Origin of the sequence: Halorubrum lacusprofundi ATCC 49239 (genome assembly GCF_000022205.1) — an archaeon.
Taxonomy (GTDB): domain Archaea; phylum Halobacteriota; class Halobacteria; order Halobacteriales; family Haloferacaceae; genus Halorubrum; species Halorubrum lacusprofundi.
On record NC_012029.1, the window covers coordinates 167,486 to 281,256 of the forward strand.

Consider the following 113,771-nt stretch of genomic DNA (forward strand, 5'->3'; position numbering starts at 1 on the left):
GGAGAACCCGGACTTCATCAAGTCCGGCGACGCCGCGGTCGTCACCGTGCGCCCGCAAAAGCCGCTCAGCATCGAGCCGTCCGGCGAGATTCCGGAACTCGGCAGCTTCGCCATCCGCGACATGGGTCAGACCATCGCGGCCGGCAAGGTGCTCGAAGTCAACGAGCGATAATCGATGCAGCAGGCACGCGTCCGCCTCGCCGGCACGAGCCCCGAGGACCTCGACGACATCTGCGCCGACGTCCGCGAGATCGCGGACTCGACGGGGGTTGCCCTGTCAGGCCCGATCCCGCTACCGACGAAGACGCTCGAGATCCCGTCGCGAAAGTCCCCGGACGGTGAGGGGACGGCGACGTGGGAGCACTGGGAGATGCGCGTCCACAAGCGTCTGATCGACATCGACGCCGACGAACGCGCGCTCCGTCAGCTCATGCGCGTCCAGGTGCCCAACGACGTTAGCATCGAGATCGTTCTCGAAGACTAAGCGCTAGGGCGTCCGTTCACACGTTCTCTTCGTTTTCTTTCGCGCTCGCTAGCGCCGTCGCCGTCGTTCGTCGCTCGACTCGGACACGGTCTGACACGCCCGTAGCGAGATCACTGCACGTCGAGCAATCCCGCGCGCCCGGTAACGAGCCCGCAGAACGCGCCGGTCGCGTGAGCGATCAGCGCGACGCCCGGCGCCGCTGTCGTCGCGGTGAGGACGAGAGCAGCCAGTCCGAACAGCGCGAACTGCGCACGGGTGGAGAGCCGCAGCCGGTCGAACAGTGTCGCGCTCACGACGTTGCTCGCGAGGAGGTAGCCACCGAGCCCGAAGACGGCGCCGCTCAGACCCAACACGGCGGTCTGGGGGCCGAGCAGTCCGCCGAGCGTCACCTGCGTGATTCCGGCGAGCGCACCCGTTCCGATCACGAACGCGTGGAATCGGAGACGGGTGGTCCGGCGCTCGACGAGCGGGCCGACGAGAAGCAGCGCGAGCGCGTTCGCCAGCAAGTGGCCGATTGACCCGTGTGCGTACACACTAGTGACGACGGTCCACGGCGCGACGGAGAGCGGCGTCGACAGCGCGAAGATCGCCGCGAGGTCGACGAGACGTAGCGCCCCCTGTGCGATCCCGACAAGCGACGCGATCGCGAGGGTTTCGAGGGTGGCACGCATGGGCAGACCGTTCACGCCGGACCGACTTAAGCGCGGTCGCGCCGGTCGGATCTCAGATTACGTTGTCGGGAGCGTGAGCCGCCGCCATCCGTTTGGCTTCGACCGCGTACCGCTCTCTATCGGCCGGATCGTTGACGGCTCCGACGTTCGCCGGGTCGGCGTCGACCGCGGCAGTGGTGTCCCGGATGTCGGTGAAGGAGGTGAGCGCACGCTCCTTCCGGAAATAGCGCTCGCCGTCGGTTGTGGCGTAGGTGAGGATCACCATGTTCTGCTCGTCGTCGGAATAGGTGCGCTCGACGAGCCACATTCGGATGGGCTTGGCGTCGGCGTCGGTCTCGGCATCGGTCATGTGCTATATTTCGAATTCTATGCACAAACGACTTCCGGCGATGTTGGGCGGTGGCAGATTGAGGTTCCAACCGATGCCAGTCCGAGTCTCCCGCTTGAAGTGACGGGGGACCGTCAGTGTTAAGTCATTTAGGCCGACCTAAACCAACGTATGCACGCTGAACACCCCCTCGAATGCCGTCAAACGGCCGCGGGCCGATGACTGGCGGCCGCGTTCGAGGCTGGATCCGAGGTCGCCTCTCGCGGAAGCGGCTCACGGTCGTCGGGACGCTCGCCGTTCTCGCGGTCGGCGTCGTCGTCGTGGTTCGAGCCCTCGACGCCGACGCGGTCGTGGCGGCCGCGGGAGCGGCCGATCCGACGCTTCTCGTCGTCGCCCTCGGCGTCTACGTCCTTTCGTGGCCAGTCCGTGGGCGCCGGTACGCCGATGTGCTCGCGGCCATGGGCCGCCGCTGCCGGACCGGATTCCTCACTGCGACCGTATTCGCCAGTCAGACCGCGAACCTGATCGTCCCCGCGCGGGCCGGCGACGGGGTCCGCGCGTACCTGCTCAAGGACCGGCGCGACGTGCCGTACCCGACCGGCGTCGCCTCGCTCGCTGTCGAGCGCGCGTTCGACCTCGTGGCGATCGGCGTCCTCGGGGGCGTCGCGCTCGCGTTCCTCCTTCTGACCGGTCGGTCGCCCGGCTCTGGCGACTCGGTCGGCACCGTCGCGCCGTCGACTGCGCTCGCGGCCGCGGCCGGTATCGCCGCCGTCGCCGCGACCGTCTCGGTCGCGACCGTCGCTGTTGCCCGGAGCGACCGGCGGTTCGGCCCCGCGCTCCGCGCTCAGACCGAGCATCCACGTCTCTCACGGGCCGTCGACGCCGTCGTCAGATTCGGCTCGTCGGTCCGGGTCGTCGCTGCCAATCCTCGACGCCTCGGTGCCGTGTTCCTCTGGAGCGCCGTCGTCTGGACGCTCGACGTCCTTACGGCCGTCCTCGTGCTCGCGGCGCTCACGGGCGGAATTGGGGTGTTCGTCCCGACGCCGACGCTGCTCGTCGTCGGCACGCTCGCGGTCAGCGTCGGCAACCTCGCGAAGGTGCTCCCGCTCTCGCAGGGCGGGATCGGGCTGTACGAGGCGGCGTTCACCGGACTTGTTGTGAGCACGACTGGCCTCCCCGTCGAGACGGCGCTCGCGGCGGCGATTCTCGATCACGCGCTGAAAAACGCGGTCACGCTCGCGGGCGGTGGGGTCGCCGCGCTCGCGCTCGGACTCTCACCGACGGCCGGCCCTGCAAGCGACGGCGACCCCAGACCGGAAGCCGTCTCCGGAGACGGGGCAGCGAACGCGGCCGGAGAGAGCGAGTTGTCGAATTCCGGACCGCCAGATTTTTAGGCTAACCTAAAAACTTTGCAGTATGGAAGAACGCCGTCCAGACGCCGCCAGCGGGGACATCTGTGTGATCGTCCCCACGATCCGTGAGTACGAGTGTCTCCGCGAGTACGTCGCGAACGCCCGGGAGCACGGGTTCGACGTCTCTCGGCTCCACTTCGTGCTCGTCACCGAGGACTTCTGTGACGTCGACGAGATGCAGTCCATGCTCGACGACCTCGGCGTCTCCGGCAAGGTATTCGACGGCAGTCGCCGTGAAGAGTGGTACGAGGCAAACGAGGTCGCGGAGTACGGTCACGTCGTTCCGGCTGCGAGCCACGCCGAGACCAGCTTCGGCCTGCTGTACATGTGGGCCGACGAGTCGTTCGAGTACGGGCTCTTCATCGACGACGATACGCTCCCCCACGACGACGAGGACTACTTCGGCCGCCACATGGAGAACCTCGGGTTCGAGGGCGCAATCGAGCGCGTCAGCTCCGACAAGCAGTGGGTGAACGTCCTCTACCAGAATGCCGACGAACACGGGCTCTACCCGCGCGGCTACCCGTATTCCGCGATGAACGAGACAGTGGAGACTGGTACTGTCGAGGTCGAGTCCGGCGAGGTCGTCGCCTCGCAGGGGCTGTGGACGAACGTCCCCGACCTCGACGCGGTCCGGATCCTGATGGACGGCGACCTGGAGGGGCAGGCGCAGACGCGGACGACCGCCGACGACTTCGGGAGCGACTTCGTCGCCGCCCGCGACAACTACCTCACCGTCTGCTCGATGAATCTCGCGTTCCGCCGCGAGGTGATCCCGGCGTTCTACCAGCTCCCGATGGACGACAACGAGTGGGAAGTCGGGCGATTCGACGACATCTGGAGCGGCGTGTTCTTAAAACGAGCCTGCGACGTACTCGGCAAGCGGATCTACAACGGCGGCCCGCTGTGTGAACACAACAAGGCCGCCCGGTCGACGTTCGACGACCTCCACAACGAGGTCGCCGGGCTCGAACTCAACGAGCACCTCTGGGAACTGATCGACGATGCTGGCGCTGATGCCGACGACTACGTCGCGGTGTACGACGCGATGGCCGATCGACTGACCGACAGCGAGTTTGACGAGTACCGGAACGGTGCGTTCTTCACCCACGTCGGCGAACACATGCGCGACTGGCTCGACTGCCTCGATGCGCTCCGCCGAACGCCGGCGGTTGCGGACGACTGAACCGACACCACTAAGACTATTTAGGTTAGCCTAAAACACATGACCAACTACCTACCAGACGGCGTAGACCGCCGGCAGTTCCTCGCAGCCACGGGCGCGCTCGGCGTCGCCGGCCTTGCCGGGTGTACGGGTGACGATACCGACGGCGGCAGCGGCAACAGCAGCGACGGCGGCGACGGCGGCGACGGCGGCGACGGATCGATCGGACAGATCGGTTCCGGGCGCGAAGGTCGCGGAGCCCCCGGTGGCATCCCGATGGCCGAGATGCCCGATCTGGAAGGCGAGCTCACGGTCTACTCCGGCCGCGGCGAGTTCCTCGTCGGCGAGCTCGTTGAGTACATCGAGGACCAGTACGACGATTTCGACCTGACCGTCCGGTACGCTGGTTCTACCGACCTGGTAAACCAAATTCTCAATGAGGGTGACGGCTCCCCCGCCGACGTGTTCTACTCGGTCAACGCGGGCTCGCTGGGCACGCTCGCCGGCGAGGGCCGTTCCCAAGCGCTCTCCTCGGAAATCACCGACATGGTTCGGTCGGAGTTCCGCACCGAGCAGTGGATCGGCACGTCGGGACGCGCCCGGACCGTTCCGTACAACACCGGAGAGTTCTCCGACGACGACCTCCCCGACGACATCATGGCGTACCCGGAGGAGTTCGCCGGGAGTCTCGGCTGGGCGCCTTCCTACGGCTCCTGTCAGGCGTTCATCACCGCGATGCGACTCATCGAGGGCGAGGAGGCGACGCTGGCGTGGCTGGAGTCCGTGGTGGAGGCCGGAATCAGCAGCTATCCCGACGAGTTCGCCGCCTGTCAGGCGATCGCTGACGGAGAGATCGACGCGGCGTTCACGAACCACTACTACATCCAGCGCGTCCTCGACGGCAACCCCGACGCATCGATCGGCACCGCCTTCACCAGCGGCGACGCCGGTGCGGTGTTCAACGTCGCCGGCGCCGCAGTCGTCGACACGGCGAGCGACGCGACGCTCGCAGAGAACTTCATCCGCCACCTGCTGTCGGCCGAGGCGCAGGACTACTTCGCCCGGTCGACGTTCGAGTACCCACTCATCCCCGATGTCGAGCCGATCGGCGACCTGCCGACGATCGACGAACTCGACGTGCCAGATATCGATCTGACGGAGCTGTCCGACCTCGAACCGACGATCGACCTCATGCGTGAGGCCGGCGTCGAGGTGTAGGCTCCCCCGTCGACTCCCGTGTCGTCCCCCTCAGCCCTCCACCGTCCCCGCCGACTCGCGCGCCGACTCGTGAGCCGCGGCCGCGCCCGGCTCGCTCGCGCAGATCGTCTCACGCTGGCGGCCGCCTTCGTCGCCGTCGCGACCGGCGCCTTCACCTTCGTCATCGCTGCGACGCTGTTCCGGTACCACTCCGTCAACCACGACGAGGGGGTGTACCTCATGCAGGCCGCGCTGCTGCTCTCCGGTCAGCTCGAGATCCACGCCGGCGCGCTGGCCGACGCCGTCCATCCGTGGTTCTTTATCGAGGACGGCGGCCGGCTCTATCCGAAGTACAACCCCGTTCCCGCCGCGATGTACGCCGTGTCGATGTGGCTGTTCGGCGAGCCGCGGGCGACGCTCGCGGTCGTCGCCGCCGGCAACGCGGCGCTCGTGTACGTGCTCGGATCGACCGCGTTCGATCGGCGGGTCGGCCTCGCGGCCGCCGTCCTCTTCGTCGCCTCGCCGCTGGCGCTCGCCACCTCCTCGGTATTTCTCCCGTACGCGCCCACGACGCTCCTGAACCTGCTGTTCGCGGTTGCGTACCTCCGGGGCGTCCGCGACCGGTCGCTCGCGCTCGCCGGGCTCGCGGGCGTCGCGATCGGGCTCGCCTTCTTCGCCCGGCCGTTCACGGCGGTGTTGTTCGCGGCGCCGTTCATCCTCCACGCGGTGGTTCGGGTCGCTGTCGCGGTCCGGGAGGTGGAGATTCTGTCACCCTCTCTTCCCGGGACAGTCCGTCGCCACGGGTTCACGGCGCTGTTCGGCACCGTTTTCGTCGGCGTCACCCTCGCGTACAACTTCCGGCTGACCGGCTCGCCCCTCACCTTCCCGTACGAGGCGTTCGCGCCGATGGACGGTCCCGGGTTCGGGGAGCGCCGAATCCTCGGACACAGCGAGGAGTACACGCTCGAACTGGCGCTCCGCTCGAACGGGTACGCGCTGTGGTACCTCGCAACGCGCTGGGTCGTCGCCGGACCGCTCGGTACGCTGCTCGCGTTCGCGGGCGGCGGGCTGGCCACGCGGCGCTGGCTGTCGGGGCGACGCGCGCTGGCGGAGGGGGACAGCGGCGTGGAACCTCTCACCGAACGGCGCTTCGAGCGAACCGCGGGGCTCCTGCTCGCCGGTGTCGTCGTCTCCGTCGTCGTCGGGAACCTCTTCTTCTGGGGGACGAACAACCTCCTCGCGACGCTCTCGGACCCGACCAACGGGCTGGTCGCGGGTTTCGGACCGTTCTACCACTTCGATCTCCTCGTCCCGCTGTCGATCTTCGGTGGCGTCGCCGTCGTCGCCGGCGGCCGGGGGCTCTCTCGGCTTCGCGTGTGGCTCGCCTCTCGGGTCACGCCCGAATCTGCGCAGGCGATCGTCGTCGCGGTCGCGGTACTCGCGCTCTTCGGCGGAGCGCTCGGTGCCGCGGCTGTGGTCGAGGCCCCGCTCGATCGGCACGCGGCATACGCCGACAAGTACGAGGCGGCCTACGAGCCGATCGAGTCCGCGTCGTTCGACGACGACCTCGTGTTCGTCCCCACCCCGTACGGCGAGTGGCTCCAACACCCGTTTCAGTCGCTCCGGAACGATCCCGGGCTGGACGGGGAGGTCGTGTACGCGCTCAACCGCGACCCGGCCGAGGATTTCGCGGTGATCGACGCGTACCCCGATCGCGAGCTTCATCGCTACGCGTACCGGGGAGTGTGGACACCGAACCCGAACCGCCACGTCGCGCCGAAGCTCGAATCGCTCGATGTCCGGGAAGGCGCCCGGATCGACGCGTCGACGACCGTCGGCGTCCCCGACCGTGTTCAGCGCGCGGTCGTTCGACTGGAGACCGACCGCGGCGACGGTCACGCCGAGTACGACGTGAGCGACCCCGACGACTCGCTGGCGGTCGACTGGTCGGTCGGGCCCGACGGCGCGCGGCTGGCCGGTGACCCGAACGCGACCGTCCCGATCGACCCCGAAGGCGACGAGGTCATCGTGACGGTGACGCTCGTCGACCCCGCGGGCTCGACGTTCACCTACCGGCAGGAGGCGACGGTTCGATCGACGGACGAGGGCATCGATGGCGACGGCGTCGAGGTCGTCTGGCCGCCGGAGCGCTCCGTCTGTCGGCTCGTGACGGAGTGCGGGACGGGAGGGACGTATATACCCGACGACCCGGACGCCCACGCGGAGTGGGTCGTCTTCGAGACGAACGCCGAGGCGAACGAGGAGCGGTGAACCGCTGACGGATGTTTATGAGTGGTTGACGGCGGATCGGCAGCGAACACCTCCAAAGCCCCAGCCGCGAGGACAACGCACGCTCGCTGCGCTCCTCACTCGGTCGCCCGCGCTCCTTCGTTTCGGTGCTTACGTCGCCTGCGTTGTCCTCGCGGCTGCCTCTTTGAGTCCCGCCCCGCACAGCGACCGCACCTCACACCTCCCCAACCTCGTCGGTCGCCCTCCGTGTTACTCCGGACGACCGACTCCCTCGCGCGTGCGACTTCGCGCCCTCGGGGCGCTCGTCGGCACGCGCCACCGCGTTTATTTATAAATAGCCGTCACTGCCGCAATTCCATTTAAATACCACGTCGCGTCCGGTGGTCCGTGTCGTCGATGAAAAGAACCTCCTCCCGATTTCCGGGCGGCTCCGTGCTCAGAGCCGTCGCAGCTGCTCTTCCAGACAGACCGTCACGATCGACTTCGCGATGGCGACGCCGCCCTCGATCGGGTCGAGCTTCGTCTCGCCCAGTCGCTCGGCGTAGTCGATCGGTCGCTCGCGCACGTCGTGGCCGCGCATCAGCGGACGGATGAGCAGTTCAGCGGAGAGGCCGGTGTTCTCGGTCCATCCGATGTCCTCGACGACCTCGCGGCGGTAGGCGCGCATCCCGGTGGTGGTGTCGTGGACGCGCTCGCCCATCAGGACGGACGCGATGGCCGCGAACGCGTGGTTGCCGAGGCGGTTGAACGCGGGCATCGCCTTTGCGCCGTGATAGAGGCGGTCGCCGCTGACGACGTCGGCGCCGTCGTTGATCGCTTCGAGGAACTCCGGCAGCTGCTCCATCGGGTAGGTGTCGTCGCAGTCGGTCGTGACGACGACCGGGCGGTCGGGCGTTAAAATCGCCTCGCGGACGGCGACACCGTACCCCTGCGGCTCCTGTTCGACGACGCGCGCGCCGTGCTCGCGGGCGATCTCCGGCGTCCGGTCCGAGGAGCCGTCGACGCAGACGATCTCGGCGCGCCCGCCGGTGACCTCGTCGATGTCGGAGAGGACGGTTCCGATCGCTTCTTCCTCGTTGTACGTCCCCATCACGACGCTCACGTCGTCGAAGGTGTACTCCGTGTCGTCGGCCCGTGCGGTCGAATCGTCAGTCTGCTCGGTCGGATCGATATCGACGGAGTCGTCGGCGGTCGCCTCGTCGCCGGGCGCCGTGAGTGAACTCATTACCTCCGACGTGCCGCCCCACCCACTTGAGTTTTTAGGTTTACCTAAAGTAGCTGTTAGAGACGATCTCGAACGTCGTCGGCGACGCGCAGCGCCAGTGCAGCGATCGTGAGCGTGGGGTTCATCGCGCCGCTGGTGGGAAACACCGAACTGGACGCGATCCAGCAGTTGTCCAGATCGTGGGTGCGGCAGTCGGCGTCGACGACGCCCGCGTCGGGATCGGCGCTCATCCGGGTGGTTCCCATGTGGTGGTACGCGGGGCCGGTCGCGTCGGGGCCGGCGACCCACTCGATCTCCGCGCCCAACTCTTCGAGAACCGACCGCTGGATCTCGTTGGCGCGCTCGATGGTTCGGAGCGCGCGGTCACCGACGCTCCAGTGGATCTCGGGGACGGGGTTGCCGTGGTCGTCGGTGCGGTCGGGGTCGAGCCCGACGTAGCTGTCCGACTGAGGGAGCTGTTCGACGAGCCCGCCCATCGCCACATGGGTGCCGTAGCCATCGCGGAGCCGCTCTACGAGGGTATCCCCCCAGTCGTCGCCGGTCAGCGCCTCCTCGACCGGCGAGGGGCCAGCGTAGTTGAGAAACTCCAGCTTGAACGGGCCGACCTCCTCGTCGGCCTCGTCGTAGAACTGGTCGCAGGCGCTGGTGTAGAAGCCGACGTGGTTCTGTCGGGTCGGCTCGTCGAGGGTACCGCCGACGCCGGCGAACAGGTGGTCCATGAAGAACTTACCGACCGCCCCGCTGGAGTTCGCCAGCCCGTCGGGGTACGCGTCCGACTCCGAGAGCAGGAGGAGCCGCGGCGTCTCGACGCCGCCGCAGGCGACGACGAAGGCATCGGCCTCCTGTCGGTACTCTTCGCCGTCGGGCGTCGCGTACACCGCTGCAGTAATGCGATCGGCGTCGTGCTCCAGTCGCTGCACGGGAGCGCGATCGATAACGGTCGCCCCCTTCTCCTCCGCGCGCTCGATGTGGACCGTCGCGTCGTACTTCGCGCCCGCCGGACAGACGGGCTGGCAGGTACCGTAGCCGACGCACGCGGACCGCCCGTCGTACGCCTCCGAGTTGCGCGCGTTCGGCACCGAGTGCATGTCGATCTCCAGCTCCTCGCACGCCTCCGCGAACAGCGAGTCGCTGTAGGAGGGCTCGAACGCGGGCATCGGGTGGGGCTCCTCGCGCGGCGGCGCGTAGGGGTTGTCCGACGCGCCGGCGACGCCCAGTTCCCGCTCGGCCGCGGCGTAGTACGGCCGGAGGTCGGCGTAGTCGATCGGCCAATCCGGGCCGACGCCCCGCTCGGTCCCGGACGCGAAGTCGTCCTCGTGGAGCCGCATCACCATCCCCTGCCAGTGGAGTGTCGACCCCCCGATACCCTTGACACGGGCGTGGTTCAGCGGGTAGAACCGCTCGCCGGCGTTGCTGTGCGCGTCGCGCTCCCCGCCCACGTCCCAGACATCGGGGCGGTCGTAACTCGGCCGGATCGCTCGTTCCTGACGGTCGAGCCGGTCCGCGGGGTCGAACCGGGGGCCGGCATCGAGCACGATCACCTCGTGGTCGGCGGCCAGTCGGTCGGCAACCAGCGCGCCCGCGGGGCCGGCGCCGACGACGCAGACATCCGCGTTCGCGACGGGAGTTCGATCGGTGTTTTCCGCGCTCATCGCGGGCCTCGTTGGTAGCTCTCGGTCCCGCCGGGGTGTCCCTGCGGGTTCTCCAACCCGACTAGCTCGCCGCCAGTCGGCGACGCGTACAGCGCCAACAGGAGCTCATTGACGACGTAGTACCGAACCCGCTCCGCGAGCGTCCCGTCCCGGTCCTCCTCTGCGATGTCGGCGCCGACCTCCCGGAGGAGCCGATCGCAGTCGCTCTCGGAGAGATCCGCGATCGGCACGCCGTGCCACGATCGGGCGGCGTCGTCGAGTTCGCTGACCGCCGTGTGGAGCCCGTCGGCGTGCGTCGACCCGGTGAGGCGCCCGTCGAGGAAGCGGTTGACGAACGCTTCGACGCCGTCGACTGCACTCGGGTAGACGACCGTCGCGACCGCGACCATCGACGCGCGGACCGACTCCTCGTCCAGCGTGCCCTCGTCTTCGGCGCGATCTCCCTCTCGAAGCGCGGCGAGGGCGACGCCGCCGGTCGCGCCGACAGCGGCCAGCGCGGCCGTCGCGTCACGCCGCGTCAGTTCCATAATTGGTTTAGGCCTCCCTAAACTATTATATCCGTCGGACCCGCCCGACGACCGAATCGGAACTGCTAACGGTGGGTACACCCACCCTCTGGCAAGCACGCCGCTTCCCGGACTATGAGCTGGACACGCCGGATCCGCGACATCCTGACAGACGGCGACGACCGACTACCGCTGGGGTTGACCCTGTTGTCCGCGGCTATCGCCGGGACGGTGGTGTTCCCGCTAGCGTGGCTGGTCATCGAGGCGGTCACCGTCGAGCGGTCGCGGGCGATGGAGCTTTTGTTCAGTTCGGGGACTGTCGAGGTGCTGCTCAACAGCCTGCTGTTGATGGCCGGCGTCACAGTTTTCTCGATTCTGTTGGGAGTTCCGCTGGCGTATCTCACCGCCCGCACCGACCTTCCCTTCCGTCGGTTCTGGTCCGTTGTCGCCGCGCTCCCGCTTGTCGTGCCGAGCTACGTCGGCGCGTTCGCGTTCGTCTCCGCGTTCGGGCCCCGAGGTGAGTTCCACGACGTACTCGCGCCACTGGGGATCGACCGAGTTCCGGAAATATACGGGCTCCCGGGCACGATTCTCGTGATCACCTTGTACACGTACCCGTACGTCTACCTAACCACCCGTGCCGCGCTCCTCTCGTTCGACACGACGCTGATCGAGGCGGCCCGGACGCTGAACCACGGTCGGCTTGAGGCGTTCCGCCGGGTGACGCTCCCCGTGATTCGGCCGGCGATCGCTGCCGGGTCGCTTCTGGCGGCGCTGTACGCGGTCTCCGATTTCGGCACGCCGTCGATCATGCGACTGCCGGTGTTCACCCGACAGATATACGTCGAGTACAACGCGTTCGGCCGCGACTACGCCGCGCTGCTCTCCCTCCAGCTGCTCGCGGTCGTCCTCGTCGTGCTGGCGCTGGAGTGGCTGGTCCGGTCGAACCGGGACGCCCACGGCGACGACGCTGGGAGCACGAACCGTCTCGTGAACCTCGGTCGGTGGCGCTGGCCCGCGACGCTCCTGCCGGCGTCTGTGTCGGCGGTCGCACTCCTCGTCCCGATCTGGATCCTCCTGTTGTGGCTCCTCCGTTCCGAGGCCGGCCGGCGCCCCTCCATGGCATTCGAGCCGATCCAGGTGATCAACTCGGTCTCGGTCGCCGCCGCCGCCGCGGTCGTCGCCGCGCTGGCTGCCATCCCCATCGCGTACTTCGCCGCGACGAGCGACTCGCCGCTGGCGACGCTGTTCGAGCGGGCGACGTACGTCGGGTTCGCGGTCCCGGGGATCGTGTTAGCGCTCGCGTTGGTCTACTTCGGCTCGGGGTACCTCCCGTGGATCTACCAGACGCTCCCGCTGTTGGTGTTCGCGTACGTCGTCCGTTTCCTCCCGCAGGTCGTCGGCTCGACGCGGACCGCGATCCTCGGGGTCGATCCCAAGCTCGTCGAGGCCGGCCGGACGCTCGGTGAGTCCTCGATGGGCGCGTTCCGCCGGGTGACATTCCCGCTCACGCGATCGGGGATCGTCGCTGGCGCCGCCCTCGTCTTCCTCACGACGATGAAGGAGCTTCCCGTCACGCTCATCCTCCGCCCGTCCGGGTTCGAGACGATCGTCACGCAGATCTGGCGCGCACAGGAGACGGCGCTGTACCAGTACGCGGTCGTCCCCACCCTCATCCTGCTCGTCATCTCCGGGCTCTCGATGGTCGTCATCCTCACGCAGGAGGGCGGCGAGGAGGGGCTGTGAGGGCGCCGTGGCCGGCGTCCACAACTGCCCGCTGACGGACGAAACTCGATCCGCTCCGACTTCGCTCCGATTCCACACGTACTAATTGGATGCCGCTTCACGAGGCCGTATGGACCTCACCGATTCGACCGCACTCGTCACCGGTGGCGCGGGGCTCGTCGGGAGCCACCTCGCCGCGCAACTCCTCGATCGCGGCGCAACGGTTCGCGTCGCCGACGACCTCTCGAAGGGCGACCGCGACCGCGTCCCCGACGGCGCCGAGTTCGTCGAGGCCGACCTCACCGACCCCGACGACGTCGCCGAGGCGGTCACCGATGACCTCGATATCGTCTTCCACTTCGCCGCGTACACCGACACGAACTACGACGACGACCGGGAGCTGTTCGAGGCGAACACGGCGATGACGTACAACGTCTTGGAACGCATGCACGAGGTCGGCGTCGATCGGCTCGCCTTCACCTCCTCCTCGACGGTGTACGGCGAGGCCCCCCGCCCGACGCCGGAGGACTACGGCCCGCTTGAGCCCATCTCTATCTACGGTTCCTCCAAGCTCGCCGACGAGGCGCTGATCTCGACGCACGCCCACTCGTACGGCGTCCAGTCGTGGGTGTTCCGCTTCGCGAACATCGTCGGCCCCCACCAGCGCGGCAACGTGATCCCCGACTTCATCCAGAAGCTGGATGCGGATCCGTCCGAGCTTGAGATCCTCGGCGACGGGCGGCAGGAAAAGTCGTACATGCACGTCTCCGAGTGCGTCGACGCCATCCAGCACGTCGTCGAGCACGCCGACGAGGACCTGAACGTCTACAACCTCGGGACGGAGACGACGACTTCAGTCACCGACATCGCCGACATCGTCAGCGACGAACTCGGCGTCGACCCCGAGTACGCGTACACCGGCGGCGACCGCGGTTGGACCGGCGACGTGCCCAAGATGCGGCTGTCGATCGAGCGGCTCGCGGACCTCGGCTGGGAGCCGTCGATCGAAAGCGACGAGGCGGTTCGGCGGAGCGCGCGCGAACTGATCGACGAGATCGTCTGAGACGGACGGCTGTACGTGATTGTTGATGTGTTCGTGGCGGTCAGTCATTTATAAATCGCTGACCGCGGATCGGCGGGGAACGCCTTCAAATCTCCAGCCGCTCGATCGTACGTGATCGACGACTCCGCGGTGAACATCTTCAAAGGGGCAGCCGCGAGGCCGGCGCACGCTCGCTGTGCTCCTCACTCGGTCACTAACGCTCCCTCGCTGCGGTGCTTACATCGCCTGCGCCGGCCTCGCGGCTGCCCCTTTGAGTCCCGCCCCAACCACACCGCAACCGCAGCCTCACACCTCCCCAGCCTCGCGGCTCCCTCCGGTCGCCGCGTCCCTCGCACGATGCTGTTCGCGGCCGCTTATAAGCGGCCGCTCACAGGCGCGCGCCGCCGCAGGTCTAGCGTGCATCCCGCCAATCCTCCTCCCGCGCCCTGCTTCGGAAGGGCCTTTTAGGCCGACCGACGAACGGACGGTATGTTCAGGCAGTTCCGGTCGGAGGTGGCCGACGCGCTCGGCGACGCGCTCGCCTCGCTGGACCTCCCGACCGACGACCTCGGCATCGAACGCCCGCCCGACGACATGGACGCGACGCTCGCCTCCAGCGTCGCCTTTCGGCTCGCGGGCGAGGTCGGCGACGCGCCGCCGAACGTGGCCGCGACGGTCGCGGACGCGGTCGACGTCGACGGGTACGACTACTTGGCTGCGGTCGACACCGCCGGCCCGTACGTCAACTTCCACCCCGGCGAGCGCTACTTCGTCGACACGCTCGACGCGTCCGCGGTCGACTCGGGCTACGGCGCACTTCCCGACCGCGACACCTCTGTCGTCGTCGAGCACACGAGCGCGAACCCGACCGGTCCGGTCCACGTCGGTCGCGCGCGCAACCCCATCGTCGGCGACGCCGTCGCGAACCTCTTGGAGTACGCCGGCTACGACGTGGACCGCCACTACTACGTCAACGACGCCGGCCGCCAGATGGCGGTGTTCACGTGGGCGTACGAGCGGTTCGACGAGTCGGACTTAGCGGGAGAGCCCGCCCGCGCCCGCGCCGAGTACGACCTCGTCCGGTACTACCGCAAGGGGAACGCGTACCTGGAGGAGGCCGATCCCGAGGCCGTCGAGGCCGCCGAGGAGGAGATCGCCGCGATCCTGCAAGGGCTCGAAGCGGGCGACGAGGAGACGTACGAGCGCGTCGGTGAAGTCGTCGACACCGTCCTCGGCGGGATGAAGGAGTGTCTCGCCCGCCTGCCCGCGGAGTTCGACGAATTCGTCAAGGAGACGCGGTTCATGCGCGACGGCTCCACCGACGACATCGCCGCGCGACTCAAGGAGACCGATCACGCCGTCTACGAGGAGGACGCGTGGCAACTGGAACTCGACGACTGGGGGATCGACAAGAACCTCGTCTTCCTGCGCTCCGACGATACCAGCCTCTACACCACCCGCGATCTGGCCCACCACGAGTGGAAGTTCGACAACTACGACCGCGCGGTCACCGTACTCGGCGAGGACCACAAGCTGCAGGCCGACCAGCTCGACGCGACCCTCGAACTGCTCGGTAACGACATCGACCGGCTCGGCCACGTCATCTACTCGTACGTCAACCTCCCGGACGGGAAGATGTCTACCCGGCGGGGTACCGGCGTGATGCTCGACGATTTGCTCGACGAGGCGATCGACCGCGCCCGCGAGGCGGTCGAGACCCGGATGGACGACCGGATCCGCGACGACGACCTCACCGAGGAGGACGTGGAGCGCATCGCCCACGAGGTCGGGATCGGTGCGGTCCGGTACGACATCGTCTCGAAACAGCCCGCAAAGGCGATCACCTTCGAGTGGGAGGACGCGCTCGACTTCGAGGGGCAGTCCGCCCCGTTCGTCCAGTACGTCCACGCGCGCTGTTGCGGAATCTTAGACGAGGCGGCCGATGCCGGGATCGAGGTGCCGGGCGTGACGGCGGACTCCGAGGGAGTCGTCGATGTCGGCGCCCTCGACGTCGACGCCACGGTCTTCGAGACCGACGCGGCGCGCGACCTCCTCCGCGAGGTCGCCCGGTTCCCGGCCGCGATCGAGTCGGCGGCGGACGACCTTGAACCGCACACGATCGCCACGTTCACCCGCGAGTTCGCCGACGCGTACAACGCCTTCTACCGGGAGTGTCCGGTGGTGACCTCCGACGATGAGGAGCTTCGGGCCGCCCGCGTCGCCCTCGTCGCGGCCGCGAAGCACACGATGGCGAACGCGCTCGACGTGCTCGGGGTCGAAGCGCCCGAGTCGATGTAGGAACGGGACAATTGGGTGGGTCGTTCGGGTTTCTTCGATCGGGATGTTGCTGGCGACTCTACGGTGAACGCCTCCCAGGCCTCAGTCGTTTTGCTTATAAACGGTTACTGCCGGATCGACGGTGAACACCTCCAAAGCCCCAGCCGCGAGGGCGGCGCACGCTCGCTGCGCGCTTCAGTCGCTCGCGTTGCTCGCTCCAGTGCTTGCTTCGCCTGCGCCGCCCTCGCGGCTGCCCCTTTGAGTCCCGCCCGTCAGCAACCACACCACAGCCTCACGCCTCCCCAGCCTCGTCGCTGGCGCTGATGGCGCCAGCGACTACCTCGCGCGTGCTACTCGCGGGCCTACGGCCCGCTCGCAGACGCGCGCCACCGCACCTCATTTATAAACGATACTGCCATCGACGCCGTGTGACGAGGTACTGTCGCGCTGGCGGGGAGGTCAAAGCTTACTTACACGCACGCCGCCGTATTTAGGGTAATGAGTAGCGACGCCCAAGAGGCGAGCGACGACCGGCGGAAATACGAATTCCGCAAGGTCATCGAGGAGCTCCGCGACTTCGAGGGCTCCGGAACGCAGCTCGTCACCATCTACATCCCCGAGGATCGGCAGGTCTCCGACGTGGTCGCCCACGTCACACAGGAACACAGCGAGGCGTCCAACATCAAGTCCAAGCAGACCCGGACGGCCGTCCAGGACGCGCTCACCTCGATCAAGGACCGCCTCCGGTACTACGACACCTTCCCGCCGGAAAACGGGATGGTGATCTTTTCGGGAGCGATCGACGCCGGCGGCGGCCAGACCGACATGGTCACCCGAACGCTGGAGTCGCCGCCCCAGCCCGTCGAATCGTTCCGGTACCACTGCGACTCCGCGTTCCTCACCGAACCGCTCGAACACATGCTGGAGGACTCCGGGCTGTTCGGGCTCATCGTCTTGGACCGCCGCGAGGCCAACGTCGGCTGGTTGAAGGGCAAGCGGGTTGAGCCCGTCAAGTCCGCCTCCTCGCTCGTCCCCGGCAAACAGCGGAAAGGGGGCCAGTCCGCACAGCGGTTCGCCCGCCTCCGCCTGGAGGCCATCGACAACTTCTACCAGGAGGTCGCGGGGATGGCCGACGACCTGTTCGTCGACAAGCGCCACGAGCTTGACGGTATCCTCGTCGGCGGCCCCTCGCCGACGAAAGACGAGTTCCTCGACGGCGACTATCTCCACCACGAGCTTCAGGACAAGGTGCTCGGCAAGTTCGACGTGGCGTACACCGACGAGTCCGGGCTGAAAGACCTCGTCGACAACGCGAGCGAGGCGCTCGCCGATCAGGAGATCGTCGAGGACAAACGCCACATGGACGAGTTCTTCGAGAACCTCCATACCGGCGAGGAGGCCACGTACGGCTTCGATCAGACCCGTCGAAATCTGATCATGGGCTCTGTCGACCGCCTGCTCATCTCCGAGGATCTCCGATCTGACGTGGTCGTCTACGAGTGTCCGAACGGCCACGAGGAGTACGAGGTAGTCGACTCGCGACACTCCACCCCGTCTCACGAGTGTTCGGAGTGCGGCGAAGAGGCCGATGTCGACGAGCGCGAGGACGTGATCGAGCACCTGATGTCGATCGCCGAACAGCGTGGCACCGACACCAAGTTCATCTCCACCGACTTCGAGAAGGGTGAACAGCTGCTCGATGCCTTCGGTGGGATCGCGGGTATTCTGCGCTACTCGACGGGCGTCTGATCGGACGCGTCGAAAAAGGCGTTTTTCTCCCGCCTACTGCTCCGGCTCGATGGGCGTCGCCGCGATCTCCAGACACGCGCAGGCGTCCGTCTCGGGGTCGAAGCAGTCCGGACACTCCGGCTGCCGATCAATAATCGTGTCGAGCCGCTCGGCGACGGTGTCGTCGATAACCGCCTCCAGCTCGTGGGCCTCCTCGCGGAAGTCTTCGACGGCGAGCACGTTCGCGAGGAAGCGTTCGATGATACAGTAGGTCTGGAGCGCGTCGCGCGCCCGCACGATCCCGTCGTCGGTGAGCTGGACGCCCTTGTACTTCTCGTGTTCAGCGAGCCCGAGGTCTTCGAGCTTCCCGATCATCTCGTTGGCGCTCGCGGGACTGACGCCGAGGGCGTCGGCGACCGACCCGGTCGAGGCGGGACCGTCTTCCTGCTTCTGTACGACGTATATCGTCTTGAGGTACTGGTCTGCAGTGTTCACGGCTTCCCTCCGTCGGCGCTCGTCGCCGGTTCGATCCCCCGGTTCATCGTCGCTCCATGACCGCCGTCACCTCGCTGACCCCCTCGGCCTCGTCCTCGCGGATCGCGTGCAGCTCGTCGAGAAGTTCCGCGCGGTCGATCGTGAACTCGGCGTCTGAGTCTTCGATCGCATCGATGAGGTCGTCGTAGAACTTGTAGGCGGTCTCTTCGTTACACAGCTGGTCGTACAACACGCCGTCGAAGTCCTCGGGACGCGTCCGGCCGTACCGCGCGTCTACGAGCGACTCGATCTCGTCGAACGGAACGCTATCGACGCCGAGCCCCTCGATGAGCGACTCGAGTCGCTGGCGGTGTTCGGCCGACTCCTCGGCGGCGTCGGCGAGCAACGCCTCGATCTCGTCGTCGAGTTCGGCGTCGAGACTCTGGTAGTGGTGGTGGGCCCGCGCCTCCACGACTTCCTCAAGTACGATCCCGATCTGTAACAGCCGAGCGAGCTGGTCGTCCGAGGCGATCCGCTGGCTCACGCTCACGGCGACCACCCGTCACCGATCGATACGCCCGTTCGCATACACTCGCCTTCGGGTGCAGGCCGACTTAAGATTTTCCCCTCCAGTCGAGGGTTCGTTCGGACGGACTGCGGGCGCGCAGGCAACGGAGAACCGGCCACCTAGATTCCGAGCCAGTCGTCGTTCCGGATCTCGTGTCCGCTCTCTCGGCAGACCTTCGCCGCCTGTCGACGGATCTGCCGCGAGGTCGGGAGCTTCTCTTTGTCACGGATCCGGTCGACGACCCAATCGCGGACGACGCCGATCGATTCGTCGTAGTCGTCGGGACTGACCCGCGCGAGTTCGACGAAGGTCTTCTCGTAGGCGTCGTGTTGCGATCCACCGAGCTCCTCGTTCGGCAGCGTCTCGCTGGCCTCCACGATCCGCTTCATGGCCGTGGCGACCGTGGGTCGCCGTATCCGAACGCGGACGCGATCCGGCGAGTCGAACTGCACCTTGTCCGTCTCGGGGACCAGCTGCTCGACGGTGTATCGTTCGGCCGACGGTCCGATATCGCGGTCTCCGATCGCCGCGATGATCTCCGCTCCCGTGGCTGGGAACTCCAGCGATTCGAGCTCGGCCTCGACGTCGCCGAGGTCCGCGGCGTCGATCTCCGGCTCCGGCTCGTCGCCGCGTTCCAGTTCCGTGGCGATGTCGCGGCGCCGCTGGCGGTCGTCGTCGTCTCGTGCCTGTTTCTCTCGTCCGTCTTTATCGTCTGCCATTCCCGTACCTACGGCTCTCGTCCATATAGTACTGTAGGTAATATGAAACTATTCTCGTCTCGAAATAATGAACGTCCCGGGTCGCCGAGAAGATCCGGCGACAGACGAATCAGCTTACTGGAGGCGCTGTAAGACGAGTTCTTGGACGTCGTCGCGGAACTCGTCGACTGCGATTTCCTCTAACACGGGCACGAAGAAGCCCTCGACGAGCATGTTTCGGGCCGTCAGCGGGTCGATCGTTCGACTCTCGAGGTAGAACAGGTCCTCGGCGTCGACCTGTCCGACGGTCGCGGAGTGGGACGCCTCGGTGTCGTGGTTGTGGATGATCAGCTTCGGCGACGCGTCGGCCTCGGCGTCGTCCGACAGCATCAGCGTGTTCTCGCGCTGGTAGCTGGAGGTGTTCCACGCGTCCTCGCCGACATCCTGAACCCCCTCGTAGACGGAGCGGGACACGTCGTCGAGTACGCCGCGCGTGACGAGGTCGGCCGTCGTGTGCTCGGCCTGGTGCCAGACGCGGGCGTTGATGTCGAAGTGCTGGTCTTCGGTGCCGAAGAACGTCCCGACGATCTGGCTCTCGGAGCCGTCGCCGTTCAGTTCGGTCTCGACGTCGGAGCGCGTGAGCTTCGAGCCGAAGTTGCTCTCGATCCAGTCAACCGTCGCGTACGTGTCGGTCACGCCACGCTTCAGCGAGTAGGTGTACGAGTCGTCGTCGAGGTTCTGGAGCGAACCGAACTGGACGTTCGCGTTCTCGCCCGCGACGATCTCGACGAGGTTCGAGAAGTACCGGTCGCCGTCGACGCCGTCGTCACCGCTCTCGATCGACTCGAGGATCGTCACCGACGACGACTCCTCGGCGACGACCAGCGTCTGGCTGAACAGCGAGCGGGAGTTCATTTCCGCGCGTACCGTCACGTCCTCGACGTCGACGCCCTCGGGGACGTAGACGAACGTCCCGGTCGTGAAGAGCGCGACCGACAGCGCGGTGAGGTAGTTGTGTTCGGGATCGAGTACCGACCCGAAGTTCGCCTCGATGATGTCGCCGTACTCGTCGAATGCCTCGCTGAAGGGTAAGATGACGACATCGTCATCGCCGGCCGACCGCTCGGTCGTGTCCGACTGGTTCAGCGGGTCGACGAGCGCCTCGAAGTCGAGCGCCTCCAGGTCGGTCCAGCGGCGGCCGGGCGTCTGGATGACGTCGGGCAGATCGGCCGTCTCTAGCGCGGAAAGCGCGTTCAGACGGGTCTCTAAGAGCCACTCGGGCTCGTCGCGTTCCTCGGCGATGCGTCGTACCGTGTCCTCCGAGAGGCTCTCGATTGCTTTCGTGCTCATGTTATCCGAGCGAGCCCTCCATCTCCAGCTCGACGAGCCGGTTGAGCTCGACGGCGTACTCGATGGGCAGCTCCTCCGTGATGGGCTCGATGAAGCCCGAAACGATCATCTGTTTGGCGTCGTCGTCGTCGAGACCGCGCGACTGCAGGTAGAAGATGTCCTCGTCGCCGATCTTCCCGACGGTCGCCTCGTGGGCGACGTCGACCTTCGACTCGTTGATCTCCATATACGGCATGGTGTCCGATGTCGACTTGTTGTCGAACATCAGCGCGTCGCACTCAACGGCCGTCGAGGAGTTCTCGGCGCCGTCGGCGATGTGGACGAGCCCGCGGTAGTTCGTGCGGCCGCCGTCCTTCGCGATCGACTTCGACTCGACGGTCGACTTGGTGTTCGGCGCGTTGTGGTACACCTTCGCGCCCGTGTCGATGTCCTGTCCCTCGCCCGCGAAGGCGATGGTGATGTGGTTGTCGGAGGCACCGCGCCCCTTCAGGATCGTCGAGGGGTACAGCATCGTCGCTTTCGACCCCATCGATCCCGAGATCCACTCCATGCGCCCGCCCTTCTCGGCGATGGCGCGTTTGGTGTTCAGGTTGTACGTGTTCTTCGACCAGTTCTGCACCGTGGAGTACTGGACGTGGGCGTCCTCGCCGACGAACACTTCGACGCCGCCGGAGTGGAGGTTGAACGCCGAGTACTTCGGCGCGGAACAGCCCTCGATGTAGTGGACTTCGGAGCCCTCCTCGGCGATGATGAGCGTGTGCTCGAACTGGCCCATCCCCTTGGAGTTCATCCGGAAGTACGCCTGGATCGGCATGTCGACGGTGGTGTTCTCCGGCACGTACACGAATGAGCCGCCGGACCAGATCGCACCGTGGAGCGCGGCGAACTTGTTGTCGCTCGGGGGGACGCACTTCGTCATGAAGTGCTCGCGGACGATCTCTTCGTGCTCTCGGACGGCCTCGTCCATGTTACAGAAGATGACGCCCTTCTCCTCCCACTGCTCCTGCATGTTCTGGTAGACGACCTCCGACTCGTACTGGGCGCCGACGCCGGAGAGCGCGTTCTTCTCGGCCTCCGGAATGCCCAGCTTGTCGAAGGTGTCTTTGATCTCGTCCGGGAGTTCGGTCCAGTCGTCGACACCGGCGCGGACGTCGACGTCCGGCCGGATGTACGGGATGATCTCGTCGATGTCGACCTCGCTCAGGTCCGGCTGTCCGGGCCAGTCGGTCGGCATCGGCATCTCCTGGAACTGCTCGAGCGCGCGCAGGCGCCGCTCCAGCATCCACTCCGGTTCGTCTTTGTCCTCCGAGATGACGCGGACCGTCTCCTCGGTGAGTCCCTTCTCGGTCTGGAAGGCGGATTTCTCCTCCTTCTTGAACTCGAAGCGGGCCTCGGTGTCTGTCTCCTTCAATTCGTCCTGTTGTGAGCTCATAGTATCTTGTTACGGATTCTCGTATTTACGTGTATCGCGTGACTGGATTCGGTTACGCGGCCTCGAACGCGTCCTCGCGGACCCAGTCGTACCCCTTGTCCTCGAGCTTCTCGGCGAGTTCCGCACCGCCGCTTTTGACGACCTCGCCGTCTAACATAACGTGAACGTGGTCGGGCTCGACGTAGTCGAGAATCCGCTGGTAGTGCGTGATCTGGAGAACGCCCGTGCCCTGCTCGTCGCGGAGCGCGTTGATCCCCTTCGAGACATCCTGCAACCGGTCGATGTCCAGCCCGGAGTCGATCTCGTCGAGCACGGCGACGGCGGGCTCTAACATCGCGGCCTGCAGCACTTCGTTCTGCTTCTTCTCGCCGCCGGAGAAGCCCGCGTTGAGGTACCGCTGCATGAACTTCTCGTCCATGTCGAGTAGCTCCATCTTCTCCGAGAGGATCTGCTGGAACTCGGCGACGCCGATCTCGCCGTCGTCCGCGGGACCCTCCATCGGGGAGGTGTCGTACCCCTCGTCGTCCTCGTCCGCGTCGGCTTCCGCCTCTTCGTCTTCGAACAGCTCCTCGCGCTCGTCCGCCTTGGCGTTGAGCGCCTGCCGGAGGAAGTTCGTCATCGTGACACCCTCGATCTCCGCCGGGTACTGGAACCCGAGGAAAATACCGAGCGCTGCGCGCTCGTTGGGTTCGAGTTCCAGCAGCTTCCAGTGGTAATCCTCGTCGTCGAGTTCGGCGTCGATGTCGGCGACGTCCTCCTCGTCGAGATGCAGGAGGATCTCGCCGCCAGTGACCTCGTACGCAGGATGGCCGGCGATGACCTTCGCGAGCGTCGACTTCCCAGAGCCGTTCGGACCCATCAGTGCGTGGATGTCCCCGGACTCGACGGTTAGGTCGACCCCACGAAGAATGCGTTCGCCGTCCTCTTCCGCCACCCGCGCATGAAGATCGTTGATTTCGAGAGTTGCCATATGTATTCTCGTGCCTCGTGTCCGTACAGTGGTGTCTTATCGGGTTAATGGTTACGCATCTCCCGTAGAATTTCCCAAAATCGGCAAGAATTTTTCTCTACAATTAAAAAGTGATTTTCAAACTCCGGATTAAATCACATGAAGGAGCCGAGTCCGGTCTGCTCTTGACCCGTCTTGACCTCCTCCCACGACAGGCCGAGCGCCTCGATGACGCGCTCGATCGGCCCCTGAAGGGTCTTGTCCAGCATCTTTTCCCAGTCGACCTTGAACTCGTCGGGGACCTGATCGGCGTACTCGAAGCAGATCACGTCGGGATCGCGTTTGAACTCTCCGTATAAGTGATCGCGTTGGGGATCGAGGCCCTCCTCATCTTCCATCCGCTGCCAGAAGTCGGGGTGGACCTTCTCGATGTACAGCCGCTTCGGCTTCGACCCGCTCCCGAAGTTGGTCCCGAGCATGAGGTTGGCGTACTTCGCCCCGCGAACCTGCGCGGTCGGGGTATCGTATGCGTCGAGCTTCTTGCCGATCCCGCCGGGAATCCCGATCTCGTCGAGGTCCATGTCGCCGCCGAGCACGCGCGCGATGACATCGACGAGGTACGACTTTATCTCCTCTAAGTCCTCGTCGATGTCGTCGCCGGTGACAATCGTCTCGATAACGTTCTGCTGGACCTCCTTCGTGATCTGTGCGATATCCGAGCGCTTGTACTCGAAACCGGTGATGTCGATGTCATCGACGTCTTTCCCCTCCTTCCAGATGATGTGGCCAGCGTACCGCTTCTTCTTGCCGGCCTGGAAGAACCGCCGGTAGAGCTTTTCGAACTCGATCTGGAAGCGGTGAACGTCGGCGTTCAACTCATCACGCGCGAAGTCGTCGTAGCGCTCGTTAATGTGGTCCTCGATCTCGAAGGAGGTCTCGATCGCCTCCTCTTTCGACATGTTGGATAACGAGAGCATGACGCTGTCGGTATCTCCATAAGAAACTTGATAATTAAGTTCGTTGGCGGCTTCCTCAGTGAAGTCGATGACTTCCCGACCGGTCGCTGTGACGGCTGCAGCGCCCTCTTTGTCGTAGAGACGGAACCGATCCCATCCCGTAACGCCGTATAGAGAATTCATAATAACCTTGACAGCTCCCTGCTGTCGGTCGTACTGCTCGTAGGGCTCGGTGCCGGGGTCGTGGTCGTTCCGGAGCCCCTTCTTCTCCTCGCGCTCGGAGAGGAGTTCGTCGACCATCTCGCGCATGATCCCGTCCGGCTCCTTCTGGAAGTGAGTCCCGTTAGGCGCGACGTACATCTCGCCGTCGTACTTGCCGGGATCGACCTTCGTCTCCGGGCCGGCGTTAATCGTCACCATGCACATCGGGTAGAGGCTCTTCAGGTCTTGGACCGTCACCATCTCCTTGACGCCCGTGATGGGGTCGAAGACGGCGCCGCCCTCGAACTCTTCCGACTCCTGTTGCCCCTTCGTCGGGAGCGCGAACTTCCCGAACGCCTTGTGGAGGACGTACATGTCGACGGTGTCGCCGGGGGTCGGCGCGTCCTCGATCTTGCAGCCGACGAACGTTCGCACCTCGTCCCAGAAGGCGATCACGTCCTGTTTCCGGTCGATCTCGACGCACAGCTCCACGTCGCGGATGCTGTACTCCAGCAGACGTTCGGGGTCCTGTTCCCACAGGTCGCCGATGTCGCCCGTGTAGCGCTCCTTGCCGACGCCGAGTTCGCGCTCGCCGACGGCGTCGAGCCGGTACGACTCCAACTCGGTGAACATCGTGCGCTTGTACGCGTACAGCAGGTCGAAGACGACACGGCCCTTGATGTCGGGACCGCCCCAGCCGGAGCGCCACACCTCGCCGATCCGAGAGAGCCGGTCGATCGAGAGATCGTACTGGCTCCCGTCGTCGAGCACCTCCAACCGGTCGAGGACGTACGGCGCGTCGAAATCCTCGAAGTTCCACCCCGTCAGCAGATCCGGGTCGGTGTCGTCGATGTACTCGATGAACGCGTCGAGCATCGCGGCCTCCGTCTCGAAGGTGCGGACCTCAAAGTCGATCTCGCCGCCCCCGTCACCCACGATCCCCTCGTAGTCGGGGAGATCCTCGGGCGGCGGGATCTCGGCCTCGGGGGCGTCGTACAGCCAGACGACGTACTCGTCGTCGTAGGAGTCATGGCTCGTGAGACAGATGATCGGCTCCTCGCCGTCCTCGGGGAAGCCGCGGCGGTCGTCGACCTCGATGTCGAAGGTGTTCACCCGCATCTCGGCGTCGATCTCAGCGGGTTCGAGATGCCCCTCGTGGACCTGGATCGCGTCGGAGCCGTCGTCGAGCCGGCGCTCCTGCACGCGCACTCCCCCGTTGAGCCCGTTGTCGATCAAAAGGCGGTTCGGGAAGAGGATATCGGCCTCGAAGGTCGTCGCGAAGTCGTCGCGGATGTTCCCCACGTCGCGGGGCGTACGGGTGACGATCCGGGTGAGCGGCTCGCCGCGGATGCTCTCGTACGGCTCGCCCTCGACGTTCTCCTCGCGCGTTCCGATCACCACGTCGTACTCCTCGGTCGGATCGCCGTTGAGGTCGGCAGTCGGCACGTAGAAGTACGGTTCGACGCCCAGCACGCGGAGGTGTTCGACGGCGTCGTCACCGTCGTCGACGGGTCGCCGGCCGAACACGTGCACGACCGGGTACTCGTCGCTCCCGTACCCCTCGACGGCGTAGTCGATTTGGGTGATCATCAGCTCGACGGTCCCGGTCGATTCCGGGAACTTCGCCTCGTCGACGTCGACCACGTCGCTGACGTGTCCGCGCCCGCCGCCGGCGACGACGGCCGCCTCCTGTGCGGCCATGTCCTCCCGTTCGGTCTCCATGCTGTCTCTCGTCCCGTCGTCCGCGTCTCCGGGCGACGAGAAGTCCGACAGCCCCGACTGAGTCATACCCGTGCTTCGGCGCACCCGGCTAAAAAACTCGGCTTTCGGGTGCGGCGAGGAGTCCCAGCACGGAAAGGCATATAATGTGTGACGCCATACCACGGGCTATGTCTTCGGACCCACGTTCCGAACCCCAGGTGGCTCGCCCGGCCGACCGCGACCCCGGCGCCGCCGAGGTGGAGGTGTACGAGGACGGCGGGAACGTGGTGCTTTTCGACGCCGCGAACCCCCTCGCGTGGGTCGAGGCGAGCCGAACGGTCCGGCTGGCCGACGCGACCTGACGGGGTCTCTCCTCCCGTTTCGCTTCGGACCGTCGCCGCGGCTCGCGTGCCGATGCGGGGCGGAATCCCTTTCCCCCGTCCCCGCGTACGTCTGGCGTGTTCAGCCTCGACGAGGACGACGAGGGCGAGGTTTCCTTCGGTGAGAGTTCCGACGCCGAGCGGGAGATGACGCCGGATATTCCGAAGGCGCCCTCGGTGAAGACGTTCGACGACAGCGGCGACTTCGAAGGCGCGAGCGACGTGGATTCGAGGACTCTCCGCGCGTTCGTCGTCGCCGTCATCTACGCCAACGCCGCCGTGCTCCTCGTCGCGCTCGGCCCGATGCTATGGTTCTTCGAGGGGTGGTCGCGGATCGGTCCGGTCCTATTCTTCCTCGGGCTCCTCGCGGGCGTTCGGACCTACCAGACGTACCGGGCGTGGGAGCGGGCGCGGGACGCGACGGAGTCGGATTCCGAAGGCGACGGGGACGACGAGGGCGACGCCGACCACTCGCCCCCGGAAGCGTAATGCCCGCGCGACCGCTGTTTCTGATCCATGCAGACGGTTCGTGATGCGGCCGGCGAGACGTACCTCCTCGTGAAACGCTCCGCCGAGTCGAGCCGGGTGCGGGACCCAGCCACCGGCGAGGAGCGGTACGTCGACAACGACGAGCTTCGTATCGTCGACGGCGAGTCGCCGCTCGCGACCGCGGCCTCGGGCGTGCCGGCCCCGGTTCGGCGGACGCTTCGAGCGGTCCGGGACGACCGGTCGCTCGGCCTTTTGGCGGTCGTCGTCGACGAGGGACCGATCGCCGCGATCGACCTCCTCGACGCGGCCGACATGTGCGAGTCCGATCTCCACGGGACGATTACGGAGTTCCGCGCGGCCGGCCTGATCGACGAGGCCGAGGTCGCGGGGCAGCGCGGCTACGAGGCGACTCCGGTCGCAGTCGAAGCGATAGAGCTGTTGCGGGGCGGGTCGGAGGACGAGTAACCATTTATAAGTGCGACTCGTGGCGATTCGCGGCTGTTCGTCCCCGATCCTCGTTCGGCCGAGCGTATGCCTCGCGCCTCCCCAGCCTCGGCGGACGGGTCGGCGGGGGAAACGCCGCGCCGACCCACCGCCTCCCTCGCGATCTGCTCGCGCCTTATAAGGCGCGAGCGGGCGCGCCGACGTAGTGGGTGTGGACTGTCGTCGCTGCCCCTGTCGGTGGTGGCGTCACCGCCGCTTTCTTCTGATAGTGCAGTACAGCCGTTTCTTACAAAGAGAAACGGCGGAGAGACCGCCCGCTCAGTCGTCGGCGAGTTCGGCGATATCGAGCTCAGCGGCGTCGAGATCGGCGGCGTCCTCCCGGCGCACCGTCGACCGATTCGTGCGCGGGTCCTTCTCCACCGTCACCAGCTCGTCGGCCGCACCTACCAACTCGTCGTCGTGGCTGACGATGAGGATCTGGCGCACGCCGAATCCGCGCATCTCCTCGACGAGCCGGACTAGCCGGGAGACGTGCCCGGAGTCGAGGAAGACGGTCGGCTCGTCGAGGATGAGCGGCGGCGTCGGCGCCGCGCCCTCGATCCCCTCCGAGAGCAGTCGGTAGATCGCACAGCGCAGCGAGAGGTTGAACAGGGCGCGCTCGCCGCCGGAGAGCTGCTCGGGATCCAGCGGCTCGCCGTCTTTCTGGTAGACGGTAAGGACGTACTCGCCGTCGAGCTCGATATGCGAGTAGGCGTCGTTGCCGTAGACGAGTTCGAACGTCTCGTTGAGCGTGCGCTCCAACTCGGCGACGTTGCGCTGCCGAAGCTCCGCCCGGAGGTCGCCGTACATCGCCTCCAGCTCGCTCGTCTCTTCGTGGAGGTCTTCGAGCGCGTCTACCCGCTCCGCGAGCGACTCGCGCTCCTCCCGGAGGTTCTCCAATTCCTGAATCTCACTGTTCACTCCGCCGATCGCGTTCTCCAGTTCCGTCCGTCGTTCCGCGAGGCGGTCGAGCTCGCCGTCGACCTTCTCGAGGTATTCCTCGGCCGTCTCCTTCCGCTCTCTCGCCTCGTCGACCGCTGCCTCGTCGACCGCCTCCGCGAGCTCGTCGCGGCGCTCGCGCTTGTCTGCGAGTCGGTCGCGCCGCTCGTCGTTCACCTCGTTCAGGTTCTCCCGCTTCTCGCGGCGACGCTCGATCTCGTCTTCCGCGTCCGCGATCGCCGACAGTTGCTCTTCGATCGCCGCTACCGCCTCCCGGGCGTCGTCGACCGCCGCGAGTGCGTCTTCGAGTTCCGCCACGCGTTCCGCGGCCGCCTCGGCCTCCTCGCGCTTCTCCGTGGCGACATCGTGGGTCTCCTCGGCCTCCTCGCGGAGGTCTTCGACACGCTCACGCTTTTCCGCCGCCGCCTCCCGCTTCCGGTCAGCCTCCGCGTGCTTCTCCTCGACACGGTCTTCGAGGGTCTCGACGGTCTCGTCGATCTCGTCGAGCCGGTCCGCCGCGCTTGCGAGCTCACTCAGCTCCGCGAGCCGGTCATCAAGGTCGCTCTCGCGTTCGCGGGCCTCCTCCAGTTCCGCTTCCAGTTCGGCGACCTGCTCGCGGTCCTCGTCGATTCCGCTCGCGTGCGGCGAGTCCTCGACCGGCTGTCCGCACTCGGGACACTTCCCCGCCGCGAGCAGCTCCTCGGCCTCCTCGACGCGGTCGCGGGCGTTCTTCAGCTCCGCCGACAGCTCCGCGATCCGCTCGCGGACCTCACCGCGCCGCTCGCGCAGTGCCTCTCGCTCGTCGGCGACCCCGTCCCGGTCGATGTCGGCGTCGGCGGCTGCGAACCGCTCGCGAAGCGTCTCGGCCTCCTCGCGGAGTTCTTCGACCGAAGACTCGCGCTCGTCAGCCTCGTCCGCCGCCGCCTCGGCCTCGTCGCCGAGGTCGTCGGCCTCCGATTCGATCTCCGCCGCGCGCTCGGCGCGGTCGTCGGCCTTCCCGGTGAGGTTCGTCGCCTGATTGCGGAACGCCTCGGCGCTCACCCGCTCGTCGTCGAGCTCCTCGCGGACCGTCTCCTCGCGGCCGTCGAGCTCGGCGCGGCGCTCGGCGATGGTCTCGTCGCTTGCCGCGTCGAGTCCGGCACCGTCGAGCCGGCCGTCGATCGCGGCCTCGATCTCCTCGACCCGCTCGCGGGCCTCGCGGACCGCGTCTCGGTGCTCGTCGCGCTCGCGCTCCGCCTCGCGAATTGTCGCTTCAATCTCGTCGATCTCAGCCGCCACCGACTCCAGTGTCTCGCGTTTCTCCGCGTGGGTCGACAGCGTTTCCGCGGCGGCCTCGCGGGTCTCCTTCGCCTGCTCGCGCTGCGTCTCGTAGCGGTCGATCTCGTCGGTGACCTCGGAGAGGTCGCTTTCGAGTCCGTTGAGGCGGTCGTGGAGGTCCTTCTCCTTCTTCTCCGCGATCTGGTCGTCGAGCTGGTCGAGTCGCCCGCGGCGGTTCTCCAGCACGTCCTCGACGCCGAGCCGCGCGTCACCGGCGCGCTCGCGGTACTCCTCTAGCTTTCCGAGCTGGAGCAGGTCATCGATCGTGTCCTGTCGCTCGCGGGGCGTGGCGTTGATCAGCTTGTTGACCTCACCCTGTCGGACGTACGCGCAGTTGACGAACGCCTCGGCGTCCATCCGAAGGAGTTCCGTGACGAACTCCCGCACGGCGCGCGCGCCGTCGCGGGTCACGTCGCTCCCGTCCGTCGTTTCGAGCGTGCACTGGTGATCGATCCGACCGTCGTACTCCTTGAGCCGTCGCTCGATATGGTAGGAGGCACCGTCGTGCGTGAACCACAAGTCCACTTCCGTCTCTTCCTCGCCGTTCGTGATCACGTCTCCGAGAGTGCCGTCGAGCGCCTTCGACCCGTAGAGCGCGAAGAAACAGGCCTCCAGAAGCGAGGACTTCCCGCTGCCGTTGAGTCCGTGGATGACCGTGACGCCCTCGGTCAGTCGGAGGTCGGCGTCGCCGTACGGCTTGAAGTTCGAGAGCCGGACGCGGTCGAAGTTCACAGGTAGTCCTCCATGGAGACCTGCTCGTCGATGTCGGCAGCGCTGGCCGTCGCGGTATCGTCCTTGCCTCCGATCGGTTCGCCGTCAGTTTCGTCGTCTGCGAGTTCGGCTTCGTCGTCTGCGAGTTCGGCTTCGTTGTCTTCGGCTTCCGCATCTCCGTCTACGGTCTCGCCTCGATCGAACGCGTCGAGATCGTCGAGGTCGTCGATCCGCTCTTCAACCCGGCGTTTCACGGTCTCTCTGACGTTTGTGTCGGGAATCGTGTCGGCGCGGACCGCCTCCTCGACGTCGAAAGCGGCCTCTGACAGTCCCATCTCCTCGACCCGCTCTCGGACGGCGTCTTCGGGGTCAGCGAAACTCACATCGATCTCGGCATCCGTCTCCACCTCGCGGCGGTCGGTCACGCGAGCGATCAGCGCTCCCTCGTCGGTCGCGAACTCCTCGATCGCGGCCGGCGTGACCGGGTCTCCCTCGCCGGTCACGTCGACGAGGACGACGGCGTCGCCGAGGTCGTGTTGGCGGACCTTCTCGCGCACCCGCGCCGCGCCCTCGCCCTCGCGAAGGTCGACTTCCACGAAGACGAACGGGCGGGTGTCGAGCGCGCGCCGCCGGATCTCCACGCGGTCGTCGCCCCCGGCGGCGTCGGCGTCGAAGGTGACGAGGTTGTAGCCGCGCCCCTCGCGCTCGCTCGCGCTGGCGCGCTCGGTCGACCCCGGATACGTGACCCACGTGCCGTCGACCTTGGCGACATCGGGTGTGTGGTTGTCGCCGAGAAGCATCGCGTCGAAGTCCACGTCGCTCTCCGTGAGCACCGTTTCCGTGTCCCAGTCCGCGTAACCGAACGGCTCGAAGAGGCCGTGCGCGACGAGGGCGGCGTAGTCCGCGTCGTGATCGTCGAACGCGTAGTCGAGGTCGTCGCGGCGGGAGACGGGGACGTGATCGAGCCCGTAGAAGGAGGTGTCGCCGACGACGGTCGGATCGTCGCCGAGCCGGGTCGCGAGCCCCAGCCGTTCGAACAGGTCGAGCCACTGGCCGCCCCGCGTCGACTCGTGGTTTCCGACCACGGCGAGGAAGGGTACCCCCGCGTCGTCGAGCCGGCGGAGGATCGAGATTGTTCCCATCAGATCGGTGAGCTCCGGCCGGCGGTCGTGAAAGAGGTCGCCGGCGTGGACCACTGCGTCGACTTCTCCTTCGATCGCGTCGTCGATCACGGCCGCGAAGGCGTCGAGGAAGTCTTGTCGTCGGACCGGCGAGTGGTACTGCGTGTACCCCATGTGGGTGTCGCCGGTGTGAATCACCCGTGTCATCTGCACGGATCTTGGCCGGTATCGGGTTTAGGGGTTCCGGGGGCGGAGCGGAAGTGGTCCGGCGGTCACCGGCCGCGTTCGTCGTCGCAGGCCCTGTCATCTCCGGCTCTGTCGTCGCCGCCCCGGTTGTCGCTGTCGGCCGCCGCTTCGCGGAACCGGCGGAACGCGGCGCGCGCCTCCCGGCCCCGTTCGGCGGCGGCCTCGTCGCCGGCGCGTTCGGCGGCGGCGATCGCCTCATCCAGCCGGTCGAGTCCGCCGCTGTCGACGAATCCTGCGGCGCGTCGCAGATCGGATCGCGCGGCATCGGCCTCGTCGATCACGGCGACGGACGGCCGGGTCGCTGTGTCGGTGCGGCTCGCCAGCGCGGAGAGCGCCTGCTTGACGGCGGCGGTCGAGACCATGGGTGCGCTGGGTCGCTATCGCTCATAAGAGATGGTTCTTCGAAGGGGACAGACGGGAATCGAAATAGGACGACGGGGACGGGAACAAGGGCAGTTCAGTCGCTCCCGGTTCGCCCTCTCACACCGACAGGGTGTACAGTCGCTTTCGGGCGTCAGCGAAGGAGAACCGGGAGTCGACGACATCCTCCTCTTCTAGCCGCGAGAGCGCGTACCTAACGGTCCGGGGCGGGAGGAGGGTTTCCTCGGCGAGTTCGCTCTGTGTGAGCGTGTCGTTGTAGTCGAGGACCTTCGCGACGAGCTTTGCGCTCGGCGGCAGGTCCCGGACGGCGCTCCAGCGGTCCGTGACGTCCTCTTCGGCGGCGACAGCGTCGGTGGCACTCATGCGTGATTCTCCTTATTTCATGCTGGAAGATAATATTTACTATCCTATTTAATTACTTTTGCGCATTTACCGGGCAGATGTACCCCGCTAGCTCTCCCCCACCCGAAACCTCTTACGCGCGAGACGCTTTATTACGCACAATGACCGACACCGTCGACGACGTCGAGCTGCCCTACGATGAGGGGTCGGCGTCGAGACAAGAGAAGATCGAGTCCCTCCAGGAGGAGCTCGACGTGCTGGAGTCACAAAACGAGGAGATGCGCGACAAGCTCCTCGACGCAAACGCCGAGAACAACAAGTACCAGCAGAAGCTCGAACGGCTCACACACGAGAACAAGAAGCTGAAGCAGTCCCCGCTGTTCGTGGCGACGGTTCAAGAGATCACGCCCGATGGCGCCGTTATCAAACAGCACGGGAACAATCAGGAGGCACTCACCGAGATAACCGCCGAGATGCGGGAGAAGCTCAACCCGGACGACCGGGTCGCGGTGAACAACTCGCTTTCCGTCGTCAAGAAGCTGGAAAAGGAAACGGACGTGCGCGCCCGCGTGATGCAGGTCGAACATTCCCCCGACGTCACCTACGCTGACATCGGCGGACTGGAAGAGCAGATGCAGGAGGTCCGCGAGACCGTCGAGATGCCCCTCGAACACCCCGATATGTTCGAAGATGTCGGCATTACACCGCCGAGCGGTGTCCTACTGTACGGGCCGCCCGGCACGGGGAAGACGATGCTGGCGAAGGCGGTCGCCAACGAGACGGACGCCACCTTTATCAAGATGGCCGGCTCCGAGCTCGTCCACAAGTTCATCGGTGAGGGCGCGAAGCTGGTCCGCGACCTGTTCGAGGTCGCCCGCGAGAACCAGCCGGCCGTCCTCTTCATCGACGAGATCGACGCGATCGCCTCGAAGCGGACTGACTCGAAGACCTCGGGCGACGCCGAGGTCCAGCGCACGATGATGCAGCTGCTCTCCGAGATGGACGGCTTCGACGAACGCGGCGAGGTCCGGATCATCGCCGCCACCAACCGCTTCGACATGCTCGACCCGGCAATCTTGCGTCCGGGCCGGTTCGACCGCCTCATCGAGGTCCCCAAGCCGAACACCGAGGGTCGCGAGATCATCTTCCAGATCCACACCCGGAAGATGAACCTCGCAAGCGACATCAACTTCGACGAGCTCGCCGAGATGACGCCGGACGCCTCGGGCGCCGACATCAAGGCCATCTGCACGGAGGCCGGAATGTTCGCGATCCGCGACGACCGCACCGAAGTTACGCTTGACGACTTCCTCGGGGCTCACGAGAAGCTCCAGCAGGACGACGAGACCGGCGCTGACGATTCGCTGGCGTTCGCCTGACGCGGCTCGCTGCCCCGATTTTTACCGCTTGTTCGTTCCACCTCGTCGCTAGTCGCTACAGCGCTCGCAGGACCACGTACGGAACGATGAAGAAGAGCGCGAATATCAGTCCGGTCGCGATCGCGTAGCCGACGCCGACACCGGCGAGCGCGCGCCACCCGTCGTCGGTGGGTAGACCGCGTGTCGAGAGGTCGAGATCCATACCCGTGGCTTCGCCGCCGTCGACTTAAACATCGGTGACGGCTCCGCCCCGGAGCACTCCTCTCTTCTGATCGATCTTCCCGCTTACACGTCGCCCGCCAGCGCACGGAACAGGTCGTCTGTGAGCGCGTCGCGGTCCACGGTCTCCGGTTCCTCGTCACCCGCCGGATCGATCGTCGGAGCGACCGTTCCGCCGCCCATCCGCGAGTGGCCGCCGCCGTTGCCGTTGTCGAGGTCGGACAGGACCGATCCGATGGCGTTGCCCATGTGGACGCGGTCGTCCCGTGACCGGCCGGAGAGATGAACCGTCCCGTCGCGCTCTCCGATGACCACGACGGCACTGACTCCCTCCAGTTGGATCAGCTCGTCGGCTGCCTGCGGGATCGCGTCGACGTTGTTCACGCCCCCGACGTCGGCGACCGCGAACGACCCCTCGATCTGGCGGCCCGCGATGGCCCGCGCTTTCACCTCCAGCACCTCCGCATCGACCGCCGGGTTGGCGATCCGGTCGAGCCGGTCCTGATCGACGCCGGGGTACACGTACGCCGCGGCCGCGAAGTCGGACTCGCTCGCGCCGACCGTGAGATGTTTGGTGTCGGTGAGAATCCCGTACAAGAGCCCGGTCGCCGTGTCGGTGGGGAGCGTGAGGTCGCTGTCCGTCTCGCTTGCGTGCTTGTCCGGCGGCACCGGTGTCGCGTCGTTTTGCTGGAAGTACTCCGCAACTACCGAGGCCGTCGCGCCGTAGTCGGTTCGTACGTCAGTGAACGCCTCGCCGGCGCCATCACCGGGATGGTGGTCGACGACAGCGAGCGGAAGCACGCCGTCGGCACCGGCGAACCCCCGCGGCTCGTTGTGATCGACTAGCACGATGGACTCGGCGGCCAGATCGCTCACGTGTTCGATCGGGTCCAGCTCCAAGTCAAGCACCGTGCGGAACGCCCGGTTCTCCTGATGACGGATTTGTCCGGGGTACTGTACCGTCGCGTCGACGTCGAGCTGCTCCGCGAGCGAGGCGACGCCGAGCGCCGCCGACATCGCGTCCGGATCCGGGTTCGGGTGCATCAGCACCGCGATCTCATCGCGCTCAGCCAACAGGCGGTGGAACTTAACGCCGGGCGTCCTGCGAACGCGGAACAGCACGTACGCGCCGACGATCGCGACGATCGCGACGACCGCGGCCGCGACGACGAACTCCGGGCTCTCTCGAGCCATCGCCTCCGCCTGCGAAAGTCGGTCGTCGGTCACGCTCAGAGACCACATACGTGCCGGTCGAGTCGCTCCCGGTACATCAAGGTTCGTTACCGTTTCGACTCGCCGGCAACGACGGAACCGGCCACGCCAACCGCGAGCTCACTCGCTCGCCGCTCTGAACGTCCGCACCGCGTCGCGGTACCCCTCGCGAAAGGTCGGATAGGTGAACTCGTAGCCGAGCGCCCGCAGGCGGTCGTTCGAGCAGCGCTTGCTGGTCCGGATCCGCCGTTCGGCCGCGGCGGAGAGATCACCGTTCGCGATCTGATCCGCTTTCGACCGCTTCGCCGGCCGCGGCACGCCGCACGCGTCGGCCAGCCAGTCCGCGAACGCGTGCTTGTCGATCGGCTCGTCGTCGACGACGAGGACGGCGTCGCCGCGAGCACAGTCCGCTTCGAGGAGGTACCGGACCGCCCCGGCGGCGTCGTCGCGGTGGACCATGTTGAGGTATCCGGCTGTGACCGGTCCATCGAGGTAGCGCTCAAGCCGGTAGCGGTTCGGGCCGTACAGCCCCGCAAACCGTGCAACCGTCCCGTCGATCCCGAACTCGGCCGCCGTCTCTAGCGCGATCCGTTCCGCCGCTGCGAGGACGCGGGTCTTGTCGGTCGTGGGCTCTATCGGCGTCTCCTCGTCGACCCACGCGCCGTCGTGGTCGCCGTACACGCCCGTCGACGAGGTGTAGATGAGCCTGTCTGGCGTCTCCACCCGCGATCCGTACGCCTCGATCACGTTCCGGAGGCCGTCGACGTACACCTCGCGGGCGGCCGCGGCGCCGCGACCGCCGGAGCTGGCCGCGAACACGACCGTGTCCGCCTCGGGGAGCGCGTCGAGCGACGCCGGATCGGTCGCGTCCGCGCGGACGGCGTCCACTTCGCCCAGATCTCTGCCGCCGTCTACCGCCTCTCCGACCGACTCGATCGCGTCCAGCCCGGCGTCCGATCGCCGGACGCCCGTCACGGCGTGGCCGCGCTCGGCGAGTTGTCGGGCGAGTTCGAGGCCGACGTAGCCGCAGCCGACGACGACGACCCTCATGACTTCCGTCGCTCGATGACCGCCATGATCTCCGCCAGCTGCCCGAGCGTCATCGGAGCGCGCCCCTCAAGCGCCTGCTGGACCTCCTGTCCGGTGAGATCCGCGTCGATCGCGGCGGCAATCGTGTCCACGTCGAGCACCGCCGTCGCCATCCCCATCAGTAGGTGGTCGCGGACCTCGGCGACGACTGCGTCGCCGTCGCGGTCGGTCGATACGGCGACGATTGCGGCTCCGTCTTCGAGCCGAATCTCCGTGGCGTCGCCGTCAACGGCAGCGTCGATGACACCTCCATCGAGCCCCGTCTCATCGACGAGTCGGTCGCGGCCGACCTCCGCGGCCGCCTCGCTCAGCAGCGTCTCAAACGACGCCAACAGCGCCGCAGCGGTCACTTCGTCCGTGTCGGTCGACTCGCCGTCCTCAGTCTCTCCGCTCTGCGTCTCTCCCGCGCCGCTCTCGACTCCCGTCGCGCCGTCGGCGACGACCTCGTGAAACATGGTCCCCCTCGGTCGCCGCGTCTCAAAACGGCTGCGGTCGGGTCACGGCTTCGAACACTTCCCCTCGCCGCCCGACGGCGATTCCCCCATCGCGCCGGGGCATGGCCATCCCCCTGACCGCTCATCGCGAGTTCCGTCGACATCGCCGACACCGGGCGGGCCGGCTGGGACCGCGACGGCGACTACCGTCTCGGCCTCGAACGCGATCGGTTCCGTCTTGCCCAGTTGCACCGTCTCTCCGCCCACGTCGACGGTCACATCGCCCTCGCTCCGGACGTACGTAAAGCGTTTATCGGGTGTTCCCACATTGGCGCGCAGCGCGAATCGCGGGTACTCCCCGCGGATCTGCACGCGCCAGGCGTTCACCGTCGTCACCCAGTACCCCGGAACGGGCGCGACTGGGAGCCCTGCGCCGACGGTTCGAGCGGGCTTCATCGACCACTTTTCGCCCAGTTCTTTTACAGCCTTCTCGCTCACCTTTCCGGTAGCTGCTTTGCCCGCGCGCGCCGCTTGGTTCTCAACCGCCTTTTCCATCCGGTCTCTGAGCAACACCCGCGCTCCGCTCGTCGTCTCGTCGACGAACCGGGTCGGGACCCGAACCGCGTCCCTCCCGGCCGCGGTCCGCGTCGCGACGCGTAAGTTCGCGGCGAGCGCCTCTTCGGCCGCCCGCGACAGCGACCCGACGCTTGCGGCCTCGGCGGCGACGCGATCCGGATAGGATCCGTCTCCGACGGCAACCGCACGCTCGCCGGGGGAACCGTAGCTCGCGGCGGCCTCGTCGAGCGCTCTGCGTCGCTCGTCTCGCGACAGCGAGGTCCGGACGCGGAGTGTCGATCCGAGCGCCCCGTCAACCTCGTCCAGCGACCCGTCTATCTGCCGGGCAAGTGCATCCCGATCTGCTCGCAGGTCGGGATCGTCGTCCGCTGCCAGCGCATCGTTCGCTAGGAGGAGCGACCGGCCCGCAGTTCCGACCCGTACCGTGTCCTCGGTACCGAGGATCCGATCGACGACGCCGCTCGACACCTCCCCGTACGGCACGGTGACGTAGTTCACGTTGCGGACCGCGAGCGGTCGCGTCGTCGTCCCATCCACGCCGTCGACGGCTTCCCCGTCGACGGTCGTCCGCGGGAGGTATCCCGGAGAGCCGTTCGGTTCGAACGTCACCGCTCCGCCGGGGCCGTCCTCGCCGATCGCGTACGTCCCGGAATCGCGGGCGGCCTCTCGGCTGGCGAGAGCGTCGCCAACGTCAGGGCCGTCGAAGGCGCTGTTCACGCGGTCGAGGAACCCGTCAGTCGCGCGCTCGCGGTCGCTTGCGGCGGACTCGAGCTCGTCGATTACGGCGTCGAGATACGCGGTGCGGGCAGCGGTTCCGGCCCGATCAGCGGCTCCGTCGTACGTCACCGGCGCGTCGACAAGTTCCGCGCGTCGGTCGCGGATTGCGTCGGCGAGATCGGCGTACGGTTCCGCCTCGCCGACCGCTGCATCCTCCATCGACGCCTCGGTCTCGATGTCGCGCACGTCGCTCGCGAGTGCGGCCACGTCGGCCGCAACGGCGTTCCGATCGGCCTCCGATCGGGAGCCGACAACGGTCGTTGATCGCGTCACCTCCCCACCGCTGATCGCGTCTTCGGTGATCCGATCGACGCCGTTCTCGGTGTCGACATCGAGGTCGACCCGTGCGATCGGGGGCGTGTCGCGCAGGTCCGGACCGTCGCTCGCGTCGCCCGCGCCGAACGTCGCGGTGGCCCGGTCGGGCGCTCCGTCGGTCGGGGCGTGTTCCCCCGATACCGACACCCTTACCCGATAGTGGTCGGTCACCGCGTCGCGTGTGGTCGCCCGATGGACCCGCTCGTCGACGACGCTCCCGTTCGGGCCGCGCTCGACCGTCACTCGCTCCCACTCCGCGACCGCAACGCGCTTGACGGTCGCCTCGCGGGTTTCGAGGCCGAACGAGACACGCTCGCCGGGGTCGACGATTCCCGACGGGACACCCTCCGGTACGCCGGATCCGGAGATGATCGGCGACCGTTCTGTCCGTGTCAGGTCGACGCGCTCCCAGTCGCCGGTCGTCGTGAATTCCGAGGGAGAGGGTGTCGGCGGCGTCGGACGCCCGCCGTCGACAACCTGCGTCGTCGACGTCTCGACGCGTGCTTCGACCCGATACGCGCTCTCGATGATCGCGTCAAGATCGTCGTAGACGCGCGTCGCCCCCTCGTCGGCTGCACGGCCGACCGGAACCGAAGTCCGTTCGTCCGTCCGCTCTTCTCCGAACTCGAACGCAGCGTCCTCGCTCGGCTGATCGCCCGGGGTGTCGTTCTCGCCCGAACCGTCTCTCTCGCCCGGACCATCGCGTACCCCCGGTGTCGGCGCGCTGAGCACGGCCTCGGTCCACGACCCCTCGTCGACGCCGGTCGGCTTGAGCAGGTCGGTGACTCCGGTCCGCGCCGTCGCGCGCGCCACTCCCCCGCGTGCGTTCGGGTCGCTCGTGCCGAACACGTCACGCTGCGTCCGGACGATCCCCGCGTTCGTCGACAGCTCCACGTGGCGGTTCGCGAGCACGTTCTCGACCGGCGCGCCCGCGTACTGCCCGTACCCGCGCGCCCATGTCATCGCGTAGAGACTTGCGGTGATCTGGCGCCCCAACCCCGGCCCCTCGACCGGACCCCGGTTAAGCCGCTCCTCGAACCGCTCCGTCCGCTCATGTGCCGCGAGCGTCGGCACGGCCACCACGACTGTCCGGTCTTCCGTTCGCTCCACGACGGTGCGTCCGCTCCGCGTCGCGGTTGTTTCTACCCCTTCGAACGTCACCCGTGTCGCTGTTCCGTTCGCGGCGGGTTCGACGCGGATTCGATCGCGCGCCGCCGCCAGCTCACTCGGACCGTCTACCGCCGGTAGCGACGCCGTCGCCGTCACGTCACCGACTTCGGCGTCCACGGCTGCCAGCGCCTCGGAACCGGCGATCGCGAGCCGGATCCGGAACGCGTCTTCGAAGGCCGATCCGTTCCTGACTGCGGTTGATCCGTGTCCGTCTTCCGAGCCGGCGGCTGATCCGTCCGGCGCTCGCGTCACCGGCTCTGCGGCCGCGTCGTGCGCGGCCTGACGCGCTGCGGCCCTGAGCGCGGCGGTAGAATCGGCGTCGACGCGCTCGACGGCGCGCTCCACACTCCGGTCCTCGCCGATGAGTCCCTGATCTGCGATCCCTGCGGCGTACGTCGAACTCGTCACGAGGAGGAGAACACCGATCAGCGCGAACGGGACTCGTGCACGCTCGTCGACGGTGAAGGACCGACACCGCGTTCCGGAACACGACGCGTTCGTTCCCGGCGATAGCTTTCCCACGCTCACCACCTCCTAATCACGATTCTGACCGATTTGGCGGCGTCCGCGGCGTTCGGTGCCGGGTGCGTGATCACCGCGACTGTGACATCGGCGCCCCGCGGCGGCTCGCTCCCGACGGTGACTGGGTCCGGCGACTCGGACCCGGCAGTCGGGTCTTCCGTTTCGGGGCTACCGGCCTCTCCGTGTCTCCGATCGATACGCCACGGGATTCCTGTTCCGCCCGTCGTCGGCGCCACAGACCCGTTCGACGCCCAGCGCGGTGTTCTGACCACGATGCCGGGCGAAGGAGCCCCCGTTTCGCCCTCGGCTTCGTCTTCAGTCTCGTCCAACGTTCTCACTTCCGCGTCGACCCGCGTCCGCGGTCCGATCCCCCGATCGATAGCGGCCAGCGCTTCGGACTCGAACGCCTCCCTCGCCGCACGTTTCCCGCCGCCTCCTTCGTTTTCGGCCGCCACCAGCGCCAGCAGCTCGGCGCGCGTCGCGTGGACCGTCCGGGTTCCGTTCGGCGCCTCTGCTGACGCGTACGTCACCGTTACTGTTTCCGTCACTATCAGATCGGCGACCTCGGCGACTTCGGGTCCCGCCGCCCTGCGGTCGCTATCAGCCGCACCGAGCGCGACGACGCTCGCGGAGACACAAAGGAGAAGCACCGTCACGTCGAGTACAGTGCTGGTCACCGGTACACCACCGCCCGAAGCGTTCCGCGGATGTTCCGTCCCGGCTCGACGCTAACCGTTACCGGCCGCTCGGCGACCGCGACTGCGTCTGTGCCCCGAGCGGCCTCTGCTACCGGCGCCTCGTCGCCGGACCGGACCGTCCACGTCTCGCCGTCGGCCTGGATCTCGACGGTTGCGCCGAACCGGAACTCGCCGACACCGCGCAACCGTTCCGGATCGACGACGCCGCCCGTCGTCACCGCCGGCTCGACCCGATCGAGCGTCGCTTCGGCGGTCGGACGCTCTCGATCTGGCGCCGCGTCGTCGAGCGCGCCGACGTACAACCCGAGCGCCGCTCCGACGGCGAGCACGGCAACCAGGGCGGCGATCGGCTCGACCGCGGCGCGGCTCTCGGTCCCCTCCCCGCGGAGGAACCGCTCATCCGACGAGCGTGACATGGACCTCCCCGTAATGAACTCGTCTCACTGTCAGCCGATCCGGCGCCGGACGCCACTCGTGATCGCCTCTCCGGGCGCGCTCGGCGGCGGCTGCGAACTCCTCCGGATCGTCGAACGCCGCGTCCGGCGGAACGCCGCTGAGCACTCGACGGAGACCGTCGCCCTCGGTAGTCTCTCGTCGCTCCGTCGGGACCGGCGTTATCCGCGGCGCACGTAAGGACGCTCGCGCGGTCCCGCCTCCACCATCGAGTGCGACGGACCCGGTGGTGAGTCGAATACGGTTTGCGGCGAGTCCGTGTTCCGCCCTCGCTGGATACTCGTCGTCCGCGATCGAGTCGATCGTGTGTGCGACGCCGCTCGCGTCCGGCGGCGGCGAGGCCGGGAACGCGCCGACGACGCCGGCGGTTGCGACGCTCACCATCGCCAAGCCGATCCACGCGTAGGTGGCGTCGAGGTTGGTCTCGAACACGGGGCGGCTGGCCGCGGCTTTGTACTTAAACGATCGCTCCGACGCTTCTTCGTCTGGCTACAGCAGCAGTCCGGCACCGAGGAAAGCGACGAGGTACGTCGCGGCCGCGGTCGGGAGCGCGATTCCAACCCGATAGGCGACGAGGGTCCGGTCGAACCCGCGTTCGAGTCCTGTCGCTAACGCAGTGAGCAGCGCCGCGAGGATCAACACGTACGCGCCGACGATCTGTCCGAGCACGGGCACCGAGAGTGCGCTGGCGCTGTCCGATTTTGCACCCGCCCCGCTCGTCGTTCCGCTCGCTTCGGCACCGACTGTGCCCGGGTCACCGACACCACCGGCACCGCCGAGCGCGTCTGCGCCGGCCGTCGCTCCGGCGCCGAGTCCCCCAGCGTCGACCGCGTCGATTCCGGTGGCCAACGCGACTGTCGCCCCGCCGACGAGCGGCGCGAACACCGCCGCGGTGTTCGTCAGCGTTCCCGTCACGGTCGCGAGCTGTCGTCGCGCATCGTTTTCGAGCTCGCGCAGCTCCTCCAACTGGTCGGCGAGTTCGAGCAGCACGTCGCCCGCGGGACGCCCCTCACGCCCGGCGACGGCGAGCAGCGCGACCGCGCCTTGCACCCGCGGCGACGGAACCGGAACCGCCGGACCGCCCCGGCCGAGGAACGCCTCCCGAACGTCGACGCGGAGCGTGTCGCTCCGCCGTCCAGCGCGCTCGAACAGCTCCCCAGTGGCGCCGTCGAGTCGTTCGCCGGCGTTCGCAATTGCGGTCTCGACGGCGACGCCCTCGGCCACGTCGCCGCCGATCACCGTCATCGCGTCTGGGAGGGAGCGCTCGACGGCACGGACGTTCGACAGCACCGCTCTGCGGCGGTGAACGGCAACGAACAGCGCGACGCCGGCTCCGACGCCGACCCCTGCGACCGGAGCGGCCCATCCGGAGACGAACCGCGCTGTAACGACGGCGGCGATGGCTCCGGTTCCCAATCCGGCGACCGCGGCGTGAGTTCCTCTCTCCGGGACATCCGGGTGGTCTTCGTCGATACTCGGGGGCGCGAACGCGACCGGGCGACGGGAGAGCAGCCATGCCGACGCCGCGAGCAGTCCCGCCGGCAGCACGCCGAGGTACAGCGCCGCGACGACGCCGGGACCGATTGGGACGCCCGTCGCGGCAGCCGCCGGAAGGAGAGCAATGAGCGCAAGGGGAAGCAACACCCCGAACGCGTACAGCGCCGAGACGGGGCTGCGGACTTCCCCGACGAAGGCGGCAAGTCGGTCCGTCGTTCCGGAAATTGTTGCATCGAGCGCGCGGTCCAGACACCGCCCTCGACGCTCGGGCGGCGCTGATGCCGCCGTTCGGACGAGCGCCGCTGCCCGATCGATGGCCGGAAACCACGGCTGCCACTCGCGGGCGAACGCCCGGAGCCCGCTGGTCGGTCCATCGGTGTTCGCTCGCTCGTGGCGCGCGAGGCCGTCGGCCAGCGGTCCGTCGCCAGTCCGTGCGGCGAATCGAACGGCACGCTCCGTCGACGGGTCCAACCGCATTCGCAACACGAGCCGTCCGACGAGTCCGGGCGCGGCCCCGAGCGCTCTGGTCCGCCGGAGCGAGGCAAGCCACACTGGGCCCCGATGGGCGATGTGCGTGGCTCCGAGACCGCCCGCCAGTCCGGACAACAAGCCGGGAACGGGTCCAGAGACGAACGCGACGACGACGGCGCAGGTGAGACCGACTCCCACGCCGGCCCAATATCCCGTTTCGATCACACGCGCGCTCGTCGCCTCCCATCCGAGGAACGCGATCGCTCGACGGAGCTCGGCCGACCCCTCACCGTCGTCCGTCGCACTGCGTCGCGCAGCGCCGTCGAGATCGCTATCCGGACCAGTCATTGGTTGCCACCGCCGAGGCTGTCCGTCCTCTGCCAGCCGTCGCCGTCGCGGCCGACGTAGCGCTCCGGCGTGATCCGGCCGGTTCTCGCTGCCTCACCGATTCTCTCTCCCCGCCGATCGACGGCGTCGCGGACGGATGCGTACGATTCGTCGGTCTCTGCGAGCGACTCGACGAGCCGGCTCTCCCCGCGATCGATCCGGCCGGTAGAGACCAACCCTGATCCGGTTCGCTCGAACAGCGGCTCGAACGAGGCCTCGCCGTCGTGACCGACGACCTCGGCGATCGTCTCGACGCGATGATCGTCGAGCACAACGATCAGATCGGTCGCAGCGAACGAGGATGGGGAGACGCCGAGATCGGTAACGACCCGCTCTCGGACCGCGGCGGGGTCCTCGCCGTGGATCGTCCCGAGGACCGCCTCGCCGGCCGCGCCGACGCGCATCGCCTCGTACAACGCCGCTGCCTCCTCGCCGCGGACCTCGCCGACGACGATCGCACCACCGCCGAGCCGGAGGGCAGTTCGCACCGCCTCGCTCGGTGACGGCTCTGCGCCGTCACCCACTCGGAGCCGCTGGGTGTCGCGCCCGGCCGCAGTCACCGCGGCGGCCGGCAGCTCCGGCGTATCCTCGATCAATATCGATCGCGTCTCGGCTGGCAGCTCCCAGAGGAGGGACCCAAGCGCGGTCGTCTTCCCCGCGCCGCGGCCGCCGGCCACGAGTCCAGTCACGCCTCGCTTGACGGCCACGGAAAGGAGCCCAGCGGCCGCGGGCGTGATCGTCCCTCCATCCACGAGCCGCGCGAGGGTCCACGCGTCCGGGTCACCGCGGCGGAACGTAAACGAGAGGCCGTCGCTGGCGGGGGCCGTCGTCGCTGCGACCCGAACTCGACCGGCTTCGGCCTCGATCGTCGCGTCGAGCGTGGGACTTGCTCGGGAGAACCCTCGCCCGCTCGTCCGCCGAAGGCGGGACGCCAACGTCGCCGCCCCCTCCGGCGGCAGCCTGACGTTGGTGCGACACCGCTCCCCGTCGACGACCACCCGAAGCGGATTCTCGGCGACGGGCGCCGACAGCGTCGCGTCGCTCACGCGGTCGTCAGCGAACACGTGCTCGAACGCGCCGTATCCGCGCGTGTGTCGTCGAAGCACGTCGACCAGTGTCGAGACGGGGTCACCGGCCGACGCGATCGACCGCACCGCTCGCCCTGGTGCCCTGTCGCCGCCGGTTGGGTCATCGAGCAGTCGGTCTTTGGCGTCGGCGAGCCGCTCGACGGCCTCGTCGTCGAGCCGGGCCGAGGGGGGCGTGAGGTGGTACGTCCGAAGCGGTCCCGCTCCCTCGTACAGTCGCACGGTCGCGCCGGTATCGATCTCCCATCGGTCGACGAGCGCCGCATCCGGCGGCGGCGCCGACGCGATGCGCGTGGCCGCGATCGTCGGACCGGCGTGCGCTCGCAACACGTCGCCGGTCTCCTCAGCGCTAGCGACGGTCTCGGCCAGTCCGGTCTCCGCGGCGATCCGCTTCGGTGGTCCCTCGCGGCCGCTCGCCTCCCGCGCTGCCTCGATAGGCTCTCGGGTCACGCGCTCCGCGAGCCGCGTCTCGTGGAACTCGATCTGCTCTCGGAACCGCCCGGCGGCGATCAGGCACGCCGCGGCCCGCCCGGCATAGGTTCGCTCTCGGCCCGCGTGGTGCGTCCGGATCACGTCGGCGTCGCGCTCCGTCAGCGTCTCCACGACCGTCGCGAGGCAGGCGGGGCTCGCCGCGAGGTCGCCGCGCCCGGGGCAGTCGTCGGCGTCCACTGAAAGGACCACTCGGTCGTCAACACCGGTCCCGACTGGCTCTCTGAACGATGGATCGCACTGACAGCTATCTGTGTCGCCGTCGAGCCACGGGAGCGAGCGCAGCGACGTGTCGTCGCCACCGAGCCGCGACAGCGAAGGGAGATCGAAGCTCATGGCGGGCGTGCCCGCCGTATCGTATATAAATCCTCACTCGATCCGCGTGATCCGGACGATCGGGCCGCCGTCGTCGACGAGGCGGAGGTCCAGACGACTCTCGCCGCGCGTTCGGAGCGCAATCGGCCCGTCGACGACCTCGACGGTCGCGGTCACTGCGTCGGAGACGATCGGGACAGTCCGGTCGCGGCCCCCGTCGATCCGATACCGGAGCGCGGCGCCGGACTCGTTTCCAGACTGTTCCGTCTCGACGAGCGCGAGGCGGCCGATCCGCGCCGCGGTGACGCCGGCCGGCGCTCGGATGGTCACCGTCGTCCGGGCTGCGAGCGACGGATCTGAGACGCTCATCGACCCGGAGACGAGCCCGCCGATCGCTCGCTCGACGCGGTCCGATTCGGTTCCGAGCCGATCGTCGGTCGTGCTGACGCGGGCGTCCTCCAGCGCCGGCATCGAGGCCGCGAGGAGCGCAACCGCGACGAGGACCGTGAGGACGACGCGGATCACTGGCTCGTCCTCACGGTACGAAGGCGTTTACAGTGAGTCACGGAGCCGATCCAGCGCGCCGGCGCGCCACGAGTCGTCCGCTCGATCGCCGTCCGCTTCGCCGGGGTCGACTGCCGACGTGGACGCCGCTCCCGTCCCGTTCTCTCGCTGTCGCTCTGACGGAACGGCGGCGTCGAGGGCGGTCTCACTCGGCACGACGCCGTCGAGTGTATCGTCGTTCGCGCCCGTGTTGTCGTCCGCAGTCGTTCCACTACCGGCGATCGAGTCATCGCCCGCGGTCGTGTCATCGTCAGTGAGCGTGCCCTCGTTTTCGACTGCCTTCTCGCCCGCACCGTGGTTCTCGCTCGCTCTGGCGAGCGCGAGGTCGGCGCGGCGCTCGACCGCTTGGTTCACCGCCCGGATCGATCCGACGTACCCCCTGATCGCCTGCGTCGCCGCCTCCAGCTCCTCGACGCGCGCTTCGAGGTCGTCGAGCCGTGTCGACAGCTCCTCACGCTCCGCGGTCGCGGCCGCTCCGTCGCCGATGTCTGCGACGGCGTCGTCGGTCCCGGTAAGCGCCCGCTCGACTGCGCGAAGCCGTTCTTCGACCCGGTCGTCGCTCGACTCGGTGTTCGGATCGACGCTCGGCTCAGCGCTCGGCTCGGTATCTGAACCGGCGACTGTGCTCCGATTTTTGCCGGCGAGCGAGGTCTGATCGGGCCCGGAACGCTCCGTGCCCCCTCTCGCTGCTGATACGCCTCGACGACCATCGCCCGTCGTCTCCGGTGGCTCCCCGGCGTCGGCGAACGCCCGGTCGCGATCGTGAGTGTCGTCGGTCACGCGGCCGACTGGCCGCGGTTCCCTACTTAAAACTCGGGGGAAAAGGTATTACGACCGGTCGGTGAGCATACGATCATGAAAGCGGTCCTCCTCGGCGTCGGACAGGCGGGTGGGAAGCTCACGACAGCACTCGCTGAGTTCGACGCCGACGCCGGCTACGGCGCGGTGCTCGACGCGCTCGCGGTGAACACGGCATCGGCGGATCTGGAGCCGCTCCCGCTCGACACGGTCCTCGTCGGCCAGTCGCGGGTGAACGGTCACGGCGTCGGCGGCGACAACGAACTCGGTGCCGAGGTGATGGAGGAGGACTCCGTCGAGGTGCTGGACGCGCTCGCATCGAAGGTGAACGCCGACGCGGAGGCGCTGTTCGTGGTCGCGGGGCTCGGCGGCGGCACCGGCTCCGGCGGCGCGCCGGTGCTCGTCCGTGAACTGAGCCGCGTGTACGACGTCCCGGTGTATGCGCTCGGCGTCCTCCCCGGCCGCGACGAGGGGGAGATGTATCAGGTGAACGCCGGCCGGTCGCTGAAGACGCTCGTCCGTGAGGCCGACGCGACGATCCTGCTCGACAACGACGCGTGGCGCTCCTCGGGTGAGTCGGTCGAGGGCGGCTACGCGGCGATCAACGCCTCAATGGCGAAGCGAGTCGGACTCCTGCTCGCGGCCGGTGAGTCGGTCGATGGGGTCGCCGAGTCGGTCATCGACACCAGCGAGGTGATAAACACGCTGCGCGCCGGCGGTATGGCCGCGGTCGGTTTCTCGTCCGCGCCCGCCGCCGAAGACGCCGAAGAGAACGTTACGACCGTGATGAGCGCGGTTCGGAGCGCGGTGATGACCGGAATGTCGCTTCCGAACGCGACTGACGCGGACGCCGCCTTAGTCGCTATCGCGGGTGATCCCGACCGAATCTCTCGGAAGGGAGCCGAAAAGGCGCGCAAGTGGTTACAGGAGGAGACCGGGTCGATGCAGGTGCGCGGCGGCGACTTCCCGCTCGACTCCGACCGGGTGGCCGCCTTGGTTCTCCTCGGAGGCGTCGAGCGCTCGCGCCGCGTCGAGAAATTCCTCGAACGCGCGCGACAGGCGGTGAGAGACGAGCCGGAGGAACAGCCCGATCCCGCCGAGGCGTTCCAGAACGACGAGCTTGACGACTTGCTGTAGTCTCGGTTCCCGATCCGAACTTCGGCAAGACAGGTTCCGCACCTTTTTGGTTCCGCCCGGTGGAGTCGATTCCGATGAACAACCCGTGGGACGACTGGGACCACGTGCTGAAGGTCGATCCCGATAAGGAGCTGCACGGGAACGAGACCTTCGAGGACGTCTGCCGGACCGGAACTGACGCGATCGAAATCGGCGGGACCCTCGACGTCACCGCGGAGAAGATGAGCCGCGTCGTCGACGCCGCCGCCGAGTACGACGTGCCGCTCTATCAGGAGCCATCGAATCCGGGTGTCGTTATCGACTCGCCCGCCCTCGACGGCTACCTGATCCCGACCGTGTTCAACGCCGGCGGCCCGTTCTGGATCACCGGCGCGCACAAAGAGTGGGTCCGCATCGACGACCTCGACTGGGACCGGACGAACACCGAGGCGTACATCGTGATGAACCCCGAGGCGTCGGTCGCTCAGCTGACTGAGGCCAACTGTGACCTCAGCGCCGACGACGTGGAAGCCTATGCGAAGGTGGCAGAGCGCATGTTCGGCCAAGAGATCGTCTACGTCGAGTACTCCGGCATGTTCGGCGACACGGAGAAGGTCGCCGCCGCTCACGACGCGCTTGATGAGGCCGCCCTCTTTTACGGCGGCGGGATCCACGGCTACGAGTCGGCCAACGAGATGGCCGCCCACAGCGACGTTATCGTCGTCGGCGACCTGCTCCACGACGAGGGCGTCGACGCGGTCCGTGAGACGGTGAAGGGCGCGAAGGACGCGAAGGACGCAAAAGACGCCTGAGTCGGGTGGTTTCGGGACGGATTCGACTCCGCGTCAGTATCCGTCCACCATGTTCTCGACGTACTTTGCGATCACGTCCACTTCGAGGTGAATCGGGTCGCCGACCGACTTCTCCGAGAGCGTCGTCAGCTCGTAGGTCGTCGGGATGATCGCGACGTCGAACTCGTCGGTCCGCTTCTCCGCGACTGTCAGCGAGATGCCGTCGAGCGTCACGGACCCCTTGTCGACGAGGTAGTCACCGTGACCTTCGGGGATCGAGAAGGTGAACCGCCAGTCCTCACCGACGCGCTCGATCGCCGTCACCTCGGCGACGGTGTCGACGTGGCCCTGCACGACGTGGCCGTCGAATCGCCCGTCGGCGGGCATCGCGCGCTCGACGTTGACCGCGTCGCCCGCGCCGATCTCGCCGAGGTACGTCTTCGCGACCGTCTCGCTCGCGAGAAACACCTCGAACCAGTCGTCGCCGTCCGCGTTGTCGGTACCGGTGTCGTACTCTTCCACGGTCAGGCAGACGCCGCTGACGCTTATCGACTGGCCGTGATGCAGGTCGTCGAACCCGTCGACGGCGATCCGGAGGCGGAGCCCGTCCTCGGTCTCGGTCCGATCGCGGACGGTTCCGGTGTCCTCGACGATGCCGGTGAACATATCGGAACTGGACGCGGGCGACACATATCGGTTCGGTGTTCGCTTGGGATCGGCCCGGAGTCGCGCTCCGCGACGCCGCGCCCCTTTTGACCCCCGGGAGCCAACTCGGTCCCAATGAGGCTCGGACTGACCGACATGATCGGGCTGGCGGCGTCGCTGATATTCGCCCTCCCGCTCGCGAACTACGCGATCGTCCGGTTGTTCGCCGGCGAGGTCGCGCTCGGCGTCGGCCTACTCGCCGTCGCCGCCGCGATGGTCGTGCTCCCCCAGTACTTTCTCGACCCGGGACGGATCCTGCGGGGACTGCTCACGGGACTGCTTCCCCGGCAGCTCCGCGAACTCATTATGCCCGATACTGTTGAGACGGGACCGGACAATGCGGGTTCTGTCGAGGGCTCGTCGACCGAAGACGAGGCAACCGACGCGACGCACGAGGACGCGACCGCGGTCGAGAAGTGAGCGTCGGCGGCGGTCGGGTGTGAGATCTCTTTCTCCATTCACTCGCGCTCGTTCGGCACGATCCCGAACGGGTACTCGGCCAGCACCTCGTACCCGTCTTCGGTGACGACGACGAGGTCCCCCAGTCTGACACCGCCGACGTCCGGGTCGTAGACGCCGGGCTCGACCGTGACGACGTGGCCCGGTCGCAGTTCGCCCGCACCCGACAGCGACGGCGACTCGTGGAGGCTCACTCCCACGCCGTGGCCGGCGCCGTGAGTGAACCCGGCCTCGCCCTCCCCCGCGTTCGGGTCGAACCCGTACGCGGCCAGCTCGGCGGCGGCCTCGCCGTGGACGGTCTTAGTCGGGACGCCCGGCTCGATCTCGGCGAGCGCGGCCTCTCGGGCCGACTCGACCGCGAGGTACGCCCGACGCTCCCAGCCGCCGTCGCCGTCGACGACGAACGTCCGGGTCAGGTCGCCGCGGTACCCGTCGGGCCCGCGCGGCGAGATGTCGATCAGCACCGTCTCGCCCGGCCGGATCGGGTCGTCGCCGACGTAGTGGAGGTCGGCCGCCGACGGGCCGGCGCCGATCGCGGTGTCGCCGGCGTCGCGGACGCCGCGGTCGGCGAGCGTCGCGTTCACCGCTCGCCGCAGCCGCTCGGTCGTCAGGGGGGCGCCCTCCCAGCGGAGGGCGGGCCTGCGTTCTGTGTCGGTATCCTCGACGGATTCCACCTCGACGACTTCGCTTTCAGCCAACATGGTCTCCGCGCGTGCCATCCCCGCGACCGCCGCGCACTGGACGCGGCGGAGCCGGTCGATCTCGGCGTCGGTCTTCCGCGCTCGCGCCCTCGCGACCGCGTTGGTCGACGCGAGCGCGTTGCCGGCGCGTTCCAGGTACACCGCCGCGTCGTGCGGGATCGACGGGGGGACGAGCAGGGTGGGTTCGCTGTCCTCGCCGCCGAGCAGGTCGCGAATGACCGCCGCCGCGCGCTCGCCAGCGTGGTTGCCGACGCGCTCGGTCCGTACCTCGCGAGCGACGCCGTCGTGGAAACCGCCGTCGTCGGCACTTCGACTGCGCGCGCTCGCGACGAACTCACGTTCGGCCTGTTCGCGGAACAGCGACGGGGCACAGCAGACGGCGCGGCCCCCGGCGTCGTCGGCCGGAACGATCACCAGCGCGTACGCTCGGTCCGGCCCGGAAAAGCGCGTGAGGTACCGAAGGTCGTCGTCGAACCGATCGCCGACCGTGACGAACGCGTCGGCGTCCGCGGCCGCGACCGCCTCGACGATCGGGGTGAGATCGGTGCGGAGCGGGAGACGATCGCGCGAATCGGCGTCGTCGCTCCCGTCGTTCACGGCTCGGGTTCGGGGACGGCCAGCTCTGCCTGCACCTCATCGACGAGCTCCTGTGCGGGCTCGTCGCGGAGTTCGTTAAAGAGCAGGACGCTGATCGGGAGCGTCGGCGCCCCACTGATGAGGCTCTCCATGATCACGAGCCGCTCGCGGGCGCGGGACATCCCGACGTAGAAGACCCGGCGCTCGTTGTCGGTGAGGACGGGGACCGGGCTCGTGGTCTTCGTGAACTCCTCGATGCCGTCCACGTCGGTCGGGTCGTCGATGGAGGCGGCCATCTGCTCGACCACCTTCTCGGTGAGATCCGTCGCGACGAACACGTGATCGGCCTCGCGGCCCTTCGCGGAGTGGATAGTGCCGACGCGGACGCGGGTCGGGTCCGCCCCCTCGTAGTCGCCGCCGAAGTACGCGCCCATCGACTTCCGCTGGAAGCTCGTCACCTTCCGGACCATGTCGTCGGCGCTGTTCGCGTCGGGCATGAACGGGATGTGGGCGTCGAGCTCGTCGGTCGTCACCTCGATGAGCGAGATGTCGTCGGCGTCGGCCGCCTCCTCGCGGTCGTCGAGGAAGTCGTAGAACTCGTCGCGCTCGTGGGTGCCGAACGCCGAGTCCTGCAGCATGTCCGCGAGCCGCCGGGCTTCCAGTCCGTTCACGGGATCGCCCGCGTCGGACTTCTCGATGGCGCTGACGTAGTCCTGCACGCGGTCCGTCCACATCCGGCCGTCGGTCAGCATCGTGAACGGGATCCCGTGGTCGATGAACTCGTCGATGAAGTCGAACATCTGGTAGCGCGCGCGGAACAGACACATCACGCTGCCCTCGTCGTCATCGACGGTGTACCGGACGTTCCGGACGAGTTCGAGCATCGACGGCGACTGGATCGCTTCGACGCTGCCGCCCTCCTTGCGGGGGTGGAGGTCCTTCTCCTGCCGCTTGTCGATGTGACGGATCTCGGCGTTGACGACGTTGAGGATCTCGGAGGGCAGCCGGTAGGAGTTCGGGAGGACCACGTCCTCGTCGACGTCGGTGTCCAAGAGGAGGTCGGGGTCGGCGCCCTGCCACGCGTAGACGACCTGGTCGTCGTCGCCGGCGATGAGCACCTTCCGCATGTGCGGTTCCCACTCCTCGAAGACGTTGTACTGCAGCGTCGTGATGTCCTGAAACTCGTCGATGATCAGGTAGTCGACGTTCGGCACCAGCGAGCGCTGCGCGACGCGTTCGAGCATGTCCGCGAAGCCGACCAGATCGTTGTCGCCCTTGTAGCCGCGCCACGCGCGGATCGTCTCGGGGATGTCGATCCGCTCGTCGTCGGAGGGCCACGTCGGGGTGTACTTGTTCCCTTCCTGAGCGTTGGGGTCCTCCTCGGGCGGGAGCCGAACCTCCTCGACGTCCCACTGGAAGGGCACGTCGTACCAGTCGGACACGTCACGCTCGGTGCGCTGGAGCCACTGCGAGGTGGCGATGATCTTGTTACCGATCGTCGTCGACCGCGCGGTCCGCCGCCCGGCGCCGCCGTGCTGGTCCTCGAATTCGATGCCGTACTCCTCGCAGAACTCCTCTTTGTCGTCCTCGCCGACCACGTCGCCGCGCGACAGATCGAGCAGCTCGTACGCCTTCGCGTGCATGGTACAGACGTTCCCCTGGAGGCTGCGCGGGGAGATGTCGAGCCGCTCTGCGAGTCGTTCGCGGATCTCGGCGGCGGCTGCGCGCGTGTACGAGACGACGAGCACGTCACGGACGTCGGCGTCCCCGTCGTCGAGGATCCCCTCGACGCGGTCCAGGAGCGCCGTGGTCTTCCCGCTGCCCGGACCGCCGAACAGTCGCGTCACCGTGGGATCGGTCATTGTCTACTCCAGACTCCGACTCTCCTTAAACGCCGTGGCTCGGGGCGTTCCGGAGAGGGCGCCCTGTCGGGTCGTCCCTGTGTCTGCCGTTGGGTCCTCGACATATTCGCCGTCGGATTGGCGTCGCGCTCGCGCCGTCGGATTGGCGTCGCGTTCAGTTACTTCGGGTCGCGCGTGCTTCCCGAACGTCGGCACCGTCGCGAACGAGGTCCTCGCAGGCGGGGCAGACCCGAGGCCGGTCGACCTCGTTCGGGGTGAACACCCGAACGTAGTCGGTCGTGACGAACGAACCGCAGTTCTGGCAGGTCGGCATACTCGTCACTATCGATTGATACTACATAATACTGCCGCCGACTTACGCCGAAAGAAAACCGCTAACCGGCCGTGCGACGCCGTCGTCGTCAGGTCGGGCGCCAGTCGCAGACGTCACACCGTGCGGTTCCTTCGGGATGTAGCGCACCGCACTCCGGACACTGGAGCTTGTTATAGGATCGGTCCCAGCGTACAATCTCCGTCTCGTGGCCGCGGTCGGACAGGAACTCGTCGAACACGTCGTCGTCCGCGCTGGGTGCACTACTAGACATGCATGTTAGTGAATGCCACTCAGGTATAAATATCTTATTGCGACTCTCTCAATCTGCGAAAACGCCGACAAACAATTGGGTTTCGCCGGGAGACGTTCCGAGCCGCTCCGAGTGCGTGCTCTCCGACACTATCGATTTCGTCGTCGATGGCTCTCCCTTCACCGCCGACGGCCCTTTCAGCGCCGGACGTGTGGGGACCGGTATGCCGACCGTCAGCGACACCTACATCGAGAACCGTCAGCGGGTCCAGCCGACCCACACCAACAACTACGAGTCGGCTCACGGGGGCAACGTCGTCAAGTGGATGGACGAAATCGGCGCGATGTCGGCGATGCGCGCCGCCGGCGAGACGTGCGTCACGGCCAAGATCAACGGGCTCGACTTCAAGCGGCCGGTGCCACAGGGCGACACCTGCATCGTCGAGTCGTACGTGTACGCGGTCGGACGAACGAGCCTCCGCACGCGGATCCGCGCGTACCGCGAGTCCCCTCGGACCGGCGAGCGCGAGTTGACGACCGAGTCGTACTTCGTGTTCGTCTCCGTCGACGCCGACGGGACCCCGACGCCGGTGCCGGAGCTGACGGTGGAGGGGGACCGCTGCCGGGAGCTCCGCGACGCCGCGCTCGCTGCCGAGCCCGACGAGGAGCGCTGAGGTCAGTAATCCTCGAGTCCCCGAATCTCGCCCGCGGGGGCGAGCCCGCGCCGCGACACGTCGAGTCCGACGCTGCCGGCCGTGAGGTTCGCGAGGGTCCGCGCGCCGTCGCCGCAGCCGACGTCGAGGACGGCCGGGTCGGACGGAAATCCGGCGAGCAGATCATCGATCGGCGCGGCGTCGGAGCCGTTGGGATCGTGACGGGCGACGTACGTCGTCGCCACGTCGTCCACGCGCGCCGCACCTCGTTGCGGTCTATAGTCCGATTGGGGGCGCGAATGGCACGACTTCTCGGACGGGTTGGTGGCCGCAAAAAATGCCGTCGCGAAAAAACGGTGGTGGTACCTTCAGAAGGTCCCCGGAACCACCACGTAGGCGAGAATCAGTGTGAGGAGACCGGTTGCAACCCCGTAGTACAGCACCGGTATCAGCTCCAGCCGGATGACGCGCCCTTCCTCACCGATGAGGCCGACAACAGTGAGCGCGGCGACGACGTTGTGGATAGCGATGAGGTTACCGATTGCGCCACCGACCGCCTGTGCGGCGACCACAATTTGGGTCGGGGCGCCGATCTGCTGGGCCGCCTCGAACTGAAAGAGGCCGAACAGGATGTCGCTGACCGTGTTCGAACCGGCGATGAACGCGCCGAACGCGCCGATGAAGGGCGAGAAGAACGGGAACAGCTGGCCAGTGAGGTTCGCCGTGGATTGGGACAGCAACTGCAGCATGCCCAGATCGACGGCTGCGGCGTTGTTGATCACGATGTCGGCACCGGTCTTTTGCATGACCATCACCGTCGCCACGGCGAACCACAGCGCGATGACCGCCGGAATGATGTTCGTGATGGCTTCTGCCCACGAGTCTCTGATCCCCTCGGAGTCCATGCCGTGGAGCCCGTACGTCACGACCGCGACCAGCACGAACAGCGATCCCGGGAGGTAGAATATCTCGATACCTTCAGAGAACGGCGTTCCGAGGATGTTGTTCCACGTGATGACGCCGGTCGACGACAGGAACCCCTGCACGGGTCCGATGACTCGAGTCACGATCAGTAGGGCCGCAACGAGGATGTAGGGAGCCCACGCCATACCGAGGGACATGTCTTGACTGTGCATCTCCTCGAAGCGGCTCGTGCCGCCGTCGGCCGCGACCTTCTGGCCGGTGTCGGAGGTGCCCATGCCCGTTCCGGGCTCGATTTTGCCGATCCAGTGGTCCGGCCACTGCTCCTGCGGTCCGAAGTCCCACTCCTCTTCCGGGAGGAAGTAGCCCGCACGCAGCGTCGAGCCGACGACGAGTAGACCGACCATCGCACCCAGCAGTCCCGGGAACGTCGGCCCGAGGAAGTACGCCGTCAGGAGGTACGGAATCACGAAGGAGGCCCACGCGAACAGCGTGAGCGGAATCACTTCGATGGCGGGCTTGAGCGAGCGCTCCTCACCGAAGAAGCGAGTCATCATCGCCACGCCGATGAACGGAATCGCGATGCCCACGATGGCGTGAATGACGGCTGCCCAGACTCCGATCTGGGCCACGTAGGCGCCGACACTCTCATAGCCGCCGTTCTGGACGACGGCGTACGCTGCCGTGCCGGTCTCTGTCGGGTCCTGCCCGAAGACGACGTCTTCGAACCCGATAATAAGCGGTGTCCCGACTGCACCGAAGGTGATTGCGAGGATGTTCCCGGTTAGGGCGACCACCACCGCAGCCAGCGGCGGGAAGCCGAGTCCGACCAGTAGCGGGCCGACGATTGCGGCCGGCGTCCCGAACCCGGCTGCCCCCTCGATGAACGAGCCCATGAGGAACACGAGGAGGATGACCTGCACGCGTCTGTCATCGCTGATCGAGGAAAAGCCCGCGTTGATGACTTCGAACGCGCCCGACTGCTTGAGTGTGTACAGCAGCAGTATTGCACCGAAGACGATGACGAGGATTCGCGTCGCCGTCAACGCCCCACGGATAGAAGCCGCCGCGATCAATGTCGGAGACATCTGCCAGCCGACGTACGCGGCCACGGCCGCGATGGCCCACGCGATGGGCATTGTGATCGTCGCCGGCTGGTAGAGGAGGACCATGATGATCGCGATCGCTGCGAGCGGCAACAGCGCCAGCAGTATGAGCATCGGGTCAGCCACGGTAACCACCTCCTACCGTCAGAGTGGAGTTGTCATTTACACTCGTAACACCCCGAAGGCCCACCCGCCTGTGGACCCGTGTCGTGAATTTGCCACGAAGTGGCATGAGGGAATTGTTGATATATCATTATTTAAATCTACTGGGAATATTCATGACATTTCTTGCCAGTCGTCCTCGGAGCCACAGCGGTCGACGGGCTCAAACCTATTCTTGACAGACTACACACATCGAATAGAGAGGGAGGACACACGTCATGTTCGACAGAGAGGATAACGGTTGTGTCAACGACGCGTCGACGCTCGCGACGGTCGGCCTCCTCGGACAGGAGGGACGGGTGATGCGGCTGAACATGATCCCGCTCCTGTACTACTCGACCGGTGTCGGCCTGCTGTGTCTGCTGTGTCTGCTGTTCGGCTACGTGCTGTTCTCCGGCGTGTTCTGAACACGGGAACGGTACGGCGGTGCGGCCTTTTTATCGCCGCCGATCGCGATCCGAGAGCGGTGCTGTCGCCGGACACATTCAAACCCGATCAGTAAGAGCGTCGCGAGCGCCGCGACGCTGCCTCAGTCGTCGGCGGGCGACGGGCTCGCGGCCTCGGCGGCGCCCGCGTCGGCGACGGCGTCGGATGCGGCCCCGGTCACCGCCTCGGCGACCTTCTCGATCGGGTGCGGTGGGTTCTCCGCGCCGTCACGGTCTCCCAGCTGCGAGCGGCAGGAGGCGCCCGGCGCGGTCACCGTCTCGCCGCCGCTCTCCTCGACCTGATCGAAGAGGATCCGGCCGATCGCCTTCGAGATGTCGTAGTGTTCCGACTCGTAGCCGAACGAGCCGGCCATCCCGCAACACGAGGAGTCGAGCGGGTCCACGTCGTAGCCGGCCCGGCGGAGTACCCCGACCGCGTGGTGGTCCTTGTTCGTCGCCTTCTGGTTGCAGTGGCCGTGATACGTGAGCGACTCCGCAGGCGCATCGAACGCCAACTGCTCGTCGACGCGGCCGGCGTCGAGGTACTCTAAGACGCCGTACGCGGCGGCCGACACCGCCTCAACATCGTCGCCGTCGAGGAGATCGAGGTACTCATCCTGGAACATCACCGCGTCCGAGGGCTCGACGAAGACGACTGACTGCCCGTCGCGGACGCGGGGCGCGAGCGCCGCCACGTTGGTTGCCGCGCGCTCGCGGGCGTCGTTGAGGAAGCCGGTCGAGAACGCCGCCCGGCCCGAGGGCGCCAGATCGTCCGGTACTTCCACGCGGACGCCGGCCGCCTCAAGCACCTCGACGGCGGCCTTGCCCGCCGCCGGGTAGCTGTAGTTGGTGTACGTGTCGGGGAACAGCGCGACCGTGTCGACCGCCTCGGCGGGGTCGATCGTCGATCCGCCGCGGGACGCGAACCACTCCTCGAAGCTCTCGGAGCGGAACGTCGGCAGCTCGCGGTCCGGGGCGATCCCCGCGACCGCGTCCATCACCGCGCGAGCGCCGGGAATCTTCGTCGCCGCGTTCGACACCGGTGCGAGCGCGCTCCCGATCGCTGAGAAGCGGTCGATGTCCCGGAAGATCCGCTCGCGGAGCCCGGAGCCCTCCTCCTCGTGGTGCTCGTGTTTCACCTCGGCTTTGAGCTTCGCGAGGTCGACGCCGGTCGGGCAGTCGCTCTTACAGCCCTTACAGCCGACGCAGAGTCCGAGCACCTCCTCTTGGAACCGGTCGGAATGGATCTCGTCGTCGTCGAGCTCGCCGCTGATGGCGGCCCGAAGCATGTTCGCCCGGCCGCGGGTCGCTTGGATCTCCTCCTCGGAGGCGCGGTAGGTCGGACACATCACGCCGGAGTCGACTTCCCGGCAGGTGCCACAGCCGTTACACAGCTCGACGAGATGGGAGAACCCGCCCTCCTCTGAGAAGTCCAGCGTCGTCTGCGGCTCGATCGACTGATAGGCAGGACCGTACCGGAGGTTCTCGCGCATGTCCGTGTCAGCGGCGGTGTCGGGGTAGCCGCGCTCGTCGGCGGTCTCGCCGTCGACGTAGACGACCTTCCCCGGGTTCATCCGCCACTCGGAATCGAACGTCGATTTGAGCTCCTGGAACGCGCTCCAGAGCGCCTCGCCGTACATCTTCGGGTTGAACTCGGTGCGGGCGAGCCCGTCGCCGTGCTCGCCCGAGAAGGCGCCGTGGTGTTCCAAGACGAGGTCGGTGACGTCCTCGGAGATGGAGTGCATCTTCTCGACGCCTTCCTCCTCTTTCAGCGAGAGGATGGGTCGAATGTGAAGGGTGCCGCTGCCGGCGTGCGCGAAGTAGGCGGCCGAGGTGTCGTGGTCGGTGAGCACCTCCTCGAACTGCCCGACGTACTCCGCGAGTTCCTCGGGCGGCACCGTCGCGTCTTCGATGAACGGGTACGGTTTCGGGTCGCCCTGCATGCTCATCAGTAGCGGGATGGCCGCCTTCCGGAGCTTCCAGAGGTCTTCTTGGTCCTCGGGAGTGTACGCCTCCAGCACGTCGAAGGCGTCGCCTTCCTCGACGAAGTGGGCGTTCGTGTCGGCGATCGCCGCCTCGAAGTCGTCGACGAGCTCCGAGTCCCACTCCAGCATGAGCGCCGCGGTAGCGCGGTCCGGAATCGGCTCGGCGTACTGCGCGAACTCCTGAGAGCCCGCAGCGAGGTCGAACACCTCGTCGTCCATCAGCTCGACCGCGCTCACCGGGAACTCCAAGGCTTCCGGGACCGCCTTCATCGCGTCGACCAGCGAGTCGAAGGTGTACAGCGCGAGCGCCGTCTCCTCGGGGCGGCTGACGAGCGACACCTCGGCCTCGACGATCGTTCCGAGCGTCCCCTCGGCGCCGACGAACAGCTTCGAGAGGTTGATCACGTCCTCGCCGTCGTCGTTCTCGTAGATGACCTTGTGGAGATTGTACCCGGAGACGGAGCGCTTGAGGTTCGGGTACTTCTCGTCGATCTCGGCTTCGTTCTCCTCGACGAGCTTTCGGGTGGTCTCGTAGAGAGCGGCCTCCCGATCGTTCTTCGAGACGATCTCCTCGTACTCCGGCGAGTCGAGGACGACCTCGCGGGTGTGGATCAGCGAGCCGTCCGCGAGGACGACCTGCAACTCCTCCGTGTACGCGTCGGTGATCCCGTACCGCACCGAGTGCGCACCGGTGGAGTTGTTGCCGATGCCGCCAACGACGGTCGCCCGCGCCGAGGAGGCCGGGTCGGGCGCGAACTTCAAGCCGTCCTCGGTCAGTCGGTCGTCGAGCTGGTCCTGGACGACTCCGGGCTGGACCACCGCTCGACGATCGTCGGGCCGGACCTCCTGAATCTCGTCCATGTGCGTCGAGAAGTCGAGCACGACACACCCTGGCCCGACGGTCTGTCCCCCGAGCGAGGAGCCCGCACCCCGCGGGATGACGGGAACCCCGTGGTCGGCCGCGACACGCATCGTTGCCTGCACGTCCGCGACCGAGCGCGGCGTCACGACGCCGGCCGGTCGCGCCTGATAAATACTGCCGTCGGTGGCGTACAGCACCTGCGCGTACTCGTCGAACTGAACCTCGCCGTCGACGCGCTCGCGGAGATCCTCCGCGAGCGCTCGATAGGCCGGCACGTCCGGTCGCTCGTGACCGAGCGCGGCCGCCGACGTATCCAAGCCGGGCGTGTTATCTCCTCGCGTGGGCTCGCTTGCCATGCTAATACTCGGGGGAGAAAGGCGAATAAAACCTTTGTTAATGACAGTCTCACGGGCGGCCACGAGTTGCCCGCTTGCCGGGATTTATTACCCCGCCGTGACACCGCGAGGCATGGAGATACTCCACACGTGTCTCAACGTGGCCGACGCCGACCGCACCGCGGACTGGTACGTCGACCAACTCGGCTTCGAGCGCTCTTGGGAGTTTACGACCGCCGACGGCGACACGCGCAACGTGTACGTCGCCGACGACGCCGGCGTCGAGTTCCAGCTGTCCGACACCGACGGCGAGGAGCCGAGCGACGACGGCGACCGCTACGACCACGTCGCCGTCGGCGTCGACGACGTCGACGCGGCGTTCGAGGCGATCGACCACCACGGCGTCGTGAAGGAGCCGGGCGACCAACCGGAGGCCGGCGCGCGCACCGCGTTCGTGAAGGACCCCGACGGCCACGCGGTCGAACTGATCGAGCCGTTATAAAGGGAGCCGACAACCAGCGAGCGAGTTTAATATCGACGGAACGCCACAGAAAAGCTCACACATCTGTGAGAGTCATCGATCGGTCGGTACAAGGGACTCACGTACCGATATATTGAACTACTCGTTATTTGCCAAGAACACTCTGCGGGGTATCGAGAGTAAATCTTGCGAGTCGTCAAAAATAGGTGCCTCGGTGGGCCAGATTCACTCGCCCTGTTCGACTTCGAAGATCTCGTCTGCAGCGAGACCGTGGGCCTCTTTGTGGACCTTCTCGCCCGCTTCTTTGCTGGGGCCCTCGAAGAGGCAAAAGACGGCCCCCTCGTCATCGTCCACCCAGTAATTCAAGTATTTCACGCCGTGTTTCTCCTGGGTTTCGAGATCCTTTTTGTGAGCTTCTACAACCTCCTCAACGCTTGCATCGACGTCCCTATGAACGTCCATATAGAGTGGCATGGTGCACATCGATACGGGAGATACCCACGGTTAGTTATTGAGGGCCACTTAACGGTACGACGCAATTATTAGGGTGACGGGACGTCCGTGTAGGATGGTCGGAGACTCTGCAATCGGTATCGAGTAAACATCAACCTTCCCTTGCGATCCGGCCGCAAGGTATGCGCTGTGTATCCCGCACGACTAACGAACCAGCTCCTTGATCTGGTAGAACCCTCGGTGATCAAGACGCACGCTTGGTCTACCGACTGCCGTTCTAGCATGGTACCGAAATCAAACGGTGGGAGTCTGCCGTCATGCGCGCTGCCGTTCAGAGTACTGCCGCTCCGAGACGCGAGCGACGCCAAAAAGTCGGTATATCGGGGGCGAACGAGCCGAAGTCGAACGCGACCTTAGAGGATCCCGGCCGCCTCGGCCGTCTCAACGATGTCTTGGGCCATCTTGTTGGTCGCCTCGTCGACCATCTGCCCGTCGACGCTCACGGCGCCCTTGCCCTCCTCCATCGCCTCGGCGTAGGCGTCGACGATGCGCTTGGCGCGCTCGGCGGTCTCCGGGTCCGGTGCGAACACTTCGTTGCCGATCTCGATCTGCGACGGATGGATCGCCCACTTGCCGTCACAGCCGATCATGTTGGCGTTTTCGGCGGACTCGCGGAAGCCGTCGGAATCCTCGATGTCGGCGTACGGGCCGTCGAGACACGGCACCCCGGCCGACTTCGCCGCGGAGTTACACTCGGAGAGGGCGTGGTGCCAGTAGTGGCCCGGGTACTCCGGGAACTGGCCGATGTCGAGTCCGGGCGTGCCCATCGCCGCGGAGTAGTCGCCCGGTCCGAAGATGATCGACGAGAGTCGATCAGAGGCGTGGGCGATATCGTGAACGTTGTGGATCCCCTCGCCGTCTTCGATCTGGGGTTCGAGGCCGATGCCCCCGACCTCCAGCCCGTTGTTCTCTTCGACCTGCGCGAGCAGGTTCTCGACCGTGTGCACGTCGCTGGCGGACTTCACCTTCGGAACGATGATGTCGTCGATGAACTCGCCCGCCTCGCCGACGACCGTGATCAGGTCGTCGTACCACCACTTCGTGTCGATCCCGTTCATCCGGAAGCTGAGGACCTTGTCGCTCCAGTCCTCCTCGCGGGCCGCCTTGATCAGGGGCGCGCGCGCGTCCGGCTTCGCGTTCGGTGCCACGGAGTCTTCGAGATCGAGGAACACCTCATCGGCGTCGCTGTCGGCTGCCGAGTGCATCATCTTCTCGTCGCTCGCTGGCGTTGCAAGCTGCGTCCGACGAAGGGTAACGTCTGTCATATATAGCGAGTCTATCACACTTGTCCATGAAAATAAAGCTACCTTAGCCGGGGGTATTTTCTCTGATTCGGAGGCGAGTAACTATAGAACGAGGGCGGGAGCGAGTGGATTGGCCGCGCGGGCTCGGTGCCTTGCGCTCTCAGCGGTCGCGGCTCGCGATTGCGCGGCGCTTACAACGGGGCGGGCCGTACCGTCTCAGCGATCTGCGCGATAAGCGTGCGACATCGCCTCAGCGGTCGGCGTGTCGGACTGCAGCCACGATCAGCAACGCGATTAGGAACGCCCCGATCACCGCGCCGAGCGTCGTCAACGAGAAGAGGTTGGGCTCCTCGATCGGAGCGGCACCGGCCGCCTCCGTCGACGCGACTGTGGGAAGCGCCATGATCGCAGCGAAGAAGGCGGTACGGAACCGCGATTGTGTCATCTATTGATCACCTATCGCTGTCCCGTCTTCCGTGAAGCGTCGGTAAGCGTGTGCATGCTTGCAGTACTCCGCCGTGGAGATGGTCCAACGAAAGAGCGACATCGGGGTAGTATTTCGCCGCCAGAACCGTCGTTTCTGAGTGTTGAAACATCTTCAGGCCCAGCCTGAAACGCGGTTTAAACCGGTGTACCTCGGGGTACGGATTCAGCGCTCACCGTGACGTCGACCGCGAGAAATCGTCGGGGTTCGGGGCGGAGTCGACCCGGCCGCGTCAGTCGTCGGCCGGGGTGCGCGGTTCGGCCGGAGGTTCGCGCTCTTCGGGCTCACCCGCCGGGTCGTCGACGGCGTCGGCGTCGGGGTCCCCTCGAGCCGTGCGTCCGCCTCCTCGGATCGGTGGCGCTCTTGGAGCGCCTCGACAGAGTGCGCCTCGGTGTAATGATGGGAGATGATAACTATTAACAATGAGTGTTCACTAATACGTATTCCGCAGATATCGTGGAGAAGGTGGCTGATTCGGGGGTTTCAGAGCTTCACAAGCACCTTGATCGCCTCGCGCTCGTCCATCATGCGGTACCCCTCGTCGACCTCGTCAAGGCCGACCGTCTCGGTGAAGACCGGCGCGGGGTCGAGGGTGCCCTGCAGTACGTCCGCCATCAGTTCCTCAGCGTACGCGCGGACGGGCGCGACGCCGCCTGCAAGTGTGACGTTGTCGCCGAACATTCCGAACACGTTGAGGCCCTCCTCCTCGACGCCGTAGGGGACGCCGACGTAGCCGATCGTGCCGCCTGGCCGGACCACGTCGATGGCGGTGTTCATCGCGCTTGCGGCGCCGACGCACTCCATCACGTGGTTCGGCCCGCCGTGGGTGAGCTCTTGGATCCGTTCGACGGCGGCCTCGCCGCGCTCCGAGACGGTCTCCGTGGCGCCGAACTCCTCGGCGAGTTCGAGTCGGTCCTCGTGGTGGCCCACCGCGATGATCCGCTCGGCGCCGAGTCGGCGGGCCGCGAGCACGCCGCAGAGGCCGACTGCGCCGTCGCCGATCACGACCACGGTCGAACCCGCCTCGACGCCCGCATTGACGGCCGCGTGGTGACCGGTTCCCATCACGTCGGTCAGCGGGAGCAGTGACCGGAGCGTCTCCTCGTCGTCGGCAAACCGATCGGGGACTCGAACGAGGGTGCCGTCGGCGTGAGTCGATCGAACGTACTCGCCCTGCCCGCCGCCGTTGTCGCCGCCCCACGAGTCCCCGTTCTCGCAGGAGGTATGGAGTCCCTTGCGGCAGAACTCGCACTCGCCACAGGAGATGGCGAAGGGCGCGAGCACGCGGTCTCCGGGCGCGACCGAGGTGACCTCGTTGCCGACTTCCTCGACGATCCCCATCGGCTCGTGGCCGACCGGCGAGCCCTCGTCGCGGTCGCTGTCGCCGCGGTAGAACCACAGGTCCGAGCCGCAGATCGCGGTGTGGGTCACGCGGACGATCGCGTCGGTCGGGGCCTCGATCTCGGGGCGCGGACGCTCTTCGACGCCGATGTCTCCGGGGCCGTTGAAAATGGCAGCGCGCATACCGTCAGTGCGGCTCGAACGCACAAAAGCACGGCGTCGTTTCGGGTCGCCGCCACCAGAAGTAACGGTTCGCGGCTCGGTATCCGCTCAACGAATCGGTCCCGGTGAGTGGATACTCGGTGCCGAACACCGATCGAGGTCCGGTCGCATCTCGTCAAGGTTGAGCGCGATCGACTCCATATTTGCCGGTATCTGTGACTCGTTGTTTCTTCACCGAACCGTTCTCGAAGTGAAACGAACAATTTCTTCGATCGCCGCTGTCGTGGCCGCTCGCGCTTCTGCTGAACTCCCGCTGTCTAGCAACCCGACCCACGCCGATGGGTGCGGGTGATTTTCGCCGAATACGGCGTCACAGGTCGCTTCAACTGTCGTCCGTAACGGAGGCGTTTCCCCCGCGGATTCACACCTGTCGATATGGCCAGTTTCATCGGATCGCTGTGGCGTCGGTATCGATCGGTACCGCTCATCTACCGCATCGCGGTCGCGTTCCTCCTCGGATCGCTCGCTGGCGCGGTCTTCGGTGAGCGGATGACCGTCGTCAAACCGTTCGGTGACCTCTTTTTGCGCCTGCTCAACATGCTCGCCGTCCCGATCATCGTCTTCACGCTGCTCACCGGGATCAGACAGCTCTCGCCGGCGAAGCTCGGGCGCATCGGCGGGGCGACGGTCGGGCTCTACGCCGTGACGACGACGTTCGCCGGGCTGATCGGGCTCGCGGTCGCGAACCTGCTGCGCCCGGGTCGCGGCGTGGAGTTCACGGGCGGTGAGGCGCAGTCGCAGGCGCCGCCGTCGCTGACCGAGGTCGTCCTTGGAATCGTCCCGAACAACCCGGTGGCCGCGATGGCCGAGGGGAACCTGCTCGCGACGGTCTTTTTCGTGATCGTGTTCGGTATCGCGCTCACCTACGTCCGGGCGCAGAAACCGGAACTCGCGGGCCGCGTCGACGGCGTGTTCGGGGCGTTCAAGATCGGAGCCGAGGCGATGTTCGTGGTCGTCCGCGGCGTGTTGGAGTACGGGGTCATCGGCGTGTTCGCCCTCATGGCGGTCGGGATCGGCACCGAGGGCGTCGGCGTGTTCTCCTCGCTCGGCGCGCTCGTGCTGGCGGTCGGCGTCGCGGTCGTCGTCCACATCGCGTTCACGTACCTGTTCGTACTCATGCGCGTGGTCGCCGGCGTCTCCCCGGTCGCGTTCCTTAGGGGCGCAAAAGACGCGATGCTCACCGCCTTCGCGACGCGCTCGTCCAGCGGGACGCTCCCCGTGACGATGACGAACGCCGAAGAGGATCTCCGGATCGAAGAGCGGGTGTACTCGTTCGCGCTCCCCGTCGGCGCCACCGCCAACATGGACGGCGCCGCGATTCGACAGGCGATCACCGTGATGTTCGCGGCCAACGCCGTGGGACAGCCGCTCGCGCTCACCGAGCAGTTCCTCGTGTTGGTCGTCGCCGTGCTGATCAGCATCGGGACCGCCGGCGTCCCGGGCGCCGGACTCGTCATGTTGACCGTCGTATTGAGTCAGGTCGGCCTCCCGCTGGCGGTCGTCGGCTTCGTCGCCGGCGTCGACCCCATCCTCGGGCGCATCGCGACGATGAACAACGTCACCGGCGACCTGGCGGTCGCGACCGTGGTCGGCAAGTGGAACGACGCCGTCGACTTCGGCGACGGCGTGTGGGCCAGATAGGGCGATCGGTGTCGGAGATGCGTGTGACGGTCCGAACCCGACTATTTGCGCGAATGTTTTTGAACGCTGAAATTATCTATTGCTGACAGAAAATAACCCTTAAATCGGCCCACCGGCCACCCGCCGATCGCACGATGACACGCAGCCGTGACGCCGACGCCGCGACGAACCGCCCGACGCGGGGGACCGAGCCGTGAGCGACGGGCCGACCCTCCGGATCGTCGACGAGGACGACGACGATCCGGGCGGCGCGGTCCCGGCGCCGGTGCCGCCGGACGACCCCGAGGCGTGGTACGCGCCGGACGTGCGCGCGCAGTACGAATCGGAGCCGGGGGTCGTCGCCACGGTCCGCGAGCGCGACGGCGGCCGGTTCGGGTACGACGTGCGCGAGCCGCCGCTGTCGGGGGCCGACGATCGCGCGCTCGACCGCGTCCGCGACCACTTCTCCGGGGTGCGACACCGGCGACCGCTCACGCGGGTCGGCGTGATCGAGCGGGCCGAGTCGGGATTCGAGCCGAAGTACGAGCGGGCGCTCGACCGGCTGCTCGACGCGAGTCGGGCGGCGCGCCGCCGGATCGACTACCACGCCTTGCGCGACCTCCGGCTCCTCGGCGACGTGACGCCCCTCGCCTTAGACGGCCGGATCGAGGTGGCCGACGTGGGCGACGAGCGCGAACTGGTCGTCCACACCGAGACGTTCGCGCCCTTGGAGACCGGTATCGACGCCGACGCGGAGTACGTCGAGCGCGTCGCCGCCGAGCGGCTCGCCCGGTACGCGGTCGGCTTCGCCGGGCTCTCCGTCGAGGTGGTCGTCGCCCGCGAGCGCTTGCTCGGCTCCGACGCGTTCGAGACGAAGTACGCCGTCCGCGAGCCCGACCTCCTCCCCGGCGACGAGGCGCTGATCGAGGAGTGCAAACAGCGCATCTGGGAGACCACCGTCAACGGCGTCGTCGACGACCGCGAGGCGTTCGTCGCCGAGCACGCTCGGCGGTTCCTCTCGCGGCGGCTCACCGCGCGCAACACCCGGGCGTGGCTCGGCGCGGCCGCCCACCGAGCCCGCTCCGCGCTGGCCGACCGCGGGCTCGCGGTCCCGCCGGTCGACTCGCGGTACGCCCACGATCGCCTCGACGATCTGGCGTACTACGTGCTCCGCGACTTCGTCGGCGAAGGAATCTTAACGGTCCCGATCCGCGACCCGAACTTGGAGGACGTGGAGGCCAACCGCGTCGGCGAGCGCGTGAAGGTGGTTCCGCGGACCTCGATCCTGCAGGGAGCGGGCGCTGGGGACGAGAATTCCAGAGACGCCGGACGACGCGTCCCGACGAACCTCGCGTTCGACGACGAATCGACGTTCGTCAACGTCGTCACCGGGCTGGCGGCCCGCGACGGGACCGAGCTCAACGCGTCGACGCCGTCCGCGAAGGTGAACCTCGACGTCGACGGGGTCGACGAGACGATCCGGTGTGCGGTGGCGTTACCGGTCATCTCGGAGGGCGGCCCCCACGTCTCGATCCGCAAGCAGAGCGCGGACGCCCTGACGCCCGTCGATCTGATCGACCGGGGGACGCTCTCTCCCGATCTGGTCACCCTGCTGTGGCTGCTGTACGAGCACCGCGGGGTCGTCCTCTTCGCCGGGCCGACCGGCGTGGGGAAAACGACCCTGCTCAACGCTCACACCCCCTTCATCCCGTTCGACGACCGGCCGGTGTCGATCGACGAGGGGTCTCGCGAGGTCCGGCTCCCGCACGAGACCGGGGTGTCGCTCACGACGCGCGACCACGAGGACGCGTACAAGGCCGTGAGCATGTCGGAGCTGATGGCCGAGGCGAATTACTTGAACCCCGACGTTGAGGTGATCGCCGAGATCAACACGCCCGCGAGCTTCGAGACGTTCGCCGAGACGCTGAATACGGGGCATGGCGTGATCGGCACTACTCACGCCGAGGACGTGGAGGCACTCGTCAACCGCGTGATCGAGCGCGGGCTCCCCGCCTACCTCCTCCGCGAGGTCGACCTCGTCGTCTTCCCGCGGCAGGTCGACGGCGAGCGCTACGTCTCGCGGGCGGTCGAACTGCTCTCCGAGGCGGAGTACGAGGCGCTCGACCCAGAGGCGACACGCAGCCCGACGGGCAACCCCAAACACGGCGGCGCCGGCGTCGTCGACAAGGGGACGGAGGCGGTGTACTACAACACGGTCGCGTGGCGCGACGCCGACGGCGAGTTCCGGTTCCCGGGTGCTCCCGAGAGCGACGCGCCGACCGCGTCCCGTGAGGGGCGCCGCCTTCACGCGCTCGCTCGCATCGCCGACCATACCGACCGCGATGTCGACGCCGTCGAATCGGAGTTCGCGTCGAAGCGCCGATACGTCGAGTACCTCGTCCGTGAGGGAGTCGACGACTTCGACGCGCTGTTCGAGTTCCTCGCGGACCTCCGGACCGACGAGGCGGCGACCGTCGAGCGCGCCGCCCGCACGATGGGCGGGGAGGGACGATCATGAGCGGGGAGCCACAGAGAGGAGCCGACGCCGCGGGAGGCGGCCGCGCCCTCGACGCGGCCGAGGCCGACGGGTTCACGCGGACCAGCGGCTCCTCGGTGGTCGACCGCGTGCTGTACGCTCTGTTCGCACGCCACGCGAGCGACCGCCGGCACGACGCCGACCGGAAGCGGTACCGTGGGACTGCGCTCGACACGGGGTTCGAGACGCATTTGGCGCGGGTGTACGGGCTCTCGTGGCTCGTCTGCGTTGCCGTCATCGTCCCGGCGCTGCTTGTCGCCGCGTCGACCGTGCCGGGGTTACTCGCGGCGGCCGACGCCTGGATCGGCGCGCGTTCGCCGGTCCCGATCGGGTCGCTGTCGCCCGAGCGCGTTGCCGTCGTCGCCGCCGGCCTCACCGGGTTCCTCGCGAAGCGCGCAACGGTGCGGCTCGGTGGGCTCCACCTCCGGTGGCTCACGGCGACGCGCCGGACCGACATCGAGCGGACCCTCCCGCCCGCGGTCCGCTACCTCGAACTACTCGCGGCCGGGAGCGACGGCCCCCGGAAAATGGTCGAGAAGGCCGCCGCGAACGACGCGTACGGCGGGACCGCCACCTCGCTACGGAAGGCGCTCAACGCCGCGCGACTCGCCGGGAGCCTCGACGAGGGACTGCGTCGGGTCGCCCGCGACACGCCCTCGCGAGAGCTGCTCGCGCCGTTCCTCCTGAAGTTCCGCAAGCACGCGGCGACTGGCGACGCGGCGCTCGCGGAGTACCTCCGGACGGAGAGCCGGATGCTCGCGCACCGGCAGGACCGGGCCCGCAAGCGCGCCCGGCGATTCCTGGAGCTTCTCACCGAACTGTTCGTCGTCGTGTTGGTGTTGCCGGCGCTGCTCGTCATCGCGGCGACCGCGCTCACGGTCGTCGTCCCCGAGCTGCTCCCGCCGGTCGACACGCCGGTCGGCGTGGTGCCGACGCGGGCGGTCGTCCTCTACGGCGCCGTCGTCTTTCTCGTTGCTATCGGCCTCGTCGGTGCGGTCGCGGTCGGCACGCTCCGCCCGCCGAACCAGCGCGCGAGCTACGACTTGCCGGCGTTCCCCCGCAAAATCCTCGCCTCGGCCGGGCGCAATCCGTCGAGCGCCGCGGTCGTCTGCGCGCCGCCCGCGGCGCTGCTCGCGGTCGGGCTCGCGTTCGCGGGGTACACTCTCGTCAACGTCGCGCTGCTCTCGTACGCGGCGTTCGCGGTTCCCGTCGGCGCCGTCGCGGGGAGACGCACCCGGATCGACGACGCGAAGGACCGCGAGCTGGCGGACTTCGTCCACGCCGTCTCGGGACACGTCGCGCAGGGGCGGCCGTTCCCCGCGGCGGTCGAGGCGGTCGCGCGCGACGTGGACCTCGGCGTGCTCGACGACGACGTGGCCGACCTCGCGTTCGCGCTCCGGTCGACGACCGCGACGGGGGGTGCGGGGAGTACGGAGCGTGCGAGAGACACGGGGAGTACGGGTGCGTCGGCACAGTCGCCCGGCGTCCGCGCGGCCGCGATCGATCGGTTTGTCCAGCGCGTCGGAACGCCGCTGGCCGAGGGGACACTCGGGCTCGTCACCGACGCCTTAAACGCCGGGAGCGACGCCGACGCCGTCTTCGAGACGCTTCGGATCGAGGTCGGCCGGCTCTACAGCGAGCAGCGCGCGCTCCGCTCGTCGATGCACCCCTACGTCGCGGTCGGCTGGGCGGCGGCCGCGCTGGTCGCGGCGGTCGTCGCCGTCGTCAACACGCAGGTGATCGACGCCGCGCACCTCGCCGACCTCGCCGGGGCAACCGATTTCGTGGCCGAGCCGGAGACGGTGCTTCCGGAGCTGGAGCGCTTCCGGCTGTACGTCGTCACGCAGGCGACGATGCTCGCCTCGGGCTGGTTCGCCGGCACCGCCTCCCGCGGACGCTACGCGGCGCTGTTCCACTCCGGGCTGCTCGTGGCGATCTGCTACGCGGTGTTCACCGCGGGCGGGCTGGTGTGAGCGGGGGCTTTGCACCCGCTTCGATACCGCCGTGGGATTCATTCAACAGCAATCCTTATCATATCTCAGAAAAATCGTCGTCTATGGCTGGTCGTTACGGCAATATAGACTATCCGAAGATCACCAAACGCGGTGTCCTCTTCGGGCTCGGACTGTTCCTGATCGGGGCCGTCGGCGAGGCGTATATCCACATGACGGGGACGCAGGTGCCCGGCTGGGAGGAGCGGCTCCTCCTCGATCTGGAGTTCCTCGGTACCGCGATCGCCCTCGTCACTCCGTTCGTCTTCGGGATCTTCCTCCCGCTCACCGAGTAGACGCGGGTCAAATTCCGTCTCGCGGACCTGGACGGGCACCCGACGTGATCGACCGGGACAGAAATCTGCCCGATCGGGGCCGCGCCGTCGAGCCAAATACTGATTACCGTGACGCGTCCACCTCTACGGAGAGATGCCCGAGAAACAGCCGATCCCGGACTGGAACCTCTCCGAGCGGGACACCATCATCCTTCAGGAGCTCGCTCGGGACCCTCAGCTCACCTCGCGCGGGCTCCGCGATCTCCTCGCCGAGGAACACGATATCGACGTCTCGCACGTCACCGTCAACGAGTCGATCCGGCGGATGCGCGCCGACGGGGTGTTCCGAGAGGCGTTGGTCCCCAACGAGGAGCACCTCTTCTTCTCGCTGTTCGAGTTCCAGTTCAACCCGGAAGGGTTCGACGAACACTGGGAAGACGCTCTCGAACACATCCGGTCGAGCCGCCACACGTTCATGTATTTCCTCTCTGACGGCGACTACCAGTGGAAGACGATCATGATGTTCGAGGACCGCGAACAGGAGTCGAAGTGGATCCACGAGTTCTACAAGGAGTACGGCGTGCTCGTCAACAACCTCCGCAACTCCGTCGTGACGAACGTCCTCAAGTTCGGGACGGATCCCGAGCTGTTCGAGGTGTTCCAGGAGGACGGCAACGACGAGTGACCGCTGCTATCGACTCTCGACTTAGTCGAACTCGCCGAACCGCGTGACGGTCTCAAGCTCCTCGGCCGGCGGGTCCTCGAAGGCGTCCCGCGCGATCGACCGGCGGTGGACCTCGTCGGCGCCGTCGACGAGGCGGAACTGCCGGACGTTCTCGTGGAAGCGCGCGATCGGCAGGTCGTACGCGATCCCGTTGCCGCCGCAGAACTGGAGCGCGTCGTCGATCGCCTCCTGCGTCACGTTCGCCGCGAACGTCTTTGCCATCGCGACCTCGATGCGCGCCTCGTGACCGTCGGCGATCCGCCCGGCGGCGTGCCGGACCATCGTGCGCGCGGCGTGGAGCTCGGTGCGGCGGTCGGCGATCCGGAACCGCGGCCCCTGCTTCTCCGAGAGCGGTTCGCCGAACCCCTCCCGCTCGGAGAGGTAGGCGGTCGCGATGTCGAGCGCGCGATCGGCCATCCCGGCGTACCGCATGCAGTGGGTGAGCCGGGCCGGACCCAGCCGCTGTTGGACGAGGGTGAACCCCTCGTTCTCCTCGCCGAGCGTGTTCTCGACCGGCACGCGCACGTCGTCGAACCGGATCTCGGCGTGCGTCGTCCCGACCAGCCCCTCGCCGAGGTGCGGGATGTTCCGAACGACCTCGACGCCGTCGGCGTCGGCGGGCACGAGGATAACCGAACAACCGGCGTACGGATGCGCCTCCTGATCGGTGCGGGCGAACACGAGGAGGAGGTTCGCCTCGACGCCGCCGGTCGTCCACCACTTGTGGCCGTCGATGACCCACTCGTCGCCGTCTTTCTCGGCGGTCGTCGCCAGCATTTTCGGGTCCGACCCCCCGCCCTGCATCGGCTCGGTCATCGCGAACCCCGAGTCGATCTCCGCGGCCGCCAACGGGCGGAGCCAGCGCTCCTTCTGTGCGTCGGTGGCCGCGATCTCGAGGGTGTGCATGTTCCCCTCGTCGGGCGCCGCACACCGGAGCGCCGTCGGCCCGAGCAGGCTCCGGCCCGCCTCTTCGAACACCGGCAGCATCTCGCGGAACCCGAGTCCGAGCCCGCCGTACTCCTCGGCGACCTGCGGGGCGTAGATCCCCTCGTCGCGCGCGGCGTCGCGCAGCGCCTCTATGTCCGCCGGCGGGATCGGTCCTCGGCCGAGCCACTCCCGCTCGACCGGAAGCACCGTCTCGTCGACGAACTCCCTGACGGCCTCGGCGATCTCCGGCCCGCGACCGATATCGTCGTACTCCATAGCAACTCTTGTTTAGCAATGTAAATAGTAGTTCCGACGATCTGCCCCAAAAGGCTATAAATCCCGAGCATAACCAGTTCTGTATCGCAAACTGATTTACAATGTTAGTCAAATTCGCCGAAAACGGTGAAAGCCGTTCGGGACCGGGGCCGGAGGAGGGCCGGCCGGAGGCGGATCGCCCGTGAGCGACCCCGACTACCTCGACCGACTGGTCGACGACGACGCGCTCGGGGCGTACCTGACCGCCGAGTTCGGGTCGGCGGACACGTTCGCCGTCGAGCGGCACGCCGAGGGTCACTCCAACGAGACGCTGTTCGTCACGTGGGGCGACCGCGAACTGGTGGTTCGGCGGCCGCCCCCCGGCGAGACGGCCGACACGGCCCACGACGTGCTCCGGGAGTACCGCGTGGTCGACGCGCTCGGTGACACCGACGTTCCCGTCCCGCGGACGCTTCGCGCCTGTGACGACCACGGGGTCCTCGGCAGCGACTTCTACCTCATGGAGCGCGCCGAGGGGGACGTACTTCGGGAGACCGAGCCGGAGCGCTTCGCCAATCCGGCCGCCCGAGAGCGGGTCGGGACCGGGCTCGTCGACACGCTGGCGGCGATCCACGGGGTCGACTACGAGGCGGTCGGGCTCGGCGACTTCGGCCGCCCTGCGGGGTATACGGCCCGACAGGTCGAGCGCTGGACCGGGCAGCTCGAGTGGGCGTTCGAGACGACGACGGAAGTCAGAGAGGTCCCCGACCTGATCGCCGTCGGCGAGTGGCTCGCCGACAATGCCCCCGACGAGCACCCCGAGACGCTCGTCCACGGCGACTTCAAGCTCGACAACGTGATGTACGGCCCCGGAACGCCCCCGGCGGTCGTCGCCGTCTTCGACTGGGAGCTGTCGACGCTCGGCGACCCGCTCGCCGATCTCGGCTGGCTGCTCCTGTTCTGGTACGACGAGGGCGATCCGGACCCGGCGATGCCCGAGCTGATGTCGACGTTCACCGCGCGGGAGGGGTACCCGACCCGCGCGGAGCTGATCGCTCGGTACGAGACGACGACGGGACGCGAGTTCGCCCACGAGCGGTTCTACCGCGCGCTCGCGGCCTACAAGATGGCCGGGCTGGGCGAGATGTTCCTCGCGCGGCACCTGAACGACGACAGCGACGATCCGCTGTATCCGAAGATGGAGGCACAGGTGCCCACGCTCGCGGCCCGGACGCTCGCGTACGTCGAGGGCGAGACCGAGCGGCTGTGACTACCGCGCCGTCCAGCCGCCGTCGGCGGCGAGCGTCTCGCCGGTGACGAAACTCGCCGCGTCGCTCGCGAGGAAGACGGCCGGTCCCGCGATCTCCATCGGATCGGCGAAGCGATCGAGGGGTGTCCGGTCGAGGATCGACTGCCGAAGCCGCTCGTTCTCCTGTAGCGTCTCCGTGAGGTCGGTCGCGACGTAGCCCGGGGCGACCGCGTTCACCCGCACCTCAGGCGCCCAGTCCATCGCCGCGCTCTTCGTGAGCCCGACGAGGCCGTGTTTCGAGGCGACGTACGGGTGCTGTTTCGGGAGGCCGACCTCTCCCGCCACGCTGGCGACGTTGACGACGCTCCCGCCAGCCTCCTTCAGGTGCGGGCCGGCGGCTCGGAGAGTTCGGAACGCCCCTCGAAGGTTCACGTCCAAGACCGAATCGACGGCGTCGCTCTCGATTTCCGCTGGGTCGCCGAGCGCGTCGCCGGGGTTGAATCCGGCGTTGTTGACCAAAATATCCAGGGAGCCGAACGCGTCGACGATCTCCTCGACGAGCGCCTCTACGTCGTCGTCGTCGGTCACGTCGGCAGTGATACCGCGCGCTTCGACGCCGAAATCGCGGGCCTCGTCGGCGACGGCCTCGACCTCGGCCGCGGTCCGCGCCGAGGGGACGACCGTCGCTCCCGCGGCGGCCATCCCGAGGGTTATCGCTCGTCCGATCCCCCGGCCGCCGCCGGTGACGACGGCGACCCGCCCGGTGAGGTCCGGGAGGGAGTCGTCCGGCGTCAGGGTGGTGTCTTCGGTCATTCTCCACCCTCCTCTCCCGGCGCGTACGGCAGAGCGGGATCGTCGACGGTCTCCCGGAGCGTCTTCTTGTCGAACTTCCCGGTCGCGGTCTTCGGAATCTCCTCGCGGAACCGCACGTCGTCCGGGAGCCACCACCGCGGGAACTCGTCGGCGAGGAACGTTCGGATCCCCTCGACGTCGAGCTCGCGGCCCGCCTTCGGCACGACGAACGCCAGCGGGCGCTCCTGCCAGCGCTCGTGGGACGCCGCGATCACGACCGCCTCGGCGACGTCCTCGTGGGCCATCAAGGCGTTCTCCAACTCGATGCTGGAGATCCACTCGCCGCCCGACTTGATCACGTCCTTGACCCGGTCGACGACCTCCATGTACCCGTCTTCGTCGACGGTGGCGATGTCGCCGGTGCGGAGCCACCGCGCCCCGCCGTCGTCGGCCGCGACGAAGTCCGTCGCGTCGGCCTCCGGGCGGTCGTAGTACTCTTCGACGACCGAGGGTCCCCGGACGAGCAGTTCGCCGAACGCCTCGCCGTCCCAGGCGACCGGCTTGTCGTCGTCGTCGACGACCCGCATTTCAAGGCCGGGCGAGAGCAGCCCCTGTTTCGCCCGTTTGTCGAGTTTCGCCTCGCGATCGGCACCGGCCATCGCCGAGGTCGGTCGGGAGACCGAGCCGATACTCATCGTCTCGGTCATCCCCCACGCGTGTTCGATCGTCACGTCGTGTTCGTCCTCGTACCGGCGCATCACCTCTCGGGGCGCCGCGCTCCCGCCGACGACGATCCGCTCCAGCGAGGAGAGATCGCCGCCGTGCTCGTCGAGGTGGTCGAGCACGTCGATCCAGACGGTGGGCACGCCCGCCGTGAGCGTCACGCCCTCGGACTCGATCAGCTCGACGAGGTCCGCGGGGTCCGGGGACGGTCCCGGATACACCTGTTTCGCGCCGGCCATCGTCACGGCGTAGGGGAACTCCCACGAGTTTACGTGAAACATGGGAACGACGGGCATCACCACGTCGTCCTCGGCGATGTCGAGCGCGGCGGGCGTCATCACCATCATCGCGTGGGCGTAGATCATCTTGTGCGTGTACTCGACGCCCTTCGGCTTCCCCGTGGTGCCGGAGGTGTAACACATCCCGGCCGGGTCGTCCTCCGAGAGCGGCGGCCACGATTCTACCGGGTCGGCGTCCGCGATCAGCTCCTCGAACGCCGAGAGCGGCAGGTCGGACTCCGTCTCCGGCACCGAATCACCCATGACGACGACCTCGCGGACGCCGTCGATCCGGTCCCACAGTCGGTCGAGCGTCGCGACGGCGTCGCGGTCGACGATCAGCACGTCGTCCGCGGCGTCGTTGATGATGTACTCGACGTGGTCGTCCTGTAAGAGGAGGTTCACCGTGTGGAGCTGGGCGCCCGAGAGGGGGACCGCGTAGTACGCCTCGAAGTGCCGGTGGGTGTTCCACCCGAGCGTTCCGACGCGGTCGCCGGGCTCGACGCCCAACTCCGCGAGCGCGGCCGCGAGCCGCCGGACGCGGTCGCCGAAGTCGGCGTACGTGTAGCGGTCGACCCCGTCGTGGGTGCGGGAGACGACCTCCGTCTCCGGGAACAGTCGGGTCGCCCGCCAGAAGAACGGGCGGAGCGTGAGCTCTTCAGGCATCCGCAGTCCCCACGGAGAGATACGTTTCGAGGAGATCGTCGCGGTCGCGGATCTCCTCGACGGTGCCGTCGAACACGATCTGTCCGGTGTCCATGATGTAGCCCCGTTCCGCCAGATCGAACGCGAAGTCCACGTTCTGTTCGGTCAGGAGGACGGTCACGTTCTCGTCGACGACCGTCTGGACGATCTCCCGGAGGTCGTCGACGATGACCGGCGCGAGTCCCTCGGTGGGCTCGTCCAACAGGAGCACGTCTGGCGCCTGTACCAGCGCGCGAGCGACCGATACCATCTGCTGTTCGCCGCCGCTGAGGTTCTGCCCGTCGTTTTTCCGCAACGGATCGAGCGCCGGGAACAGTTCGTACATCTCCTCGACCGGCCGCGGGTCGCTCGCGAGGTTGTGCGCGAGTCGGAGGTTCTCGTGGACCGTCAGAGTAGGAAACACCCGCCGGTCCTCCGGGACGAGTGAGATCCCGAGTTCGTTGATCTCGTCGGGGGAGAGCCCGGAAATCTCCTCGCCCCGGTAGGTGATCGATCCGGTTCGCGGCGGCGACGCACCGACGATGGAGCGCATCGTCGTCGTCTTTCCGGCGCCGTTTCGCCCGAGTAGCGTCACCACTTCGCCCTCGTTGATCTCGAGTGAGATCCCGTGGAGGACGTGGCTGTTCCCGTAGTACGTGTTAATGTTGTCGACGTCGAGTATCGTCATACGCTATCACTCCCCAAGTACGCCTCGGTCACACGGTCGTCCGTCAACACGTCCTCCGGCGTCCCGTCGGCGAGGATCGCTCCCTCGGCGAGCACGACAATTCGGTCGGAGATGTCGGTGACGACGTCCATGTTGTGCTCGGTCACGACGAACGTGGCGTCCAGATCCGCGTCGAGTTCGCGGATCAGCGAGACGATCTCGGTGACCTCCGTCGGGTTCATCCCCGCGGTCGGCTCGTCCATCAGGAACACGTCGGGCTCGATGGCGAGCGCCAAGGCGATCTCGACGGTCCGCTTCTCGCCGTGACTCAGCGTGTCGCACGGCGTGTCCGCGATATCGGTGAGCCCCGTCAGCTCCAACAGCTCCTCGATGTCGACCTCGAGTGCCTCGTCGCCGGCCGCCCGCGATCGGAAGTCGAGGCGCGTCCCCTCGTGGCTGATCCGAGCGACTCGGACGTTCTCGCGGACCGTGAGCCCCTCGAAGATATTCGTGATCTGGTAGGAGCGCGAGAGCCCGGCCTGTGCGACCTCGTGCGGCTCCGCGTCGGTGATGTCGGCGAGGCCGCCCTCGCCGTCGTCCCGGAGCCAGATCGACCCCGAGGTCGGCCGGAGCACGCCCGTCAACAGGTTGTAGAACGTGGTCTTGCCGGCCCCGTTCGGGCCGATGATGCTGGTGATCTCGCTGTCGTCGATCTCGATCGACACGTCGTCGACAGCGGTCAGTTCGCCGAACTGTTTGCGGAGGTCTTCGGTCTTGAGAACGGTCGTCACGAGTTATCACCGCGGTCGGTCCGTGCTTCGTCGTCGGCCGGTGCAGTCGCTCCTGTGCCGCGGGAGCGCTCGTCGCTGCTGGCGGTCTCTCCGCCATCAGCGTCCCCTCCGCCATCAGCGTCCCCTCCGCCGTCTCCGAGCAGTCGATCGCGGAGCAGCAGGAGTCCGCCGACGGCCCCCTGCTTGAAGTACAGCACCACACCGATGAGCAGCGCGCCGAAGAACAGCTCCCAGTACGCTTCGAGCGTCGGGAAGCGGCTGATTCCCCAGCGGATGTATAGGAAGACGAACGCGCCCACGATCGGGCCGGAGAAGTACGTCGCGCCGCCGATCACGGTAGCGATGACGGCGATCGCGCTCGTCGACCAGTGGGTCAGTCCCGGGGACGCGACGCTCGCGAGCCCCGCGCGCAACACGCCGGCGATCCCGACGATCGCCGCCGAGATAATGAACGTCATCCAGCGGTGGTGTCTGACGTCGATCCCGAGCGCCGACGCCCGGTCGGGGCTCTCGCGGATCGCCTTACAGACGGTGCCGAACGGTGAGTTGACGACGCGCCACGTTCCGTACGTCGCGGCGAGCACGACGACCACGGTGAGGGCGTAGTACGTCCGTCGGGCGCCGATCCGGAAGCTCCCGCCACCGATGTCGACGCTCCCGAGCAGGACGATGATCCCGTCGGTCCCGTTCGTCAGCCCCGCCGGGTCTTGGATGATCAGTGAGTAGCCGAGCATTCCGAACGCGAGGGTAATCAGCGCGAAGTAGATCTCCTCTAACCGGACGCTGAGCCACCCGACGGGCACCGCCACGACGACGACGAGTGCTAAGCCGACGACGCCGCCGACGACGAACGTGACGAGCGGGGAGATCCCGGATCCGACGAGGTCGGCGAACACCGGCCCCAGGTCTCGCAACACGATCGCGACTCCGTACGCGCCGCCCGCGTAGAACAGGCCGTGACCGAACGACAGCAGACCGGTGTAGCCGTACAGCAGGTTGAACCCGAGCGCGAACAGCGCGACGACGAGGAAGTCGGTGAACAGATATATCTGGAAGGACGGTCCGAACGCCAACAGGATCAGGCCGAGCGCGCCGAGGAGCCCGAACCGTTCGCGGGTCCAGCCGTCGGCGACGGCCGAGCCGAACTCGCTGACGCGGCCGCCGGTGTCGGTCGACGCGCTCATTCGCCGATCCCTCCGAAGAGCCCCTCAGGACGGAACAGCAACACGATCACCATCGCGAGGAACGGGATCGCGATGCTGCCGGCGCTGATGAACTGCGGGCCGAGGCTCTGCATCATCCCGATGAGCATCGCGCCGACGAACGCCCCGCTCATGGAGCCGAGCCCGCCGATGACGACGACGATGAACGCGTCGATGATCACCTGATCGCCGAGCGCCGGGCTGGTCGACTGTAGCGGCGAGGAGAGCGCGCCGCCGAGGCCGGCGAGCACGCTCCCGAGGAAGAAGACGCCGGTGTACAGGCGCGGTACGTCGACGCCGAGCATCGACGCCATCTCGCGGTCAGAGGAGGTGCCCCGCACCAGCGAGCCGAAGTACGTCCGCGTGATGAACAGCCAGAGGCTCACTAACACCGCGACCGCGAGGCCGATGACGACCAGCCGGTACGCGCTGAAGGTGCTCCCGCCGAGTGCCACCGAGAAGTTGAACACGTCGGGCGGGTCGATCGAGTACGACCCCGATCCCCAGATGAATCGGACCGCCTCGTGGATCACGAGGACGAATCCAAACGTGACGATGAGCTGGTCGAGATCCGCGTCGACCCGGTCGTACAGCGGTCGGATCGCCGCAAACTCGATGGCGGCGCCGACGACACCCACCGCGAGGGCACCGGCGACGACGGCGAGCCAGAAGTTGTCGACGACGTTCGTCACGACGGCGAGCGTCACGTACGCGCCGAGCATGTAGAAGCCGCCGTGTGCGAAATTGAGGACGCCGAGCACGCCGAAGATGAGACTCAGCCCGACGGCGATCAGGAAGAGTCGACTCCCGAGGCTCAGCCCGATGATGACGTCGGCGATCCCGATCAGTGGAACGAGAGATGGTAGACTCATGGAGTCGACCGCGGATTAGATGCCCGTCGGCAGATCGGAGTCGGCGAGCGCCTCGGACAGCTCGTCGGGGCCGGCCTCGTACCTGTTCACGGGATCGAGCACGTTGCTCTCCCATTCCTCGTCGTACGAGACCGTTCCCCAGATGGACGACACCGTCGCCTGATTCGTCTCGCTGAACTGGTAGTCACCGACCGGACCGGCGTGTTCCATCCCGGTGAACTCCTCGACGAGCGCGCTGGCTTCGGTGCTTCCGGCCGATTCGATCGCTTCCTTGTACAGGTAGACGGCGCGGTACGCGCCCTCAGCGTTGTACGTCGGGAGCGCGTCGTATTCCTCGTAGTACGTGTCGCGGAACGTGTTATTTGCCTCGGTGTCGGGGACGAACGGGTCGTACCGAGTCGAGGCGTACTCGCCTTCCGGGAGCGGGTTCCCGTCGCTCGCGAGATCGGTTCCCATCCCGACGCTGAACAGCGTGTGGTCGATCTGATCGAACCAGCCCGCATCCTCTGCCTGTCCGATGAACGTGGTGAGGTCGGCACCCCATAGCGGCGTGAGCACGGCGTCCGGCTCGGCGTCGAGGATCGAACTGATGTACGGCGTGTAATCGCCCGTCTCCAGCGGCGGGAACTGTTCGGCGGTGAACTCGGCGTCGACACCGAGACCCGCACAGAAGTCTTGGAAGTAGTCCCACGTCTCGTAGCCGAACGCGTAGTCGGGGCCGATCGTCGCCCACTCCGTGGCGTCGAGTTCGGCGGCGGTCAGTGCCGCCCCGTAGATATCCTGCGAGAGGCTGTTGGAGTCGCGGAACACGTAGTCGTTGCCGACGGAGTCTTCGTGTTCGCCTTCGGGCGAGGTGACGAACGGAGTTGCCGCGTGCGTGATCATGTACGGCATCTGGAGCTGTGCCGCCTGCGGCGCCACGGCCTGTGCGACGCCGCTGGAGTCTAGCCCGAACAACCCGTGGACGTTATCCTCCTCGACGAGGCTCCGCATCTGCTGGATCGCCGTATCGGCGCTCGCCTCGGTGTCTCGGACGGTCACCTCCACGTCGCGTCCGTCGATGCCGCCGTTGTCGTTGATCTCCGACTGGGCCATTTCGAGGCCCCGCTCGGCGGCCTCGCCGTACAGCGAGGCGAATCCGGAGAGAATGTACGTCGCCCCCAGCCGAACCACGTCGTCGTCGCCGCTCCCGCCCGAGCAGCCGGCCAACGCGACGGTCGCACCGGCGCCGGCGGCCTGCAGGAATCGTCGCCGACCGACCGGCGAGCGGCTTTCCGAATTCGTCTCGATATCTCTGGTTCGGTTTCGCTTGTTTTCTTCATCCGGACTTGCAGTTACCATTGTTAACGATTATCCGTGAGTGTCCGCCCTATATAAATATTCAGGTCAATCATATGCACCGCTCCGTCTTTGAGTGGGGACCGGCAGCCGCTCGCTGCGTCACGGCTGCACCGCCGGGGGCGTCACCGTCTGGTTGGGGCGAGTCCCGATCGATTAAAGTCAACTTGTGCTAATCAACCGCTAGTGGTTGTTACCGACCGAACGGGTGGTAGACGCGATCAACCGACCCAAAAACTCGACCGATCGGCGCAACGAGCCGGAGGTACGGCGTGACCGACGTGACCCTCGCGGTCGTCGCGGGGACGACTGCAACCGCCGCGATCGACGGGATCAGCGCCGCGGGCGCGGATCCGGAACTCCGGAAACACACCCCGAGCGCCGACATTGAGATCGTCGCCGACGGGCGGCCCGCACCCGACTCGGTGGTCCCAGTCAGCCCCTCGGGCTGTCCGACCCCCGCGGTCGTCACCCGAGCCGTGCGCGAGCTCGTCGGGTTCGAGTTCGTCGGGGTCGACGCCGGCCTCGCGGTCCCGACGGCCCCGACGGGGGCGCAGGTCCTCGACGCGGGTGCCGCGCCCGGCGGCGACGTGCGCGACCCGGAGCCCGTCCCGGACGCCGCGGCGATCTTCGAGGCGGCGCGCGGACTGGTGCCGGAGATAGTGGAGAGTCGGACGAACGCGTCCGACGGCGACGATGTCGACGCCGACGACGATCGCGAACTCCTCGTCGCCGAGACGATCCCCGGCGGCACGACGACCGCGCTCGGCGTCCTCACCGCGCTCGGCGAGCGCCCGGCCGTCTCTTCGTCGCTGCCGGCGAACCCCCTTGGAACCAAGCGAGCGGTCGTCGACGAGGGGCTGGCCGCCAGCGAGATCGCCGCTGGTGACGCGGCCGACGACCCGCTCGACGCGCTCCGGCTGATGGGCGACCCCGTGCTCGCCGCGGCCGCCGGCCTCGTGGTCGGCGCGGTCGAGCGCGGCGTGCCGGTCACGCTCGCGGGCGGCACCCAAATGGCGACGGTCGCCGCGCTCGCCCGGCACGCGGGCGTGGAGGGCCGACTCCCGCTCGCGACGACCTCGTTCGTCGCCGACGACCCCTCCGCGGACGTGGGCGCGCTCGCGGACGATCTCGGGCTGACGCTCGCCGCGACCGACCCGGCGTTCGGCGAGAGCGACCACCCGGCGATGGCGGCGTACGCCCGCGGCGAGGCGAAGGAGGGCGTCGGGATGGGCGGCGCGTTGGCGCTCTCCGAGCGCGCCGGCGTCCCCGCGGGCGACGTGCGCGACCGGGTCGCTGCACTCACCGACCGCCTGCTGGCCGAGCGGGAGTCCCCGTCATGAAGGGCCTCGTCCTCGGTGGCACCGCTTCCGGGGTCGGCAAGACTGTCGCGACGCTCGCGACGATCCGGGCGCTGGAAGACGCCGGCCACGCCGTCCAGCCGGCGAAGGCAGGGCCGGACTTCATCGACCCGAGCCACCACGAGCGCGTGACGGGGCGTCCCTCGCGCACGCTCGACCTGTGGTTACAGGGTGAGGACGGACTTCGTCGGAACTACGCCCGCGGCGAGGGCGACGTCTGCGTCGTCGAGGGCGCCATGGGGCTGTACGACGGCGACGGGTCGAGCACGGCCGCGGTCGCCGAGACGCTCGGCCTTCCGGTCGTGCTCGTGGTCGACGCGAGCGCCGGCATGGAGAGCGTCGCGGCGACCGCACTCGGCTTCCGGGCGTACGCCGACCGGATCGGCCGCGGCATCGACGTGGTCGGCGTGATCGCCCAGCGCGCGCACGGCGGGCGCCACGCCGACGGAATCCGCGAGGCGCTCCCGGACGACCTCACGTACTTCGGCCGAATTCCGCCGAACGACGACCTCGCGGTACCCGACCGCCACCTCGGCCTACACATGGGCGACGAGTCGCCCGTGCCCGACGACGCGCTCGACGCGGCCGCGGAGGGACTCCGGACTGAGCGGCTCGTCGATATCTCGCGGGAGCCGGCGGGTGCGTTGGAGCCAGCGACAGCGGTCGAGTCGACCGACGGCGACCGCCCCCGCGTTGCGGTCGCCCGCGACGACGCCTTCCGGTTCATGTATCCAGCGACGATCGAACGCCTGCGCGAGCGAGCGACGGTGGAGCCGTTCGCGCCGATCGCGGGCGATTCCCTCCCGCCCTGTGACGGCGTCTACCTCCCCGGCGGTTACCCGGAGCTGCACGCCGCAGAACTGGCGATGAGCCCGGCGCTTGACGAGGTCGCGAGCGCGGCCGCCGAGGGGACTCCCGTGCTCGGCGAGTGCGGCGGGCTGATGGCGCTCGCCGAGTCGCTGACGACGGTCGACGGCGAGACGCACGCGATGGCCGGCGTCCTCCCGGCCGACGTGCGAATGTGCGACCGGTATCAGGCGCTCGATCACGTCGAACTTCGGGCGACGCGGGACGCGCCGACGGCGTCGGCGGGGTCGACCCTGCGGGGTCACGAGTTCCACTACTCGACAGCCGAGATCGGGACCGACGCCCGGTTCGCCTTCGACGTCGAGCGCGGGACAGGGATCGACGGCGACAACGATGGCCTGATCGAACACCAAACGCTCGGAACGTACTGTCACGTCCACCCCGAAAGCGGGGCGTTCGACGCGTTTCTCGACGGACTGTGATCGCGATGGCGACTGCTCCCCTCCTTACCCCCGTACTCGCCTCCCTCGCCACGCTGGCGATCGCGGTCGCCCTCGACCTCGCGCTCGCGGAGCCACCCGCCCGAGTCCACCCCGTCGCGCTGTTCGGGTCGGTCGTCGGTCGGTTCGACCGCTCGTGGTCGCGCCCCCGGCTCGTCGGCGTCGCGGTCGCGGTCGGGCTCCCGATCGGTGTCGCGGCGTTTGCGGGCGGGATCGTCGCAGCCGCCTCCTTCGCTCTTCCCGCCTTCTCCGCCCTCCCCGTTCTCGTCGCCGGAACGATCCTCTTCACGACCGTCAGCCTCCGAATGCTGCTGGCGACGACCGCCGAGGTCGTCGAACTGACGGAAACGGATCCGGACGCGGCCCGGGAATCGGTGCGCGCGCTCGCGGGCCGGGACGCGACCGACCTCTCCCCGGCCGACCTCCGGAGCGCGGCCGTCGAGAGCGCGGCCGAGAACCTCGCCGACGGGTTCGTCGCGCCCCTCGGCGGGTTCGCGCTCGGAGCGACGGTCGGACTCGCGGTCGGCGGTTCCGAAGTCGCGCTCCCGCTTGCCGCGGGGGTTGCCGCCGCGGTCTGGGTGAAGGCCGTCAACACGCTCGACTCGATGCTCGGCTACCGCTCGAAGCCGGTCGGGTGGGCGAGCGCTCGGCTCGACGACGCCGTGATGTTCCTCCCGGCCCGCGTGACCGCCGGCTGTCTTTCGGTCGCGGCCGGATCGATCGAAGCCCTCCGCTGGGCCGCATCGTGGGCCGGGAAGCCCGGATCGCCGAACTCCGGGTGGCCGATGGCGACCGCCGCGGCCGCGCTCGACGTGCGACTGGAGAAACCCGGTCACTACGTCCTCAACCCGGACGCGAGCCCGCCCAGCGTCGTCGACGCGGAGCGGGCGGTACGGCTCGTCGGCGTTTCCGGCGGGGTCGCGGTCGCTCTCGCGGCGGGATGGCTACTCGCGACAAGATGGCTCCCGGCTCCTGCGGGGGTGATCGGATGATCCTGACCGCGCTCCGCGGGGCGCTCGGCTTCCTCACCCGAATCCCGGTCGGCCGCGACGAGGCGGCGTGGGCGGCGTTCGCGCGGTCGCCGTGGACGTTCCCGGTCGTCGGGTACCTCGTCGGCGGGCTCGTTGCCCTCTCCCTGTTCGTGCCTGCGCCCGCCCCTACGGTCGCGCTCGCGTTCGTCCTCGCCGTCTACGCCGTCACTGGGATCGGTCACCTCGACGGCGTGGCCGACATCGGCGACGCCGCGGCCGTCCACGGGGACCGCGAGGAGCGCCGGCGCGTGCTGAAAGACTCCGCGCTCGGCGTCGGCGGGACGGTCGCGCTCGCGCTCGTCGTGCTCGGGCTGGCGACCGCCGCGCTCGGACTGGTCGAGGTTGCGGCGACCGCGGGGGACGGGGGACCTCTCCCCCCTGTGATCGGAATCGTTGTCGCCGCCGAGGTCGGCGCGAAGGCCGCGACGGCGACGCTCGTCTGCGTCGGGGACGCGCCCCACGAAGGGCTCGGCTCCGCGCTGACCGGCGAGTCGTCTCCCGGCGCGACGCTCTCGGTCTTCGCGCTGGCGGCGCCGGCCGCCCTACTCACGTGGCCTCAGGTCCTACCGGGTCTCGCGGCGCTTCTTGTTGCGCTGGCGACGGCGGCGCTCGTCGCCCGGTGGTCCCGCCGACGACTCGGCGGCGTCTCCGGCGACGTGCTCGGCGCGACCACCGAACTCGCGCGGGTCGCCGCGCTGCACGCGGGGGTGATCGCGTGGACGCGCTTCTGATGTGCGGCGGCCGCGGCACCCGCCTCGGCGGCGAGACGGAGAAGCCCCTCCGAGAGATCACGGGGCGGCCGATGGTCGACCGCGTGCTCGACGCGCTCGTCGAGAGCCGGATCGAGACGACCCATACAATCGTCTCTCCGCACGCGACGCGTACGCGGGAGCGCCTCGCTGCGCGGGCGAACGATTCCCCGTCGCTGTCGATAGTCGACGCGCCGGGGAACGGCTACGTCGCCGACCTGCAGTACGCGATGGGAACTGTCGGCGCGGGCGGAGCGCCCCTCCTGACGGTCGCCGCTGACCTCCCGCTTTTGGACGGCGCGGCGGTGAACGCGGTTCTCGACGCGGCCCGCACCGCCGACGGCGACTCGCTCACCGTCTGTGTACCGGCGGCCCGCAAGCGCGAACTGGGCGTCAGCGCGGACGCGACGACCGAGATCGACGGTCGCGAGGTCGTTCCGGCCGGGATCAACGTCGTGGGCGGGAGCGACACATCCGAACGGGACGACGGCGAGGATTCGACCGCCGACCACGGCGGCGCCGTCCACCTCACCGACGACGCCCGACTCGCCGTCAACGTCAACTACCCGTCGGACGTGCGGACCGCAGAGCGGCTACTGAACAGCGATTCAACGGGATACCACACCGACCAATGAACCTCGACACCGCGCTCGACCTCGAACGCGAACCGCACGGCAGCAGCGACGACCCCGACCCGCTGGATTTCTCGGCGAACATCAACCCCGAGGTTCCGCCGGGCGTTGAGGAGGCGTACCGCGAGGCGTTCGCGGCCGCGCGGTCGTACCCGGTCGAGCCGCCCGAGTCGTTCCGCGAGGCCGCCGCCGAGTACGTCGACTGCGACCCGGACGCGGTCGTGCCGACGCCGGGTGGACTCGCCGCGATCCGCGCGGCGATCGCGCTCGCGGTCGATCCGGGGGACACCGCCCTGATTCCGGCACCGAGCTTCGGCGAGTACGCCCGCGAGGTGCGACTGCAGGGCGGCGAGCCCGCCTTCGTCGCTGCCGACGCGGTCCTCGACGCCGACCCGGCGGACCACGCGCTCGCGGTCGTCTGCGCCCCGAACAACCCCACGGGGACCGACTACGAGCGCGCGGAGCTGGAGGGGTTCGCGGCGCGGTGCCGCGCGGCCGACACGCTCCTGCTCGTCGACGAGGCGTTCCGCGGGTTCACCGATCGCCCCTCGCTCGCGGGGGAGGAGGGCGTCGTCGTCGCCCGGTCGCTGACGAAGCTGTTCGGGCTCCCCGGGATCCGGGCGGGGTTCGCGGTCGCGACGGGCAAGTTCGGCGCGGCGCTGGAGCGCGCTCGACGGCCGTGGAACGTGAGCGTTCCGGCGCTGGCGACCGGTGCGCACTGCATGCGGCAGGGGGGATTTATAAGGAGAACCCGCGAGCGCATTCGCTCGGAGCGGTCGCGGATGGCCGCGACGCTTGCGGAGCGGTACGACGTGGCCCCCTCCGAGGCGCCGTTTCTGCTGCTCGACGTGGGAGAGGGGGAGAGGGGGCGGTCCGTTGAGCAGGCCGTGGCCGACGCCCGCGACCGCGGCGTCGCGATTCGGGACGCAACCACCTTCCGCGGGCTCGACTCGCACGTCCGGGTCGCGGTGCGCCGGCCCGCCGAGAACGACCGCCTGCTGGCGGCGCTGGGCGTTGGCGACGGGACGGCGACCGACCCCTCGGAGGCCGACGATGTTTGAGGCGGCCGTGCGCGATGGCGTGCTCCGCCTGCGCCGACCCGAGACGCGCTGGCTCTCCACCGGCTGGAACGGGGGCCGGTTGCGGGCCGACGCCGCCTACAACGTCTCGGTGCCGGAGGGGTTCGACCGGACCGACCTCGGCGCGTACCGCGACGAGCGGCTGGCGCGGGCGGGGTTTAAAAGTGAAGAGGACCCGCCAACCCTGTTCACCGGCGTTTCGATGGTCCACGCGTACGGCGCACGTCTCGGATCGGTCGTCGCGTACGCGACCGTCGGGCTGTCGAACCCGGCGATGTTGCCGATGGATCCGACGGGAGTGACAGGAGCGACGGACGATGCTGGCGACTCGGAGCCCGGCGCCGCGGCGTCGACCGGGGAACCGCCCCGGCGACCCGGTACGGTCAACCTGGTAGTCGGAACGACGCGGCGGCTCGCCGACGGCGCGGCGGCGAACCTCGTCGCGGTCGCGGCCGAGGCGAAGGCCGCGACGTTGCTCGCGACGGCGGGCGTGCCGGGGACGACGAGCGACGCGGTGGTCGTCGGCGACGACCCGACCGGGGAGCCGGCGGCCTTCTCGGGCAGCGCCACTCCGGTCGGCGCGGCGGCCCGCGTCTGCGTCCGGGACGCGGTCCGCGCGAGCCTGCGGTCGCGGTACCCGGACGGCGACCTGCCCGGTCCGGCCGCCGACGCCGAGCACGGCGTCGTCGCCGACGAACGAGCGGAGGTTTTCGAGCTATGACAACAGACAACAACGACACCGACAGCACCACCGACGACGACGCAGACGCACCGACGGACGGAGAACCGACCGAGAGCGACGAGAGCTCCGACCCCGCCGCCCGAACGCCCGGCGGGGGCTCGGCCCCCGAACCGGAGCCGATCGAGCCGGCCGCGCCCGAAGAGTTCGGGCTCGTGCAGGCGTGGTGGGGCGACGGGAAGGGGAAGACCACCGCGGCGATGGGGATGGGGTTCCGGGCCGCGGGCCACGGCTACCGCGTCCACATGCTCCAGTTCATGAAGGGCGGCGCCGACAGCGTCGAGGGCGTCAGGGGAGAGTACAACGCGATCGCCGCGATGCCGGGATTCAGCTACGAGAACGCCGGCCACTACGGCTGGCACGGACTCCTCGACGGCTCCGGCGACGACGAGCACGAGGCGAAGGCGAGCGCGGCGTTCGAGCGCGCGGAGGACCTCGTCGCGGGCGCGGCCGACGCCGACCTGGCCGCCCCGATCCCGCTCGACGGCGACCCCGACGACGGGGTCCACATGCTGATCCTCGACGAGGTGTTGTACGCGGCCGATCGCGGACTCGTCGACCCCGAGGAGGTCGTCGCGCTCGCGGAGTCGAAGCCGGAGACCCTCGAACTCGTCCTCACCGGAAGCCACGGCGAGCCCGACTACCTCGACGGGGTTGCCGACCTGATCACGAACGTCCGGAAGGACGCCCACCCGTTCGACGCGGGGCATCGCGCCCGGCGAGGGACGGAGTACTGACGTGGCGCCGATCCGAGCCGCATGACCGACCACAATCTCGACACCGAGACAATCCTCGTCGCCGGCACCGCGAGCCACGCCGGTAAGAGCACGCTCGTGGCCGGGCTCTGCCGACTCCTCGCGCGCCGGGGCGTCTCTGTCGCGCCTTTTAAGGCTCAGAACATGAGCAACAACGCTCGGGTCGCGCTCACGCCCGACGGCGAGTGGGGCGAGATTGGCGTCTCACAGCACGTGCAAGCGCGAGCCGCCCAGATCCCGGCGACGACCGACATGAACCCCGTCCTGCTCAAACCCCGCGGCGACGGCGAGAGCCAGTTGGTGATCAACGGGGGGGCGGTCGGCCACTTCGCGGCCGGCGAGTACTACGAGTCGCACTGGGACCAAGCACGGGACGCGGCGGTCGCGGCTCACCGTCGACTGGCGGCCGATCACGACGTGATCGTCGCGGAGGGAGCGGGGAGTATCGCCGAGATCAACCTCCACGACCGCGACCTCGCGAACGTGGAGTGCGCCCGGTTCGCCGACGCCGCAATCGTGATCGCGGTCGACATCGAGCGCGGCGGCGCCTTCGCGAGCCTCTACGGCACCCTCGAACTCCTCCCCGACGACGTTCGCGAGCGCGTCGCCGGCGCCGTGATCACCAAATTCCGCGGCGACCCCGCCCTCTTGGAGCCCGGCATCGAGGAGATCGAAGCGCGGACCGAGGTCCCGATCGTCGGCGTCGTCCCGCACGACGACCCCGGCCTCCCGGCCGAGGACAGTCTCTCGCTGCCGGACGCGGACGGTGAGGGCGGACCCGGCGTTTCCGGCACCGACGACGGCGTCCCCGAGGAGGAGACGGTCCGGATCGCGGTCCCCCGGCTCCCGCGCATCTCGAACTTCACCGATCTGACGCCGCTCGCTCGTGAGCCGGGGGTCCGGGTGGCGTACGTCCCGCTCGACGCGACCCTCGACGCCCCCCTCGCCGACGCCGACGCGGTCGTCCTCCCCGGCTCGAAGAACACGGTCGACGACCTGCTCGCGCTGCGCGAGGCGGGCCTCGACGAGGCGATCCGCCGCTTCGAGGGCCCGATCGTCGGGATCTGCGGCGGCTACCAGCTGCTCGGCGAGCGGATCACCGGCGCCGATATCGAGGGCACCGGCTCGGAATCAACCGTCGAGGGCGTCGGCGTGCTCCCGGTCGAGACGCACTTCTCGCCCGACAAGCGCGTCGAGCGCGTAACGCGCACCGTCGCCGGTGTCGGCCCGCTGGCCGGGGCGACCGGAACCGCAGCTGGCTACGAGATCCACATGGGTCGATCGTCACCGACCGGAGAGACCGCCCGCCCGCTGGGCCCGGAGAGCGCGGCGACGGGCCGGGCGCTGGGGACCTACCTCCACGGGCTCTTCGAGAACGGGGCGGTCCGTGACGCCTTCGTATCCACCGTCTTCGAGATGGCGGACGAGTCGCGGCCCACGGAGCCGTCGCGGTCGGCTGGAGATCCAGACGACACCGATCGATCCTCCTACGACCGCGCCGCCGACCTCGTCGCCGAGAATGTCGACCTCGCGGCCGCAGGGCTCGGCGAGTTGGAGTGACCGTGCGGGACGCGGCGATCGCATGGAATCGCGTAAAATCGCGGTCGATCCTGCGGCTCGGACGCGACCTCCGATACCGGTGCCGGAAGGTATATTGTTTTGAGTCCCCAATACTGGTGCATGAGCGACACCGCAGACGCGACTGACGGGGGCGAATCGACGAAAAGCGAGCGCGAGCGCATCCGCGAGCGCAAGCTCCGGGAGCTTCAGGAGGAGCTGGAACGCGAGGGCGAGATCGGCGGCGAGCCGGCCGAGAAGCTGGGCGAGGAGTCGACGGCGACCCCGGACGAGCCGATCGATGTCGCCGGACCGGAGGAGTTCCGCCGTGTCGTCGACGAGCACGACGTGGTGGTAGTCGACTGCTACGCCGACTGGTGCGGCCCCTGTCAGATGATGGAGCCGACGATCGAGGCGATCGCAAGCGACACCGACGCCGCCGTGGCGAAGGTCGATGTCGACGCCAACCCGGAGATCGCCCAGCAGCTCGGCGCACGCAGTATCCCGACCCTCCTCGTGTACGCCGACGGTGAGGCGGTCGACCGGTTTACGGGCGCGCAGGACCGAACGACGCTGGAGTCGGCGATCGAACGCGCGGCCTGACCCCGGCCGGAACGTCGACGAGAATCGCTCACACCGCCCGACCTGTCCCCCTGCGACCGCGGCGAGGACGGCCGGTCGCGCAACCTCTAAGACGCGAGCGACGCGACTGATCGTATGAAAATCGCGATACTCGGCGGCACAGGGGATATCGGACAAGGCCTCGCGCTTCGGCTCGCAGCTGACACCCATCACGAGGTCACCATCGGCTCGCGCGACGCAGAGCGGGCGGAGACCAAAGCCGAGGAGTACACCACCGAACTCGACAGTCGCGGCCTCGACGCGACGGTGGCGGGCGCCGAGAACGAGACCGCCGCCGCTGCGGCCCGAGTCATCGTACTCGCGGTCCCACCGTACCACGTCGGCGACACCGTCGAGGCGATCGCCGATACGCTCGACGAGGGTGACGTGCTCGTCTCGCCCGCGACCGGGATGAAACGCGACGACGAAGGCTTTCACTACCACCGGCCCGGCGCCGGCTCAGTGACGCGGATCGCCGCGGACGCTGCACCCGATGGGGTCGACGTCGTGGGTGCGTTCCACAACCTCGCGGCCGCTCGCCTCGCGAACCTCGACGCCGACCTCGGGATCGACACGCTCGTGATCGGTGACGACGAGGACGCGAAGGGGACCGTGATCGACGTCGCCGAGGGAATCGAGGGACTGCGTGCGCTCGACGCCGGAGGCATCGCCAACGCGCCGGAAATCGAGGGACTCACGCCGCTTCTAATCAACGTCGCCGAGAACAACGACGGGCTCAACGACCTCGGGATCAAGTTTACATAACCCGAGGCCGGCGACCGTTCCGTTAGGCCTTTGCGCGACCGGTCCCTCCGGGCGATAGATGGAGTACCTGGAGCGCCGGGTCGCGCTGGCCGAGGACCGGCTGGAGGCCGTTATCGACGAGGTCGAGCCCGATGAGCTGTCCGAAGAGGTCGGCCACGTCGTCCTCGCCGGCGGCAAGCGGGTCCGCCCCGCCGTGACGATCCTCGCCTGCGAGGCGTTCGACGGCGACCCCGACGCAGCCGTCGACTTCGCGGCCGGGATCGAGTTCGTTCACAACGCGTCGCTCGTGATCGACGACATTATCGACCGATCTGAGGTGCGCCGCGGCACGCCGTCGGCGTGGGCTGAGTACGGCTACGGCCCGGCGATCATCGCCAGCGACGGACTCCTCGGCGAGGCGTTCGCGCTCTTCTCTGCCGACCCTCGCGCGATGCGGACCGTCGCCGAGGCGCTGGTCGAACTCGGGGAGGGCGAGGCCACCGAGCTGGCCGCCCGCCCCACCACCGAGGCGGAGTACATGGAGCTCGCCCGTCGGAAGACCGGCGCGCTGTTCCGAGCGGCCGCCGAGCTGGGCGCGATCGCCGGCGGTGCCGATTCCCACGCGGTCGACTCGTTCGGCGAGTACGCCGAGCGCGTCGGCGTCGCCTTCCAGATGCGCGACGACGTGCTCGACGCGACCGCGGACGCCGACGATCTCGGCAAACCGACAGGGCAGGACGCAGAGATGGACCGCCCCTCGGTCCTGCAGGTCACATCGCTGTCGCCGGAAGAAATCGACGAGCGGGCCCGCGAGCAGTCCGAACTCGCCTTAGCTGCACTCGACGACGCCGACCCGCCGGAGACGGAGGCGATCGAGTACCTTCGGGATCTCGCGGAGTTCGTCGTCGTCCGCGAGCGGTAGGGAGGGAGAGAGGACGACCCGCCTAGGCGCCTCCGGTGTCCTGCGGCGGGAACAACGGGGTCGGGTCCTCGTGGTCGAACTCGATGCGCTCGTCCCCGGAGAGTGCGTGGACATAGGTCGTCATCGCGTCGCCGGCGCGCACGCGACCCAGCATGCGGTCCGCCTCGGCGACCCGATAGTACAGCGGGAGACAGAGTGCCGTCTCGGTCGCCGTCGCCCGAAACACCAGCGTCAGGTAGACGATACCGTTCTCGTGGGCCCGGAACGCCTCGAACTCGTCGAACCCGTCCGCCTCGACCAGTTCTGTGAGCCGATCGAACTCCTCGCTCGACAGCAGCACGTCGAGTCCGACCTTTTCGTCGGCTGAGTCGCCGGGTGCGGGGACCGGCACCACGTCACCGGGGACGGCTGCGAACGCCGTCCATCCGCGATCCCGGTACTCCTCGGCGGTCGCACGGCACTCCTCGATGACCGTGGTCCACGTGTCGTCGTCGTCCGCGAGCGGGTGATCTTCCACGTCCATGCACGGCGTAGGCGGTCGGCGGCGGGTAAAGGTTCCCTCCTGTCTGCTGTCATCCGGCGGACGACTGAAGGCAAAAGTATATCCATAGACGGTCGGAAACTCGCCACATGCCTCCTCTACTTTCGCTCTCTGACGTCCGTACCCAGTTCTCGACGGAACGGGGACAGGTGAAGGCGGTTGACGGAATCGATCTGGAGATCCGCGAAGGCGAGACCGTTGGACTCGTCGGCGAATCGGGCTCCGGGAAAAGCGTCACGGCGCTGTCGACGATGGGGCTCGTCGACGACCCCGGCGAGATCGTCGGCGGAACCGTCGAGCTGACGGACGCCCGAGTTGCGGACGAGCTCCGCGACCGGTACGACGCCGCTGAATTCGTCGACGGCGACACGATCGATCTCACGGCCGCCCCCGAGGAGGCGCTTCGGTTCGTCCGCGGCCGGGAGATAAGCATGATCTTCCAAGACCCGATGACGTCGCTGAACCCTTCAGTGACGGTCGGCGAGCAGGTCGCAGAGAGTCTCAAACTCCATCAGTACGGCGGGCGTCGCAAGGACTCGTGGTTCAACGCGGTGCGCGAGATCCTCCCGAAGATCAGCCGCGACGTGGACGACGAAGTCCGCGAAGAGACCATTGAGGTGCTTGAAGAGGTCGGCATCCCGGAACCGGGCGCGCGGATCGACGAGTACCCGCACGAGTTCTCCGGCGGGATGCGCCAGCGGGTGCTCATCGCGATCGCGTTAGCCTGTCAGCCGGGGCTGCTCGTGGCCGACGAGCCGACGACCGCGCTGGACGTGACCATTCAGGCGCAGATCCTCGACCTGATAGACGACCTGCAGGCCGACCTGGGGATGTCGGTGCTGATGATCACTCACGACCTCGGCGTCGTGGCCGAGACGTGCGACCGCGTCGCGGTGATGTACGCCGGCGAGATCGTCGAAGAGGGCCCCGTCGAGGAAATCTTCGGGAACCCGTCGCACCCGTACACGTACACGCTCCTCGAGTCCCTCCCGAGCGAGGAGAAAGAGCGCCTCACGCCGATCGAGGGGAACGTCCCCGACCTCATCGATATGCCGTCGGGGTGTCACTTCGCGCCGCGGTGCCCGTGGGCGACCGAGGAGTGTACGAGCGGCGAGATCCCGTACCTCCAGCACGGCGCCGAGGATGTCGACCATCGGTCGAAGTGCATCATGGAGTCGTTCGACAAGAACGAGTACGGCGACGACGCTGTCGGCCCCGGGCGCGACCGGTCGATCGGCGAGCCCCTCGTCGAGATCGACGGACTCCGGAAGTACTACGAACAGACGGACAGCGTGCTCGACCGGGTTCTCGGTGCCGACGACCGCAGCGTGAAGGCGGTCGACGGGATCGACTTCACGATCAACCGCGGCGAAACGCTGGGACTCGTCGGCGAATCCGGTTGCGGGAAGTCGACGGCCGGGCGAGCGCTGTTACACCTCACCAAACCGACCGACGGCCGGGTGGTGTTCGCCGGGACCGACCTCACGGAACTCGACGGATCGGCGCTGCGAGAGCAGCGGAAGAACCTCCAGATGATCTTCCAAGACCCGCTCTCCTCGCTCGATCCGCGACAGACGGTCGGCCAGACGATCCGCGAGCCGCTGTCGATCCACGACTTGCCCGAGAGCGACCCGAGCGTGGCGACCGAGGCCGAGGTGACCGTCTCCGGGATCGCCCGCGACAGGGTCGGCGTGACGGTCGACGACGAGATCGACGCCGTCGTCGGCTCCGGGAGCGGCGTGGCGACGGCCCACGTCGACGTAACGGTCGCGGACGGCGAGGTTGACGTCGACGTGCGCGAACACCTCGGGGTCGAGGGGACGGTCGAGCGCACTGACGCCGGCGACGTGGAACGCGTCTCGGTGACGGTCTCTGCCGGCGACACCGACCGGCTCAGGCGGCGGCGTCGCGTCCGACAACTGCTGGAGGCAGTCGGTCTCGAGGTGGGCCAGTACGACCGGTACCCCCACGAGCTGTCCGGCGGCCAGCGCCAGCGCGTCGGCATCGCTCGGGCACTCGCGGTCGATCCGGAGTTCATCGTCGCCGACGAGCCGGTGTCGGCGCTCGACGTGAGCGTGCAGGCGCAGATCCTCAACCTGATGGAGGATCTTCAGGACCGGTTCGACCTGACGTACCTGTTCATCGCGCACGATCTCTCGGTGGTGCGCCACATCAGCGACCGCGTCGCCGTGATGTACCTCGGCGAGATCGTCGAGGTGGCGGCGACCGACGAGCTGTTCGCGGACCCGCAACACCCGTACACGAAGGCGTTGCTCTCCGCGATCCCCGCGCCGGACCCGACGGTGGACACCGACGATCGCGTCATCCTCGAAGGCGACGTGCCGTCGCCGATCGACCCGCCATCGGGGTGTCACTTCCGGACCCGGTGTCCGTCGGTGATCCCCCCCGCCGATCTCGACATCAAACAGGAGACGTACCGTGAGGTGATGAACTACCGACAGCGGGTCGATCGACAGGCGATCGACGTCGAGACGATCCTCGAGGCGGCCGACGAATCGCCCGGACAGGTAGCGGCCGACGGCGGCACCGCGTCCGCTGCCCCGTCCGGGGGTGACGCGATTCCGCCCGGTGCGGTCGAGGCGGTCCGCGACGTCCAGTTCGATCAGTACCCGGACGGACGCGCCGGCGAGGTCGTCGATCGCTCCCTCAGACTGGTGATTGCCGGCGAGTGGGAGGAGGCGGCCGATATCCTCGAGGAGACGTTCGCCAGCGTCTGCGAGCGCGAGGAGCCCACGCTCCCCGACGGCGACCATCCGGCTGCGTGCCACCTGATCGACTGACTGAGACGGCACCGCCCCCACGACTTGGACGACGCGCGGCTGAGACGGATCGGAACCGTGCCGTCCGAAATGATTTGGATCGGAACATTTCCACCGGTTCGTTCGGTAGGTTTATACCGGCAAGTGTTCAGATTCGATCCATGTCATCCCGCGACGAGAGCGTTTCACGGAGAAAGTTCCTCGGTGCCGCCGGTGGCGCTGCAGTAACGGTCGGTCTCGCCGGCTGTTCCGACAACGACGGCGAGGATTCCGACGGTTCCGACGGCTCGGACGGCTCCGATGGTTCGAACGGTTCGGACGGCTCCGACGGTTCGGACGGCGGCGACGACACCAGCCTCCTCCGGTACGGCCGGGGGAGTCACTCGGCGACGCTGGACTTCCAGAACAGCACGAGCGGCGAGGTTGCGAAGGTGACCGAGCAGATCTACGACACGCTCATCAACTTCGAGCCGGGCGAGTCGACGCTCACCGACGGGCTCGCCTCGGACTACTCGCTCGACGGCGAGACGGCATCGCTCACGCTGAAGGAGGGGGTCACCTTCCACAACGGCGAGGAGTTCACCGCACAGGACTTCGAGGCGACGTACCGCCGCTTCGTCGACTCGGAGTACGAGTACTACGCTGGCGACGACTACGTCTCCGCGTACGGTCCCTTCACGCTCGGCAACTGGATCGACGAGATTCAGGTCGACGGCGACTACGAGATGACGATCCAGCTCACGCAGACGTACGCGCCGTTCCTGCGTAACCTGGCGATGTTCGCGGCCGCTGTCCACTCCGAGGCCGCCATCGAGGAGTACGGCACCGACCTGTCCGAAAACGCGGTCGGAACGGGGCCGTTCGAGCTCAACACCCTCGACGACTCCAACGAGCAGATCCGACTCGACGCGTACGACGACTACTGGGGCGACGGCCCGCAGGTCGACGAAGCCGTTTTCGTCACGGTCGGCGAGAACTCCACCCGAGCGCAGTCGCTCGCGAGCGGAGAACTCGACATTATCGACGGGCTCGGCGCGCAGTCCTCCCAGCAGGTCGAAAGCGCCGACAGCGCCGAACTGGTCCGCACCGAGGGGATCAACATCGGCTACATGGCGTTCAACATCGCGGCGGTCGAGGAGTTCCAGGACCGCCGCGTCCGTCAGGCCGTCAGCCACGCGATCAACACCGAGGCGATCGTCAACCAGATCTACGCCGGCTTCGCGACGGAGGCCAGCCAGCCGCTGCCGCCGAACGTGCTGGGCCACAACGACGACATCGAGCCGTACCCGTACGACCCCGAGCAGGCACAGAGCCTGCTGGAGGAAGCCGGCTACGGCGACGGGTTCTCCTTCGAACTGGCGACGTTCCAGAACCCCCGCGGATACAACCCCTCGCCGCTCCAGACGGCCGAGACGGTCGCCTCCAACCTCGGCGAGGTCGGCATCGAGGTCGAGATCAACCAGCAGTCGTTCGCGCCGTTCCTTGAGTACACGGCTCAGGGCCGCCACGACGCCTGCTTCCTCGGCTGGTACACCGACAACGCGGACCCGGACAACTTCGCGTACGTACTCTTACACCCGCAGGTTGAGGAGAGCGAACTCACCGAGGGCCAGGACTGGGTGAGCTTCGATACCGAGGGGTACAACACGAGTAACCGCTCGGCGTGGGCGAACCAGGAATACATGGACCTCGTCGAGGAAGGTCAGCAGACGACCACAGAGAGCGACCGCGCGGAGCTCTACAACGAGGCGATGCAGATCGCCCACGACGAGGCGCCGTGGGTGTACCTGGACTACGCCGAGGAGCTGCGGGGCGTCGCCAACCGGGTCAACGGGTTCCAGATCGCCGCGATCAGCGGCCCGTACCTGAACCTGGTCTCGCTGGAGTAGTCGGCCGCTTCAGTCTCACCTTCGATGTTTCCAAAACGATTCGTACTCAAGCGGCTGCTGTTGCTTGTTCCGGTACTGATTGGAGTGGCGACGCTGGTCTTCTCCATCCTCCACCTCTCGCCGGGCGATCCGGCGCTTACGATCGCCGGGGAGCGGGCAAGTCAGGAGTTCGTTGAGCGCATCCGCGCCGATCTCGGGCTCAACGACCCGATCTGGGTCCAATATCTCGACTTCCTCGGTAACGTCGCGCGGTTCGACTTCGGGGAGTCGTACGTCATCAACCGGAACACGTCCGTCCGGGAGGTACTCTCCGACACCCTCCCCGTCACGCTCGAACTGGCGCTGTACGGCCAGTTATTCGGCATCCTGTTCGGTATCCCGCTCGGCGTACTGAGCGCGGTGAAACAGGACACGCTCACCGACCACACCACTCGCGTCGGCGCGCTGGCCGGAATCAGCGTGCCGATCTTCTGGAGCGGTCCGCTGCTGATCTTGCTGTTCGCGCAGGTGCTCGGGGTACTCCCGACTAGCGGGCGGATCTCGTCGGTGTACAACGTCGGCGCAATCCGCGTCACCGGGATGGTAACGATCGACACGCTGCTTGCTGGCGACTGGGACATGTTCTGGTCGGCGGTCAGACACATGCTCCTGCCGTCGCTCGTGATCGGCGTCTACTCGATGGCGCTCATCTCGCGGATGATGCGCTCGTCGATGCTGGAGGTCGTTAGGCAAGACTACATGCGCACCGCCCGCGCGAAGGGCCAGGGTGCGAAGATCACCGTACTGAAACACGGCTTCCGTAACGCGTTGATCCCTGTTGTCACGATTATCGGGATCCAGTTCGGCGGGCTCCTCGGCGGCGCGGTGCTGACCGAGACCGTGTTCGCGATCGGTGGGATCGGAACCCTCCTCGTCGAGGCGATCGAGGTCGGCGATTACCCGATCGTTCAAGGGACCGTCCTGACCTTCGCGTTCCTGTTCACCTTGGTGAACCTCGTCGTCGACGTGACCTACTCGTACCTCGATCCGAGGATCCAACAATGAGCACCGAAACACTCAGAGACGGGGAGACGGAGACGACGAGTCGCGGGCTCGTCGACCGCGTCCGTGCCTCGCCGTTCCTCTCACAGCTGCTGTCGAATCGGCTCGCGCTGGCCGGGATCGCGATCATCGTCGCGATGCTCGTGATCGCCGTGTACGCCCGGCTGACGCTCGATCTCGAGATCATCTCCCGGTCGCAGCTCGGTACGAACCCGAACCGTGCCGCGCCGAGCTTGGAGTACCCGTTCGGGACCGACGGGCAGGCGCGAGACCTGCTTCCGCGGGTCGGGTACGGCGCGTGGTACGCGATGCTGTTTGGCACGGTGACCGTCGGCGCGTCGACGGTGCTCGGCGTCGGTCTGGGCATCATCGCCGCCTACTACGGCGACATCACCGACAACGTGATCATGCGGACGATGGACGTGCTGTTGGCGTTTCCCTCGCTACTCTTAGCGCTCGCGCTGGTCTCCATCTTCCCGGACGAACTGGGTCTCTGGCGGGCGGTCGCGGCCCTCACGCTCGTGTACACGCCCCGGTTCGCCCGCGTCGTCCGCGGAGCCGCACTCACCGTGTTGGAGAACGAGTACATCGACGCCACCGTCGCGCTCGGCGCCACGGACCCGCGGGTGCTCGTCAGACACGTGCTGCCGAACTGTCTCGCGCCGATCACCGTCCAGTCGACGCTGAACTTCGGGCTGGCGATCATCGACTTGGCCGCGCTGTCGTTCCTCGGGTTCGGCGCCTCGGCCGGCACGCCCTCGTGGGGGCTCATGCTCTCGAACGGCGTGAGTCAGGGGCTGCTCACCGGCGTCTGGTGGTGGTCGTTCTTCCCCGGCCTGTTCCTCGCGTTGACCGTTCTCGGGTTCAACCTGCTTGGCGACGGGATGCGGGACGCGCTCGACCCCCGGATGCGGGAAGCGGTCGACTGATCGATGCCGCTGTCGCCGGTCGTCCGGGAACGCGGGCGGCTCGTCGCCGGCGGTGTCGCCGTCGGCTCTGTCGCGACGCCTATCCTCGTAATCGGACTGGTCGTCGTCGGCGGGTTCGCTCCGCTAGCCGCGGCGGAGACGGCGTTCGCGTTCGGCGGGCTCTGGTTCGGTCTCGCCCTCCTCGGGTGGGCCGGCTCCGTCGCCTCCGGTCGAGCGATCGAGGCCGCACAGGAGCGCCTCGGCGCGGACACCGACTGGACCGAGCGCCGGTCGCGCCGCGCGATGGCGCGGATCGTCGGATTCGGCGCCGGCATGATGCTCGTTGCACCGGTTATCGGAACCGTGGTCGGCTGACCCAAACAGCCGATCTGGCGGCACCGCTCGTGAGTGAATTGACGATTGAGGAGGCTGGATATTCTGACGATTCGGCGTTCTGACGGCTCAGGGATACGGAGTATCCGTTACTCCGAAGACGCGCCGACGCCCGGAGCGTCGTGGCTCGCCTCCCACTCTTCGTGAGCCGTCTCCACCTCATCAGGTTGCTCGTTCAGCAGACACGCGGAGGGGTGGTCTCCCGCTGGCAACGCGGGTTCGATCGCCTCGCAGGGCGACCGGTACCGCTCCCGCAGCGTCGCCGCGGCGGCCTCGCGGTCCCCGTCGGCGAGCGCGCGGATCGCTTCGAGAATTACGTCCTCGTCGGCGGCGGGCAGCTCCTCGTCGAACGCCTCCGAGCGGAGCGAGTCGACGAACGCCGTCCGGTCCTCTCTATCCGGATCGTCGACCTGTTCCCACCGCAAGTCCACATCGATGTTGCCGTTCTCGATCCGCGTCCTAAACTCGCTTATCTCGCGAAACGCCGCCTGCGGCACGTCCAACCCCGGCGGCTGAATCAGCTCCGGACACCGCGTCCGGAACGAACACCCCGAGGGCGGGTTTCGTGGCGAGGGTACGTCGCCGCGGATCGTCTCGACGGTGCGGCTCCGTTCCTCGGTGTCCGCCCGTGGGACGGATTCCAACAGCGCCTTCGTGTACGGGTGTTGCGGATCCTCGAAGATCTCTTCGGTGGGACCGATCTCGACGACCTTCCCGAGGTACATCACGGCGACGCGGTCGCTAATGTGGCGAACCACCGAGAGATCGTGCGCGATGAACAGGTACGTCAGGTCGCGCTCCGCCTGCATGTCGGCGAGCAGGTTCAACACCTGCGCCTGCACGCTCACGTCGAGCGCCGACACCGGCTCGTCGAGGACGATGAACTCCGGATCGATGGCGAGTGCGCGGGCGAATCCGATGCGCTGGCGCTGCCCGCCGGAGAACTCGTGGGGATACCGGTCGATCTGGTCGGCGGAGAGACCGACCTCCTCAAGTAGACTCTCGGCGCGCTCGCGCCGCTCGGCACTGGTTCCCACGTCGTGGATCGCAAGCGGCTCCGTGATGATCTCGCCGGCAGTCATCCGCGGGTCCAGACTGGAGAACGGGTCCTGAAACATCACCTGTGCCCGCCGCCTGAACGCATCCAGATCGCCGCCGGACAACTCGAAGACCGGCTCGCCGTCGAACGTCACGGACCCGCCGGTGGGGTCGCGGAGCCGCATCAGCGTCTCCGCGAGCGTCGACTTTCCGCAGCCGGACTCGCCGACGACGCCGAGCGTCTCGCCCTCGCGGACCTCGAAGGAGACGCCGTCGACCGCCTGCACCGCCTCCGGCTCCGCTCCGGTCAGCCGATCCAGCAGCGTATCGTTCTCGTAGTAGTACTTCTCGAGGCCGTCGACGGTCACGAGCGGGTCAGTCATTGCTCACCTGGGCGTCGTGTGCGGCCGAGTCGTCATCCGTGGCCGCCCTGTCGTCCGTCGGCCCCGCGAGCCGCTCGGCGGAGACCGCGTCGGCCTCGCTGTACTCGCGCTCGGCGAGGACGCAGCGGGCGCGGTGGCTATCAGTTACTTCGTACTCCGGCAGTCGCGTGAGACAGTCTGTCATGGCTTTCGGACAGCGATCGGCGAAATAGCACCGGTCGGGCATGTTCGCGTCGACGAGGTCCGGCACGTTGCCCGCGATGGGTTCGAGCCGATCGTCTGGGCGATCGATGTCTGGTACCGAGCCCAACAGCCCCTTCGTATACGGGTGGACCGGATCGTCGAACACGTCTTGCAGGGTCCCGCGTTCGACCACCTCGCCGGCGTACATGACGCTTACTCGGTCGGCGATCCGGGCGATGACGCCTAAGTTGTGGGTGATGAGCACGACGCTCATCTCCATCGTTTCCTGAAGATCGGCGAGCAGATCGAGGATCTGCGCCTGGATGGTCACGTCCAGCGCGGTCGTCGGCTCGTCGGCCACGAGCAGATCCGGGTCGCCGGCGAGCGCCTGTGCGATCATCGCGCGCTGGAGCATCCCACCGGAGAACTGGTGCGGGTATTCTTCGGCGCGCTCGGCCGGGTCGGGAATGCCGACGCGTTCGAGCAGCTCGATCGCGCGGTCCCAGCTCTCCTCGGAGGTGTACGAGCGGTTGGGGAGGACGCCGTCGAGGAACATCTGGCCCAGCCCGTACCCCTGCGTCCGCGACCGGGTCGAGCGCGGGTTCGCGCTCGCCCGGCGCTGCACCTCGGCCGCCTCGGCGATCTGCTCACCGACGGTGATAGAGGGGTTGAAGCTGCTCATCGGATCTTGGAAGATCATACTGAACGCAGACCCGCGGAGCGACCGGCGCTCCGCCTCGGAGAGTCGGCGGAGGTCGACGAAGTCGCCGTCGACCGCCTCGGGATCCTCCTCGCCGATCCGGTCTGCGAGGTCGGCGTTGTTGTACCAGATCTCTCCGCTCGTAATCTGCCCCGGCGACTCGACCAAGTCGATGAGCGAGAGCCCGGTGACGGACTTCCCGCTGCCGGACTCGCCGACGACGCCGAGGACGGATCCCGCCTCGACGGTGAACGAGACGTTCTCGACCGCGTTAATCTGGCCCTCCTCGGTGAAGAAGCGCGTCGAGAGGTCCCGGACGCGCAACAGGTCGGTCACGGCGCACCTCCCTGTCCCTCGATGCCCGGATCGAGCGCGTCGCGAAGCCAGTCGCCGATCAGGTTAATGCCGACGACGGCAGCAACGATGGCGAGCCCGGGCATGGTCGCGATCCACCACGACGACGAGAGGTACTGTCGCCCCTGCGCGATGTCGAAGCCCCACGAGAGCTGCGCCCCCGAGAAGCCGAGGAACGACAGCGAGGACTCAAGCAGGATGATCGCGGCGATCTGGATCGTCGCGAGCACTAAGATCGGCGTCAGGCTGTTCGGGAGCACGTGTCTGAGTATCAGATGCAGGTCGCTTCCGCCCATCGATCGCGCCGCCTTCACGTACTCCTGATCGCGGACGGAGAGCGCCTCTCCGCGCGCGACGCGGGCGAACCACACCCAGTTCACGAGCGCGACGACGACGATAACGGTCCCCGGCAACACGATATTCTCCGGCATCTCTGCGGACGCGATCCCGAGTTCGACCAGCGGGTCGGGGATGCGCAGCGAGGCCTGCCCCCACAGCCCGATGAGCGCGATCGCGAGCACGAGCGACGGGAACGCCAACATGACGTCGGCAAAACGCATCAGCGCGTCGTCGATCCGACCGCCGTAGTAGCCAGCCGTGATCCCGACGGTGACGCCGAGCACGACGGCGATGGAGGTCCCGAACAGGCCGACCAGAAGCGACGTGCGGGCGCCGAACATCGTCCGGGAGAGCACGTCGCGGCCCAGCGAGTCGGTACCGAGCGGATGCGCGGCCGTGGTGTTGACGACGACCTCCTCTTCGACGATCTGTACCTCGCCGTCGACCATCTGCGTGCTCGTCTGGTTCTCCGTCGCCATGAACCCGAGCGGCGGAATGTTCGTGTTGTCAAGATTCTGGTCAGTCGGATCGTGGGGTGCCAAGAGCGGGGCAAACATCGCCGTGAAGAGAATGACCGCGATGATCGCGATCCCGAGCTTCGCGAGGAGGCTTCGTGAGAGTTCGCTCCGGAGGTTCCGGAGCGTCCGGGGAGAGATCACCGGGCGCTCACCTCCGGGGACATCGCGTCCGCCGCCTTGATCGTACGGCACTCAACACTGCCTGAGAGAGCGGAGCAATATCGGTTCGTCATCAGTGGACCACCCGCGGATTGAGGTACGCGTACAGCGAGTCGACGAAGATGTTGATCAGCACGAACCCGGTCCCGATCACGATCAGCGACCCCTGGATCAGCGGCCAGTCGCGGACGTTGATCGCATCGATGACGAGCGTGCCGAGCCCGGGCCACGAGAACACGGCCTCGGTGATCACTGCGCCGCCGATCAGGGTCCCGAGCTGGAGTCCCAACACGGTGACAATCGGGATGAGGGTGTTCTGGAGCGCGTGTTTGTACTGTATCAGCGACTCCGGGAGCCCCTTCGCACGCGCCGCGCGGACGTACGGCTGTCCGAGCTCCTCGATCATCCCGCTCCGGGTGAGCCGGGTGACGAGCGCGGTGAAGTACGTGCCGAGCGTCACCGCCGGCAGTGTGATGTGCCACAGCCACGTCCGCAGTCCGTCGAGGAACGCGCCGACGTTCATCGGGACGGAGAGTCCGTTCTCGACCGTGACGAGGAACGTGAACGTCTCGAAGAAACCGATCGGCCGCCGGCTCGTCGGGAACAGATCGAACTGCACCGACAACACCAGGATGAGCATGATCCCGAGCCAGAAGTTCGGTGTCGAGATGCCCACGAGCGAGAACAGGGTCGCCCCGTAGTCGGCGGGCTCGCGCCGGCGCGTCGCGCTGATGACGCCGAGCGGGATCGCGATGACGATCGCAACGATGGTCGCCGCGACCGCCAGCTCGACGGTGGCCGGCACGCGGGCGAACACGATGGTGCTCGCCTCAGTCCCGCGGAGGTACGAGTACCCCATGTCTCCCTGTAGGAGCCCGCCGATATAGTCGACGTACTGGATGTACAGCGGCTGATCGAGCCCCAGATCTGCGGCTATCTGCGCGCGAAGCTCCGCGCTCGCGTCCAGCGGTGCGACGAACGTCACTGGGTTGCCGGGGGTGATGAACCGCAGCAGGAACACCGCGGTCACGACCCCCCACACGACCAGCACGCCTTGGATCCCGCGTTTCAGGAGGAACCGTCCTAGCGCCATCGAACCTTAGTTTCCGCCCGGCAGGTTCTGGGACTCGGACATGAGCTCGTCGACCTCGTCGTCGCCCTGATAGCTGGAGAGCGCCCCGTCGGACGTGAGGAGCGGGATGATCGTCTGACTGGCGTCGAACGTCGTGTTCCCCCAGCCGAGCAGGTAGAAGTGGGGCATGTTTTCGATATCACCACTCGTCACCTCGCCCGCGAGCGAGGCGAAGTCGCGCTGCTCGACCTCACAGGAGACGTTCGAGAGCTCGTCGATCTGGCTAGCGACCGCCTGTGCGATCTCCACGTCGCGGAGGTACCGTCCCACGGGCGTTTCGAGGGTGATCTCGGCGCCGGCGTGACCGGAGTCCTCGACGAGCTGTTCGGCTTGCTCGATGTCTTGCGGGTACGGATCGATCTCCTCGTTGTAGCCGACGAACCCTTCGAGGGTCGGCTGGCCGGTCGCGTCGGCGAACCCTTGCAGGATGTTCTCGATGATGCTGTCTAAGTCGATGGCGTAGTTCATCGCCTGCCGGAACTCCACGCTGGAGAACGGCTCTACGTCGTACCGCATGGCGTTGAACACGACACGAGTGCTCGGCACCGCTGTGACTTCCGTGGTGTCCTCGTCGCGGACGCGGCTCACTTCCTGCGGCGGCACGTTGACGATGAGGTCCGTCTCGCCGGCCAGCAGCTGCGAGACGCGCGTGCTCGCCTCGCTGGCCGACCGGATCGTCAGCTCTTCGATCTCCGGCGCGTCGCCCCAGTACCCCTCGTAGGGCTCGTAGACGATCTCGACGTCCTGCTCGTACTCGACGACTTGGAACGGGCCGGTCCCGTTCATGTCGGAGTTTATCGCCGAGGTGTCGCGCGACTCGATCCAGTCCTGCTGAACGACCTTACAGTACGAGGCGAAAAGCGAGAACACGATCGGGTTGATCCCGTCGGAGGTCACCTCGACCCCGCCGTCGACGACCTCGGCGCCCGTGACGCCGGCGAGCTGGTCGTTTTGCGGGCTCGAGATTCCGACCTCGGGGTCGACGACCCGGTTGACGCTGTAGGCGATGTCCGACGGCTGGAGCTCGTCGCCGTTGTGGAAGGTGACGCCGTCGCGGATCTCGAATCGGACGCGACCGTCTTCGAGCCGCTCGTAGTCCGTCGCGAGCGCGTCGATGATGTCGCCGTCGGCGTTGCGACCGAGCACGCCGTCGTAGGCCTGCACGACGATGTTGTCGGTCGGCGTCTCACGGTGGTCGTGGGGGTCGAGCCCCGAATCCATCGACGACTGGGTGATCGCGACCGACGGCTCGCCCTCCGTCACCGAGATGGCTTGCGCTTCGATCCGCTCGTCGCGGCGAGCGTCCCAGCCGAGTCGGCTCGCGATGCCGTACACGCTGTACTGGCGGTTGAGGAAGATCCACGGGGCGCGCTGGTTGAGCCGGAGGTTCGCGCGCTGGAGGTGCTCTTCGCGGGTCTCCGGCTCCGGAAGCTGCTCTTCGTCCCCGCCATCGCTGCCGTCGCTGCCGTCGCTGCCGTCACTGCCGTTTTCGTTGTCCTCGCCCGAGCCGCCGTTGTCCGAACAGCCGGCCAACCCGACGGTGGCCGCAGTTCCTCCGACGTACGTGAGGTACGTCCGGCGGTTCACGTTCGAGTGATCGCGTGACATAGGGAGTTCAATACTATTGGGGGATATAAGACCTGTGGTCACGTAAAATGACGTTTAATAGCGACTAACGCCGGTAACTCCGCCGATTTCCATGTCTCGCACTCGACGCGAGAGTGGCGAAGCGAGAGTGGCGAAGCGAGAGTACCGAGGAAGGTTTAATTCCCCGCGGCGACGCCACCACCCTATGAGCAGAGCCGATCTCGGCGAGCGGTGGCAGCGCGTGTTCGACGACACCGAGGCGACCGCGGCTGAGTACCGCGACCGCGGGTGGGAGGCGCTCGCGCTTCACCCCGGCGACGTGAATCCGATCGCGGACGAAGCGCAGCTCCACGTCCTGCTCCCCGGCTCGGAGTTCGACGCGGTCAACGAACTGCTCTCTGGGGTGCCGATCGAGTCGATTCGGGTGTATGCGGCGGGGAGTGAGACGGCCAGCTATCGGCTGGTGGTCGCGGAGAACGCCACGGCGGAGGTCGCCGTCTGCGTCCCGACGTTTGTCCTCGACTCGGACAACGAAGCACTCGAAGCGGCCGCGACCGACGCCGGCGAACTGGTAATTCGACTCCGACCGCTCGATGACCGTGATCACGTCGAGTTCGCCGTCGACGACCCGAGCCTCTTCTTCCAAGATCCGGCAGAATAGCGCGAGTTGCGCCGCGTAGTCAGTTAATAATCACGTTCGTGGCGATCGGCCCATCCGACGACTTCGACGTATTCATACTTGTGCGATCACGATCATCTACATGAACCGAGCAGAGAAGGCGGCCCTCCAGCTCCAGGCGGTCGCCGTGTTGCGGATGTTGAAGGAGACTCGAACCTACGAGGAGCTGTCCGAGGTGACGGGGTTGCCCGCGGGCGACCTGAATCGGTACGTCAACGGTCACGTGCTTCCTGGTACCGACCGCGCGAGCGAAGTCGTCGAGGCGGTCGGTCGCGACGCGCTCGCCGACGAGCTGCTCGCTCGCGTCGAGTTCGACGACGAGGGGTACGTCGACAACTCGGGAGTCGTCTTCGACCAGTCGTTCCTCGACCTGGTCGCACCCGTCGCCGCGGAGACGTTCGAGTTCGAGTCGCCGGACGTGGTGCTCACCGCGGCCACGGACGGGATCACCCTCGGCGCGGCGATGGCCTCCTTCTTCGACGCGCGGCTCGCGTACGCGAAGAAGTCGAAGGAGACAGCCGTCGAGGAGTTCATCGAGTCCCGCCAGCGGCTCGCCTCCGGCATCGAACTCACCTACTACCTCCCCGCGAGCGCGATCAACGCCGGCGACACGGTTCTCGTCGTCGACGACCTGATCCGGTCGGGCGAGACGCAGGAACTGCTCTTGGACATCGCGTTGCAGGCCGACGCCGACGTCACCGGCGTGTTCACGCTGATCGCCGTCGGCGACAAGGGGATGAAGCGCGCGCGGGAGATCACCGACGCCCCGGTTGGCGCGCTGACGACCTTCGAGTAGTGCGTTCGCGTTTCGAGTGGGGGGCATCACCGCCCTGAGTAAGCACGTTCGCGCATTTCTCTTGGCTCTCTAACGTTTTAAACCGAATTCATACGCATATGCGTGCATACGTTTCGCTAGCGTTCAGCAAAGCTTATCACTCGATCCCGGGGTACACTCACCCGTTCAATGGGGCTTTCAGACACGCTGGCCGCGCGGTTCGACGTAGAGTCGCACGGATCGGACGTCCGCACCGAACTGGTTGCCGGGCTCACGACGTTCCTTGCGATGTCGTACATCATCGTCGTGAACCCCGCGATCCTCTCGGACGCGATCCAGATCGAGGGGTACGGACAGGGCGAGGTGTTCCAGATGATCGCCATCGCGACGATCCTCTCGGCGGCGATCGGGACGGTCGTGATGGCGCTGTACGCGAACCGGCCGTTCGGGCTTGCGCCCGGTCTCGGGCTCAACGCCTTCTTCGCGTACACGGTCGTGTTGGGGCTCGGGATCCCGTGGCAGACGGCGCTCGCGGCGGTGTTCGTCGAGGGCGTCGCGTTCATGCTGCTCACCCTAGTCGGCGCGCGCAAGTACGTCATCCAACTGTTCCCCGAGCCGGTGAAGCGCTCGGTCGGCGCGGGTATCGGCCTGTTCCTGCTGTTTATCGGCTTCCAGGAGCTCCAGATCGTCGTCCCCGACGACGCAACGCTAGTCACGCTCGGCGGGATCTTCGGGAACCCGTGGGCAATCTTAGGACTGCTCGGGCTCGCGTTCACCTTCGGCCTCTGGGCCCGCGGGATCACGGGATCGATCGTGATCGGCATCCTGACGACCGCCGCCGTCGGCTGGGGGCTCACCCTCGCCGGCGTTTTCGAGCGCGGCGTAATCACCCCGGAGACGCTCCCGAGCGCACAGTACGACATCACGCCGCTGGCGGGCGCGTTCGTCGACGGGCTGGGACAGATCGAGCCGCTCACGTTCGTCTTGGTCGTGTTCACGTTCTTCTTCGTCGACTTCTTCGACACCGCCGGGACGCTCATCGGGGTCTCGCAGTTCGGTGACTTCCTCGACGAGGACGGTGACCTCCCCGACATGGACAAGCCGCTGATGGCCGACGCGGTGGGGACGACCGCCGGCGCGATGCTCGGCACCTCTACGGTGACGACATTCATCGAGTCGTCGACGGGCGTCGAGGAGGGCGGCCGAACCGGGCTCACTGCGCTGGCCGTCGCTGGCCTCTTCGTCGCGTCACTCGCCGTGATCCCGATCGTCGCCGCCATCCCGTCGTACGCCTCCTTTATCGCGCTGATCGTCGTCGGCGTAATGATGCTGCAGGGACTCGTCGAGGTCGATTGGGACGACCCCGCGTGGGCCGTCTCCGCGGGACTCACCGTCACCGTGATGCCGTTCGCCTACTCGATCGCCGACGGACTGGCCGCCGGCATTATCGCGTACCCGCTGATCAAGGTCGCGGTCGGCGAGTACGATGACGTCGCGCCCGGCCAGTACGTCATCGCGGCGCTGCTTGTGGTCTACTACGTGTTACAGACGCGCGGCGTTATCCTCTGAGCGGCGTCGACGACGCGGTTTCTCTTTAAATACGGATGCCGCCCGTGCGCGGCCCGCGCACCGACCACCGTACTTCTTTACACGTCTGTCTCGTATCCGATGGTGATGACGGATCTGACGCTCTACGAACTGGAGGGGTGCCCGTACTGCGCGAAGGTGAAGGCCAAGCTTGCCGACCTCGATCTTGAGTACGAGTCGGTGATGGTCCCACGCTCGCACGGCAAGCGCACCGAAGTCGAGGAGATCTCCGGACAGACCGGCGTGCCGGTTCTCGTCGACGAGGAACACGGGATCGACGCGATGCCCGAGAGCGACGACATCGTTGAGTACCTCGAAGAGACGTACGGCGACGCGAGCTAACTCGACGGCTGCTCCCGACTGCGACCCCGATCGCGAGGCTATTTATCCAACCGCGTCGACGTGCCCAGCGTGCGCCTCGTCCACCGCTCAGGCCCGTCCGACGACCGTGAGAGCCAGCTCCTTGCGAGCGACGTCGACGTGGCGCGCTCGACGCTCGAACAGGGGCGGGGGCTGATGTTCCGGCGGTCGATCCCCGACGACTACGCGCTCGTGTTCCCGTTCGACGCCCCGGATATCCAGTGGCTCCACATGCTGTTCGTCCCCTTCGCGATCGACGCGCTGTGGCTCGTCGACGGCGAGGTACAGAAGACGAAGCGACTCGCCCCATTTGTCGGGCTGGGCCGCGGCCGCGCGGATACAGTGGTCGAACTCCCGGCCGGCGCGGCCGACGGGGTCGCCGTCGGCGACGAGGTCCGACTCGTCGAGTGACACCGATCGTTGGGCCGACTCACCCGTCGTCCAGCGTCCGGAGCTCCATCTCGATCCGTGTCCCGCCGGCCGATGCGGAGCTGATATCGAAGGATCCACCGCCGGCGCTGACGATCCAGTTGACGTACCAGAGACCGAGCCCGCTCGCGTGCTCCAGCGGCGTCTCCTCGCCGGTGAGTACCGACCGCTCGGTTGGGGGAATCCCCGGCCCGTCGTCGGCGACGACGAGCGAGGTCCACGACTCGCTCGGAAGTTCGGCGGCCGTGATCTCGACACGTGAGCGCTCGGTGTCGCTGTGGCGGATCGCGTTCTCGACGAGCTCCGCGATCGCCTCGGCGAGGTAGCCGATCGCCGACACCGTGATCCCCTCGGGCACGTCGACCTCGATGTCGGCGCCCTCGCGGAGTTCCGACGGGAGCGAGACGAGCGCCTCATCGACGGCGTTGTCGAGGTCGATCCGGCTGGGTGCGGGTCGATCGGCGAGAAGCCGCTCGACGCGCCGGGAGGTCTCGCCCACGCGGAGCAGGCGCTCGGCGGTATCGACGACTCGTTCGAGCTCCGACGCCAGCTCCGGGTCGTCGACGGTGTCGATAGCCCGCTCGGTGAACCCGGTCACCACGTTGAGATCGTTTCGGAAGTTGTGCCGCAGCACCCGCGCCAGAACGGCAAGCCGCTCCTCGCGGAGCGACGCTTCCGTGCGATCCTCGCCGACGCCGATCGCGCCGACGAGCTCGTCGCCGTCGACGACCGGCCCCAGCGCGAGCTGGTACGGGACGCGCTCGCCCGACCGGGTGAAAAGCGTCGCCTCGCACTCGGCCGGTTCGCGCTCGCGGTACACGCGGCGAAGCGCCTCGGCGACGGTATCGCGAGTCTCGTCATCGAACAGCGCTGTTAGGTCGGTCCCGGATAGCTCCTCGCCATCGCGTTCGGTGTCAGCGGCGAGCTGGTCGTTCCACCGTGCGAGCGTCCCGTCTGCGCTACACTGGAACAGCGCGGCGGGCATCGTCGAAGCGATGGCGTCGACGACGTGCTGCTGCGACCGGAGTTCCTCCTCGGCAGTGACGCGGTCGGTCACGTCGGTCAACCCGACGATCAGCCACCGCTCGTCGGCGATCGTCGTCGTGTGGAGGGAAAGCGAGAGCCGGCGCCGCTCCCACTCCCCACCGGTCTCCCACTCGAGCTCGGTAACTCCCTCTCGGTCGATCGCCTCGTCAACTGCCGCGGCTACCGGCTCGCCGTCGACCGTCTCGTCGGCCTCGCCGAGGTCGGTGAGTCCCATCAAGGTCAACGTCCTGCGGTCCTGCCCGAGCAGCGCGGCCGCCGCGGCGTTCGCCGCCCGGATCGCGTGCGTCTCGGGATCGCAGGCTACCGCCGGCGTCGGAACCGCCTCGACGAACGATTGCACCACGCGGGGTGTCGACTCGCCGTCACGATCCATTCATACCCCGCCCGATGGGCTCAGGGATTATAAATATCGAGGGGAGTTCCCCCCTCGGTCGAGAGCTTAGTCCGCCTTCGCCTGCCAGTCGCGGACCGTGTCCGCGCCCACGCCGTCGACGTCGGCCGCCAACTCGTCCGGATCGATCGACTTGAGGTCGTCGACGCCGTCGACGCCGGCGTCTTTCAGCTTCTCGGCGGTCTTCTCGCCGATCCCTTCGACGGTCTGGAGCTCCGAGCCCTCCTGCCGGGCGGTGAACTCCCGGTAGTTGCAGATGGGACAGCCGAGCTCCCACGGCTCGTCGCCGGAGTGGACCCGGAGGTGCGGAAGGCCGTGCTCCTCGCAGATTTCGTCGGTGACCTCGATCTCACCGCGCCGGGGGAGCGGCAGCGAGTAGTCGCAGTCGGGGTAGCGCGTGCAGCCGACGAGTCGGGAGCCAGAGCGGAGCCGCTTGATAGCTAACTCTCCGCCGTGCTCCTCGCCACACTCCGGACACGCCCCGATAACCTCGTCTTCCTGCTCGTCGGCCTCGTCGGCCTTGCACTGCGGGCAGCCGTGGACGAACGTCTTCCGGCCTGCGAGCATCTTCACGTGCCGGAGTTCGTGCTCCTCGCAGGTCTCGTCTAAGAGCAGCGGCTTCCCGCTGGAGGGGAGCGGAAGGGTGTACTCACAGTCCGGGTAGCCGTCGCAGCCGACGAAGTACGACCCCTGTCGAGACTTTCGGACGAGGAGGTCGGAGCCGCATTCCGGGCAGGGGCCGAGCGTCTTATCCGCCTTCAGCGACTTCTGGAGGTGGTCGCCGACCGCCTCGCGCGACTCGGTGAGGTCGTCGAACACGCGGTTGAGCAGCTCGCGGGATGCCTCGGTCACCTCGTCGTACCCCTTCTCGCCGGCCGCGATCGCCTGCATGTCGCGTTCGAGCTGGGCGGTCATCTCCTCGCTCACGACGTGTTCCGCGAACTCTTCTGCGGCCTCGACGACCGCCTCCGCGAGCCGGGTCGGCCGCGGCGGGTCGCTCTCGATGTAGTTGCGGTCGTACAGCTTTTCGAGGGTACGGTGTCGGGTCGCCTTCGTGCCGACGCCGCGCTTCTCCATCTCCTCGATGAGCCGGGACTGCCCGTATCGACGGGGCGGCTGAGTCTCCTTCGCGTCCGTCCGCCGGTCGGTGAGCGCGAGCGTCTCGCCGACCTCGACGTCGGGGACGATCCGCTCGTCGCTGGAGCGGTACGGGTACACGTCGTGGTAGCCGGCCTCCAACAGGCGCTTCCCGTTCGCCTTCAGCCGGAGCCCGCCGTCGGCGACGAGGTCGCCGGGGCCGCTCGCCTCCTCGGGATTGCGGAGAGCGGCGAGCCCGTCCGCGCGCTCGGCGATCGCGGTCGCCTCGTCGTTCGCGAGCGCGACGACGCGGAGCCGCTCCCACGTCGCGGGCTCGGCGCAGGTCGCGAGGAAGCGGCGGACGATCAGCTCGTACACCTCCCACTCGTCCTCCGAGAGGTCGGAAGCGGAGGGAAGCTCCCCGGTCGGGTGGATCGGCGGGTGATCGGTCGTCTCCTCGTCGCCCTCGGTGGGCTCGATCTCCTCCTGTTCGAGGAGGCTCTTCGCGTCTTTCCCGAACGTCGAGGCGACCGACAGCTCCTCGATCAGCTCGCGGGGGTCGAGATCCTCTGGGTACACCGTGTTATCAGTCCGGGGGTAGGTGACGTAGCCAGCCGTGTACAAGTCCTCAGCGAGCGACATCGCGCGTTGCGCGGAGTGTCCGAGCGAGCCTGCGGCGCGGATGAACGCCGTGGTGTTGAACG

General features: G+C 67.5%; 103 protein-coding genes and 1 pseudogene (2 of these 104 running past the window's edge). 48 read left to right on the forward strand and 56 right to left on the reverse strand.

Annotated elements, in window-relative coordinates; translation table 11 throughout:
• Positions 1-172: the 3' end of a translation elongation factor EF-1 subunit alpha gene (gene tuf, locus HLAC_RS00790; protein ID WP_012659404.1), read on the forward strand. It extends 1,094 nt beyond the left edge of the window; 172 of the gene's 1,266 nt are visible here — the last part of the coding sequence; its start codon lies beyond the left edge, outside the window; it ends in the stop codon at positions 170-172.
• A 3-nt stretch (positions 173-175) separates the two neighbouring features.
• Positions 176-484 (forward strand): 30S ribosomal protein S10, encoded by a 309-nt coding sequence (gene rpsJ, locus HLAC_RS00795; RefSeq protein WP_008002209.1) that lies wholly within the window; start codon positions 176-178, stop codon positions 482-484.
• Between the two features lie 110 nt (positions 485-594).
• On the opposite strand, the gene HLAC_RS00800 is transcribed toward rpsJ, so the two are convergent.
• Complete coding sequence (locus HLAC_RS00800; protein ID WP_012659405.1) at positions 595-1,155, reverse strand: rhomboid family intramembrane serine protease; 561 nt, start codon at positions 1,153-1,155, stop codon at positions 595-597.
• Between the two features lie 52 nt (positions 1,156-1,207).
• Entirely contained in the window at positions 1,208-1,504 is a 297-nt protein-coding gene (locus tag HLAC_RS00805) for a DUF7967 family protein (RefSeq protein WP_012659406.1), read from the reverse strand.
• A 197-nt stretch (positions 1,505-1,701) separates the two neighbouring features.
• Here HLAC_RS00805 and HLAC_RS00810 point away from each other — a divergent pair, with 197 nt between their 5' ends.
• Genes HLAC_RS00810 through HLAC_RS00825 form a run of 4 tightly spaced genes read left to right on the forward strand, consistent with a single transcriptional unit; the run spans position 1,702 to position 7,528 of the window.
• Positions 1,702-2,877, forward strand: coding sequence for a lysylphosphatidylglycerol synthase transmembrane domain-containing protein (locus HLAC_RS00810; RefSeq protein WP_012659407.1), 1,176 nt, complete (start codon positions 1,702-1,704; stop codon positions 2,875-2,877).
• 22 nt (positions 2,878-2,899) lie between these two features.
• The gene (locus tag HLAC_RS00815; RefSeq protein ID WP_012659408.1) at positions 2,900-4,081 is read left to right on the forward strand and encodes a hypothetical protein; all 1,182 of its coding nucleotides are present in this window, start codon (positions 2,900-2,902) and stop codon (positions 4,079-4,081) included.
• Between the two features lie 39 nt (positions 4,082-4,120).
• A complete protein-coding gene (locus HLAC_RS00820) occupies positions 4,121-5,278 on the forward strand; it encodes an extracellular solute-binding protein (RefSeq protein ID WP_012659409.1) in 1,158 nt (385 codons plus the stop codon).
• A gap of 18 nt (positions 5,279-5,296) precedes the next feature.
• The gene (locus HLAC_RS00825) at positions 5,297-7,528 is read left to right on the forward strand and encodes a DUF7846 domain-containing protein (protein WP_141104770.1); all 2,232 of its coding nucleotides are present in this window, start codon (positions 5,297-5,299) and stop codon (positions 7,526-7,528) included.
• A 415-nt stretch (positions 7,529-7,943) separates the two neighbouring features.
• Here the strand turns inward: HLAC_RS00825 and HLAC_RS00830 are convergent, their stop codons facing one another.
• The 3 genes from HLAC_RS00830 to HLAC_RS00840 form a co-directional block, all read right to left on the reverse strand.
• Positions 7,944-8,597 (reverse strand): dolichyl-phosphate hexose transferase, encoded by a 654-nt coding sequence (locus tag HLAC_RS00830; RefSeq protein ID WP_237583043.1) that lies wholly within the window; start codon positions 8,595-8,597, stop codon positions 7,944-7,946.
• A 191-nt stretch (positions 8,598-8,788) separates the two neighbouring features.
• Positions 8,789-10,384 (reverse strand): GMC family oxidoreductase, encoded by a 1,596-nt coding sequence (locus tag HLAC_RS00835; RefSeq protein ID WP_012659412.1) that lies wholly within the window; start codon positions 10,382-10,384, stop codon positions 8,789-8,791.
• Positions 10,381-10,911, reverse strand: a complete 531-nt coding sequence (locus HLAC_RS00840) for a gluconate 2-dehydrogenase subunit 3 family protein (RefSeq protein WP_012659413.1) — start codon at positions 10,909-10,911, stop codon at positions 10,381-10,383. The genes HLAC_RS00835 and HLAC_RS00840 overlap by 4 nt, the downstream gene beginning before the upstream one ends.
• Positions 10,912-11,025: 114 nt before the next feature.
• Between HLAC_RS00840 and HLAC_RS00845 the strand changes: the two genes are divergently transcribed.
• The 4 genes from HLAC_RS00845 to prf1 all read left to right on the forward strand — a co-directional run bounded on the left by HLAC_RS00845 (position 11,026) and on the right by prf1 (position 17,683).
• Complete coding sequence (locus tag HLAC_RS00845) at positions 11,026-12,636, forward strand: ABC transporter permease (protein WP_012659414.1); 1,611 nt, start codon at positions 11,026-11,028, stop codon at positions 12,634-12,636.
• 109 nt (positions 12,637-12,745) lie between these two features.
• Positions 12,746-13,678: an NAD-dependent epimerase/dehydratase family protein gene (locus tag HLAC_RS00850; protein ID WP_012659415.1), complete on the forward strand. Its 933-nt coding sequence runs from the start codon at positions 12,746-12,748 to the stop codon at positions 13,676-13,678.
• A 468-nt stretch (positions 13,679-14,146) separates the two neighbouring features.
• A complete protein-coding gene (argS, locus tag HLAC_RS00855; protein ID WP_012659416.1) occupies positions 14,147-15,955 on the forward strand; it encodes an arginine--tRNA ligase in 1,809 nt (602 codons plus the stop codon).
• 477 nt (positions 15,956-16,432) lie between these two features.
• Positions 16,433-17,683 (forward strand): peptide chain release factor aRF-1, encoded by a 1,251-nt coding sequence (prf1, locus tag HLAC_RS00860; RefSeq protein WP_012659417.1) that lies wholly within the window; start codon positions 16,433-16,435, stop codon positions 17,681-17,683.
• Positions 17,684-17,716: 33 nt separating this feature from the next.
• On the opposite strand, the gene HLAC_RS00865 is transcribed toward prf1, so the two are convergent.
• The 7 genes from HLAC_RS00865 to HLAC_RS00895 form a co-directional block, all read right to left on the reverse strand.
• The gene (locus tag HLAC_RS00865; protein ID WP_012659418.1) at positions 17,717-18,157 is read right to left on the reverse strand and encodes a metal-dependent transcriptional regulator; all 441 of its coding nucleotides are present in this window, start codon (positions 18,155-18,157) and stop codon (positions 17,717-17,719) included.
• Between the two features lie 43 nt (positions 18,158-18,200).
• The gene (locus HLAC_RS00870) at positions 18,201-18,686 is read right to left on the reverse strand and encodes a hypothetical protein (RefSeq protein ID WP_012659419.1); all 486 of its coding nucleotides are present in this window, start codon (positions 18,684-18,686) and stop codon (positions 18,201-18,203) included.
• 137 nt (positions 18,687-18,823) lie between these two features.
• A complete protein-coding gene (locus HLAC_RS00875) occupies positions 18,824-19,423 on the reverse strand; it encodes a DUF5789 family protein (RefSeq protein ID WP_012659420.1) in 600 nt (199 codons plus the stop codon).
• A gap of 114 nt (positions 19,424-19,537) precedes the next feature.
• Positions 19,538-20,752: a Fe-S cluster assembly protein SufD gene (gene sufD / locus HLAC_RS00880; RefSeq protein WP_012659421.1), complete on the reverse strand. Its 1,215-nt coding sequence runs from the start codon at positions 20,750-20,752 to the stop codon at positions 19,538-19,540.
• A gap of 1 nt (position 20,753) precedes the next feature.
• Positions 20,754-22,184: a Fe-S cluster assembly protein SufB gene (sufB, locus tag HLAC_RS00885; RefSeq protein WP_012659422.1), complete on the reverse strand. Its 1,431-nt coding sequence runs from the start codon at positions 22,182-22,184 to the stop codon at positions 20,754-20,756.
• A gap of 52 nt (positions 22,185-22,236) precedes the next feature.
• Positions 22,237-23,154, reverse strand: a complete 918-nt coding sequence (locus tag HLAC_RS00890) for an ABC transporter ATP-binding protein (protein ID WP_012659423.1) — start codon at positions 23,152-23,154, stop codon at positions 22,237-22,239.
• Between the two features lie 134 nt (positions 23,155-23,288).
• Positions 23,289-26,078, reverse strand: coding sequence for a DNA-directed DNA polymerase (locus HLAC_RS00895; RefSeq protein ID WP_012659424.1), 2,790 nt, complete (start codon positions 26,076-26,078; stop codon positions 23,289-23,291).
• A 101-nt stretch (positions 26,079-26,179) separates the two neighbouring features.
• On the opposite strand from HLAC_RS00895, the gene HLAC_RS19130 reads away from it, so the two are divergent.
• The 3 genes from HLAC_RS19130 (at position 26,180) to HLAC_RS00905 (ending at position 27,325) form a co-directional block, all read left to right on the forward strand.
• Positions 26,180-26,353 (forward strand): DUF7331 family protein, encoded by a 174-nt coding sequence (locus tag HLAC_RS19130; RefSeq protein WP_012659425.1) that lies wholly within the window; start codon positions 26,180-26,182, stop codon positions 26,351-26,353.
• 96 nt (positions 26,354-26,449) lie between these two features.
• Positions 26,450-26,860, forward strand: a complete 411-nt coding sequence (locus tag HLAC_RS00900; RefSeq protein ID WP_012659426.1) for a DUF7322 domain-containing protein — start codon at positions 26,450-26,452, stop codon at positions 26,858-26,860.
• 27 nt (positions 26,861-26,887) lie between these two features.
• Positions 26,888-27,325 (forward strand): DUF7346 family protein, encoded by a 438-nt coding sequence (locus HLAC_RS00905; RefSeq protein WP_012659427.1) that lies wholly within the window; start codon positions 26,888-26,890, stop codon positions 27,323-27,325.
• Between the two features lie 297 nt (positions 27,326-27,622).
• On the opposite strand, the gene rad50 is transcribed toward HLAC_RS00905, so the two are convergent.
• From rad50 to HLAC_RS00925, 4 genes are all read right to left on the reverse strand, one after another.
• Positions 27,623-30,331: a DNA double-strand break repair ATPase Rad50 gene (rad50, locus tag HLAC_RS00910; RefSeq protein WP_012659428.1), complete on the reverse strand. Its 2,709-nt coding sequence runs from the start codon at positions 30,329-30,331 to the stop codon at positions 27,623-27,625.
• A complete protein-coding gene (gene mre11, locus HLAC_RS00915; protein WP_012659429.1) occupies positions 30,328-31,638 on the reverse strand; it encodes a DNA double-strand break repair protein Mre11 in 1,311 nt (436 codons plus the stop codon). The genes rad50 and mre11 overlap by 4 nt, the downstream gene beginning before the upstream one ends.
• Before the next feature lie 65 nt (positions 31,639-31,703).
• Positions 31,704-32,039, reverse strand: a complete 336-nt coding sequence (locus HLAC_RS00920; RefSeq protein WP_012659430.1) for a DUF7966 family protein — start codon at positions 32,037-32,039, stop codon at positions 31,704-31,706.
• A gap of 118 nt (positions 32,040-32,157) precedes the next feature.
• Positions 32,158-32,421, reverse strand: a complete 264-nt coding sequence (locus HLAC_RS00925; protein ID WP_012659431.1) for a MarR family transcriptional regulator — start codon at positions 32,419-32,421, stop codon at positions 32,158-32,160.
• A 140-nt stretch (positions 32,422-32,561) separates the two neighbouring features.
• Between HLAC_RS00925 and pan1 the strand changes: the two genes are divergently transcribed.
• Complete coding sequence (gene pan1, locus HLAC_RS00930) at positions 32,562-33,779, forward strand: proteasome-activating nucleotidase Pan1 (protein ID WP_012659432.1); 1,218 nt, start codon at positions 32,562-32,564, stop codon at positions 33,777-33,779.
• A gap of 55 nt (positions 33,780-33,834) precedes the next feature.
• Here pan1 and HLAC_RS19135 read toward each other — a convergent pair whose 3' ends face one another.
• From HLAC_RS19135 to HLAC_RS00985, 12 genes are all read right to left on the reverse strand, one after another.
• Positions 33,835-33,981, reverse strand: a complete 147-nt coding sequence (locus HLAC_RS19135; RefSeq protein WP_012659433.1) for a hypothetical protein — start codon at positions 33,979-33,981, stop codon at positions 33,835-33,837.
• Positions 33,982-34,064: 83 nt separating this feature from the next.
• Entirely contained in the window at positions 34,065-35,240 is a 1,176-nt protein-coding gene (locus HLAC_RS00935; protein ID WP_012659434.1) for a DHH family phosphoesterase, read from the reverse strand.
• 90 nt (positions 35,241-35,330) lie between these two features.
• The gene (locus HLAC_RS00940; protein ID WP_012659435.1) at positions 35,331-36,260 is read right to left on the reverse strand and encodes an NAD-dependent epimerase/dehydratase family protein; all 930 of its coding nucleotides are present in this window, start codon (positions 36,258-36,260) and stop codon (positions 35,331-35,333) included.
• Positions 36,257-36,754, reverse strand: coding sequence for a DUF5791 family protein (locus HLAC_RS00945; protein ID WP_012659436.1), 498 nt, complete (start codon positions 36,752-36,754; stop codon positions 36,257-36,259). The genes HLAC_RS00940 and HLAC_RS00945 overlap by 4 nt, the downstream gene beginning before the upstream one ends.
• A gap of 42 nt (positions 36,755-36,796) precedes the next feature.
• The gene (locus HLAC_RS00950) at positions 36,797-40,102 is read right to left on the reverse strand and encodes a DUF7286 family protein (protein ID WP_049933097.1); all 3,306 of its coding nucleotides are present in this window, start codon (positions 40,100-40,102) and stop codon (positions 36,797-36,799) included.
• Positions 40,096-40,770, reverse strand: coding sequence for a DUF7284 family protein (locus HLAC_RS00955; protein WP_012659438.1), 675 nt, complete (start codon positions 40,768-40,770; stop codon positions 40,096-40,098). The genes HLAC_RS00950 and HLAC_RS00955 overlap by 7 nt, the downstream gene beginning before the upstream one ends.
• A complete protein-coding gene (locus tag HLAC_RS00960; RefSeq protein WP_012659439.1) occupies positions 40,767-41,207 on the reverse strand; it encodes a DUF7285 family protein in 441 nt (146 codons plus the stop codon). The genes HLAC_RS00955 and HLAC_RS00960 overlap by 4 nt, the downstream gene beginning before the upstream one ends.
• Positions 41,188-41,676, reverse strand: coding sequence for a DUF7283 family protein (locus tag HLAC_RS00965; RefSeq protein ID WP_012659440.1), 489 nt, complete (start codon positions 41,674-41,676; stop codon positions 41,188-41,190). Before HLAC_RS00965 ends, HLAC_RS00960 begins: the two co-directional genes overlap by 20 nt.
• A gap of 57 nt (positions 41,677-41,733) precedes the next feature.
• A complete protein-coding gene (locus HLAC_RS00970; protein WP_012659441.1) occupies positions 41,734-43,560 on the reverse strand; it encodes a type II secretion system F family protein in 1,827 nt (608 codons plus the stop codon).
• Positions 43,557-45,509 carry an ATPase, T2SS/T4P/T4SS family gene (locus HLAC_RS00975; protein WP_012659442.1) on the reverse strand — a complete coding sequence of 651 codons (1,953 nt, stop codon included), beginning with the start codon at positions 45,507-45,509 and terminating at the stop codon, positions 43,557-43,559. The genes HLAC_RS00970 and HLAC_RS00975 overlap by 4 nt, the downstream gene beginning before the upstream one ends.
• Before the next feature lie 33 nt (positions 45,510-45,542).
• Entirely contained in the window at positions 45,543-46,013 is a 471-nt protein-coding gene (locus HLAC_RS00980) for a DUF7311 family protein (protein ID WP_012659443.1), read from the reverse strand.
• A 27-nt stretch (positions 46,014-46,040) separates the two neighbouring features.
• Positions 46,041-46,832 (reverse strand): DUF7310 family coiled-coil domain-containing protein, encoded by a 792-nt coding sequence (locus HLAC_RS00985; protein WP_012659444.1) that lies wholly within the window; start codon positions 46,830-46,832, stop codon positions 46,041-46,043.
• A gap of 75 nt (positions 46,833-46,907) precedes the next feature.
• Here HLAC_RS00985 and HLAC_RS00990 point away from each other — a divergent pair, with 75 nt between their 5' ends.
• Together HLAC_RS00990 and HLAC_RS00995 are read left to right on the forward strand one after the other, a co-directional pair.
• Entirely contained in the window at positions 46,908-47,987 is a 1,080-nt protein-coding gene (locus HLAC_RS00990) for a tubulin/FtsZ family protein (protein ID WP_012659445.1), read from the forward strand.
• A gap of 74 nt (positions 47,988-48,061) precedes the next feature.
• Positions 48,062-48,778: a phosphoglycerol geranylgeranyltransferase gene (locus HLAC_RS00995; protein ID WP_012659446.1), complete on the forward strand. Its 717-nt coding sequence runs from the start codon at positions 48,062-48,064 to the stop codon at positions 48,776-48,778.
• A 33-nt stretch (positions 48,779-48,811) separates the two neighbouring features.
• On the opposite strand, the gene HLAC_RS01000 is transcribed toward HLAC_RS00995, so the two are convergent.
• Positions 48,812-49,423, reverse strand: a complete 612-nt coding sequence (locus tag HLAC_RS01000) for a riboflavin synthase (RefSeq protein ID WP_012659447.1) — start codon at positions 49,421-49,423, stop codon at positions 48,812-48,814.
• Between the two features lie 114 nt (positions 49,424-49,537).
• Here HLAC_RS01000 and HLAC_RS01005 point away from each other — a divergent pair, with 114 nt between their 5' ends.
• On the forward strand, positions 49,538-49,882 hold the full coding sequence (locus HLAC_RS01005) for a DUF7533 family protein (RefSeq protein WP_012659448.1): 345 nt from the start codon (positions 49,538-49,540) through the stop codon (positions 49,880-49,882).
• A 38-nt stretch (positions 49,883-49,920) separates the two neighbouring features.
• Here HLAC_RS01005 and HLAC_RS01010 read toward each other — a convergent pair whose 3' ends face one another.
• The 4 genes from HLAC_RS01010 to HLAC_RS01020 form a co-directional block, all read right to left on the reverse strand.
• Positions 49,921-51,219, reverse strand: a complete 1,299-nt coding sequence (locus HLAC_RS01010; protein ID WP_012659449.1) for a M24 family metallopeptidase — start codon at positions 51,217-51,219, stop codon at positions 49,921-49,923.
• Positions 51,216-53,060, reverse strand: a complete 1,845-nt coding sequence (locus tag HLAC_RS01015; protein ID WP_012659450.1) for a UvrD-helicase domain-containing protein — start codon at positions 53,058-53,060, stop codon at positions 51,216-51,218. Before HLAC_RS01015 ends, HLAC_RS01010 begins: the two co-directional genes overlap by 4 nt.
• A gap of 154 nt (positions 53,061-53,214) precedes the next feature.
• Positions 53,215-53,373 (reverse strand): DUF7563 family protein, encoded by a 159-nt coding sequence (locus HLAC_RS19140; protein ID WP_008002314.1) that lies wholly within the window; start codon positions 53,371-53,373, stop codon positions 53,215-53,217.
• Positions 53,374-53,461: 88 nt separating this feature from the next.
• On the reverse strand, positions 53,462-53,644 hold the full coding sequence (locus HLAC_RS01020) for an HVO_0416 family zinc finger protein (protein ID WP_012659451.1): 183 nt from the start codon (positions 53,642-53,644) through the stop codon (positions 53,462-53,464).
• Positions 53,645-53,846: 202 nt separating this feature from the next.
• On the opposite strand from HLAC_RS01020, the gene HLAC_RS01025 reads away from it, so the two are divergent.
• The gene (locus HLAC_RS01025) at positions 53,847-54,296 is read left to right on the forward strand and encodes an acyl-CoA thioesterase (RefSeq protein ID WP_049933619.1); all 450 of its coding nucleotides are present in this window, start codon (positions 53,847-53,849) and stop codon (positions 54,294-54,296) included.
• A 26-nt stretch (positions 54,297-54,322) separates the two neighbouring features.
• Here HLAC_RS01025 and HLAC_RS01030 read toward each other — a convergent pair.
• Positions 54,323-54,555, reverse strand: a pseudogene (locus HLAC_RS01030) (class I SAM-dependent methyltransferase); the annotation flags it as partial.
• Positions 54,556-54,643: 88 nt separating this feature from the next.
• Positions 54,644-56,416, reverse strand: coding sequence for an L-lactate permease (locus HLAC_RS01035; protein WP_012659454.1), 1,773 nt, complete (start codon positions 56,414-56,416; stop codon positions 54,644-54,646).
• Positions 56,417-56,682: 266 nt separating this feature from the next.
• Between HLAC_RS01035 and HLAC_RS01040 the strand changes: the two genes are divergently transcribed.
• Entirely contained in the window at positions 56,683-56,871 is a 189-nt protein-coding gene (locus tag HLAC_RS01040) for a hypothetical protein (protein ID WP_012659455.1), read from the forward strand.
• A 122-nt stretch (positions 56,872-56,993) separates the two neighbouring features.
• Here HLAC_RS01040 and HLAC_RS01045 read toward each other — a convergent pair whose 3' ends face one another.
• On the reverse strand, positions 56,994-60,092 hold the full coding sequence (locus tag HLAC_RS01045; protein WP_012659456.1) for an FAD-binding and (Fe-S)-binding domain-containing protein: 3,099 nt from the start codon (positions 60,090-60,092) through the stop codon (positions 56,994-56,996).
• 112 nt (positions 60,093-60,204) lie between these two features.
• On the opposite strand from HLAC_RS01045, the gene HLAC_RS01050 reads away from it, so the two are divergent.
• Positions 60,205-60,573: a VOC family protein gene (locus HLAC_RS01050; RefSeq protein WP_012659457.1), complete on the forward strand. Its 369-nt coding sequence runs from the start codon at positions 60,205-60,207 to the stop codon at positions 60,571-60,573.
• A 204-nt stretch (positions 60,574-60,777) separates the two neighbouring features.
• Here HLAC_RS01050 and HLAC_RS01055 read toward each other — a convergent pair whose 3' ends face one another.
• The 4 genes from HLAC_RS01055 to HLAC_RS01070 form a co-directional block, all read right to left on the reverse strand.
• Complete coding sequence (locus HLAC_RS01055) at positions 60,778-61,026, reverse strand: DUF4242 domain-containing protein (protein ID WP_141104764.1); 249 nt, start codon at positions 61,024-61,026, stop codon at positions 60,778-60,780.
• Positions 61,027-61,418: 392 nt separating this feature from the next.
• Positions 61,419-62,330: an HpcH/HpaI aldolase/citrate lyase family protein gene (locus tag HLAC_RS01060; protein WP_012659459.1), complete on the reverse strand. Its 912-nt coding sequence runs from the start codon at positions 62,328-62,330 to the stop codon at positions 61,419-61,421.
• A gap of 229 nt (positions 62,331-62,559) precedes the next feature.
• Complete coding sequence (locus tag HLAC_RS01065; RefSeq protein WP_012659460.1) at positions 62,560-62,754, reverse strand: hypothetical protein; 195 nt, start codon at positions 62,752-62,754, stop codon at positions 62,560-62,562.
• Positions 62,755-63,276: 522 nt separating this feature from the next.
• The gene (locus HLAC_RS01070) at positions 63,277-64,317 is read right to left on the reverse strand and encodes a zinc-dependent alcohol dehydrogenase family protein (protein ID WP_012659461.1); all 1,041 of its coding nucleotides are present in this window, start codon (positions 64,315-64,317) and stop codon (positions 63,277-63,279) included.
• Between the two features lie 414 nt (positions 64,318-64,731).
• On the opposite strand from HLAC_RS01070, the gene HLAC_RS01075 reads away from it, so the two are divergent.
• The 5 genes from HLAC_RS01075 (at position 64,732) to HLAC_RS01095 (ending at position 71,463) form a co-directional block, all read left to right on the forward strand.
• A complete protein-coding gene (locus HLAC_RS01075) occupies positions 64,732-65,997 on the forward strand; it encodes a dicarboxylate/amino acid:cation symporter (protein WP_012659462.1) in 1,266 nt (421 codons plus the stop codon).
• 193 nt (positions 65,998-66,190) lie between these two features.
• A complete protein-coding gene (locus HLAC_RS01080; protein ID WP_012659463.1) occupies positions 66,191-68,494 on the forward strand; it encodes a type II/IV secretion system ATPase subunit in 2,304 nt (767 codons plus the stop codon).
• A complete protein-coding gene (locus HLAC_RS01085; protein WP_012659464.1) occupies positions 68,491-70,485 on the forward strand; it encodes a type II secretion system F family protein in 1,995 nt (664 codons plus the stop codon). The genes HLAC_RS01080 and HLAC_RS01085 overlap by 4 nt, the downstream gene beginning before the upstream one ends.
• A gap of 83 nt (positions 70,486-70,568) precedes the next feature.
• Positions 70,569-70,799: a DUF7860 family protein gene (locus HLAC_RS01090; protein ID WP_012659465.1), complete on the forward strand. Its 231-nt coding sequence runs from the start codon at positions 70,569-70,571 to the stop codon at positions 70,797-70,799.
• 133 nt (positions 70,800-70,932) lie between these two features.
• Positions 70,933-71,463 (forward strand): winged helix-turn-helix domain-containing protein, encoded by a 531-nt coding sequence (locus HLAC_RS01095; protein WP_012659466.1) that lies wholly within the window; start codon positions 70,933-70,935, stop codon positions 71,461-71,463.
• A gap of 21 nt (positions 71,464-71,484) precedes the next feature.
• Here HLAC_RS01095 and HLAC_RS01100 read toward each other — a convergent pair whose 3' ends face one another.
• Entirely contained in the window at positions 71,485-72,705 is a 1,221-nt protein-coding gene (locus HLAC_RS01100; protein WP_012659467.1) for an acyl-CoA dehydrogenase family protein, read from the reverse strand.
• A 181-nt stretch (positions 72,706-72,886) separates the two neighbouring features.
• Here HLAC_RS01100 and HLAC_RS01105 point away from each other — a divergent pair, with 181 nt between their 5' ends.
• Positions 72,887-73,954: a phosphotransferase family protein gene (locus HLAC_RS01105; protein ID WP_012659468.1), complete on the forward strand. Its 1,068-nt coding sequence runs from the start codon at positions 72,887-72,889 to the stop codon at positions 73,952-73,954.
• Here the strand turns inward: HLAC_RS01105 and HLAC_RS01110 are convergent, their stop codons facing one another.
• From HLAC_RS01110 to HLAC_RS01140, 7 genes are read right to left on the reverse strand one after another with little or no spacing between them, the layout of a single operon-like run.
• Positions 73,955-74,746 carry an SDR family NAD(P)-dependent oxidoreductase gene (locus HLAC_RS01110; RefSeq protein WP_012659469.1) on the reverse strand — a complete coding sequence of 264 codons (792 nt, stop codon included), beginning with the start codon at positions 74,744-74,746 and terminating at the stop codon, positions 73,955-73,957.
• Positions 74,743-76,392, reverse strand: a complete 1,650-nt coding sequence (locus HLAC_RS01115; protein ID WP_012659470.1) for a long-chain fatty acid--CoA ligase — start codon at positions 76,390-76,392, stop codon at positions 74,743-74,745. Before HLAC_RS01115 ends, HLAC_RS01110 begins: the two co-directional genes overlap by 4 nt.
• Positions 76,385-77,098: an ABC transporter ATP-binding protein gene (locus HLAC_RS01120; RefSeq protein ID WP_012659471.1), complete on the reverse strand. Its 714-nt coding sequence runs from the start codon at positions 77,096-77,098 to the stop codon at positions 76,385-76,387. The genes HLAC_RS01115 and HLAC_RS01120 overlap by 8 nt, the downstream gene beginning before the upstream one ends.
• Positions 77,095-77,868, reverse strand: a complete 774-nt coding sequence (locus HLAC_RS01125; RefSeq protein WP_012659472.1) for an ABC transporter ATP-binding protein — start codon at positions 77,866-77,868, stop codon at positions 77,095-77,097. Before HLAC_RS01125 ends, HLAC_RS01120 begins: the two co-directional genes overlap by 4 nt.
• The gene (locus HLAC_RS01130; RefSeq protein WP_012659473.1) at positions 77,865-79,052 is read right to left on the reverse strand and encodes a branched-chain amino acid ABC transporter permease; all 1,188 of its coding nucleotides are present in this window, start codon (positions 79,050-79,052) and stop codon (positions 77,865-77,867) included. Before HLAC_RS01130 ends, HLAC_RS01125 begins: the two co-directional genes overlap by 4 nt.
• Positions 79,049-79,942, reverse strand: a complete 894-nt coding sequence (locus HLAC_RS01135) for a branched-chain amino acid ABC transporter permease (RefSeq protein WP_012659474.1) — start codon at positions 79,940-79,942, stop codon at positions 79,049-79,051. Before HLAC_RS01135 ends, HLAC_RS01130 begins: the two co-directional genes overlap by 4 nt.
• A gap of 15 nt (positions 79,943-79,957) precedes the next feature.
• On the reverse strand, positions 79,958-81,283 hold the full coding sequence (locus HLAC_RS01140; RefSeq protein WP_012659475.1) for an ABC transporter substrate-binding protein: 1,326 nt from the start codon (positions 81,281-81,283) through the stop codon (positions 79,958-79,960).
• Between the two features lie 269 nt (positions 81,284-81,552).
• On the opposite strand from HLAC_RS01140, the gene HLAC_RS01145 reads away from it, so the two are divergent.
• The 12 genes from HLAC_RS01145 (at position 81,553) to HLAC_RS01200 (ending at position 92,777) form a co-directional block, all read left to right on the forward strand.
• Positions 81,553-82,623 carry a nicotinate-nucleotide--dimethylbenzimidazole phosphoribosyltransferase gene (locus HLAC_RS01145; protein WP_012659476.1) on the forward strand — a complete coding sequence of 357 codons (1,071 nt, stop codon included), beginning with the start codon at positions 81,553-81,555 and terminating at the stop codon, positions 82,621-82,623.
• Positions 82,620-83,930 carry a cobyrinic acid a,c-diamide synthase gene (locus tag HLAC_RS01150; RefSeq protein ID WP_012659477.1) on the forward strand — a complete coding sequence of 437 codons (1,311 nt, stop codon included), beginning with the start codon at positions 82,620-82,622 and terminating at the stop codon, positions 83,928-83,930. The genes HLAC_RS01145 and HLAC_RS01150 overlap by 4 nt, the downstream gene beginning before the upstream one ends.
• 5 nt (positions 83,931-83,935) lie before the next feature.
• Positions 83,936-84,940, forward strand: coding sequence for a CobD/CbiB family cobalamin biosynthesis protein (locus HLAC_RS01155; RefSeq protein ID WP_012659478.1), 1,005 nt, complete (start codon positions 83,936-83,938; stop codon positions 84,938-84,940).
• Entirely contained in the window at positions 84,937-85,710 is a 774-nt protein-coding gene (gene cobS / locus HLAC_RS01160; protein ID WP_012659479.1) for an adenosylcobinamide-GDP ribazoletransferase, read from the forward strand. The genes HLAC_RS01155 and cobS overlap by 4 nt, the downstream gene beginning before the upstream one ends.
• A complete protein-coding gene (locus HLAC_RS01165) occupies positions 85,710-86,363 on the forward strand; it encodes a GTP--adenosylcobinamide-phosphate guanylyltransferase (RefSeq protein ID WP_012659480.1) in 654 nt (217 codons plus the stop codon). Before cobS ends, HLAC_RS01165 begins: the two co-directional genes overlap by 1 nt.
• Positions 86,360-87,421, forward strand: a complete 1,062-nt coding sequence (locus HLAC_RS01170) for an aminotransferase class I/II-fold pyridoxal phosphate-dependent enzyme (RefSeq protein WP_012659481.1) — start codon at positions 86,360-86,362, stop codon at positions 87,419-87,421. Before HLAC_RS01165 ends, HLAC_RS01170 begins: the two co-directional genes overlap by 4 nt.
• Positions 87,414-88,160 carry an adenosylcobinamide amidohydrolase gene (locus tag HLAC_RS01175; protein WP_012659482.1) on the forward strand — a complete coding sequence of 249 codons (747 nt, stop codon included), beginning with the start codon at positions 87,414-87,416 and terminating at the stop codon, positions 88,158-88,160. The genes HLAC_RS01170 and HLAC_RS01175 overlap by 8 nt, the downstream gene beginning before the upstream one ends.
• Positions 88,157-88,915: a cob(I)yrinic acid a,c-diamide adenosyltransferase gene (locus HLAC_RS01180; protein WP_012659483.1), complete on the forward strand. Its 759-nt coding sequence runs from the start codon at positions 88,157-88,159 to the stop codon at positions 88,913-88,915. Before HLAC_RS01175 ends, HLAC_RS01180 begins: the two co-directional genes overlap by 4 nt.
• Before the next feature lie 21 nt (positions 88,916-88,936).
• Positions 88,937-90,493 carry a cobyric acid synthase gene (locus HLAC_RS01185; RefSeq protein ID WP_012659484.1) on the forward strand — a complete coding sequence of 519 codons (1,557 nt, stop codon included), beginning with the start codon at positions 88,937-88,939 and terminating at the stop codon, positions 90,491-90,493.
• Between the two features lie 120 nt (positions 90,494-90,613).
• On the forward strand, positions 90,614-91,093 hold the full coding sequence (trxA, locus tag HLAC_RS01190) for a thioredoxin (RefSeq protein WP_012659485.1): 480 nt from the start codon (positions 90,614-90,616) through the stop codon (positions 91,091-91,093).
• Between the two features lie 114 nt (positions 91,094-91,207).
• Positions 91,208-91,876 (forward strand): NADPH-dependent F420 reductase, encoded by a 669-nt coding sequence (gene npdG, locus HLAC_RS01195; protein ID WP_012659486.1) that lies wholly within the window; start codon positions 91,208-91,210, stop codon positions 91,874-91,876.
• Between the two features lie 58 nt (positions 91,877-91,934).
• Entirely contained in the window at positions 91,935-92,777 is an 843-nt protein-coding gene (locus HLAC_RS01200) for a polyprenyl synthetase family protein (protein WP_012659487.1), read from the forward strand.
• Positions 92,778-92,799: 22 nt separating this feature from the next.
• On the opposite strand, the gene HLAC_RS01205 is transcribed toward HLAC_RS01200, so the two are convergent.
• Positions 92,800-93,300, reverse strand: a complete 501-nt coding sequence (locus HLAC_RS01205; protein WP_012659488.1) for a DUF7529 family protein — start codon at positions 93,298-93,300, stop codon at positions 92,800-92,802.
• Between the two features lie 107 nt (positions 93,301-93,407).
• Between HLAC_RS01205 and HLAC_RS01210 the strand changes: the two genes are divergently transcribed.
• The 5 genes from HLAC_RS01210 (at position 93,408) to HLAC_RS01230 (ending at position 100,311) form a co-directional block, all read left to right on the forward strand.
• The gene (locus tag HLAC_RS01210) at positions 93,408-96,119 is read left to right on the forward strand and encodes an ABC transporter ATP-binding protein (protein ID WP_012659489.1); all 2,712 of its coding nucleotides are present in this window, start codon (positions 93,408-93,410) and stop codon (positions 96,117-96,119) included.
• Positions 96,120-96,259: 140 nt separating this feature from the next.
• Positions 96,260-97,987 (forward strand): ABC transporter substrate-binding protein, encoded by a 1,728-nt coding sequence (locus HLAC_RS01215; protein WP_012659490.1) that lies wholly within the window; start codon positions 96,260-96,262, stop codon positions 97,985-97,987.
• Between the two features lie 24 nt (positions 97,988-98,011).
• Positions 98,012-99,031: an ABC transporter permease gene (locus tag HLAC_RS01220; RefSeq protein WP_012659491.1), complete on the forward strand. Its 1,020-nt coding sequence runs from the start codon at positions 98,012-98,014 to the stop codon at positions 99,029-99,031.
• Positions 99,028-99,957, forward strand: a complete 930-nt coding sequence (locus HLAC_RS01225; protein ID WP_012659492.1) for an ABC transporter permease — start codon at positions 99,028-99,030, stop codon at positions 99,955-99,957. The genes HLAC_RS01220 and HLAC_RS01225 overlap by 4 nt, the downstream gene beginning before the upstream one ends.
• 3 nt (positions 99,958-99,960) lie before the next feature.
• Positions 99,961-100,311, forward strand: a complete 351-nt coding sequence (locus HLAC_RS01230) for a DUF7268 family protein (RefSeq protein ID WP_012659493.1) — start codon at positions 99,961-99,963, stop codon at positions 100,309-100,311.
• Between the two features lie 107 nt (positions 100,312-100,418).
• Here the strand turns inward: HLAC_RS01230 and HLAC_RS01235 are convergent, their stop codons facing one another.
• The 5 genes from HLAC_RS01235 to HLAC_RS01255 form a co-directional block, all read right to left on the reverse strand.
• On the reverse strand, positions 100,419-101,750 hold the full coding sequence (locus tag HLAC_RS01235) for an ABC transporter ATP-binding protein (RefSeq protein ID WP_012659494.1): 1,332 nt from the start codon (positions 101,748-101,750) through the stop codon (positions 100,419-100,421).
• A complete protein-coding gene (locus HLAC_RS01240; protein ID WP_012659495.1) occupies positions 101,743-102,969 on the reverse strand; it encodes an ABC transporter ATP-binding protein in 1,227 nt (408 codons plus the stop codon). The genes HLAC_RS01235 and HLAC_RS01240 overlap by 8 nt, the downstream gene beginning before the upstream one ends.
• A complete protein-coding gene (locus HLAC_RS01245) occupies positions 102,966-103,985 on the reverse strand; it encodes an ABC transporter permease (protein ID WP_012659496.1) in 1,020 nt (339 codons plus the stop codon). The genes HLAC_RS01240 and HLAC_RS01245 overlap by 4 nt, the downstream gene beginning before the upstream one ends.
• Positions 103,986-104,076: 91 nt before the next feature.
• Positions 104,077-105,096, reverse strand: coding sequence for an ABC transporter permease (locus HLAC_RS01250; protein ID WP_012659497.1), 1,020 nt, complete (start codon positions 105,094-105,096; stop codon positions 104,077-104,079).
• 6 nt (positions 105,097-105,102) lie between these two features.
• Positions 105,103-106,743 (reverse strand): ABC transporter substrate-binding protein, encoded by a 1,641-nt coding sequence (locus tag HLAC_RS01255; protein ID WP_012659498.1) that lies wholly within the window; start codon positions 106,741-106,743, stop codon positions 105,103-105,105.
• Between the two features lie 184 nt (positions 106,744-106,927).
• Here HLAC_RS01255 and HLAC_RS01260 point away from each other — a divergent pair, with 184 nt between their 5' ends.
• From HLAC_RS01260 to HLAC_RS01280, 5 genes are all read left to right on the forward strand, one after another.
• Entirely contained in the window at positions 106,928-107,383 is a 456-nt protein-coding gene (locus HLAC_RS01260) for a DUF7529 family protein (RefSeq protein WP_012659499.1), read from the forward strand.
• Positions 107,384-107,483: 100 nt separating this feature from the next.
• Positions 107,484-108,197 carry a phosphoribosyltransferase family protein gene (locus HLAC_RS01265; RefSeq protein ID WP_012659500.1) on the forward strand — a complete coding sequence of 238 codons (714 nt, stop codon included), beginning with the start codon at positions 107,484-107,486 and terminating at the stop codon, positions 108,195-108,197.
• 168 nt (positions 108,198-108,365) lie between these two features.
• Entirely contained in the window at positions 108,366-109,745 is a 1,380-nt protein-coding gene (locus HLAC_RS01270; protein ID WP_012659501.1) for an NCS2 family permease, read from the forward strand.
• A gap of 105 nt (positions 109,746-109,850) precedes the next feature.
• Positions 109,851-110,105, forward strand: a complete 255-nt coding sequence (locus HLAC_RS01275) for a glutathione S-transferase N-terminal domain-containing protein (RefSeq protein ID WP_049933623.1) — start codon at positions 109,851-109,853, stop codon at positions 110,103-110,105.
• A 60-nt stretch (positions 110,106-110,165) separates the two neighbouring features.
• Complete coding sequence (locus tag HLAC_RS01280; protein WP_012659503.1) at positions 110,166-110,534, forward strand: DUF192 domain-containing protein; 369 nt, start codon at positions 110,166-110,168, stop codon at positions 110,532-110,534.
• Positions 110,535-110,553: 19 nt separating this feature from the next.
• Here HLAC_RS01280 and HLAC_RS01285 read toward each other — a convergent pair whose 3' ends face one another.
• Together HLAC_RS01285 and HLAC_RS01290 are read right to left on the reverse strand one after the other, a co-directional pair.
• Positions 110,554-111,972 (reverse strand): ATP-binding protein, encoded by a 1,419-nt coding sequence (locus tag HLAC_RS01285; protein WP_012659504.1) that lies wholly within the window; start codon positions 111,970-111,972, stop codon positions 110,554-110,556.
• Between the two features lie 66 nt (positions 111,973-112,038).
• A protein-coding gene (locus HLAC_RS01290) for a DNA topoisomerase I (RefSeq protein WP_012659505.1) crosses the window boundary here: on the reverse strand, positions 112,039-113,771 show its 3' portion. Its footprint extends 862 nt past the window's final position; the window shows 1,733 of its 2,595 coding nt (coding positions 863-2,595); the start codon falls outside the window, past its right edge; it ends in the stop codon at positions 112,039-112,041.

Bases quoted from the DNA above. Each gene is read 5' to 3' on its own strand.
- rpsJ (WP_008002209.1), top strand. From the start codon at position 176: ATGCAGCAGGCACGCGTCCGCCTCGCCGGCACGAGCCCCGAGGACCTC.
- HLAC_RS00800 (WP_012659405.1), bottom strand. From the start codon at position 1,155: ATGCGTGCCACCCTCGAAACCCTCGCGATCGCGTCGCTTGTCGGGATC.
- HLAC_RS00805 (WP_012659406.1), bottom strand. From the start codon at position 1,504: ATGACCGATGCCGAGACCGACGCCGACGCCAAGCCCATCCGAATGTGG.
- HLAC_RS00810 (WP_012659407.1), top strand. From the start codon at position 1,702: ATGACTGGCGGCCGCGTTCGAGGCTGGATCCGAGGTCGCCTCTCGCGG.
- HLAC_RS00815 (WP_012659408.1), top strand. From the start codon at position 2,900: ATGGAAGAACGCCGTCCAGACGCCGCCAGCGGGGACATCTGTGTGATC.
- HLAC_RS00820 (WP_012659409.1), top strand. From the start codon at position 4,121: ATGACCAACTACCTACCAGACGGCGTAGACCGCCGGCAGTTCCTCGCA.
- HLAC_RS00830 (WP_237583043.1), bottom strand. From the start codon at position 8,597: ATGGGGACGTACAACGAGGAAGAAGCGATCGGAACCGTCCTCTCCGAC.
- HLAC_RS00835 (WP_012659412.1), bottom strand. From the start codon at position 10,384: ATGAGCGCGGAAAACACCGATCGAACTCCCGTCGCGAACGCGGATGTC.
- HLAC_RS00840 (WP_012659413.1), bottom strand. From the start codon at position 10,911: ATGGAACTGACGCGGCGTGACGCGACGGCCGCGCTGGCCGCTGTCGGC.
- HLAC_RS00845 (WP_012659414.1), top strand. From the start codon at position 11,026: ATGAGCTGGACACGCCGGATCCGCGACATCCTGACAGACGGCGACGAC.
- HLAC_RS00850 (WP_012659415.1), top strand. From the start codon at position 12,746: ATGGACCTCACCGATTCGACCGCACTCGTCACCGGTGGCGCGGGGCTC.
- argS (WP_012659416.1), top strand. From the start codon at position 14,147: ATGTTCAGGCAGTTCCGGTCGGAGGTGGCCGACGCGCTCGGCGACGCG.
- prf1 (WP_012659417.1), top strand. From the start codon at position 16,433: ATGAGTAGCGACGCCCAAGAGGCGAGCGACGACCGGCGGAAATACGAA.
- HLAC_RS00875 (WP_012659420.1), bottom strand. From the start codon at position 19,423: ATGGCAGACGATAAAGACGGACGAGAGAAACAGGCACGAGACGACGAC.
- sufD (WP_012659421.1), bottom strand. From the start codon at position 20,752: ATGAGCACGAAAGCAATCGAGAGCCTCTCGGAGGACACGGTACGACGC.
- sufB (WP_012659422.1), bottom strand. From the start codon at position 22,184: ATGAGCTCACAACAGGACGAATTGAAGGAGACAGACACCGAGGCCCGC.
- HLAC_RS00890 (WP_012659423.1), bottom strand. From the start codon at position 23,154: ATGGCAACTCTCGAAATCAACGATCTTCATGCGCGGGTGGCGGAAGAG.
- HLAC_RS00895 (WP_012659424.1), bottom strand. From the start codon at position 26,078: ATGACTCAGTCGGGGCTGTCGGACTTCTCGTCGCCCGGAGACGCGGAC.
- HLAC_RS19130 (WP_012659425.1), top strand. From the start codon at position 26,180: ATGTCTTCGGACCCACGTTCCGAACCCCAGGTGGCTCGCCCGGCCGAC.
- HLAC_RS00905 (WP_012659427.1), top strand. From the start codon at position 26,888: ATGCAGACGGTTCGTGATGCGGCCGGCGAGACGTACCTCCTCGTGAAA.
- mre11 (WP_012659429.1), bottom strand. From the start codon at position 31,638: ATGACACGGGTGATTCACACCGGCGACACCCACATGGGGTACACGCAG.
- HLAC_RS00920 (WP_012659430.1), bottom strand. From the start codon at position 32,039: ATGGTCTCGACCGCCGCCGTCAAGCAGGCGCTCTCCGCGCTGGCGAGC.
- HLAC_RS00925 (WP_012659431.1), bottom strand. From the start codon at position 32,421: ATGAGTGCCACCGACGCTGTCGCCGCCGAAGAGGACGTCACGGACCGC.
- pan1 (WP_012659432.1), top strand. From the start codon at position 32,562: ATGACCGACACCGTCGACGACGTCGAGCTGCCCTACGATGAGGGGTCG.
- HLAC_RS19135 (WP_012659433.1), bottom strand. From the start codon at position 33,981: ATGGATCTCGACCTCTCGACACGCGGTCTACCCACCGACGACGGGTGG.
- HLAC_RS00935 (WP_012659434.1), bottom strand. From the start codon at position 35,240: ATGTGGTCTCTGAGCGTGACCGACGACCGACTTTCGCAGGCGGAGGCG.
- HLAC_RS00940 (WP_012659435.1), bottom strand. From the start codon at position 36,260: ATGAGGGTCGTCGTCGTCGGCTGCGGCTACGTCGGCCTCGAACTCGCC.
- HLAC_RS00945 (WP_012659436.1), bottom strand. From the start codon at position 36,754: ATGTTTCACGAGGTCGTCGCCGACGGCGCGACGGGAGTCGAGAGCGGC.
- HLAC_RS00960 (WP_012659439.1), bottom strand. From the start codon at position 41,207: ATGTCACGCTCGTCGGATGAGCGGTTCCTCCGCGGGGAGGGGACCGAG.
- HLAC_RS00970 (WP_012659441.1), bottom strand. From the start codon at position 43,560: ATGACTGGTCCGGATAGCGATCTCGACGGCGCTGCGCGACGCAGTGCG.
- HLAC_RS00975 (WP_012659442.1), bottom strand. From the start codon at position 45,509: ATGAGCTTCGATCTCCCTTCGCTGTCGCGGCTCGGTGGCGACGACACG.
- HLAC_RS00990 (WP_012659445.1), top strand. From the start codon at position 46,908: ATGAAAGCGGTCCTCCTCGGCGTCGGACAGGCGGGTGGGAAGCTCACG.
- HLAC_RS00995 (WP_012659446.1), top strand. From the start codon at position 48,062: ATGAACAACCCGTGGGACGACTGGGACCACGTGCTGAAGGTCGATCCC.
- HLAC_RS01000 (WP_012659447.1), bottom strand. From the start codon at position 49,423: ATGTTCACCGGCATCGTCGAGGACACCGGAACCGTCCGCGATCGGACC.
- HLAC_RS01005 (WP_012659448.1), top strand. From the start codon at position 49,538: ATGAGGCTCGGACTGACCGACATGATCGGGCTGGCGGCGTCGCTGATA.
- HLAC_RS01015 (WP_012659450.1), bottom strand. From the start codon at position 53,060: ATGACCGATCCCACGGTGACGCGACTGTTCGGCGGTCCGGGCAGCGGG.
- HLAC_RS19140 (WP_008002314.1), bottom strand. From the start codon at position 53,373: ATGCCGACCTGCCAGAACTGCGGTTCGTTCGTCACGACCGACTACGTT.
- HLAC_RS01020 (WP_012659451.1), bottom strand. From the start codon at position 53,644: ATGTCTAGTAGTGCACCCAGCGCGGACGACGACGTGTTCGACGAGTTC.
- HLAC_RS01025 (WP_049933619.1), top strand. From the start codon at position 53,847: ATGCCGACCGTCAGCGACACCTACATCGAGAACCGTCAGCGGGTCCAG.
- HLAC_RS01035 (WP_012659454.1), bottom strand. From the start codon at position 56,416: ATGCTCATACTGCTGGCGCTGTTGCCGCTCGCAGCGATCGCGATCATC.
- HLAC_RS01040 (WP_012659455.1), top strand. From the start codon at position 56,683: ATGTTCGACAGAGAGGATAACGGTTGTGTCAACGACGCGTCGACGCTC.
- HLAC_RS01045 (WP_012659456.1), bottom strand. From the start codon at position 60,092: ATGGCAAGCGAGCCCACGCGAGGAGATAACACGCCCGGCTTGGATACG.
- HLAC_RS01050 (WP_012659457.1), top strand. From the start codon at position 60,205: ATGGAGATACTCCACACGTGTCTCAACGTGGCCGACGCCGACCGCACC.
- HLAC_RS01055 (WP_141104764.1), bottom strand. From the start codon at position 61,026: ATGCCACTCTATATGGACGTTCATAGGGACGTCGATGCAAGCGTTGAG.
- HLAC_RS01060 (WP_012659459.1), bottom strand. From the start codon at position 62,330: ATGACAGACGTTACCCTTCGTCGGACGCAGCTTGCAACGCCAGCGAGC.
- HLAC_RS01065 (WP_012659460.1), bottom strand. From the start codon at position 62,754: ATGACACAATCGCGGTTCCGTACCGCCTTCTTCGCTGCGATCATGGCG.
- HLAC_RS01070 (WP_012659461.1), bottom strand. From the start codon at position 64,317: ATGCGCGCTGCCATTTTCAACGGCCCCGGAGACATCGGCGTCGAAGAG.
- HLAC_RS01075 (WP_012659462.1), top strand. From the start codon at position 64,732: ATGGCCAGTTTCATCGGATCGCTGTGGCGTCGGTATCGATCGGTACCG.
- HLAC_RS01085 (WP_012659464.1), top strand. From the start codon at position 68,491: ATGAGCGGGGAGCCACAGAGAGGAGCCGACGCCGCGGGAGGCGGCCGC.
- HLAC_RS01090 (WP_012659465.1), top strand. From the start codon at position 70,569: ATGGCTGGTCGTTACGGCAATATAGACTATCCGAAGATCACCAAACGC.
- HLAC_RS01095 (WP_012659466.1), top strand. From the start codon at position 70,933: ATGCCCGAGAAACAGCCGATCCCGGACTGGAACCTCTCCGAGCGGGAC.
- HLAC_RS01100 (WP_012659467.1), bottom strand. From the start codon at position 72,705: ATGGAGTACGACGATATCGGTCGCGGGCCGGAGATCGCCGAGGCCGTC.
- HLAC_RS01110 (WP_012659469.1), bottom strand. From the start codon at position 74,746: ATGACCGAAGACACCACCCTGACGCCGGACGACTCCCTCCCGGACCTC.
- HLAC_RS01115 (WP_012659470.1), bottom strand. From the start codon at position 76,392: ATGCCTGAAGAGCTCACGCTCCGCCCGTTCTTCTGGCGGGCGACCCGA.
- HLAC_RS01120 (WP_012659471.1), bottom strand. From the start codon at position 77,098: ATGACGATACTCGACGTCGACAACATTAACACGTACTACGGGAACAGC.
- HLAC_RS01130 (WP_012659473.1), bottom strand. From the start codon at position 79,052: ATGAGCGCGTCGACCGACACCGGCGGCCGCGTCAGCGAGTTCGGCTCG.
- HLAC_RS01135 (WP_012659474.1), bottom strand. From the start codon at position 79,942: ATGAGTCTACCATCTCTCGTTCCACTGATCGGGATCGCCGACGTCATC.
- HLAC_RS01140 (WP_012659475.1), bottom strand. From the start codon at position 81,283: ATGGTAACTGCAAGTCCGGATGAAGAAAACAAGCGAAACCGAACCAGA.
- HLAC_RS01150 (WP_012659477.1), top strand. From the start codon at position 82,620: ATGAAGGGCCTCGTCCTCGGTGGCACCGCTTCCGGGGTCGGCAAGACT.
- HLAC_RS01155 (WP_012659478.1), top strand. From the start codon at position 83,936: ATGGCGACTGCTCCCCTCCTTACCCCCGTACTCGCCTCCCTCGCCACG.
- cobS (WP_012659479.1), top strand. From the start codon at position 84,937: ATGATCCTGACCGCGCTCCGCGGGGCGCTCGGCTTCCTCACCCGAATC.
- HLAC_RS01165 (WP_012659480.1), top strand. From the start codon at position 85,710: ATGTGCGGCGGCCGCGGCACCCGCCTCGGCGGCGAGACGGAGAAGCCC.
- HLAC_RS01170 (WP_012659481.1), top strand. From the start codon at position 86,360: ATGAACCTCGACACCGCGCTCGACCTCGAACGCGAACCGCACGGCAGC.
- HLAC_RS01175 (WP_012659482.1), top strand. From the start codon at position 87,414: ATGTTTGAGGCGGCCGTGCGCGATGGCGTGCTCCGCCTGCGCCGACCC.
- HLAC_RS01180 (WP_012659483.1), top strand. From the start codon at position 88,157: ATGACAACAGACAACAACGACACCGACAGCACCACCGACGACGACGCA.
- HLAC_RS01185 (WP_012659484.1), top strand. From the start codon at position 88,937: ATGACCGACCACAATCTCGACACCGAGACAATCCTCGTCGCCGGCACC.
- trxA (WP_012659485.1), top strand. From the start codon at position 90,614: ATGAGCGACACCGCAGACGCGACTGACGGGGGCGAATCGACGAAAAGC.
- npdG (WP_012659486.1), top strand. From the start codon at position 91,208: ATGAAAATCGCGATACTCGGCGGCACAGGGGATATCGGACAAGGCCTC.
- HLAC_RS01200 (WP_012659487.1), top strand. From the start codon at position 91,935: ATGGAGTACCTGGAGCGCCGGGTCGCGCTGGCCGAGGACCGGCTGGAG.
- HLAC_RS01205 (WP_012659488.1), bottom strand. From the start codon at position 93,300: ATGGACGTGGAAGATCACCCGCTCGCGGACGACGACGACACGTGGACC.
- HLAC_RS01210 (WP_012659489.1), top strand. From the start codon at position 93,408: ATGCCTCCTCTACTTTCGCTCTCTGACGTCCGTACCCAGTTCTCGACG.
- HLAC_RS01215 (WP_012659490.1), top strand. From the start codon at position 96,260: ATGTCATCCCGCGACGAGAGCGTTTCACGGAGAAAGTTCCTCGGTGCC.
- HLAC_RS01220 (WP_012659491.1), top strand. From the start codon at position 98,012: ATGTTTCCAAAACGATTCGTACTCAAGCGGCTGCTGTTGCTTGTTCCG.
- HLAC_RS01225 (WP_012659492.1), top strand. From the start codon at position 99,028: ATGAGCACCGAAACACTCAGAGACGGGGAGACGGAGACGACGAGTCGC.
- HLAC_RS01230 (WP_012659493.1), top strand. From the start codon at position 99,961: ATGCCGCTGTCGCCGGTCGTCCGGGAACGCGGGCGGCTCGTCGCCGGC.
- HLAC_RS01235 (WP_012659494.1), bottom strand. From the start codon at position 101,750: ATGACTGACCCGCTCGTGACCGTCGACGGCCTCGAGAAGTACTACTAC.
- HLAC_RS01250 (WP_012659497.1), bottom strand. From the start codon at position 105,096: ATGGCGCTAGGACGGTTCCTCCTGAAACGCGGGATCCAAGGCGTGCTG.
- HLAC_RS01255 (WP_012659498.1), bottom strand. From the start codon at position 106,743: ATGTCACGCGATCACTCGAACGTGAACCGCCGGACGTACCTCACGTAC.
- HLAC_RS01260 (WP_012659499.1), top strand. From the start codon at position 106,928: ATGAGCAGAGCCGATCTCGGCGAGCGGTGGCAGCGCGTGTTCGACGAC.
- HLAC_RS01265 (WP_012659500.1), top strand. From the start codon at position 107,484: ATGAACCGAGCAGAGAAGGCGGCCCTCCAGCTCCAGGCGGTCGCCGTG.
- HLAC_RS01270 (WP_012659501.1), top strand. From the start codon at position 108,366: ATGGGGCTTTCAGACACGCTGGCCGCGCGGTTCGACGTAGAGTCGCAC.
- HLAC_RS01275 (WP_049933623.1), top strand. From the start codon at position 109,851: ATGACGGATCTGACGCTCTACGAACTGGAGGGGTGCCCGTACTGCGCG.
- HLAC_RS01285 (WP_012659504.1), bottom strand. From the start codon at position 111,972: ATGGATCGTGACGGCGAGTCGACACCCCGCGTGGTGCAATCGTTCGTC.